This is a genomic window from Lysobacter firmicutimachus, from assembly GCF_037027445.1.
Classification (GTDB): domain Bacteria; phylum Pseudomonadota; class Gammaproteobacteria; order Xanthomonadales; family Xanthomonadaceae; genus Lysobacter; species Lysobacter firmicutimachus.
Window position 1 is genome coordinate 3,785,849 of sequence record NZ_JBANDL010000002.1, and the last position, 113,444, is coordinate 3,899,292.

The window sequence follows — 113,444 nt, forward strand, 5'->3', positions numbered from 1 at the left end:
GCGCCGCCTCGGCCAGCCGCGCGCGCTGCTGGCGGCGCAGGAAGAACACGATCAGGCCCAGCACCGCCGCCACGGCGGAGACCGCGGTCAGCCACAGCGCCAGGGTGCGCTGGCGCAGGCTGGCCGCGCGCAAACGGTTCTCGGCGGCGAGCGCGGCGATGGTGCGATCGCGTTCGGCGGTTTCGAAGCGCAGCTGCATCCATTTCATCTCGCGGTCGTAACGCGCTTCGCGCAGACGGCGCGCGGCGTTCTCCGATTCGCGCAGTGCGGCCAGGGCCTGCGGCCATTCGCCCAGCGCCTCGTGATCGGCGGCCAGTTCGGCCAGCAACGCCGGACGATCGCTGTCCTGGGCCGGCAACTGCGCCAAGGCGTCCTTGACCCGGACCAGCGCGGCGCGCGGCTCGCCGAGCAGGCGCGCGGCGCGCGCGGCCTGCAATTGCAACGGCGCCGGCGGCCGAGCGCCGGCGGCGGCGGCCAGGGCCAGGCCGCGCTCGCTCCAGCGCCGCGCCTTGACCGCGTCGTCGCGGGCCAACGCGACCCGTGCCAGTTCGGCGTGCAGGCGCAGCTGATACGTTCGCTCGCCGCCTTCGACATAGTCGGCCAGGGCCTGCTCGAGCAGGCGTTCGGCGCCGGCGGGATCGCCCGCCTCCAGCGCCAGCGCGCCCAGGCTCTGCAGCACGTGCGCGGCCTCGATCTTGTTGCCGATCCGACGGAACTCGCTCAGCGCCTGCTGGTAATGGCGCTCGGCGTTGCCGGTGTCGCCGAGGTCGCGGTAGATGTCGGCGATGTTGTTGAGCACCGGTCCGAGCGCCGGGTCCCGCGCATCGCGCTGCACCCGCAGGCTGGCGAGGAAGGCCTGCAGCGCGCCGCGGTAATCGCCGAGCCGGCGCAACGCCGAGCCGACGTTGTTCCAGCTCTTGGCCTCCGCGGCGCGGTCCTCGTGGCGCTGCGCCAGGTGCAGCGCGCGGCGGAACCGGGTCAGCGCCTCGGCGGTGCATTCGCGGTAGTAGTCGAGCACGCCCCGGCGGCGCACCAGTTCGTAGTCGGTCGGCCAGCCGACCGCGGCGCCAGCGACCGCCTGGGCGCAGTCCAACGCGTCCCCGGCGCCGTCGAGATCGCCGCCGCTGCGCTTGGCGTCGGCGGCCCGATACAGGGTTTGCAGATCGGATTCGCGCACGCCCTGCAGGAGGTAACGGCGCCGGCACGCCTGCGGGTCGGCGCGCACCGTCGGCGCGTCGACCGGCTTGCACGCCGGTGCGAGGTCCGTCGCCTGCGCCAGGGCCGGAGCCGGCAGCCAGCCACCGCACATCGCGACCCAAACCGCCGCCCGACGCCACGGGCTGCCCCTGTCCTCCGCCACGCTGCGCTCCCTGTCCGCTGGCCGCAGCTTTGCCGATCCGCGGCCGCAGCGGAAGCGACCGCGGCGGGCCGGCCGCCGCCGCATGCCGTCTTCGGCGACTGCGTCACAGTCGTGCGTTCAGCTTCGCCGTCACCGCCCAGGCCGGGCGGGCCGCAGTGCGCCGGTCGCGAGCGGGCCGGATCGCCTAAAATACGGCTCCGCTCCCGCCTCGCCGCCGCAATGACCCAGCCGCTTCCCCGGATCGCCGTCCTCGCTTCGGGCCGCGGCAGCAACCTGCAGGCGGTGCTCGACGCGATCGCCGCCGGCGCGCTGGCCGGCGAGGTGGTCGGGGTATTTTCCGACAAGCCCTCCGCGCCCGCGCTGCAGCGCGTGCCGCAGGCGCTGCGCTGGTCGGCGGCGGCCAAGACCTACTCCGATCGCGACGCCTTCGACGCCGATCTCGCCGCCGCGGTCGCCGCCGTGCGGCCGGACTGGGTGCTGTGCGCCGGCTACATGCGCATTCTCGGCGGCGCCTTCGTCGAGCGCTTCCGCGGCCGCATGATCAACATCCACCCCTCGCTGCTGCCCAAGTACCGCGGCTTGCACACCCATGCGCGCGCGCTCGCCGACGGCGAAAGCGAGCACGGCTGCAGCGTGCACTTCGTCATTCCCGAGCTCGACGCCGGCGCGGTGATCGCCCAAGCGGTGGTGCCGGTCCGCGGCGGCGACGACGCCGAGGCCCTGGCCGCGCGCGTGCTGGCGGTGGAGCATCCGCTGTTGCTGGCGGTGATGAGACTCGCGGTCGGCGGCCGCCTGGCTGAACACGGCGCAACCGTCACCCTCGACGGTCATCCGCTATTTACGCCGCTGCGTTTAGATTTCGCCGGCGATCTGACCCATCCGGCCACCGGCCTCGCGGCCTGACCCATCGCCCGGCCGCAACCTCGCGTGTCGCCCGACACGCATCCTTGCGCAGCATTCACGAGAGCCCAGGATCTCCGCGCCGTCATGAAGTCGCTACTGCCCCTGCTCACGGCCGCGCTGCTCGGCGCCGCTTCGCCCGCCGGCGCTTCCGCGCTGGAGCCGTTCGTCGCCCACTATGAAGTGTTCAACGGCGGCAAGGCGCTGGGCGACGCGACCATGCAGGTCAAGCCCGAGGGCGGCCATTGGCGCATCGATCTCGACATCCGCGCCGAGCACGGCATGATGAGCCTGGCCGGCGCGGCCGCGCAGCAGAGCACGCTGTTCGACGCCGTCGGCGACGCCTACCGGCCGCTGAGCCAGACCCTGGTGCGCAAGGTGCTGTTCTCCAAGCGTGTGATCAACGGCGTGTACGACTGGAACAAGCGCAGCGCGCAGTGGAGCGGCGACGTCAAGGACCATCGCCGCAAGCCCATCGCGCTGCAGGACGGCGACATGAGCGGCCTGCTGATCAATCTGGCGGTGGTGCGCGATGCGCAGCCCGGCAAGACGCTGAGTTACCGTTTCGTCGATTCCGGCCGCGCCCGTCCGCACCAATACGTGGTGGCGCAGGAACTGGAAGGGGTCAAGGTCGACGACATGAGTTTCAACGCGATGCGCGTCAACCGGGTGCAGAGCGGCAACGAGGAAACCTCGATCTGGGTGGTCGACGGCGTGCCCACGCCGGTGCGCATCCTGCAACGCGAGAACGGCCAGGACACCTACGATCTGCGCTTGGTCGAATACAAAGGAGCCAACGAATGACGATCCGCACCACCACGCTGCGCGGCCTGCTGCTGACCGCCGCGCTGACCGCGGTCAGCGCCCCCGCGTCGGCGGCCAAGCCGTTCAGCGCCGACTACTCGGCCAGCTACATGGGCATGCAGGGCGCCGGACGCATGACCGTCGCCCCGGCCGACGGCAACCGCTGGAAGTACGATCTGTCGATCTCCAGCCCGCTGGCCGAGCTGCGCCAATCGACCACCTTCGAAGACAACGGCGGCAAGCTGCGCCCGATCAGCGGCAGCGACTCGAGCAAGGTGCTGACCAAGAAGAAGAACACCGCCGCGACCTACGACTGGTCGCGCGGCGTCGCCACCTGGACCGGCGACGTCAAGGCCGACCGCGCCGGCCCGATCAAGCTGCAGGCCGGCGACCTCGACGCCCTGCTGGTCAACCTGGCGATCGTGCGCGACGCCGCCGCCGGCAAGCCGATGAGCTACCGCATGGTCGAAGGCGGCCGGGTCAAGCAGCTGACCTATACCGTGGTCGGCAAGGAAGCGGTCAACGTCGGCGGCAAATCGCAGCAGGCAACCAAGGTGTCGAGCAAGAACGGCGACAAGGAAACCATCGCCTGGGTGGTGCCGAGCGTGCCGGTCCCGGTGCGCATCCTGCAGCGCGAGAACGGCAGCGACGCGATCGACTTGCGGGTGCAGGCGGTGCGCTGACTGCCGCGGCGCCGGCCACGCGCATCAACGAAAAGCCCCGCTTCGGCGGGGCTTTGCTTTACCTGGATGCTCCGATGGCGGCCATCCGGCCAGGTTGCCGTCGCAGTCATGTTGGCTGCCCCCTGTTTGATAAGGGGCCAGGCGGGGTTTGCTCTCGCTCCGCCACGTCGCCGCGACCACCCGCAAATCCCCGCGCCAGCCGGCTCATCGGAAAACCCGATCCGCCCACGGCGCAACCCCCTTTTGCGAAGGGGGCGAGTCATCTCGAGCGTTTGCCGCCAGGAAGCGGCAGCGCCCCTCACACCCGGCGGATCTTCGCTCCCAACTGCGACAGCTTGGCCTCGATGTTTTCGTAGCCGCGGTCCAGGTGGTAGATGCGGTCGATCGTGGTTTCGCCCTGCGCCACCAGGCCGGCCAGGATCAGCGAGGCCGAGGCGCGCAGATCGGTCGCCATCACCGGCGCGCCGCTGAGCTTGGGCACGCCGCGCACCACCGCGGTGTGGCCATCGACGCGGATGTCGGCGCCCAGGCGCAGCAGTTCGTTGACGTGCATGAAGCGGTTTTCGAAGATCGTCTCGTTGATCACCCCGGCGCCTTCGGCGATGCAGTTGAGCGCCATGAACTGCGCCTGCATGTCGGTCGGAAACGCCGGATACGGTGCGGTGACCAGATCGACCGAGCGCGCGCGGCGGCCGCCCATGTCCAGAGTGATGCGGTCGCCGTCGACCTCGATCGTGGCGCCGGCGTCGCGCAGCTTGTCCAGCACCGCGTCCAGGGTGTCGGCGCGGCTGCCGGTGACGGTGACCCGGCCGCCGGTCATCGCCGCGGCGACCAGGAAGGTGCCGGTCTCGATCCGGTCCGGCAGCACGTCGTGGCTGCCGCCGTGCAACTTCTCCACGCCGTGGACCACGATCCGGCCGCTGCCGGCGTTCTCGATCTTGGCGCCGAGCGCATTGAGACAGTCGGCCAGATCGACCACCTCCGGCTCCATCGCCGCGTTCTCGATCACGCTGGTGCCTTCGGCCAGCACCGCCGCCATCAGCACGTTCTCGGTGCCGGTGACGCTGACCACGTCGAACACGAAACGCGCGCCCTTCAGGCGGCCCTTGCGCTGCGCCTTGATGTAGCCGTTCTCGACCGTGATCTCGGCGCCCAGCGCCTGCAGGCCCTTGATATGCTGGTCGACCGGGCGCGAGCCGATCGCGCAACCGCCCGGCAAGGAGACTTCGGCCTCGCCGTACTTGGCCAGCAACGGCCCCAGCACCAGCACCGAGGCGCGCATGGTCTTGACCAGCTCGTACGGCGCGACATGGCTGTTGACCGTGGTCGGGTCGACGGTGATGGTCGCCCCCTCGCTGCGCACGCCTGCGCCGAGCTCGCCGAGCAGTTTGGCGGTGGTCAGCACGTCGTGCAGCTGCGGCACGTTGCGGATCGTCACCGGAGCGTCGGCCAGCAGCGTCGCGCACAGGATCGGCAGGACGGCGTTCTTGGCGCCGGAAATCTGGACTTCGCCGTTGAGCGGCTGGCCGCCTTCGACCACGATTTTTTGCATTTGAGGGCCGGGATTGGGGATTGGGGATTGGTTGGAGCAGGATGCCGCTAGCGGGTGAGGTCAGGATGAAGTGCGGGGATTGGGGATTCGGGATTGGCCAAGGGCAAGGGCCAAGCCAAATGCGGCGATACCGCTCGACTAATCGCCAATCCCGAATCTCAAATCCCGGCCTCTTCCGGCGTCAACGTCTTCAGCGCCAAGGCATGGATCTCGCCGCCCATGCGTTCGCCCAGGGTCGCGTAAACCAGGCGGTGGCGGGCCAACGGCAGCTTGCCGCGGAAGGCCTCGGCGATCACGGTGGCTTCGAAGTGGACCCCGTCGTCGCCGCGCACCTGCGCTTGCGCGCCGGGCAGGCCTTGTTCGATCAGGGTGCGGATGATGTCGGCGTTCACGGCAGGAACCTCTGGTGGTGGGGGACGGCCGGGCGGGCCGCAGCGATGCGGCGCCGCCGGTGACGCATCGCTGCGCGACCGGGCCGGCTGAATGCGGGGTGGCCGCCGCCCGGCGGCCGCGGCCGTGGGGGCCGGCGCTAGGCGGGCGAACCGCTTAGAATTGACGGATTAGCCTAGCGGAAAGCCCTGCGATCCGGAATGGCGACCACAGAAACGGCCTTTCCCATGACCCCCACCGCCCGCCCCGCGCCCGACCTCCGTCCGCATCCGTCCGCCGGCGTCTCCGACGCCAGCCTGGCCGCCAGCGGCCGGCGCGTGTTCGAGATCGAGGGTCGGGCGCTGGACGCGGTGGCCGAGCGCATCGACGGCGATTTCGCCGCCGCCTGCCAGCTGATCTTGGCCGCGCAGGGCCGGGTGGTCTGCACCGGCATGGGCAAATCCGGCCACATCGCGCGCAAGATCGCCGCGACCCTGGCTTCGACCGGCACCCCGGCCTTCTATGTCCACCCGGGCGAAGCCGGCCACGGCGACCTGGGCATGATCACCGACGCCGACGTGGTCCTGGCCTTGTCCTACTCGGGCGAAAGCGACGAAGTGCTGATGCTGCTGCCGGTGCTCAAGCGCCAGGGCAATCGCCTGATCGCCATGACCGGCCGCCCGCAGTCCACCCTGGCGCGCGAGTCCGACGTGCATCTGGACGTCAGCGTGCCGGTGGAAGCCTGCCCGCTGGATCTGGCGCCGACCTCCAGCACCACCGCGTCGCTGGCGATGGGCGACGCGATCGCGGTCGCCCTGCTCGACGCACGCGGCTTCACCGCCGACGATTTCGCCCGCTCGCACCCGGCCGGCGCGCTCGGGCGGCGCCTGCTGCTGCACATCACCGACATCATGCACGCCGGCGAAGACGTGCCGCGGGTGTCGGCCGACGCCAGCGTCAGCGAGGCCCTGGTCGAGATGAGCCACAAGCGGCTGGGCATGACCGCGGTGGTCGATGCCGACGACCGCCTGATCGGCCTGTACACCGACGGCGACCTGCGCCGCACTCTCGACGACGCCGGCGTCGATCTGCGCTCGACCCGGATCGCCGAAGTCATGACCCGTTCGCCCAAGACCATCGGCGCCGACGCGCTCGCAGTCGAAGCCGCCCAGCTGATGGAAACCCACAAAATCAGCGGTCTGCTGGTCGTCGACACTGAACGCCGCGTGGTCGGCGCGCTGAATATTCACGACTTGTTGCGCGCTCGGGTGGTTTAACGAGCCGGGATTGGGGATTCGAGATTCGGGATTCGCACTAGCGCATCCTCGCTCGGTCCGCCTTTCCAGACTGCCAATCCCAAATCCCGAATCCCCATTCCCGTGCCCTACAGCCACCTCAACGACTACCCCGCCGAAATCCGCGAACGCGCGGCGCGCGTGCGCCTGGCTTGCTTCGACGTCGACGGCACGCTGACCGACGGGCGGCTGATCTACGACAGCGAAGGCCGCGAGTCGAAGTGCTTCCACGTGCAGGACGGCCAGGGCCTGGCGCTGTTGCGCCGGTTCGGCCTCGCGGTGCATTTCGTCACCGCGCGCGGCGGCGCGATCGCCGCCCAGCGCGCGGCCGAACTGGGCGCGAGCGCGCACGGCGATGTGGCCGACAAGCTGGCTTGCGTGCGCGAGATCGCCGCCGGCCTGGGCCTGACGCTGGACCAGGTCGCCTTCATGGGCGACGACCTCGCCGACCTGCGCGTGCTGCCGCACGTGGGCCTGTCGGTGGCGCCGGCCAACGCCCACCCCTGGGTGCGCGAGCGCGTGCACTGGCGCACCGTCGCCCGCGGCGGCGAAGGCGCGGCGCGCGAGCTGTGCGATCTGTTGCTGGGCGCGCAAGGCCATGCCGAACAGGCACTGGCGGGGGCGCTGGGATGAGCTGGCGCGGGATGCTGATCCTGATCCTCATGGCGGCGGCCGCGCTCAGCGGCTGGGCGCTGTGGTCGCAGCGCGACAAGCCGCGCAGCGCCGGCGGCGACGCGCGCCCGGACTACGTGCTCAACGATTTCGAAGTGGTCGTGCTCGACAAACAGGGCAAGGAATCCTTCACCGTGCGCGCGCCCAAGCTGGAACGCGACCCGAATCAGAAGACCATGGACATCGCCACTCCGCTGTTCCTGGTGCCGGCGCGCGCCGGCGGCAACGGCGGGCCGTGGGAGGTGCGTTCGCAGCGCGGCTGGGTCAGCGCCGAGGGCGACGAAGTGCGCCTGCGCGGCCAGGTCAAGGCCGACAGCACCAACGCCGACGGCAAGCCGATGAACATCGCCACCGAGGAGCTGAACGTGTTCCCCGACACCAACAAGGCCACCTCGGCCGTTCCGGTCAGGTTGGTTCAGCCCGGCACTATAATCACCGGCTCGGGACTGCAAGCCGATCTCGAAACCAAGAACGTCATCATCCCCAACGTCAAGGTCCGCTATGAAGCGAAAGCCCGCTAACTGGCCGGCGCTGTGCCTGGTCGCCCTCCTGCTGGCGCCGGCGGCCGCGCTCGCCCGCTCGTCGGACCGCAACCAACCCATGGATGCCGGCGCCGACAGCAGCAATTGTTCGATCAGCAACGATTCCGGCCCTTGCGTGCTCACCGGCGACGTCAAGATCACCCAAGGCACGCTGATCATCAATGCCGCGAAGGCCGACATCAAGCGCGCCGGCGGCGAACCCAGCTTCGTCACCCTGACCGGCTCGCAGGCGACCCTGAAGCAGGAGCTCGACGACGGCTCGCCGTTCAACGGCCGCGCCAACAAGATCGAGTACGACATACCCAAGGACACCATCGTCCTGACCGGCAACGCCTACGTCGACAAGAACGGCGACACCATCAAGAGCGAGCGCATCGTCTACAACTCCAAGACCGGCCAGGTCGAGAGCGGCGGCACCGGCGGCCGCGTCAACATGCGCCTGCAGCCCAAGAAAAAGACCGCCGAACCGGCCAAGGGAGGCGGCTGATGCTGGTCGCTCAGGGCCTGCGCAAGGCCTACCGCTCGCGCGAGGTCGTGCGCGACTTCGGCCTGACCCTGGACGCCGGCGAAGTGGTCGGCCTGCTCGGCCCCAACGGCGCCGGCAAGACCACCTGCTTCTACATGATCGTCGGCCTGGTCCCGGCCGACGCCGGCCAGATCGTGCTCGACGGCAAGGACATCACCGCCGAGCCGATGTACGCCCGCGCCAAATACGGCGTCGGCTACCTGCCGCAGGAACCCTCGGTGTTCCGCAAGCTCAGCGTGGCCGACAACCTGCGCCTGGTGCTGGAACTGCGCGAGGACCTGGACAAGGCCGGGATCGAGCGCGAACTGGCCAGCCTGATGGACGAGCTGCAGGTCACCCACGTCGCCGACCAGCTCGGCGCCAGCCTGTCCGGCGGCGAACGCCGCCGGGTCGAGATCGCCCGCGCGCTGGCCGCGCGGCCGCGCCTGATGCTGCTGGACGAACCCTTCGCCGGCGTCGACCCGATCTCGGTCGGGGAAATCCAGCGAATCGTGCGCCACCTCAAGAATCGCGGCATCGGGGTCCTGATCACCGACCATAACGTGCGTGAAACCTTGGGCATTTGCGACCGGGCGTATATCCTGAACGACGGCGGCGTGCTCGCGCAGGGGGCTCCGGACGCGCTGCTGGCCAACCCGGATGTACGCCGTGTCTATCTGGGCGAGACGTTCCGTCTGTAACCTAGCGGTTGCCGGGCGCGAAACGACGCCCGAGGCGTGCGAACCGGCCTGACGCCAATCGCACCAGCCCAAGATCATGAAGCCCCGCCTCCAAGCCGCACTCGGACAACAGCTGGTAATGACGCCGCAACTGCGGCAGGCGATCCGCCTGTTGCAATTGTCGGCCATGGAGCTGGAAGCCGAGCTGGCGACGGCGGTGGAGAGCAATCCCCTGCTCGATTGGACCGAACCTTCCGCCGGCGGCGAAGACGAGCCGCGTCCGGCCGCCGGCGCCGAAGACGGCGGCGAAGCGCCGACGCCCGAGCCGGAATGGACCATGGACGACGGCGAGACCTGGTATGAACGGGTCGGCCCGGCCGACAGCGACGACGAAACCCCGGCCGCCGAGCAGGTCGCCAACGCCGAGACCCTGCAGGACCACCTGCTGTGGCAGCTGCACTTGAGTCCGCTGTCGCCGCGCGACCGCAGCATCGGCGTGGCCCTGATCGAGGCCATCGACGACGACGGCTACCTGCGCGAGCCGATGGACTCCCTCGTCGCCTCGCTCGCGGCGGAGCTGAATCCGCCTCCGGGCGAGGACGAAGTGGTCACTGTGTTGCATCAGGTGCAGCGCTTCGATCCGGTCGGCACCGGCGCGCGCTCCCTGGCCGAATGCCTGAACCTGCAACTCAGCACATTGTCCGACGACACCCCGGGCAAGGCCCTGGCCCAGCAGATCGCCCATGGTCCGCTGGAGCGCCTGCCGCGCATCGGCCCGGCCGGCATCGCCGCCGAACTCAAGCTCGACGTCGCCGACGTCGAAGTGGCCGTGCAGTTGCTGCGCTCGCTGGACCCGCGGCCGGGTTCGCAGATGGGCGCGATCTCCAGCGATACCTACGTCACTCCGGACGTGGTGATCTGGCGCCAGAACGGCCTGTGGCGGGTCGCCCTGGCCGAATCGATGCGGCCGCGGATCAGCATCCACCGCGGCTACGAGAGCATGATCCGCCACGCCAGCGCGTCCGACGCCAGCTACCTGCGCGGCCATCTGCAGGAAGCGCGCTGGCTGCTCAAGAGCCTGGAAGCGCGCGGCGACACCTTGCTCAAGGTGGCCCGCTGCCTGCTCAAGCAACAGGCCGGCTTCCTCGAATTCGGCGACAGCGCGCTGCGCCCGCTGACCCTGCGCGAGGTCGCCAACGAAGTCGGACTGCACGAATCCACGGTCTCGCGCGCGATCGCGCGCAAGTACGCGCGCACCCCGCGCGGGACCCTGCCGCTGCGCGCGTTCTTCGCTTCCGGCATCGACACCGGCGCCGGCGGCGAAGCCTCCAGCACCGCGATCCAGGCCATGATCCGGCGCCTGATCGAGGCCGAGAATCCGCGCAAACCCTTGTCCGACGCGCGCCTGGCCGAAACCCTCAAAGCCACCGGCGTACCGGTGGCCCGGCGCACCGTGGCCAAGTACCGCGAGGCGATGAGCATCCCGTCCTCGCAGGACCGGGTCCGGATCGGCTAGACCGGCCGGGCCGCCACACCCGGCAAACCCGCCGCGTTCGAAAAAACCCTTGCGAATCAATCGCCCGGCCCCGGCTACGACCAAGGTGCTAGGCCGGCCCCTTGCGCCTGCGGCTCAGAGTGAGATGCTGGACACCCTGGCTCCGGCCAGGGCGTGAGCCAGGCTCCGGAGCGATCGCTCCGCGATCCGATCCTGAGCCTGTCTGCATTCATCCGCGACGTGAAGGAGGTCCCCGATGCGCATCGAAACCTACGGCCAGCAGATCGAAGTCACCAACGCTCTGCGCGATTACGTGGAAAGCAAGCTGGCCCGTCTGCAACGCCATTACGACCAACCCTTCGACGTGCGTACCCAGCTCAGTCTGGACAAGCCCGACCACCGGGCCGAGGCCACCGTTTCGCTCGCCGGCCGCACCCTGCATTGCGATGCCGCCGCGATCGACATGTACGCCGCGATCGATCTGCTCGCCGACAAGCTCGACCGCCTGCTGATGAAGCACAAGAGCAAGCTGGTCGATCACCATCGCGGCGAAAGCCTGGCCCGCAACGGCGAACTCGCCTGAGCCCGTAACCGCTTCGCCACAGGCAACGCTTACCGCGTCACCCATCCACGCCGTCATGCCGCTTTACGATTTGCTGAGCGCGCAGCGGGTCGCGATCCTCGACCGAACCGGCGATCGCGATGCCGTGCTCGACCGGGCCGCGCACCTGCTCGCCGACGGCCACGCCTCCGCCGCGCTCGCCCTGCGCACCAGCCTGGGCGAGCGCGAGCGGCTCGCCAGCACCGCGATCGGCCACGGCGTGGCCATCCCGCACGCACGCACCGCCCTGGTCGAGACCAGCCGCGCCGCGTTCCTGCGCCTGGACGCACCGGTCGATTTCGCCGCCGCCGACGGGCAGCCGGTCGACCTGGTACTGGCGATGGCCATTCCCGAGCATCATGTCCAACAGCATCTGCTGTTGTTGGCCGAGCTCGCCGAGCGCTTCGCCGACGCCGGTTTTCGCGAACGCCTGCGCCACGCGGCCGGGCAAGCGGAGCTGGCCGGCTGCCTGCTCGATTACTGCCGGCGCAGCGCGGCCTGAGCCTCCCGCGCACGGTTGCGGCATCGGTCGCGCCGCGTCCGTGACCGCGGTCGGGCTGCGACACGGCCGCGCTTTGCTCGTACACTGCCGCCCCATGAGCAAGAGCATCCGCGCAGGCGATCTGTTCGAACAACAGCGCGACCGACTCGGCCTGCGCTGGATCGCCGGCCAGCGCGGCGACGCGCGCGTGGTCGAAGCGGTCAACACGGTGGCCCGGCGGCCTTCGCTGGCCGGGTATCTCAACGCGATCTACCCGAACAAGGTGCAGATCCTCGGCACCGAGGAACTGACCTGGCTCGACGGCCTGGACTCGCGGCTGCGCTGGGAAACCATCGAGAAGATCATCCAGTTCCGCCCGCTGGCGCTGGTGATCAGCAAGGACCAGCCCTGCCCCGAAGACCTGCGCCTGGCCGCGGAGGAAAGCGACACCCCGCTGTGGGTCTCGCCGCGGCGCGGCCACGAGTTGCTCAACCATCTGCAATACCATCTGGCCCGCGCGCTGGCGCCGCAGATCACCCTGCACGGGGTGTTCATGGAGATCTATTCGATCGGCGTGCTGATCACCGGCGAATCCGGCTCGGGCAAGAGCGAGCTGGCGCTGGAGCTGGTCACCCGCGGCCATCGCCTGGTCGCCGACGACGCCCCGGAATTCACCCAGATCGCGCCGGACGTGCTCGACGGCACCTGCCCGGACATGCTGCAGGACCTGCTGGAAGTGCGCGGCCTGGGGGTGCTCAACATCCGCCAGATGTTCGGCGACACCGCGGTCAAGAACAACAAGTACCTGCGCCTGATCGTGCACCTGACCCGGCCGATGAGCGAGCCGCAGCCGTCCGGCATCGAACGCTTGACCGGCGACACCGGCATCCGCCGGGTGCTCGACCTGGACGTGCCGATGATCACCCTGCCGGTCATGCCCGGCCGCAACCTCGCCGTGCTCACCGAAGCGGCGACGCGCTTGCACAGCCTGCGCATGAAGGGCCTGGACCCGGCCGCGGCGTTCATCGCCCGGCACAGCAATTTCCTGGAGCGTGGCGAATCGTGAGCCCCGAGGTCGAATCCAACCCCGCCGCGGACGCGCCGGAACCGAGTCTGTTCACCCTGGTCATCGTCAGCGGCATGTCCGGCTCGGGCAAGTCGGTGGCGCTGCATACGCTCGAAGACTTGGGCTTCTACTGCGTCGACAACCTGCCTGCCGAGTTGCTGCCGCAGTTCGTGCAGAACGTGATCCGCGCCGAAGACGACATGCCGACCAAGCTCGCGGTCAGCATCGACGTGCGCAACCGCCACAGCGACCTGGCCAACATCCCCGAATGGCTGTCGGCGGTGGGCGCGCTCGGCGCCGACCCGCGCCTGGTGTTCTTCGAATCCGGCGACGCGGTCCTGCTCAAACGCTATGCCGACACCCGCCGGCGCCATCCGCTGAGCCAGTTCGGCCTGGCCCTGGCCGACGCGATTTCGCTCGAACGCCAGGTGCTCAAGCCGCTGCGCCAGATCGCCGACACGGTGATCGATACCAGCGAGTTCAACATCCACCAGCTGCGCCGCCACGTCATCACCGAGTTCGGCCTCGGCAGCGACGCGGGCATGTCGCTGCTGTTCGAATCCTTCGCCTACCGGCGCGGCGTGCCGGCCGATGCCGACTTCGTATTCGACGCGCGCGGCCTGCCCAATCCGCACTGGAATCCGGCGCTGCGACCGCTGTCCGGCCGCGACGGCGGAGTGCGCGAGTACTTGGAGGCGCAGGAGGACGTGAACCTCTACGTTTCCCAGATCAGCCAGTTCCTCGACACCTGGCTGCCGCGACTGCAGGCCGACAGCACCCGCAGCTACGCCACCGTCGCCTTCGGCTGCACCGGCGGCCGCCATCGCTCGGTGTACCTGGCCGAACGCATGGCCGAGCACGCGCGCTTGCGCGGCTGGAACGAAGTGGCCGTGCACCATCGCGAACTCGACTGAGCCGCGTCGGCCTGAACGCGCTCTGAGCCGATACCGGAACGGCGTCATGCGCTCACGAAATTTTCGCGCCTTTGTGGCGCGACGCTTGCACCCGCGCACGTAGCGTCGAATCGCGCCGGTGCCCTCGCGCCGGCGCGTCCGTCCCGCTACGGAGCCGCGAGCATGAACGCCCTTCTTCCGATCCGCCGCTGCGCGCCGCTGTTGCTCGGCCTGAGCGCACTGGCCCTGGCCCCGGCCGTCGTCGCCCAGGAACGCACGCCGCCGGCCCACGAAATGCAACGCACCGAGCCGCCGGTCAACGACCAGCGCGGCGACGCGCGGCGGCCGCCGCCGGTCGACACCGCGGTGCCGCCGGCCTTCGCCGAGGTCGACAGCAACGGCGACGGCGCGATCAGCCGCGATGAAGCGGCGCTGGATGCCCGCTTGGCGGCGAACTTCTCCAGCCACGACCTCGATGGCGACGGCCGCCTGTCGATCGCCGAATTCCAGGCCGGCCACGGCCAACGCAGCGGCGACAAGTAAGCCGCGCCCGACGCGCCCCGCTCGCCGCCGCGCGGCGTTTGCCCTGTTGGGACGCATGCGGTCGAAGCTACTTCGGCCGCGGCCGCCGCCCGGCCTCCATCGCCAACCCGCGAACTCGTCCGCGAACAAGGAGCCTGCCATGATCCCCGTCCCCCGTCGTCCGACCCCATACCGCCTGGCCGTCGCACTCGGCGCCCTGCTGGGCGCCGCCGCGCTCAGCGCCTGCCAGCGTCCGGAACCGACACCGCCGGCCGAGCCGGCGGCGACCGCACCGGCGTCCACCGAGCCGGCCGCACCGCCGGCCGCCCCGAACGCAGCGACCGGCGACGCCACCGCGCCCGCGCAGTTGCCGCCGCCGGCCGAAACCCCGCCCAGCGACGCACCGCCCAGCGACACGCCGCCGGCCGTGCCGACCCCGACCGATCCGAGCACCCCGCCGCCTCCGGCGGAAGACAAATCCGCGCCGCCTCAGACCTGAGCGCGACGCGTCGGGGCAGGCCGCGATCGCCTCCCCGACGATGCCGCGACCGGCTCCGTGCCGGCCGCGGCACAGGCCCCGGCCGTGGGATTGGCCGCGGTTCGGCGCAGCTCGCCGCCGCTCGCCGCATTTGGCGCTTCCGGCCTGTCACCCCGCTCTGCTAAGTTGACGCCATGTCCGTAGGCGTCCTTCTCATCACTCACACCGGTATCGGCAGCGCGCTCGTCGCGGTGGCCAACCGTTTGCTCAATCCCCTGCCGCTGCGCACCGAGGCCTTCGAAGTGCCGTTCGACGCCGATCTGGACGCGCTGCTGCCGCAGGCCAGTGCGGCCCTGCGCCGGGTCGACGACGGCGATGGCGTGCTGGTGCTGACCGACTTGTACGGCGCTTCGCCGAGCAACCTGGCTGCGCGCGTGGCCCACCTCGGCACGCCGGTGCGGCGGGTCTCGGCCTTGAACCTGCCGATGTTGCTGCGGGTGATGAACTACGCCGAACTCGAACTCGACCAACTGCCGGTGATCGCCGCCGCCGGCGCCCGCAACGGCGTCATCCAGGACGATGCCTGACCGCATGACGCACCCCGCATTTCCGCTTACGACATCCCCCGTTTCGAACATCGCGTTGACCATTGCCTGAGGACCCCGACATGATCGAACGCGAACTCACCGTTTCCAATCGTCTCGGCCTGCACGCCCGCGCCACCGCCAAGCTGGTGCAGGTGCTGTCGGCCTTCCGCAGCAACGCCACGCTCACCGCCAAGGGCCGCGAGGTCAACGCCAAGAGCATCATGGGCGTGATGCTCTTGGCCGCCGGGCAAGGCACTCCGGTCAAATTGCGGGTCGAGGGCGAGGACGAAGCCCACGCGGCCGACGCCGTGATCGCCCTGTTCGACCGCCGTTTCGACGAAGACAGCTGAGGAGGCGCGGATGCGGCAGGAATTCCAGGGTCACGGCGCCTCCCGCGGCAGCGCGCTCGGCCGCGCCCGGGTCCGCCTGCCGCACGCGCTGGAAGTCGCCGAAGAACGCATCGCTCAACACCAGGTCGAGGCCGAGCTGGGCCGGCTGCACGCCGCGATCGACAGCGTGCGCCAGGAAATGCACGCCCTGCGCGAGCGCCTGCACGGCGCCCTGGCCCACGAGGTCGGCGAATTCCTCGATCTGCACACCCTGCTGCTCGACGACCCCGAGCTGCTGCAGGGCCTGGACGAACTGATCCGCACCGGCCATTACGCCGCCGACTACGCTCTGCGCCTGCAGCGCGACCGCATCGCCTCGGTGTTCGAGGCGATGGACGACGCCTATTTCCGCAGCCGCGTGGACGACATCGACCAGGTGATCGGGCGCATCCACGCCGCCCTGCACCGGCGCGACCACGACACCCAGGGCGTGGCCGGCGAGATCCTGGTCACCGACAACGTCGCCCCGGCCGAACTGGCGCAACTGCAGGCGCAGGGGGTGATGGCGATCGTGACCGCGGCCGGCAGCGCGCTCTCGCACAGCGCGATCCTGGCCCGCAGCCTGCATCTGCCGCTGGTGGTCGGCGCCGCCCAGGCCCTGCTGAAGATCAACGACGGCGATGCGCTGGTGGTCGACGGCAACACCGGCGCGGTGATCCTGGAGCCCGATGCCGCCGATCTGCGCGCGCACCGCGCGCGGGTGCGCGAGCTGGCGCGCGAGCGCAAGCAGTTGCACCGCCTGCGGCGCGAACCCACCCGCACCACCGACGGGGTCGACATCAAGCTCTACGCCAACGCCGAATCGCGCGACGACGTGGCCGAGGCGCACGCGCTGGGCGCGGCCGGGGTCGGCCTGTACCGCACCGAGTTCCTGTTCCTGCAGCGCAACGAGCTGCCCGACGAGGACGAGCAGTTCCGCGCCTACCGCGATGTGGTCCTGGGCATGACCGGCCGCAGCGTCACCATCCGCACCCTCGACCTGGGCGCGGACAAGGCCGACAAGACCGGCCTGGCCTTGCGCGACGAGCCCAACCCGGCCCTGGGCGTGCGCGGCGTGCGCCTGTCGATGGCGCGCGACGGCCTGCTCGAGACCCAGTTGCGCGCGATCCTGCGCGCCTCCGGCTACGGCCCGGTGCGGGTGCTGGTACCGATGATCAGCTGCGCCGAGGAAATCCGCACCGTGCGCCGGTTGATGCAGCAGGTCGCCGCCGACCTGCGCAAGCAAGGCCACGAGGTCGCCGACAAGATTCCGCTCGGCGCGATGATCGAAGTGCCGGCCGCGGCGATCGCCCTGCCCGGCTTCATCCATGCCGTCGACTTCCTGTCGATCGGCACCAACGACCTGGTCCAGTACCTGCTCGCCGTCGACCGCAACAACGAAGCGCTCGGCAACTTGTACACGCCGCTGCACCCGGCGGTGCTGCGGGTGATCCGCGACGTGATCCGGTTGGCCCGCGCGCGCGGCAAGCCGGTCGCGGTATGCGGCGAAATGGCCGGCGATGCCGCCTTCGCGCCGCTGCTGCTGGCATTGGGGCTGGAGGAATTCAGCCTGCACCCGGCGACCTTGCTGGAAGTGCGCCGCGCGATCCGCGGCCTGCATCTGGACAGCCTGCGCAAGCGCGCACCGGCGCTGATGCGCGCACGCGACCGCGCCGGCATCGAGGCCTGGCTGAACGCCTGAGCGCCGCGGCCGCTCCGGCCCGACGCGCCTTGCCGCGGCCGCGCGCTCGACGGCGGACGGCGGACGGCGGACGGCAGAGACTGGACCGCGGCCCGATCCGGGCTGGGCTTTATCGGCACGAGGGGCGATAATCCACGCATGAACGTCTGACTTTCGCCGGCTTCGTGGCCGCGTCCGTCACCTGCGAGGAAGTACCGCATGGCCGAAGCCGTCCGCCACGACAAGACCGCGCGTCAGCTGCGCCTGCTGTCCGATGCGCTCGACAGCGGCCGCCTCGGACCGGTGCGCCGCCTGGTCAACACCTTGTCGCCGGCCGAGATCGGCAACCTGCTCGAATCGCTGCCCCCCGGCAAGCGCGTGGTGGTGTGGGGCCTGGTCGACCCCGAGGACGACGGCGAGGTGCTGGTCCACGTCGGCGACGAAGTGCGCGAAAGCCTGCTCGCGGACATGGACACCGACGAGATCGTCGCCGCGGTCGAAGACCTCGACATCGACGACCTCGCCGACCTGGTCGAAGACCTGCCCGACACGGTCATCGACGAAGTCCTCAAGTCGATGGACCGTGAGAACCGCGAGCGCCTGGAGCAGGTGCTGTCCTACCCGGAGGACACCGCCGGCCGCCTGATGAACCCCGACGTGGTGACGGTGCGCGCCGACACCACCATCGAGGTGGTGCTGCGCTACCTGCGCCTGCGCGGCGAATTGCCCGAGCACACCGATCACCTGTACGTGGTCAGCCGCCGCCACCAGTACCTGGGCCGGATCGCCCTGGCCGCGCTGCTGACCCACGAGCCCGGCACGCCGATCAACAAGCTGGTCGACGACGAGCAGCCCGCGATCGACGTCGGCGAGACCGCCGGCGAAGTCGCGCGTCAGTTCTCCGACCACGACTGGATCAGCGCGCCGGTGGTCGACGACAACAACATCCTGCTCGGCCGCATCACCATCGACGACGTGGTCGACATCATCCGCGAAGAGGCCGAACACCAGGCCCTGAGCGCGGCAGGTCTGGACGAGGACGAGGATCTGTTCAGCCCGGTGCGGCGCGCGTTCCGGCGCCGCCTGATCTGGTTGTCGGTGAATCTGTGCACCGCCTTCCTCGCCGCCAGCGTGGTCGGCCAGTTCGAGGACTCCATCGCCCAGTTGGTGGCGCTGGCCGCGCTGATGCCGATCGTCGCCGGCATGGGCGGCAACGCCGGCACCCAGGTGCTGGCGCTGATGATCCGCGGCCTGGCCCTGGGACAGATCGGCGCGTCCAACGTCTGGACCCTGCTGCGCAAGGAGTTGTCGGTGGCCCTGATCAACGGCCTCTGCCTCGGCGTCGGCCTGGGCCTGATCGTGCTGCTGTGGTTCCGCCAGCCCGGCCTGTCGCTGGTGATCGGCACCGCGCTGACCATCAACCTGCTGACCGCCGCCGCCGGCGGCGTGCTGGTGCCGCTAACCCTCAAGCGCCTGGGCTTCGACCCGGCCCTGGCCGGCGGCGTGATCCTGACCACCCTGACCGACGTCATGGGCTTCCTCAGCTTCCTCGGCCTGGCGACGCTGATTCTGCTGCGCTGAGGCGACCGCGTTCGCCGCGACCGATTGCTGCGGCATCGCCGTTGGGCGACCCGTGCCGCGCCGATCTCGTCCTGCCGAAGCGCTCGCGCCGTCCTGCCTTCGTGCGATTCGAGGGCGACGCCCGCGCACACCGCTTCGCCGTCGCGGCTCGCGCCGCTCCTACAGGGCGGCACCGCTTCTTGTAGGAGCGGCGTGAGCTGCGACCGCCGAAGCGACACCCTTCCATGCCACCGTCAACGCTCCCGAAGCCATGGGAGTAGGAACGACGCAAGTCGCGACCGCGCCGCGTCGAACCGCCACGCACGCGGCATGAGCCGGCGCTGCGCCAGCCCGCCCCCTCCAAGCCGCGACCCACGTCCTTGAACGCGGCCGCGAAACGTGCCGATCATGCTTCCAGGCAAGTTCCGGAGCGCGCCGATAGCGCCGTGTCGGCTGCCTCCGTCCACGAGTGCCGCCATGCCCGATCTTCGCGAACACGGCTGTTTCCTGGAACGCGAACTGCCGCTCGCCGACGGCGCGCTGCATCGCTATCAGGTGTTCGTGCCCTCGCGCCGTGCCGGCGGCGAGCGGCCGCCGCTGATCCTGTTCCTGCACGGCTCCGGCGAACGCGGCGACGACAACCGGCGCCAGCTCGAGGTGGGCCTGGGCCCGGTGATCCGCGCCCGCATGGACGAGTTCCCGGCGATCGCGGTGTTTCCGCAAATGCACGCCGACCGCGACGACCCCGGCCACTACGCTTTCACCGCCCTGGCGATCCTCGAGCACGCTCAGGCCGAGTTCGCTCCCGATCCGCAACGCATCCTGCTGACCGGCCTGTCGATGGGCGGATTTCTCAGCTACGAGTTGGCGCTGATGCAGCCGGAGCGGTTCGCGGCGATCGCGCCGATCTGCGGCGGCTTCGACCCGCCGCATGGCTGGAACCCTCGCCGCATCGCCGCGCTCGGCGGCGTCACGACGCTGGACGATGCGGCGCGGCGGCTGGCGTCGACGCCGCTGTGGATCTTCCACGGCGCCCGCGACGACATCGTGCTGCCGGAACGCTCGCGCGAAATGATCGCGGCGCTGCGCCGCGCCGGCTCGAACGCCCGTTACACCGAGTTCGCCGACGTCGGCCACAACGCCTGGGATCGCGCCTATGCGATGGCCGAGCTGTGGGATTGGTTGTGGATGCGGCGGCGGGATTGGTGATTCGGGATTGGGGATTCGCAAAAGCGGATTCGGAATTGCGAACCCTATCCAGCGCAAGCTCACGCCACCGCGCCAGCGCTCAACCAATCCCGAATCCCGAATCCCCAATCCCGGCCACTCAGGCCTTCTTGACGAACTCGGTGCGCAGCACCAGGCCCTTGACCTTGTCGACGTTGCACTCGATCAGCTCTTCGTCGTCGGTCAGGCGGATGTTCTTGCACAAGGTGCCGCGCTTGAGCGTCACCGAAGTGCCCTTGACCTTGAGGTCCTTGATCACCAGTACCGAATCGCCGTCGGCGAGTGCCGTGCCGTTGCTGTCTTTCACGATCATTGCGCTCTCCTTCGAGCTAAAACGACGCGGCCGCGCAAAGCGCGGCCGCGACGGAAAAACGGTGCCGCGGCTCAGCCCTTGAGCAGGGCTTCGAGCACGGCCATGCGCACGGCGACGCCGTTGGCGACCTGGGTCAGGATCAGCGACTGCGGGCCGTCGGCGACTTCGTCGGTGATTTCCACGCCGCGGTTCATCGGCCCGGGATGCATCACCACCGCATCGGCAGCGGCGCGCTTGAGGCGGGTCGCGGTCAGGCCGTAGTCGCGATGGTAGTCGTCGAGCGAGGACACCAGCCCTTCTTCCATGCGTTCGCGCTGCAGGCGCAACATCATCGCCGCGTCCACGCCTTCCAGCGCCGCATCGAGGTCGTGGGTGACGATGCAGCCGTCCAGAGTGCCGTCGTCGGGCAGCAGCGAAGCCGGTCCGCAGACCCGGATCTCGCCGGCACCGAGCGCTCGCAGCGCCTGCAGGTCGGAGCGGGCCACACGCGAGTGCTTGACGTCGCCGACCATGGCCACGCGCAGTTGCGAGAAATCGCGGCCCTTGGCCTGGCGCAGGGTCAGCATGTCGAGCAGGCCCTGGGTCGGGTGCGCGCTGCGGCCGTCGCCGGCGTTGACCAGGCAGCTGCCGGGCCGCGCCTGCTGCGCCAGCGCGGCGACCGCGCCGTCTTCGCGATGACGGATCACGAAGCCGCGCACGCCCATCGCTTCGATGTTCTTGAACGTGTCGAGCGCGGTCTCGCCCTTGCTGGTCGAGGAGGTCGAGGCGTCGAAGTTGAGCACGTGCGCGCCGAGCTGCTGCGCGGCCAACTGGAAGCTCAGCCGGGTCCGGGTCGAGGGCTCGAAAAACAGGGTGCAGACCGCGATGCCGGCCAGGGCGCGGCTGTCGTAATGGCCTTCGGCGAAGGCCTGGGCGCGGATCAGCAGCGCCTCCAGCGATTCGCGCGTGGCGTCGGCCAGGCTCAGCAAGTGGCGCGAGCCGAGGGTAGCGTGGGCGGTCGTGTTCATGCGTTGGAAACGTGTTCGATGTCGGTGGCGTCGTCGGGAGCGGCCAGCCAGCGCTCGACGATGACCGCGGCGGCCACCGCGTCCAGCGCTTCGGCGTCGCGGCGGCGCTTGCGTCCCTCGGCGCGGTCGGCGGCGAAGCGATGCGCCGCTTCGATCGAACTGGAGCGTTCGTCGACCAGCACCACCGGCAGGCGGTAGCGGGCGCGGAGCTGACGGGCGAAGGCGTGAGCGCGGGCGCGGGCCGGCTGGTCGCCGCCCTCCAGGGTCATCGGGTCGCCGACGATCAGACCGTCGGGACGCCATTCCTTGTGCAGGCGGTCGATCGCGCTCCAGTCCGGGCCGGCGCCGTGGACGTCGATCACCGCCAGCGCGCGCGCGCCGTGGCCGAACGCGCTGGCCACCGCGACGCCGATGCGTCGCGCGCCTACATCGAAACCCAGGACGGTGCCGTCTCGTCGAATCGCCGCCGGACTCATGCGTGCCCGGCGTAGTCGGCCAGGTGGGCGAAATCGACGCCGATGCGGCCTGCCGCGGCGTGCCAGCGCGCGTCCAGCGGCAGTTGGAACAGCAGTTCGGCATCGGCCGGCGCGGTCAGCCAGTCGTTTTCGGTGATTTCGTGCTCGAGCTGGCCCGAACCCCAGCCGGCGCAACCCAGCGCGACGATCGCGTTGGACGGGCCTTCTCCCTTGGCCATCGCTTCGAGGATGTCGCGCGAAGTGGTCAGGAACAGGTCGTTGCCGATGACCAGGGTCGAATCCCAGCGCGTGCCGCCGTCGTGGAGGACGAAGCCGCGCTCGGGATGCACCGGGCCGCCGGCCAGGACGATCTGCGCGCGCAGTCGCTCGTCGCCGCCGTCCACGCCCATCTGCCCGAACACCTCGCCGAGGGTGTACTCGGAGGGGCGGTTGACGACGATGCCCATGGCGCCGTCGTTGTCGTGCTGGCAGATCAGCGCCACGCTGCGCGAGAAGTTGGTGTCGGCCAACGCGGGCAGCGCGATCAGGACCTGGTTCGCGAGGGGTGTGGGCATGGCGGACATGGGTCGCATTCTAGCCTGCCCGGCGTGAATTCGGCGCCGGTCCGCGCACGTTTCGTCGATCCGGGGCGTCCCCGCGGGCCGCGGACCGCCCTGCCCGGCCGTCGCCCCCCGACCCCGCCGTACGGCCCTGGATTCGATGTGCGCGGCGCACGACAATCCAGGGCCGCGCTCTCTCGAGGTCCCCATGTCGGGCTATTGCGACATCGCTCCGGGTCACCCGGTCCACGGCCATTACCACGATCACGAATACGGCTTCCCGCAGCGCGAGGAAACTGACCTGTTCGAGCGCCTGATCCTGGAAATCAACCAGGCCGGGCTGAGCTGGGAGACCATCCTGCGCAAGCGCGAAGGCTTCCGCCGCGCCTACCACGGTTTCGACGTCGATCGCGTCGCCGGCTACGGCGAGGCCGACCGTCTGCGCCTGCTCGAAGACGCCGGCATCATCCGCAACCGGCTCAAGGTCGACGCAGCGATCCACAATGCCGGGGTCGTGCAGGGCCTGCGCGACAGCCACGGCGGCTTCGCCGCGTGGCTGGACGCGCACCAGTTGCTCGACGGCAAGCCTCGCGACAAGGCCGGCTGGGTCAAGCTGTTCAAACGCACGTTTCGTTTCACTGGCGGCGAGATCACCGGTGAGTTCCTGATGAGCCTGAGTTATCTGCCGGGCGCGCACCGCGAAAGCTGCCCGGCCTACCGCCGGATCGAGGCCGTCGGCCCGTATTGGCGTCGCGCGCAGGCGCTGGCCGGCGGCCCCCGGGTGGCCTCGGCCAAGACCCCGCGCCGGGGGACGGCCAGGTGAGCGCCGGCCCGGTCGGGCGCGGTGCGGCCAGGGCGGCCGCATGGATCGCCGCAGGCGCCCTCGCCGGCCCCGCGCCTGCCGCCCCGCCGACCGACGCGCACACCCTGCTCGAACGCCTGGCCGACCGGATCGCCGCCCTGCCCGCCGACGAGCCGATGCCGGTCGACCGAACGCTGGAGCGTTACCTCGACCGCAGCGGGATCGCGCTGCGGGTCGAACAGGACGACGACGCCCGTACACTCCAGCGCAAGCGCCCGCCGGGCCTGTCCGATGCGGAATGGCGGGCCTTCGTCGAGGCCTGGAGCGCCGGCGCGATCGCGGTCGAATCGGAGAGCGGCGGCGCCGCCCTGACCTTCCTGGACTTGGACGAAGACGGCCGACGCGACCTGATCCTGGATCAGTACGTCGGCGGCACCGGCTTGTATTCGTACCTTTCGACCCTGCGCAACGACCCGGCAACGGGGTACACCGACGGCGGCGCGACGTTCTCGATCAACGGCCGCGGCGGCGACCAGGCGGTGTATTGGCTGCGCATCGACGGTCGCAGTTACGTCGCTTACCGCGACAGCGTGTACGGGCGCGATACGCTGACCTTGCAGCGGCCGATGACGCCGGCGCCGGCCGCGGCCGCGACGCGGCCGGCGCTGGTGGTGCGTTACCGCTATCGTCATCGGGTCCTGCCAGCGACCGCGGACGCGCGCCGCGACGATGCCGTGCAGACGGCGCTCGACGCCGATGCGGATTTCGCCGCCGCCGCCGATGGCGCCTTGGCCGAGGTACGACTGCATCGCGACGGCAGCCAGCGTCTGCCCGACCCCGAAGCGCGTTGCCCGGCGCCGCCGGGCACGCCGGCCGACGAGGACGTCTGGCCCTGGCACGGCGCCGGCCATTACAGCTTCGACTTCGCCGCGATCACGCGCGTGCGCACGCCCCGCGCCTGCTACGCGGCGATAGTCATCGCCTTTCGCAGCAGCTATCTGAAGTCCCACGCCGACTGTTGCATGCTGTGGGTGCAGACCGCGCCCGGCGACGCCATCGCCGAGCGTCCGCTGCACACGCAGCGCTGGCGCGAGGAGATCGCGGTCGAATGGGTCGATGCGGGCGGCGGGGAATAGGCGCCGACGGGCGATCTCCGCTTCGCCAGCCACCCGCCTCCGCTCCGATCGCTGCCGACAGGCCTCGCCCCCGCAGCTCGCCGCCCGTCGGCAAAGCAGCTCGAGGTTCTGTCCCACGGTGAAAAGGGGGCATGGCGATTTGCTGGTGTTCCGCCCATCATCCCCCGCCCCAGGCCGTTCGCCCCTGCTGCGCGGAGAAGTTCGGAACCCGAACTGATCTACCATGGCCGGGCACGTCATGGACGACATCGCGACCGCGCCTTCCGGGCCGGCGCACCGGTGCGTCGTCCGCGCCACCGCCAGGATCCAGGATGCTCCCGTCGCCCGCACTGCCCCGCTCCACCCGCTGGTTCATCGTCGCCGTCGCCGCGCTGCAAGGCCTGGCCCTGTACGCCACCGGCAAATACGCCGCGGCACTCGGCGGCAGCGGCTTGCCGATCGCCTTGTATGCGTTGCTGCTGGCGGTACCCGGCGCGATGCTGCTGAGCGTGCAGCGACTGCGCGACCCGCGCTTCTGGCAACACGCCGTCGGCCTGAGCCTGATCATCGCCGTACTCGGCGCCTGGGCCGCCTGGAGCGCCACCGGCGCGCCGCAGCTAGAAACCGACACCGTGCTGGCGCCGTTCGCGGTCAGCCTCGCCATCGCCTGGTTCGTCGCCCTGCCCTATCTGCAATGCCGGATCGAACACGGGCGCTGGTGCGCCCCGTATCCGGCATTGTTCGAGCACGGCTGGCAGAACGCCCTGACCCTGGCTCTGACCGGCGTTTTCGTCACCATCTGCTGGGGCGTACTCGGGCTGTGCGCGATGCTGTTCAAGCTGATCGGCATCAACGTGTTCGCCGAGTTGTTCTCGCAGCCGGGCTTCGCCTGGCCGGTCAGCGGCCTGATGGCCGGCCTCGGCCTGCTCGTCGGCCGCACCCAGCAAAAGCCGGTGCAGATCGCGCGCCAGGTGCTGTTCGCGATCTTCAAGGGCCTGCTGCCGCTGCTGGCCCTGGTCGCGGTGCTGTTCGTGCTGAGCCTGCCGTTCACCGGCCTGGAAGCGCTGTGGCGCACGCGCGCGGCGACGCTGATCCTGATGTGCGTGATCGCACTGCTGGTGCTGTTCGTCAATGCCGTGTTCCAGGACGGCAGCGGCGAGCCGCCCTATCCGCGCGCGCTGCGCCGGGTGGTCGACGCCGCGTTGCTGAGCCTGCCGATCTACGCCGGGTTGGGCCTGTATGCGCTCGGGCTGCGCATCGTCCAGTACGGCTGGACCGGCGACCGCTTCTGGGCCCTGCTGGCCTCGGTGCTGCTGGCCGCCTACGCCTGCGGCTACGCCTGGGCCGCGCTGCGCCCGCGACGCGGCTGGCTGCACGGCATCGCCCGGGTCAACGTGATCGTTTCGCTGATCGCGCTGGCGCTGGCGGTCGCGGCCAATTCGTTGCTGCTGGACCCGCACCGGCTCAGCGTCGGCGACCAGCTCGCGCGCCTGCGCGACGGCCGCGCCACGGTCGTCGATTTCGACCTCAAGCATCTGCGTTTCTACAGCGGCCGCCGCGGCTACCAGGCCTTGCTCGCGCTGCGTCGCGAGCCGAAGTTCGCCGCCCCGGCCGCGCGCGATGCGCTCGCCGAGGCGATCGCGACGGAGAGCCCCTGGTACAGCCCCGCGGACCGGCGCGAACAGGCGCCGCGCACCGCCGCCAACGCCTTGCGAAGGATCGCGCGCGCGCCCGGCATCGACCCGGTCGAACCGGTCTGGCTGCAAGCGGTGCTGGAGCGCAAGCTGTCCGCGCCCGACTGCCTGCGCGAGGACGCGCGCTGCGTGCTGATGGCGCCGGACCTGGACCGCGACGGCGTGCGCGAATACCTGCTGTGCGAAATCGAGGAATACGGCTCGACCTGCACCCTCTACGCCCTCGACGGCGGGCGCTGGGGCGTGGCCGCGCGCAGCTTCATCGGCACCCGCGAGCGCGGAACCGAGGCGCTGGAAGCGGCGATGCGGGCCGGCAAGGTCGAGGCGGTGCCGCCGCGCTGGCCGGAACTGCGCTTCGGCGACGGCAAGCCGTTCTCGCTGAACGAAGACACCTCGCCCCAACGCAGCGAACCGATCGATCAGGCCGCGCTGCAGCGTTTGCGGGAGGTCCCGCGCCGCTGAACCCGCGGCGCGGTCACAACCGCATCCGCACCTCGCGCGGCGCCGCCGGCGGCGCCGCGCCGTCGTTCCAGAACGCTTCGACCCAGGGCCGCACCAGGTCGAGCTCGGTCGAGGCGCCGCGCACGCCGGGAAAGCGGCGCAGATTGGCCGACTGCAAACCGAGCACGCGCGCGTCCTGGTCGTTGACCCGTTTCAGAAACGGCCACACCAGCCGCCGCACCAGCCAGGCCGGCGCCCAGCGGTTCTCCACGTGCAGGCTGGCGAACACCGCCGTGGACGCCGCGCTTTCCGGGCTGAAATGCAGGCTGATCCGCACCGTGCCGCCGTTGCGGTAGCGATACTCGATCTGCGCGCTGCCGGGCGCGTCGAAGCGTGCCCGTTCGCTGTCGCGCGGCGACTCGAACAGCCGGTACAGCAATCCCGACTGCTGCGGCTGGCCGTGATAGCCCACCTCGAACCCGTCCGCGTTCGGCATGAATCGCGCCAGCACCTCGCTGCGCGCACCGCCGCGACGGACCAGGCCGGGATGGATCCAGTGCGTGTGCAACGGGTCGAGGAAGTTCTCGATCGCATCGACCACGTGCGCCGGCCAGCGGGTCTGCCACAGGAAGCGCCGCGAATCCGGGCCGAACTCCCGCACCAGCGGCGCCAGCTCGCCCTCGTCGCGGCCGTCCAGGCGCAACCAGATCAGGCCGTCGTGCTCGCGCACGGCGATGCGGCGCACGCGCACCGACGGCAACGCGGCCTCGGGCGACAGGCCGGGGATCTCGCACAAGCGGCCGTCGCGGTCGAAGCGCCAGCCGTGATACGGGCAGGCCAGCCCGTCGCCGGTCGCGCACCCGGCCGACAGCGGCGCGTGCCGGTGCGGGCAGCGGTCTTCCAGGGCGAAGGCCCGGCCATCGCCGGTGCGCGCCAGCACCACCGGCCGGTCGAGCAAGCGCACCGCGACCGGCGTGCGCCGCAGCCGCTCGGCGCACAGCGCGGCGAACCAGCGCGAGGCATGGCTGGGGTGCCAGTCGATCATCGCGCGCCCTCGCCGCTCACAGCGCGAACCGACGCATGATCGGCACGCCGATGTGCTGCGTCGCCGCGGCCAGGAAGGCGATCGCGCGCCGGGTCGCGCGCGGCAGGTGCCGCGCATACACCGCGCTGTACTCGATCGCCGGCTCGCCGCCGCGCAAACGCTTGAAATGCGCCGCGCCGGCGCTGAAATTGATCGTCTCGCCGCTGCGCAGCGCGTGCTCGAAGGTGCAGGCGGTGGCCAGCCGATACAGCCCCTCGCGCCGCGGCCGGCCGGTGTCGTAGCCCACGATCGGCGTGGTCAGACAGCCGCCGAGACGGAACTGCCCGGCCACGCACAGCAGTTGCCCGTCCCGGTCGCGGAAGCCGTCGAAATGCAGCAGTCCCTGGCGGTGCCATTGGCGCATGAACTCGGCGCGATAGTGCGGGTTGCAGGCCGAATACTTGTCCAGGTACAGGCGCCGGTACAAGTGGGCGATGCGTTCGTAATCGGCCTCGCCGATCTCGCCGTTGCCGGCGCGTCCCGGATGCTTGGCCGCCAGGCGCAAGTCCATCGCCAGGTTGTGGCGCCGCCGCGCCAGGCTAGCCACGTCGCGGTACAGATACACCTGGCGGCTGCCGATCAGTTCGAAGCCCAGCGCTTGCAACTGCGCCAGCCAGTCGCCGTGCTCGCGCTCGTTGAGCGAGCGCAGCCACAGCGCATGCTGCGGCCAGCGCTGGCGCGCGGCGTCGAGCAGTTGTCGCAGCGGCGTCGCCGCCAGCGGCGGATACAGATTGGTCGACAGCAGCCAGTTGTTGATGGCGACGGCTCGGTCGATCCGCGCCCGCTGCAGACGCCGTGCGCCGAACCGACCCAGTGCGCGCAACGCCGGCGCGGCCCAGGACGGCGCGTAGCGCACCGCCTCTTCGGCAGCGTAGTCGGCATAGGCGGTGCGCGGCGAGCAGACCCAGGCATTGCCCGGCTCGTCTTCGTTGATCGTCGCCGGCAGGCTCAGCTCGCCCACATTCAACATCTCGACCCGAGTGGCGAGATTGGCGATATAACGCTGCGAGTCGCTGCCGACGTGCAACTGCGCGAACGCCGCCGACGCGCGATTGAACTCATCCACCGCGCTCGTCGTCGCCGCGCTCATAGCTCGGGCAGGTCCTCGCCGTCCCATTCGATGTCGCGCGTCGCCGCCTCGCGCAGGCTGCAGCCGCGGCGCAGGGCGATGCCGGCATAGGCCGCCACGTCGACCAGCGCGCCCAGGGGCGGCGCGGGGTCGCCGCGCACCGACAGCACGTCCTCGGCGCGCGCCCAGTCGCGCCGCCACTGCGCACCGCGGCCGTCGCGCAACGCCTGCGCCAGCCCGGGCCCGAGCATGATCGGCGCAATCATCCGCGCCCGGCCCGCGCCCGCATCCACGCAGGCCATGTCCGCACCCATCAGCGCCGCCGGCAGCGGCGCACCGGGCACGAACACATGCACGCCGCTGACCGCGCGCGGATTGCATTCCAGCACGGTCGGCACGCCGTCTTCGCCGACGATCCAGTCGAAGGAAATCTGCCCGCTGAAACCCAGCTTGGCGACAAAGCGCTCGACGAACGCGCGGATCGCCGCGGTCGGCTGCGGATCGAAATAGAAGCTGGAACTGCGCGCCAGCCGGTACGCCGGCCGATACACCGCGTGCGCCAGCAGCCGGCCACGGTCCGCAATGCCGTAGGAACACAGTTCGGTGCCGGCGTGGAAACGCTGCGCGACCCAGGTCTGGTCCAGCCCCAGCGGCGCGGCATCGGCCGGCAACCCGTCCGGGTGCAGACGCACGTGCACGCCGAAGCGCGAATACTCTGGCTTCAGCACCAGCGGCCGGTCGCCGGCCCATTCTCGCGCCTGCTCCAGGCTCGTCACCGCGACGCTGTCCGGCACGCGCGCGCCGCAGTCCCGCGCCAGTTCGAGAAACCGCCGTTTGCTGTGCAAGGCGCGCAGGGTTTCGAAGTCCTCGGCCAGCACCCGCACCGAGCGCGGCAACGCCTGGCGGTAACGCGAGACGGTGAACACCTCCTCGCAGGTCGGCACGATCAGGTCGATGCGCTCAGCCGCGGCGATGCGCGACAGCGCGGCGACGAAACCGGCCGCGTCCGCGCGCGGCGACGGCAACCGGTGCGCCCGGAACACCGCGTTCGACCAGGCCCCGAGCCGGCACGACACGCTGTCGGCGACATGCACCGTCCACGCCGCATGAGCGAAGCTGCGCGCCAGTTCCAGAGCCGCCGGGGCACGCGGCCCCAGGATCAATACATTCGCCATCGTCCATCCCGGCCGGCACGGCGCCGGTCGTTCGCTATCGCCCATCGCCGGCGTCCCGCGCGGCAGGTGCATTAGGCAACAGGCCGGCGCAAATGGGAACGCGGGTGCGGGCCGCGCGCCGGTGTCGGGACGGTCCGAGCCATCGCGGCAAAACCGGACCGGCGCCCCACCGCGGCCGCGACGGCCCGCCCGGCATGGCCGGGAAGGCCCGCTGCGCCTAGGGTCCGCCCCAGATACCCGGCGCCCGCTTCCGGGCGTAGCCTCTAAATTGACTGAAAACGTTTTCATGCACGGCATTGCCGGCGCAGGGCCGGCCCCATCCAGGGAGGAACCGCTCATGGCAGACGCAAGTTCGGGCGTATCGGGCTCTTCGGCGAGGGATTCGGCCAGTTCAGCGAATTCGGCGCAACACAGCCAGGCCGCCAACGAAGTCGCCGAATCGCAGCTGGCCGAGACCATCTCCGCGCTGGGCGCGGTGCCAACGCCCTCGCTAGTCGAAGCCGCCCCGGTCGACCTCAGCGTCGCGGTGAGCGCGCTGGCGCAGCTCAACACGATGGCGGTCGACGCGCCGGCCCTGGACTTCTCATCCTTGAACGCTTTGGGCGGCGTGGTCTCGACCCCGGCCAACTACGCCGAAGTCGCGCAAAGCCTGCCGGCCGCGCCCGCGGTCGGAGAATTCAACGCCTTCTCGCCCAGCTTCGCCATCACCGGTTTCGACCCGGCCGACATCGCCAACGCCGACATCAACGCCATCGGCCTGGAACTCGGCCTGAGCTACGACGGCAACCTCACCGGCGCCCTGTCCGCGACCTATGCCCCGGCCCCGGGCACGGTGACCGTGCAAGGCCACATCGGCGTCGCCGACGCCTTCGACTCGGCCCGCTTCGGCTTCACCGCCGGCCCCTTCGGCAACGGCGCCACGCCCAGCCTGGGCCTCAACGCCGCCGCCCACCTCGACCTAGGCACGGTCAACGCCTTCGACCTCGACGCCGCCGTCAACTTCGACCCCAACGGCCTGCGCGACGCCAACGTCAACGCGACGCTGACCCACGAAGTCGACGACGCCCTCGACGCCTACGCCCAAGGCAGCCTCAACTTCGACCGCGACGGCTTGCAGAGCCTCAGCGGCGGCACCGGCCTGCGCTTCGACCAGGGCGGCGTGTCCTGGAGCCTGGGCGGGTTTGGGCGGGTGGATACGCGGACGGGGGATGCTACGGGGGGAGTTCGGTTTGATGCGCGGATCAGGTTCTGATCGAAGCTGATGGTCATCCACTCAAGCGCGAGCTGGCGGACATGCCGCAAAAGCGTCGAGCGCGATTGACCGCGTCCGACCGGGCCATGCCCTACTGCGCTTCCGGATGCTCCGCCTTATATTCCGCCGCGATACGCTCAGGCCCCTTCGTCTTCCATTCCCACGCCTGCTCGATCGTTAGAAGACGAATGCCGCTCATGTAGAGATCGGTTTCTCGAGGGTAGCTTCCGTCGATCAGGGAGATTCCCCAGACAACGCCGGTCTCGTCGACTCCCAGGCATAAGCAGGGGTGGAAGGACACGTCTTCGTAAATATCCCCAGGCTTGACGGCCACCACTCACTCTCCAAATCAGTACTCACCAAGTTGACGATACGTCTTCGGCCTCGCACGAGTCGGAGCGTTCGAAAACCAGGGTATGCCGTCCACGCATAAAAGTAGCTCTGACCCGGTTTTGTAAACCGCCTTCATCAGCAAAGCATGAGGAATGGGCTCGACGGAGCGGAGCTTTTCGAGGGCTCTGATCCGGTTTTTTGCTCCATTCCGCCTTACATGCGACAGGCACTCATGCTAGAAACGAGCGAAACGCCAATCATCGAAAATATCTTTACACAACCTCTAAAGACCGAATAGAAAGCTTGACTCACCCTCACCTGCCAAAGCCAAAGATCTGAGCCCCTTGGCAAGCTCTTCCGCTTCAGAATAATAAATAGCTATCCGAGCCATAGCATAACGCTGCAACACACCCCTCCCTTCTGCAGGAGGAACACCAAGTGAAACGGAGAGCTCTAATTGCCCTTGATTTCCCGAGGGAACAACAGACAGGCGAACATGTTCCTGCTGTACAGCAAGACCGTCACTACTCCAATAACCACCTATCAACAAAGGCAATGCATCTGGAGCAATTGGATAACTCTCAAGAGACTCACAGAACTCAAGCAACTGAGAAAGGGCAAACCAAGCACTGGCCCCAGCCAGAAAACCGTCGTCCTGAAATCTAAATAAAACCTCAAGACCAACATCTTCGTCAATAATTTTTATATCCAACTTGGCGGCCACAACCCCCTCCAAAATCTACTTGAATTTAAGCTCAACGTTGCCACCCCTCATGTTCGAGAAATAATGAATAACAATCTTACGCGGTGCAGGCCCATGACAAATGCGGGTATGCTGCATTTTCACCCAGGGCCCTGGACCGTAATGAGCCACCAGCCTTGGCTCATCATTCATGGCCCCCATGATAGCTTCTCCAGCGCCAGCCTTAGCTTCCGCCAGAGCTAGTTGTTCGCATAGATCACGACCTTGCACGTCCGGAATTGCGGGTTTACAAATCTTTTCCGAATCTGAACCAGACTCGCTTTTTGAATCGCCATCAGAGTTCTCATTGGCGGCCCATATAATACCGCCAGCTATTGCAGCGCCTACCGCATATCCCGCCCACTTAGGCCACGCAACATCACTTGGCTCCGGAATGGCCATGTCTGCTGCAATGAAACCCAAGACACCCTTGGCTCCGTTAACTACCAAACCACTTCGCCCATCCGGATCGATGACGCCAAGCGGATTCCCATTAACATACGAATAGGTATTAATTCCTCCTAACAGTCCTATTGGATCGGACTCTAGGTACCGGCCACCAACTGCTTCATAGTCTCTGAAGTAGTTATAACTGATCTCGCCAGCAGCGTCGTATCGCTGCCCTGGGAATCGCATATCAAACACGAACGCGGTGCCGTCCTGGTCCGAATCCTGATGCGGGATGTCGTTGCCGAAAGCCTCGCCCTTCGCATTCCAAGACCAAATGGCGACATTGCGGGTCGCGTCGATTACCGTGCGTGGGGTGCCTAGATGATCTGGTTGGACGTAGTGCAGTTTCTGCGCGGTGCCCACACCAGAAAGGACGCCGACCGGCGAATCGCCCAGCCACAACGCTTGCTGCTTGGTCGCGCCGCTGGCGTCGTAATCGCCGATCCAGTGCCCAGCTTCGTCGTACAGCGTATAAACCGCGACCGGGCCGCTAGCGCCGTTGCTCGCAGCGACACGCTCGCCCTTGGCGTTGTAGCGGTAGCTACGCGCGACCACCCCACCCAACTTCACCTGACTCATCCGGTCATTAGCGTTGTAAACGAACTCCTTCGCCGCGCCGCCGATGCTGGTGGTGTTGCCGACTGCGTCGTAGCCGCGAGCGATGCCGCCCACATCGGTCAGGCGGTGACTGGTGGCCGGGTAGCTGTAGGTCGTGGTCGCGCCCGCGCGCAGCAGGCTGGTGCGGTTGCCGGTGGCGTCATAACCGTAGGTTTCCAGCGGCGTGCCGGTGGGGCCGTCGCGGGTGATCTTCAGCCGCCCCAGGGCGTCGTAGTCGTACTTGGCCAGGAACGCGCTCTGCAGGCCGTCCTTGAGTTCGGTCAGCTCGCCGGCTGCGTTGTAGCCGTAGCCCAGCGACAGGCCGCCGGCGGCCGGGTCGAAGATCGTCTTGGCGCGGTAGTCCAGGTCGTAGGTCCGGCTCAGGCTGCGGCCGTTGCCGTAGGTCCAGCCCGTGGCCGGGCCGAACGGCAGGTAGCCGACGTTGTTCAGCAGCACGCTGCGCACGCCGCCGGCCGGGGTGACGCCGATCTCGACGATGCGGCTCTGGGCGTCGCGCACGTAGTCGGCGACTGCGCCGTCCGGGTAGGTCAACGCGCTCAGTTCGCCGGCCGGGGTGTAGGCGTAGCGCAGGGTGAAGGACTGCGCGTCGACCGACTGCACCTTGCGCACCACCCGGCCGAAGCGGTCGTAGCAGTACTTCAGCTCGGTGCCTTCGGTGCGCATCGCGGTGACCCGGCCGACGGCGAAGGTTTCGCCGGTGGCGCAGGCGGCGTTGACCGTGTCGTAGTCGTATTCGACGTCGTTGCTACCCGAGCCATAGGACACGGTCTTCGGCCGGCCCAGCGCGTCGTAGGTGTAGGTGTGCGGGTTGGCGTCGTTGGCGTCCTGCTTGGTCGCCACCTGGCCGGCGGCATTGAAGGTGCGGGTGGTGACGCCGGTGTCCGGGCTCGACAGCTGGACCTGGTCGCCGAAGCCGTTGTAGCCGTAGGTCGTGCTCAGCCCCTTCGGGTCGTTGACCTGGGTCAGGCGGTCGAGCGCGTCGTACTGGTACTCGATCTTGGCGTTGATGCCGCCGACGTCCTGCAGGGTCTTGGCCAGGCGGTTCAGCGGGTCGTAGTCGCTATCGGTCTTGCGGTTCAACGCATCGGTGGTCAGGTCGGCGTTGCCGGCCACGTCGTAGGTGAACGCAGTCGGATGGCCGTCCGCGGTCTTGGCGGTCTTGAGCTGGCCGAGCTGGTTGTAGATCCGCGACAGGGTGCGCTTGAGCGCGCCGTTGGCGTCGCGGGTGTCTTCCTGGGTGCGGTTGCCGGCGGCATCGACGGTGTAGTGGATGCGGTTGCCGGCGTTGTCGTAGATGTCGCTCAGCCGGTGCGCCGCGTCGTAGTCGTAGCGGACGAAGGCGCCGTCGGGTTGGATCACCTTCTTGACCTGGCCGATCAGGTCGTACTCGTAGCGGGTGATCACGTCGTCGGCTTCGGACGCCGCGTTGGTACCACGCACCTTGCTGGCCTTGAGCCAGCCGCGCGGGTAGTACTCCAGGTCGGTGACCACGCCGTTGGCGTCCTTGCTCGACAACAGGCGGCCGCTGGCGTCGTAGCGCAAGTATTCGGTGACGTGGCCGAGCGCGTCGGCAACCTTCCACAGGTCGCCCTTGCGATAGGCGCAGGTCGCCGGCGCGCTCACGCAGGCCGGGTCGTCGCTGGCGTAGTAGGTGTAGCGGGCGACGTCGGCCACGTCGCTGCGCGGGCCGTCGACCGACTTGAGCAGGCCGACGATCGGGCAGGCCCCGGCGGTCACGTCCGCGGCTTCGCAGTAGCTGGTCGTGGTGGTGCGCTCGGCATTGGTGGCCGGGTCGACCTGGGTCGAGGTCAGGCGCTGGCCGCGGTCGTTGTAGGTCCATTTGGACTTGGCGACCAGGGCGTTAGCGTTGTTGAGGGTGCGGCGCTCGGTCGGCAGCGTATAACCCGGGTTCCAGTCGGTCTGGATCGTGCGGGTGACCGGGGTGACGCCCTTTCCGGAGGTGCGGCCCTCGATGCGCACGGTTTCCTGGAATGCATCGTGCTCGTAATCGGTGCGGTAGCTGCGCTCGTTCTGGCGCGACGAGATACGATTGTTCAGGTATTGCGCCGTAGAAGTGCCGGCATTCGAACCATCCGTAGCCGACAACGCGATGCGAGTCGGCTGACGGAACGCTTCCGAGGAGAAGTCGTATGTCTTGCTCGAACCGGTCGGCAGTGTGACCGTCACCGAGCCCGAGCTGTTGTAGGTATGGGTGACCTTGCCGGCCCCAAGCGCATGGTCGCTGATGGTGGTCCGACCCAGCTCGTCGTAGCTGTAAGTGGCATAACGTTGCCCGGCTTCGTCAATGACGCCGGTGAGCTTGTTGCCCCATAGGGCCGGGTCGCAGCCAGCGATCGCCTGTCCCGCGGCATTGCGGCAGACCCGGTCACTTTCCCCGTATAGATATTCCATGCCCTCACCGGCCACGGCGCCGCCCTTGCTGGCGTGGGTCAAGCGGCCAGAGGTGTCGTAGGCATACTCCACCAACCAGGCGCCTGCACTGCCGATGCGAGAGAGGCGCAAACCATCGTCGCCCGGCTTGGCGGCAAGGACTGCCGCATACTGGAAGTTCAGCTCGCGGCCGGACGGACTGCGCACGCGCAGCAGCTTGCCTGCAGCGAGGCAGCTGCCCGCCTGCACATCGGCCTGGGTGCAGTAGTCCAGGCGGTATAACCGCCCGCCGACTTCGTAGGCGCTGAGCCGACCGGAATCGTCGAACCACTCCAGCGAAGAGAAGGTCGACAGACGCCAGCGCCCCTTGTCCGTAGCTACCGCATCGGGCTCGCGGATCATGATTACGCCGGGGCGATTGACCGAGCGATAGGAAGTGTCGCTTACCTTGCCCATCAGCTCGTAGTAGCCATCGGAGCGCAGCAAGGTGTTGGGCAGCCCCTGGCGCAGGATCACTCGCGCCGAATACGAATGCGCCCAATGATCGGTCAGCCCAGAACCCAACTCGAAGTCCCCGACCGAGTTATAGGTCCTGGTGAACGCCTGGCCCTCCCAATCGAAATCTTCCTCGCGATACTCCTTGTTGCCGGTGGCCGCGACCACGGGGTTGCCATCCTTGCAACAGGAATCGAATTGCTTGGACCGCACAACGATCTGCGCATATACGTCGTTGAAACAGACGTTAGGCCAGTTGACGCCCGGATTCGGCCATCCCGCGTAGAACAGCATCGGGCACTCGTACCAGTCGCGACGAGCGAAATGCCACTGATGAGTCACCGACGGTGTCGGGTTGATGATCAGAAAACGCGCGTTGGCGTCGTTCGGCGAATAGTTTCGCGTCTGAAACAAGAACCGGCCTTCCGGCCCCCAACCGGCCGGAGTACCCTCGTAGTACGAGCCCGTGAACTGGCCCGGCGGCGGCGGCGTGGAATAGAGGCTCGATTTGTAGACGTCGACTTCCATCGCCTCCTCGTCCTTGCACCAGATCTCGCCGTTCGGCGCTGTCTCGCCACCGATCGAGTCTTCAGAACTGCACCCACGCGCACGAGCACCGGCGGTCGACGCTCTGTAAAAATCGCCCACGTATGTCGGCGCACGCGGTTTGACCCTGTAATCCCGGTTGTAGACGCCTTCAGCCATCGCCCATTCAGCGTTCTTCTCGAGGAACGCGTTTCCGCGCGGCGTCGCCGGTTCGGTGCGGATATAGCTTTCAGCCTCGCTGAGCGTGTTGAAACACATGCGCTCTTGCGCCGGCATATAGCGCGTAGCGCAGTACTCATCGGCAGCGCGCGCCCCTCCCGGCACCAGCCAAGCGGCCAGCAGCAAGGAAACCAAGGCGGACAAACGAAGGGCGAAGCTGGCAGGCATGACGGTGTTCTTCCGATGAAAGCGCCGCAACAGCGGCCGGACATCCTGGGTCCTGTACGTACGATGGCGAAGTGTCGGCGTCGTCGAACGGGCGACCGGAGGGGACGAGTCCCGCGGCGATGATCCAAGACGGCCGTCGCAAAAATTAAGGCACCGTAAGCACTTTTAGCTAGTCACATTTCGTCGACAGATCCGGCCCAACTCGGCACACAACGGTCGGCGCGCAAAGAAAAACCCGGCCGAAGCCGGGTTTCCCGTTCCTAACGATACTGCAGATACCTTAACGCACTTCGGCCACTTCGACGCCATCCAACCCCTGCGACAGCGTCCGCGCATCGCCGCCCTGGGCCAGCTTGATGCGCAGGCGCACTTCGTTCTGCGAGTCGGCGTAGCGCAGCGCGTCCTCGTAGCTGATCTCGCCGGCCTGGTACAGCTCGAACAGGCTCTGGTCGAAGGTCTTCATGCCCAACTGCACGGAGTCCTTCATCAGTTCCTTGAGCTTGTGGATCTCGCCGTCGCGGATGTAGTCCTGGGCCAGCGGGGTGCCGAGCAGGATTTCCATCGCCACGCGCCGGCCCTTGCCGTCCGGAGTCGGGATCAGCTGCTGCGCGACCACGCCCTTGAGGTTCAGCGACAGGTCCATCAGCAACTGGCCGCGACGGTCTTCGGGGAAGAAGTTGATGATGCGGTCCATCGCCTGGTTGGCGTTGTTGGCGTGCAGGGTGCACAGCACGAGGTGGCCGGTTTCGGCGAAGGCGATGGCGTGGTCCATGCCCTCGCGGGTACGCACCTCGCCGATCATGATCACGTCCGGCGCCTGGCGCAGGGTGTTCTTCAGCGCCGCGTCCCAGCTGTCGGTGTCGATGCCGACTTCGCGCTGGGTGATGATGCAGCCCTCGTGGCGGTGCACGAATTCGATCGGGTCTTCGATGGTGATGATGTGTCCGGTCGAATTCTGGTTGCGGTAGCCGATCATCGCCGCCAGCGAAGTCGACTTGCCGGTACCGGTGGCGCCGACGAAGATGATGATGCCGCGCTTGGTCATCGCCAGCGTCTTGATGATCGGCGGCAGGTTCAGCTCTTCGACGGTCGGGATCTTGGTTTCGATCCGGCGCAGCACCATGCCGACCTGGTTGCGCTGATAGAAGCAGCTGACGCGGAAGCGGCCGACGCCGGTCACGCCGATGGCGAAGTTGCACTCGTGGGTTTTTTCGAACTCTTCGCGCTGCTGCGGATTCATCACGTTCAGCACGAGATCGCGGCTCTGCTGCGGCGTCAGCGGGTTCTGGGTGATCGGGCTGATCTTGCCGTGCACCTTCATCGACGGCGGCATGCCGGCGGTGATGAACAAGTCCGAGGCGCGCTGGTGCGCCATCAGCTTGAGGAAGGAGGTGAAGTCGATGGCGCCGGTCGCAGGGCTGGCCGGAGCGTTGGGTGCGGGGTTGTTCATGTGACGACCTCCTCGGGAGGTGTAAAGCCGTGAAGAATTCGTGGGTGCCGGCCTTGGCGGGTCGCGTCCTGCCGATCGCGGCGGCCGGCGGCGCGAACGGCGCCGCCGGCCTGCGCGGTCAATCGAACAAGCGCTTGTCCTTGGCGTACTCGCGCGCCTGCGGGCGCAGGATCATGCCGCGCTTGACCAGGTCCTGCAGATGCTGGTCGAGGGTCATCATGCCGTAGGCCTGGCCGGTCTGGATCGCCGAGTACATCTGCGCGACCTTGTCCTCGCGGATCAGGTTGCGGATGGCCGGGATGCCGACCATGATTTCCCAGGCCGCGGTACGGCCGCCGCCGACCTTCTTCAGCAGCGCTTGCGAGATCACCGCGCGCAGCGATTCGGACAGCATCGAACGCACCATCGGCTTTTCGCCCGAGGGGAACACGTCGATGATGCGGTCGATGGTCTTGGCCGCCGAGGACGTGTGCAGGGTGCCGAACACCAGGTGGCCGGTTTCCGCGGCGGTCAGCGCCAGGCGGATGGTCTCCAGGTCGCGCAACTCGCCGACCAGGATGTAGTCGGGGTCTTCGCGCAGCGCCGAGCGCAAGGCCTCGTTGAAGCCGTGGGTGTCGCGGTGGACCTCGCGCTGATTGATCAGGCACTTCTGCGAGGTGTGCACGAATTCGATCGGGTCCTCGACCGAGAGGATGTGCGCGTACTCGTTCTTGTTGATGTGGTCGATCATCGCCGCGAGCGTGGTCGACTTGCCCGAGCCGGTCGGCCCGGTCACCAGGATCAGGCCCTGCGGTTGTTCGATCAGCTGGCGGAAGATCGGCGGGCAGCCCAGGTCTTCCAGGCTCAGCACTTCCGAAGGAATGGTACGGAACACCGCGCCGGCGCCGCGGTTCTGATTGAAGGCATTGACGCGGAAGCGCGCCAGGCCCGGGATCTCGAACGAGAAGTCGACCTCGAGGAATTCTTCGAAGTCGCGACGCTGCTTGTCCGACATGATGTCGTAGACCAGCGCGTGGACCTGCTTGTGGTCCAGGGCCGGGATGTTGATCCGGCGCACGTCGCCGTCGACCCGGATCATCGGCGGCAGGCCCGCCGACAGATGCAAGTCGGATGCTTTGTTCTTGACCGAAAACGCCAGAAGTTCGGCGATATCCATGAGTGCTCCCCGCACTGCAGCGACCCGTTTGGCGGATCGGTGAAAAGCCAGCCCCAGGGGCCCGATTGCAACTTCGAGCTGGAACCGGACCACCCCTGAGAGGCAGTATAGCCCTCCAACGGCGTCATCGATCCAGCCCTTTCGAAACAGGAACCCCACGTGCACGAGCACGTACTGCACGACATCTTGCAACAGTTGGCGCGAGCGGCGCATGACGCCGGCCGGCCGGTACCTCGATTGCTTGCGGTCAGTAAGACCCAGGGTGAGACGGCGGTCGCGAATCTGGCCCGGCAGGGACAGGTCGCGTTCGGCGAGAACTACGTCCAGGAAGCCCTGGCCAAGCAAGCGGCCCTGGCCGCCAGCGCCCCCGACCTGCGCCTGGAGTGGCACCTGATCGGGCACCTGCAGTCGAACAAGGCCGCCGACGCCGCCGCGCATTTCGACTGGGTGCATACGGTGGACCGCCCCAAGCTGGTGGCCGCGCTGGCGCGCCATCGCAGTGTCGAACAGGCGCCCCTTAGCGTGCTGATCCAGGTCAATATCGACGACGAAGCCAGCAAACACGGCTGTCGGCCGGACGACGTGCCGGCGCTGGCGGAAGCGATCGCGGCGCAACCGGCGCTGCGCTTGCGCGGGCTGATGGTGATCCCGACCCCGCATCCGGATCCGGAACAGCGGCGTCCGGCGTTCCGCCGCAGCAAGGCGCTGTTCGATTCGCTCACCCGCGCTCACCGCGACATCGACACGCTGTCGATGGGCATGAGCGACGACTTCGCGGTCGCCATCGCCGAGGGCGCGACCCTGGTGCGGATCGGCACGGCCCTGTTCGGCGCGCGGCCGCGGCCGGCCTGAGCCGGCTCCCGGCCGCGGCCGCCACGGCCGGTTTCGTTGCGCAAATGCAACCTGCCCGGAGCCGGCACGAACGCGTTTTCGGGCCCGCGCGGCGGGTGCCCGCGGTTGCTATCCTGCCGGCGGTTTCCCGCACGGTTCGCTCATGACCCACCCGTCTTCCCCCCTCCCCGGCCCGGTCGCCTTCATCGGCGGCGGCAACATGGCGCGCAGCCTGATCGGCGGCCTGGTCGCCCGCGGCGTCCCGGCCGACCGGATCCGCGTCGCCGAGCCGGTCGCTGCACTGCGCGAGGCCTTGCAGCGCGATTTCGGCGTCCACGTCCACGAACGCGCCGAGGCCGCGGCCGACGGCGCGGCGGTCTGGCTGCTCGCGGTCAAGCCGCAGGTGATGCGCGAGGTCTGCGCCGGCCTGGCCGCACTGGCCGGCGCACAGGCGCCGCTGGCGGTGTCGATCGCCGCCGGCATCACCGCCGGCCAACTCGACCGCTGGCTCGGCGGCGGGGTCGCGGTGGTGCGCGCCATGCCCAATACGCCGGCGCTGCTCGGCGCCGGCATCACCGGCCTGTACGCCAACGCCGCCGCGGTCGCGCGCCTGGACCAGGCGGACGATCTGCTGCAGGCGGTCGGCCCGACCGTGCGCATCGCCGACGAGGCGCAGATGGATGCGGTTACGGCGGTGTCGGGCAGCGGTCCGGCCTATGTGTTCCTGCTCGCCGAGGCGATGCAGCAGGCCGGTCAGGCACAGGGCCTCAGTGCCGAGGCCGCGCGCGCCCTGGTCGGGCAGACCCTGCTCGGCGCGGCCACCATGCTGATCCGCAGCGACGAATCCGCCGAGGTGCTGCGCGCTCGAGTGACCTCGCCCGGCGGGACCACCCAGGCCGCGATCGAAACGTTCGAGGCCGGCGGTTTCCGCGGCTTGGTCGACCGGGCGATCGCCGCCGCGACCGAACGCGGCCGGCAGTTGTCGGCGGCGAACGAATGAAGCGCAGCGCCGGCGCATTGGCATTGGCGCTGGTGTTGCTGGCCGGCTGCGGCCGCGAGCCGTCTTCGCGCACGGCGCCGGACGCGAACGCTGCCCGCGCCGACGAGGTGGCGCGCGACGGCGACATCGCCCTGCGCGCCAGCGCGATCCAGACCCGGCGGTTGTCGCCGGCGATCGCGCAACGCTACGGCGCGCCCCACGACGAACGCACCGTGCTGGTGGTGGTGTCGCTGCGCCAGGGCGACGACGCCACCTCGGTGTCGTTGCCGGCGCGGATCACCGTCGTCGCCAGCGACCTGCTCGGCCGCGAGCAACGCCTGCCCATGCGCGAGATGCGCGACGGCGAATTGCTGGACTACATCGGCGTGGCGGCCATTTCGCCGCCGGAGACCCTGCGCTTCGAAGTGATCGCGATACGCGCCGACGGGCGGCGACAGGTGCTGCGGTTCCATCGCGATTTTTTCTGAATTCGAGGATTCGCGCGGCGGCACCGCAGCGCAGGAGCGGCATAAGCCGCGGCCGCGGGATCGACGATCGAAGAGCGCTGGCCGCAGTCCAGGCCCGCGGGACCGCCCGGCCGCCCATAGCCCGAGCCCGGCCCTTGGGCAAAACGCTCGTACACGCCGCTTCGAGGGTCGCGGCTCACGCCGCTCCTACCCGGGCGAAGCGGCGCCCCTGCGAATTGCCGGATAATGGGCCACGCACCGCCATCGGACCGCCCATGGGCCCGCAACGCATCGTCTGCCTGACCGAAGAACCGACCGAGACCCTGTATCTGCTGGGCGAGCAGGACCGCATCGTCGGCATCAGCGGCTTCACCGTGCGTCCGCCCGAGGCGCGCAAGCACAAGCCCAAGGTCAGCGCTTTCACCAGCGCCAAGATCGGCGAGATCCTCAAGCTGCGTCCGGATTTCGTGATCGGCTTTTCCGACATTCAGGCCGAAATCGCCGCCGAGCTGATCAAGCACGGGGTCGAGGTGTGGATCAGCAATCACCGCAGCGTCGACGGCGTCCTCGATTACATCCGCCGCCTCGGCGCGCTGGTCGGCGCCGGCGATCGCGCCGACGCGCTGGCGTCCGGCTACGAGCGCGGCATCGCCGCCGCGCGCGAGCGCGCGCAGACGCTGGCGCGCCGGCCCGGGGTGTATTTCGAGGAATGGGACACCCCGCAGATCACCGGCATCCGCTGGGTCTCGGAGCTGATCGCCATCGCCGGCGGCGACGACGTGTTCCCCGAGCATGCGGCGATGCCGCTGGCGCGCGACCGCATCCTCGCCGACCCGCTCGAGGTCGTACGGCGAGCGCCGGATCTGATCCTCGGCAGTTGGTGCGGCAAAAAATTCCGCCCCGAGCAAGTCGCGGCGCGCTCGGGCTGGGAGCGGATACCGGCCGTGCGCGACGGCGAGCTGCACGAGATCAAGTCACCGATCATTCTGCAACCCGGCCCCGCGGCCTTGAGCGCGGGCCTGGAAGCCCTGGTCGCGCTGATCCACGGCTGGGCCGAGCGCCACGGCTGAAACCGAACGGCGGCCCCGCTCCCTGCGACAGCGGAACCCGCCGCCATCGCGAGCACGAGGCGAACACGGCCGCACGACTGCCCGTCCATGCCCGCATCATTCGCCAGCGGCGATTCGGCGGCATGGCTGTGCCTCCGTGGCCTTCTCTCGCGCGTCTTGCCGGCGCAAAGGGAGGCGCGCTCGTCGGGGCGTGACGCGCACGCCCCGGCTTTCGGTCGCTGATACAGCAACCACGGCGTACGGGAACTGCAACCCTTCGCGGCTCGGCGGCTTGCGGACGAAATCGCGGCCGGTCCGCGCTGGTCGCAGCGATCTATCTACGCAGCCACTGCTGATTGGTTGCGCCGTGGCAGTCCCACAGAATGATGCCGGTACCCGATGAGGTACGAGCATCCTTCACGTCGACGCACATGCCCGAGGCGGTATGGCGCAGGGCGCCGGTCGGGGTTCGCGCGAAGGCTTGCTCGGTGCCGCCCGTGCACGGGCCGACTTCAAGCACGGTCCCGCGCGCGAGCGAGCCGGCGCGAGGACGAACGCACTTGAGGCCGCCGAACGTGGCCAGCGCTCCGTTTTCGTAAGCGTCGTCGAAATCGTCGCCCTACTGGCGCCGGTACTGAGCAAGGCGACGGCGCGATCGCCGTTCGCCAAGGGCCACGTCAGGACCTCGAGGCCGGAAGCATTCGCGATCCGCGTCGCCGCGACTCCCAGCGAATCCTGGCCGATCGCGATGATCGCCGGGTTGCCCACGATCCACTCGGTCTCGGCCGTGCTGGTAGTCACATCGTTTCCGAGCACCGGCAGCGCCGCCAGCAGCGCCTCCGCCCAGGACGCAGGGTCGATCGATGGCGCCGTTATTGCCGGCTTTGCGCGCTCTTGGTCGCGGTTCATGCCGCGGCGACAAAAAACCGGAGACGCGGGCTCAGTCCACCAGGCGCTTGCGGAAATACACCACCCGCTCGGTTTCGGCGAAACCGCAGGCGGCGTGGGCGGCATGGCTGTCGCGGCGGTCGAGTTCGGCGTCGGAGGCCAATTCGCTGCACCCCCGTTCGCGGGTCCAGGCTTCGACCGCCTCGATCAGGGCCCGGCCGTAACCCCGGCCGCGCTGCTGCGGCGCCACGTACCAACCTTCGAGAAAGCCGACCGGCGAGGTCTCGGTACCGTTGACGTAATCGCTGCGCAGGCTGGCCTCGGCGAAGCCCTGCACGCGCCCGTCTTCGTCCTCGATCAGGAACGCGGCCAGGCGCTGCGGCTGCGCCAACAACTCGGGAAGTTCGGCGGCATGTTGTTGCGCCGTGGCCTGCGGCCACAGCGCGTGACGCAGTCGCGACCAGGCGGCGGTGTCGGCCGCGGTCGCGGCGCGCACCCGCCGCGGGGCGCTCACGGATACAGCATCCGCTTGCTCCAGCCGCCGGCGCGGTCGGCTTCGTAGTACCAGCGCTCGTGCAGACGGAAGTCGGCGCCGTACCAGAATTCGATTCGCTCCGGCCGCACCCGCAGCCCGGTCCAGCGCGGCGGCCGCGCCACGTCGCGGCCTTCGAATTGCGCCTCGGCCTGAGCCAGGCGTTGTTCGAAGGTGTCGCGGTCCGGCAAGGTTTCCGACTGCTTCGACGCCCACGCGCCGAGCTGGCTGCCGCGCGGACGGCTGGCGAAGTAGGCGTCGGCCTCGGCGTCGGCGACGATCTCCACCGGGCCCTCGATCCGCACCTGCACGCCGTGGCGCACGCGCGGCCAGTGGAACAGCAGCGCCGCATGCGGGTTGGCCTGCAGTTCGCGGCCTTTGCGGCCGTCGAGGTGGGTGTAGAACACGAAGCCGCGCTCGTCGTGCGCCTTCAGCAGCACCGTGCGCGCCGAGGGGCGGGCGTCGAGCGTGGCGGTGGCGACGGTCATCGCGGTCGGATCGGGCTCGCCGGCGGCGTGCGCCTCGGCGAACAGCGCATCGAAGCTGGCGAGGGCTTCGGTCAGCAGGGCGTCGGTCTGGCTCATTGCGCTATTGTGAGCCCATGTCGCCGCGCCTGCACCCGCCTGGGTCAATCGGTCCACCGCTGTCGGCCGCAAGCGCTCGGGCCGGCGGTCTGGCGCGGACCGCTCCGGCCGGTGCAGACTCGATCGATGCCGCATCGGCAAGTGCCGCCCCGGATCGTGTCGACGCAGATCGCACAGGCGCAGAACGCCCCGGATCGAGCCGGGCCCGTCCGGATCGGCCCCGATCGAATCGGCCCGCTTCGAAACCACCCGGCTTCGACCACGACTTCGTCGCCGCCGCGCTCGACGAAGCGCTCGCCGCTCGAGCCCGCGTCTACGCCGTCTGCGGCCTGCAAGGCAGCGGCAAGTCGACCCTGGCGGCGCAGATCGCCGCACTCGCGCAGCAGCGCGGGCTGCGCTGCGCCGTGCTGTCGATCGACGATTTCTATTTAGGCCGGCGCGAACGCTTGCGCCTGGGGCGCCAGGTCCACCCGTTGCTGGCCACGCGCGGCCCGCCGGGCACCCACGACGTCGCCCTGGCCTGTTCGGTGCTGGACAGGCTGCGCGACGGCGCGCCGGTGCGCTGGCCGCGCTTCGACAAACTGCGCGACACGCGCCTGCCGCCGTCGCGCTGGGCGCAGCAGGCCACAGCGGCCGACCTGGTCCTGTTCGAAGGCTGGTTTCTCAAGACCCCGCCCCAGGACGCCGCGGCGCTCGCGCAGCCGGTCAATGCGCTGGAACGCGACGAGGACCCGCACGGGGTCTGGCGCGACTACTGCAATCGCGCCCTCGCCGGGGACTATCCCTCGCTGTGGGCGCGCCTGGACCGGATGCTGTTCCTGCAACCGCCGGGTTTCGAGGTGGTCGCGCAGTGGCGCTGGCAGCAGGAACAGGCGATGCAGCGCCGGCGCCCGCAACGGCGGGCGATGAGCCAGGCCCAGGTCGAACGTTTCGTGAGCCTGTTCGAGCGGGTCAGCCGGCAAGCGCTGGCGCGCCTGCCCGATCTGGCCGAGCGCTGCGTGCGCCTGGACGCGGCGCGGCGGCCTTTGGCCGGGCCCGCGCCGTCGTCCGGGCCCGGATTCACACCACGACGAAGGTCACCTTCAGATTGACCCGCCACTCGGTGACGTTGCCGGAGGCATCGGTCACCACCTTGATGTCGTTGATCCAGGCGCCCTGGATGTTCTTCACCGACTCGGCACACTTAGCCAGGCCGGTCTTGACCGCATCTTCGATGCCGTTCTTGGAAGAGCTGTTGAGTTCGATGACTTTGGCGACCGCCATGACCGTGTCTCCTGAAGGGTGGGCCGGCACCGTGCGGCGCCGGATTTCCGAGCCTAGGCCCGCGGTCGTGAAAAGCGCGCAAGCGCCCCGCCCCGGCTGTCCTACAATCACGTCATGAACCCCGCTAGCAATCTGATCCTGGTCGGCCCGATGGGCGCAGGCAAAACCTGCATCGGCCGGCGCCTGGCCGAACGTTTCGGCCTGCGCCTGGTCGATGCCGATCGCGAGATCGAGCTGCGCGCCGGCACCAGCGTGGCGACCCTTTTCGAATTGGAAGGCGAAGCCGGCTTCCGCGCCCGCGAGAGCGCCGTGCTGGCCGAACTGCTGCGGGACGACGGTTTGTTGCTGGCCACCGGCGGCGGCGCGGTGCTGGCCGAGGACAACCGCCGTCTGCTGCGCGAACGCGGCTTCGTGGTCCAACTGCTGGTCACGGTGGAACAACAGCTCGAACGCCTGGCGCAAGACCGCAGCCGGCCGTTGCTGGCGCGCGGCGATCGCGAGCAGGTGCTGCGCGAGTTGGCGCAACGGCGTGCGCCGCTGTACGCCGAAGTCGCCGACCTGCGCTACGACACCGGTTCGCTGGGTTCGGCCGAAGCCGCGGCCGGGCTGGCCGCGGCGCTGGACCGGCATTGGCGGCGCCCTGCCGGCGCGCCCTCTTCCTCCCCCGTTTCCGGAGCCGATGCATGAACGCCATCCGCAAGGTCGAAGTCGGCGGCGACGCCGCCTATGCCATCGAGATCGGCCCCGGCCTGCTCGACGACGGCGCGCGCCTGAGCCGCGCGCTGCGCGGCCGCCATGCCCTGATCGTCAGCGACGGCAACGTCGCTCCGCTGTATCTGCAACGGGTCGAAGCCAGCCTGCACGCGGCCCGCCCCGACCTGTCGGTGGGCCGGTTCGTGATCCCGCCCGGCGAACACGAAAAGACCCTGGCGCGCTTCGGCCAGTGCCTGGACGCGCTGGCCGCGCTCGGCGCCACCCGCGACGCCTGCGTGATCGCGCTGGGCGGCGGCGTGGTCGGCGACCTCGCCGGTTTCGCCTCGGCCTGCTGGATGCGCGGAATCGACTGCGTGCAGGTGCCGACCACCTTGCTGGCGATGGTCGATTCCTCGGTCGGCGGCAAGACCGCGGTCGACCTGCCCAGCGGCAAGAACCTGGTCGGCGCCTTCCATCCGCCGCGCGCGGTGATCGCCGACACCGCCGCGCTGCGCAGCCTGCCCGACCGCGAGCTGCGCGCCGGCCTGGCCGAGGTGGTCAAGTACGGCGCGATCTTCGATGCGACCTTCCTCGACTGGCTGGAAGCGCACGCCGAGGCGCTGCTCGCCCGCAACGACGACGCCCTGGCCGAGGCGATCGCGCGCAGCTGCCGCTACAAGGCCGAAGTGGTGGCGCGCGACCCGTTCGAGCGCGGCGACCGCGCCATGCTCAATTTCGGCCACACCTTCGGCCATGCGATCGAGACCGAACAGGGCTATGCCGGCACCACCGGGGACGGCCTCAACCACGGCGAGGCGGTCGCGGTCGGCATGGTGCTGGCGGCGCGCCTGTCGAGCGCGCTCGGCCGCGCGCCGGCTGCGGACGCCGAACGTCTGCAGCGCCTGCTCGAACGCTTCGGCCTGCCGACCGCGATCCCGCCCGGGCTGGACCCGCAGGCGCTGTTGGCCCGCATGCGCCTGGACAAGAAGGCCGATGCGGCGGGCCTGCGCTTCATCCTGTGGGACAAGGCCGGCGCGGCGCGGATCGTGTCCGGCATCGGCGACGACGCGGTGCTGGCGACGCTGGTCGCCTGAGCGCTGCGACGGCGGACCGCCCAGGATCGGTCACGGCCGATCGGCGATTGCCGCGGCGGGTGCGGCCCTGCGGCTGCCGCACCCGCCGCTTCCCCTCGCGCCGGCTCAGGGCCAGCCGGTGGCGTGGCGCAAGTAGTCGATGTGGCCCTCCAGCAGGCCGGTGATGAAGACCGTGGTCAGAATGGCGTGGTCGCCCCAGGCATTCGGGGTCCGCGTCTTGACCGGCTGCTCGGGATAGCGCTGCGCATACTGAAACGGCGGGTTGCCCGGCGCGCCGACGTTGTTGGCCAGGCCCAGCGCCCAATGCTCCCAGGTGCGATAGCCGTCGGAGGCCATGACGATGGAATACCGCGTCGGCGTGGTGCCGTTGTTGGCCGACAGGGCCAAGCCGCTGAGGATCATGCACAGCCTCGCCAACGCACCGGTGATCGCCTGCCTGGCCGCCGCGTTGCCGGGCGCGGCGTCGTTCGCGGCGGTGACGGCGTTGTCGGCCACTACCTGCGCCTGGGCGGTGGCGTCCGGGTTGTCGAAGGTGTTGCGCACCCACTCGACGAAGCCGGGGTTGTACACGAACTCTTCCTCTTCGGCGTCGTAGACCCAGGCCTGGTCGTAGATCGAGGGCGGCGTGTTGTCGGCATGGCCGCCGGGACCGCCGAACAGGGCGAAGCCCCAGCACGGCGCGTCGGGATAGGGATCGGGCCAGGCCGGGTTGAGTTCGGTGCCGGCGCCTAGGTTGGCGCTGGCGAGCCCTTGCAGTTGGCCATCGGTGAGTTGCGGCATGGACCGGCTCCTGGTCGGTGTGGCGATGGCGGCGCGCCCTTCCCCTTGAAGGACATCGCCCCGTCGCCGACAACAACGCTGCGCGGGCGCCGATGTGAACCGGCTTCACGCGCGGCGCGTCCTCGCGTTCTCTGCCTTGTACTCGCGCACAGAACCGGCTCCGCATGGCCCTCAACACGCTCGAACTGCTGCTGTTGCTGCTCGGCCTGTCGCGCCCGTCGCCCTCGACGCCGCGTCCAGGCGCCGCCCCTACCGCCACCACGCTGCCCGCCGCCAAGTCCCAGGAGCCGCCCATGCCCAACCAATTCGAATTCCTCGACAAGCACTACGACCCGACCGACATCCCCGAGGTGGCCGCGCAGACCGCTTACGAACGCTTCGGCAACTATCCCAACGCCCACACCAGCACGGTGATCTTCAACGTCACCTGGTCGGCGCTGACCGACGCGATCAGCCGCGCGGTGCTGACCTACGTCAACGGCGGCGTCGCCAGCGGCTCGGCCGCGGCGACCCTGAGCGCCGACGGCCGGCAGTGGAACATTGTCCTCACCGGCCTGCAGTACGTGAACGCCACCCGCACCGTGGTCCAGGGCCGTTCGGAGTATTCGATCGCCGAGTACAACAACGGCTGCGTGTTCGTGAACGCCGAAGCGATCGGCGGCCAGCTGCTCGGCGAGGTCGTGCACCTGAGCAACGGCTTCGGCACCTGGGTGCAGGACGTGAAACTGAAGAATCCGCCGGCGTTCTGAGCCGGATGCGACGCAGCCCCGCCGGAGCGGGGCTGCGCTGGTCGGGCCGGACTTGCAATTCGAGCGCGCAGTCCAAGCGCGCAGTCCGGGCTCGCAACTCTGCGCGCGGTTCCGGCGCGCGGGACGGCGCTGCGCTCAGGCCGCCTGCCGGCGGGCGCGGGCGCGTTGGTTGGACGCGTGCGGATTGTCGATCGGCAGGCTGCGGCCGTGCCGGACCGCGTCGATCCACTCGTCGGTGCCGGTCACCGCGGCGAAGCGGCTCTGGAACACCACGCTGAACACCCGGTGGATCTCCTCGGCGCTGGCGTGCCCGGCGCTGTTTTCGTACGACAGCGAACCGCTGGCGTCGTGCAGGAACTCGACGTGGTAGCCCAGGTGCGCGGCCTCGAACACGGTCGACGCGTCGCAGTTATGAGTCATGTAGCCGATCACGCTGATCGTGTCGATGCCGCGCGCCTGCAGCCAGGAGTGGAAATCGGTGCCGGCGAACACGCTCGGCAGTTCCTTCTCGATGTAGTGGTCGCGCGGACGGCCGGCGACGACTTCGTTGAGCTCCCACCCTGGGGTGCCCTTGTCGAACACCGGCGTACCGGCGGGCGCGGTGTTCTGCACCACCACCACCGGCACCCCGGCGGCGCGGGCGGCGTCCATGGCGCGGCCGATATTGGGCAGGGTGCGCGCGACCGACGGGTACTCGATGGGCAGGCCGTCGGCGAAGTAATCGTTCTGGACATCGATGACGACCAGGGCGCGCTGGCGGGTTTCGTGGTTCATGTCCGGCTCCTTGAATGAGTGGGTTCGAAGCGGTGGAAGCGAGTGGCGCTCATTCTCGGCTCGCCCGGCCTTCGGCGTGAGTGGCCCGATTGCCAATATTCGATAGAATCGGGCCATGACCGCCGCCCGCGTTTCCGCCCGGCCCGTCCCGGCCCGCCCGTCCCTCGGCGGCACGACGCCGGCCATCTCCGATCCGCTGGCCCGCATCGCCGTGATCGCCTTCGAAGACGTCAGCCCGTTCCACCTGTCGGTGCCCTGCCTGGTGTTCGAACCGCGCGACCGGCCCGGACTGCCGGATTTCGAGCTGCGCGTGTGCGCGGCCGAGCCCGGTCCGCTGCGCAGCCGGGCCGGTTTCGACATCGGTACCCGCCATGGCCTCAAGAGCCTGGACTGGGCCGATACGGTGATCGTCCCGTCCTGGCGCGACGCCGACGAAGCCCCGCCGCCGGCGCTGCTGAAGGCGTTGCGGCGCGCGCACGGGCGCGGCGCGCGGATCGTCGGCCTGTGCCTGGGCGCCTACGTGGTCGCCGCGGCCGGCCTGCTCGACGGCCGCCGCGCCACCACCCACTGGCACTGGAGCGAGCACTTCGCCGCCCGCTTCCCGCGCGTAGCCCTGCAACCCGACGTGCTCTACGTCGACGACGGCCGCATCACCACTTCGGCCGGCACCGCCGCGGCGCTGGACTGCTGCCTGCACCTGCTGCGCCGCGTCCACGGCGCCGAAGCCGCCAACCGGGTCGCCCGCCGGCTGGTGCTGGCGCCGCACCGCCAGGGCGGCCAGGCCCAATACATCGAGCATCCCCTGCCGGCCTCGCCGCAGGACGATCGGCTGGCCGGCGTGCTGGACTGGGCCCTGGCCCACCTGGACCGGCCGCTGAGCCTGGACGCGCTGGCCGAGCGCGCACTGATGAGCCGGCGCACCTTCACCCGCCGTTTCCGCGACAGCACCGGCACCACCGTCGGCCAGTGGCTGGCCGGGCAGCGCCTGGCCCGCGCCCAGCGCCTGCTTGAGACCACCGAACTGGGCCTGGACGCGATCGCCGCGCAAACCGGCTTCGGCAGTGCGGTCTCGCTGCGCCAGCATTTCGCCGGCCAGCTGGGCACCTCGCCGTCGGCGTACCGGCGGGGCTTCCGGGGCTAGGCCGGCATCGGCCGCCGACCGCAACGGGGCGCGGGAAGCGCGGGCTGGCGACCACCGGGGGCGACCCTCCCCAGTCGTGACCTCGGCCAAGGCGCGGCCGGAACCGGGACTCGTTCCCGCTTCCCCCGCATCCGCTCCTCGCCCCGCACCGCGCGGCCGCTACAATCGCCCGGTGCGCCTACTCCTCCAACAACGCCCGGACGGCCGCGAAGCCCCCCGCTTCGTGCAACTGATGCTCGAGCCGGATCTGCTCGGCGGCTGGACCCTGGTCCGCGAGACCGGCCAGATCGGCGGCCGCAGCACGGTCCGGCGCGAGCAATTCCTCGATCGCGACGCCGCCTTCGCCGCGCTGGAGCAAGCGCGCGACCAGCAGCTCAAGCGCGGCTTCCAGCTGATGTTCACCCAGGGCGCCGAAGCGCCGCGATGATGCGCCGGCCGGCCTCGCCCGGCGCTGCGCGCGCGACGCCGCGCGACGCCGCGACAAACCGACGCAGCGCGGCCGCGCGCCGGCGCCGCACACTTCGCCTCTTTCCTTAAACCGCACCTCCTCGCCACGACGCCCCCATGTCCCAGCCCAGCCCGCTCGCTTCCCCTTCGTCCCTGCCCGGCCTCGCCAACGACCGCTTCCTGCGCGCGCTGCGCCGCCAACCCGTGGACCGCACCCCGGTGTGGCTGATGCGCCAGGCCGGCCGCTACCTGCCCGAGTACCGCGCCACGCGCGCCCAGGCCGGCAGCTTCCTCAACCTGGCCAAGAACCCGGAACTGGCCTGCGAAGTCACCCTGCAGCCGCTGCGCCGCTTCCCGCTCGACGCGGCGATCCTGTTCTCCGACATTCTCACCGTGCCCGACGCGATGGGCCTGGGCCTGTATTTCGCCGACGGCGAGGGCCCGAAGTTCGAACGCCCGATCCGCAGCGCCGCCGACATCGAGCGCCTGGCCGTGCCGGACATGGAAACCGAGCTGCGCTACGTGATGGACGCGGTGCGCACCATCCGCCGCGAATTGAACGGCTCGGTGCCGCTGATCGGTTTCTCCGGCAGCCCCTGGACCATCGCCTGCTACATGGTCGAAGGCGGCGGCAGCGACAACTATTCGCGGATCAAGTCACTGGCGCTCAACGAACCGGCGGCGATGCACCGGCTGCTGAGCGTGGTCACCGACGCGGTGATCGAATACCTCAAGGCCCAGCGCGCCGCCGGCGCGCAGGCGCTGCAGGTGTTCGACACCTGGGGCGGCGTGCTGTCGCCGCGCATGTATCGCGAATTCTCGCTGCGCTACATGCAGCGCATCGCGGCCGAGCTGGAGCGCGGCGACGGCGACCAGCGCACGCCGCTGATCCTGTTCGGCAAGGGCAACGATCCCTATCTGGAAGACTTGGCCGGCAGCGGCGCCGAGGCGGTCGGAGTCGACTGGACGGTCGGCCTGGACGAGGCCGCGCGCCGCATCGGCGGCCGGGTCGCGGTGCAGGGCAATCTCGATCCGGTCACCCTGTACGCTTCGCCGGACGCGATCCGCGCCGAAGTCGGCCTGGCCCTGGACGCCTACCGCGACGGCAACGGCGGCTCGCGCGAAGGCCACGTGTTCAACCTCGGCCACGGCCTGTCGCCGGACATGTCGCCCGATCACGTCGCCGCGCTGGTCGCGGCGGTGCACGAGCTCAGCGCGCGCTGAGCCGGCGGCCGCGCAGCGCGCGGCCTGGTTCGAACGACGCTGCCGCCGCCGCTCAGGCGCGCGGCGGCGCGCACAGCTCGGCGATCGCCTCGGCCAGCATCGCCCCGGTCACCGGCTTGCGCAGGAAGCGGTCGAACCCGGCCGCGATCGCCTGCGGCTCGGCCTCCGCGTCGGCGCGCGCGGTCACCGCCACCAACGGTTGCACGAAGCCCTGCGCGCGCAACTGCCGGGCCAGATCCAGGCCGTTGATGCCGGGCAGGTCCAGATCGAGCAAGGCCATGTCGAAGCGCGCGATCGTCGCTTCGGCCAACGCCGCCAGACCGTTGGGCACATGGGTCACGCGATGCCCCTGCGCGCGCAGCAGCCCGGCGATGACTTCGGCGACGGTGGCGTCGTCCTCGACCAGCAGCAAGGCGCGCGGCCCGGCCGCCGCGTCGGCGGCCGCGACCGGCGTGCGCGGCCGCGCCGCCGGCGTTTCGGCGGCGGGCAGCGGCAGGTCGAACACGAAGCGCGCGCCGCGGCCGGGTTCGCTGTCGACGCGGATATGGCCGTCCATCGCCGCCGCCAGTTCCTGGCTGATCGCCAGGCCCAGGCCGCTGCCGCCGTAGCGTGCGCTGGTACGCGCCCCCTCGGCCTGTTCGAAGCGGCGGAACAGACGCGCCTTCTGTTCTTCGTTGAGGCCGGGACCGGTATCGACGACTTCGAAGCGCACGCCCTGCGGCCGCAGCGGTTCGACCCGCAGGCCGACCCGGCCGACCTCGGTGAACTTGATCGCGTTGCCGAGCAGGTTGAGCAGGATCTGGCACACGCGGCTGGAATCGCCGCGCAGACCGGCCGGCACCGCCGGGTCGACCTCGACCAGAAACTCCAGCCCGCGCTGCCGCGCCAGCGGCGCCATCAGATCGCCGGCTTCGGCGACCAGGGCGCGCAGGTCGAAAGCCTCGTCGGCCAACTCGAGCCTGCCCGATTCGATCCGGGCCAGGTCCAGGGCGTCGTTGACCAAGCGCAACAGGTGTTCGCCCGCGCGCCGGATGGACTGGGTGTACTCGCGCTGTTTCTGATCCAGCGGGGTGTCCAGCAGCAACTCGCTCATGCCCAGTACGCCGGTCATCGGCGTGCGGACCTCGTGGCCGAGCGTGGCCAGGAAGCGGGTCTTGGCCAGCGAAGCCTGCTTGGCCACTTCGCGTTCGTGTTCGGCGCGCTGCCAGGCCAGGCGCCGCTGCAAACGGCGCCGGTGCGCGGCGAGCACCCAACCCAACAGCAACAGCGCCAGGGCGACGAAACCGAGCAAGGCCCAGCCGCTCCACCACCACGGCGCATCGACATGCAGTTCCACCGTCTGCACCGGCGACCACACGTTGTCGGCGGTCTTGGCCTTGACCTGCAGCCGGTAATCGCCCGGCGGCAATTGCGAAAAGATCCGCTCGCCGCTGCTGCCGCCGTCGACCCAACCCGGGTCGTACCCGTCCAGGCGGAAACGGTAACGATTGCTCGGCGCGTTGTTGAACGAAAGCAGGCGGGCGACGATGCGCAGATCGCGGTCGCCGTCGGCCAGGCGAATGGCGGGCATCGGTTGCGCGCCGCCGGCGGCGACCTGGCCGGCGGCATCGGTGGCGAAGGTCAGCCGTTCGTTGCCGCGCCGCACTTCGACGGTTTCCACGATCAGCGGCGGCGCCTGCTCCACCGGACGCACCACCGCCGGATCGAACAGCACCAGTCCTTCCGGACTGCCGACCAGGATGCGGCCGTCGGCCGGACGCGGCACCGGGCGGCCGGAGAACTCCTGGCTGGGCAGGCCGTCCTTGACCCCGTAGACGCGCGCCGAACGCGTCTGCGGGTCGACCCGCACCAGGCCGCGCGTGCTGGTCATCCACACCCGGCCGGCGCTGTCCACGGTCAGGCCCTGGGCCTCGCTCATCGGCAGGCCGGCGCGCGCGCCGAGTTCGAACTCGGGCTGCAGGCGCAGCCCGTCCCAGCGGTACGCAGCGAGATTGCCGAAGCCGCCCAGCCACACCCGGCCGTCGTTGCCGAACGCGAAAGAGTTCACCGCCTGCGCCGGCGCGCCGGGCACCGGCGCGAATCGCTGCGCCGCCGGCTGCCAGCGCCACAGGCTGCGCGCGCCGGCCAGCCACAGCGAACCGTCCGGGCCCTTGCCGGCGTATTCCAGCGACATGTCCTTGGGCAGGCCGCGCTCGCCGAACCCGAACGCCTCCAACACCCGCCCCTGCGGATCGCGCCGCTGCAGGTCGCCGTCGCTGCCGACCACCCAGATCGCGCCGTCGCTTTCGATCACCTCGGCGGTGCCGGAAACCGCCGCATCGCGGCCGTCGTCCATGCCCCAGTGGCGGCGCGCGCCGCTGGCCGGATCGATCCGGGTCAGGCCGCCGTAGTTGCTGACCCAGACCATGCCGCGGCTGTCTTCCAGCACCCGGTCCAGGCCGATGCCGTCGCTGAAATCGCGGGCGACGTGGGTCACCCGACCGGTTTCCGGATCCAGCCGGTCGAGCACGCCGCCGGTGCCGACCAGCCACATGTCGCCGCCGCGCGCCGGCGCGATGCCGAGCACGCCGGCATTGGACAGGCTGCTGTCGTCGCCGAGCCGGCGCATCAGCACCGAGAACTGGCGCCAGTTCGGCGGCAGGTACCACAACCCGTGACCGGTGCTGGCGAACCACAACCCGCCTTCGCGGTCTTCGTAGGCGTGCGACCAGCTCGGCCGCACCAGGCCCTGGCTGGTGCTGCTGAACAAGGGCACGACTTCGATCCCATCGGCGCCGCCGATGCCCAGTCCCTGCGGCAGGTCGAACCAATACTGGCCGGAGCGGTCGCGGCGCAGCACGTCGACGACTTTCAAATTCGGCGCGACCGCCGCCCACGGGTGCGCCTCGTAGCGGCCGTCGGGCCGGCGCACGCCGACCCCATGCGGATTGCCGAACCAGGCCGTGCCGTCGGCCTCGAAGGTGACCGCGTTGACGATGGTCGAACTCAGCGCCTTGTCCGGCACGCGCTCGAAATCGTGCCCGGTCCAGCGCGCCGCGCCGGCCAGGGTGCTGATCCACAAGGTGCCGTCCGGCGACACCGACAGATTGGCGATGCCTTCGCTGGGCAGGCTGCGCGGGTCGCCCTCGCGCGGCAGGAAGCGGTCGACCTTGCCGTCCGGGCCGAGCCGGTGCAGGCCGCCGTGGGCGGTGCCGAACCACAACGCGCCGTCGGGCGTGGAGGCGATCGACCAGACATTGTCGTCGCCCATCTGCGGGGTGTTGCCGCGGTTGTAGTAGCGGAACGTCTTGCGGTCGGCGTCGAGCATCGCCAGGCCGGCCTGGCTGGTGCCCATCCAGACCCGGTTGCGGGCATCGACGTGCACCGTCCACAGATAGTTGTCGCGCAAGCCCTGCTCGCGCCGCCAGACCCGATAGCCGAGGCCGTCGTAGCGCGCCAGGCCCTCGCTGGTGGCGATCCACAGATAACCGTGGCGGTCTTCGACCACCCGGTTGACGGTGTTGGAAGGCAGGCCGTCGGCGACGGTGAGTTGCCGCGGCCGCGGCGTCTCGGGCAGGCCGGCCACGGCGACCGTCGCGGCGGCCAGGCACATCGCTGCGGCGCTCAGCGCGAACAGCCGTCGAATTGTGCGCCGCATTGCCGCTCCCGCGCCGCGAAACGCGCGGCGACGGGGAATCGTCGCAATGTGTGTCGGGTAGCGCAAGCTCGGCCATGACCGCCGCCGCGGCCGGTCCGAGCGCGGCCGGCCATTCGGCCGCGCGAGCGCAGGCCGCTCAGGCCGCGGCGCTCACTCCACGCCTGCGCGAGCCAACACCGCCTCGATCGCCTCGGCCAGCATCGCCCCGGTCACCGGCTTGCGCAGGAAGCGGTCGAAGCCCGCCGCGCTGGCCTGCGGTTCGGCGTCGGCGTCGGCGCGCGCGGTCACCGCGATCATCGGCCGGGTGCAGCCCTGCGCGCGCAGCTGCCGGGCCAGGTCGAGGCCGTTGATGCCGGGCAGGTCGAGGTCGAGCAGCAGCAGGTCGAACTGGGCGGTGGCCACCTCGGCCAGCGCGGCCAGGCCGTTGGCGACGTGGGTGACGCGATGGCCCTGCGCGCGCAGCAATCCGGCGATGACTTCGGCCACGGTCGGGTCGTCTTCGACCAGCAGCACCGCGCGCGGGCCGCTGCGCGCCGGCGCTCGCGCGGGCTCGGCGCCACCGCGCCCGCCCGGCGGCGGTTCCGCGGCCGGCAAAGGCAGTTCGAACACGAAGCGCGCGCCCTGCCCCGGTTCGCTGTGCACCGCGATGTGCCCGTCCATCGCCACCGCCAGTTCCTGGCAGATCGCCAGGCCCAGGCCGCTGCCGCCGTAGCGCGCTGCGGTGCGCGCGCCTTCGGCCTGTTCGAAACGGCGGAACAGGCGCGCCTTCTGCTCTTCGTTGAGGCCGGGGCCGGTGTCGGACACTTCGAAGCGCACGCCTTGCGGCGCCAGCGCATCGACCCGCAATTCGACCCGGCCGGCTTCGGTGAACTTGATCGCGTTGCCGAGCAGGTTGAGCAGGATCTGGCACACGCGGCTCTGGTCGCCGCGCAGGCCGGCCGGCGCCGAGGCCGCGACGTCGACCCGGAACTCCAGGCCGCGCTGGCGCGCCAGCGGCTGCATCAGCCCGCTGACCTGGTCGACCAGGGCGCGCAGATCGAAGGGTTCGTCGGCCAGTTCCAACCGCCCGGATTCGATCCGGGCCAGGTCCAGCGCGTCGTTGACCAGCCGCAGCAGATGCTGGCCGGCACGGCGGATCGATTCCGTGTAGCCGCGCTGCCTGTCGTCGAGCGGCGTATCGAGCAGCAGTTCGCTCATCCCCAGCACGCCGGTCATCGGCGTGCGCACCTCGTGGCCGAGCGTGGCCAGGAACCGGGTCTTGGCCTCGGAGGCCTGCTCGGCCAACTCGCGCTTGTGCACCGCCAGTTGCCAGGCGTTGCGCCGGCCGAGCCGGCGCCGATAGGCGACCGCGCCGATCGCCAGCGCCGCGACCGCGGCCAGGGCGAAGCCGAGTTGGGCCCACACCGTCCGCCACCACGGCGGCTTGACGTGCAGGGTGAAAGCGGCCGCATCCGACCAGATGCCGTCGGCGCCGGCGGCCTTGACCCGCAGCCGGTACTCGCCGGGTTCCAGGCGCGAGAACACGCGCTCGCCGTTGGCGCGCTGTTCGATCCAGTCCGGGTCGTAGCCTTCCAGCTTGAAGCGGTAGACATGGGCGCGCGGGTCGAGGAACGACAGCAGGCGCGCGACCACGCGGAAGTCGCGGTCGCCGGACTCCAACTGCACCGGGCCGTAGCCGGTTTCCAGGATCTGTTCGTCCTCGCCGCGGCGCACGCTGAGGCTTTCCAGCGACAGCCGCGGCGGGCGGGTACTGGGAAACGGCATGTCCAGATCGAACAAGACCGGCCCGTCCACCGACAGGGCCGCCGCGATGCCGTGGCCGCTGCGCTGTGGCGCGGTACGCGCCAGTTCGACGTTGGGAATGCCGTCGCCGAAACCGAACAGGCGCAGGCGCGCGTCCTGCGGGGAAATCATCAGCAGGCCGCGCGTGGTCGCGGCCCAGACCGTGCCGCGCTCGCTGACGATCAGGCCGGCGACGTTGGTGTCGGGGAAGCCGGCGGTGTTGTCGATGCGCTGCTGCAAGGTCAGCCGCTCGCCGTTCCAGCGGTAGGACTCGATCACGCCGTTGCGCGCCAGCCACAGGCGCTGGCGGCCGGCGAAGGCCATCGCCTGCACGTCGCCGAACCCGCCGCCGGGCACCGGCACGAAGCGCGCGCCGTCCCAGCGCTGCAGGCCGTCGTTGCCGGCGAACCAGGGCTGGCCGTCGGGCCCGGCGACGAAGGTCGCGGCGCTGGTCAGGAAACCGGCGTTGGCCAGCACCCGCTCGATCTCGCCGCTGGGCAAACGTTCGCCGTCGGCGCTGTAGCGACGCATGCTGTCGTCGGAAAACCACATCCACAGGCTGCCGTCGGGCAACTCGTGCAGGAACCACACTGTCGCGCCGAGGTCGCTCTTGCCCTGCGGCCAGGGCTGGGCACGGCCGCTGGCCGGGTCGAACAGGCTCAGGCCGCTGGAATGGCCGATCCACAGTCGCCCGTCCGGACGCAGGTACAAGGTGTGCAACCACTTCAGGCCGAGCTTGCGGTTGTCGGCGACCGGCTCCAATGCGCGCGCATCGCGGCGCAGCCGGTACAGGTCGGTGGCCGACAGCACCCAGAAGCCGCCGTCGCCGTCCGGGGCGAGGTCGCGCACGTCGAGGCGGTCGAGCGGGCTGCTGCCGACCGCGGCGATGGAAGCGAAACGGTTCCAGTCCGGCGGCAAGTACACCAGTCCCTGCGAATAGGTCACGAACCACAGCCCGCCTTCGCCGTCGCGCAGCATCTGCATCACGCCGCTGCGATGGTCCCAGACGCCATCGCCCGCCTCGTCCTGCAACAGCCGCACTTCGCCGTTGCGGTCGATCCGGTACAGGCCGGCGGTGGTGCCGATCCAACGTCCGCCGGAGCGGTCGCCGACCACGATGGCGTTGGCCGCCTCCTCGCCCAGGGCCCACGGTGCAGGGCTCAGGCGGTCGTCGGCGCCGAGCCGGAACAGGCCGCGCTGGGTGCCGATCCAGATCGTGCCGTCGCCGTCGCGCGACAGTTCGCCGATGCGTTCGCCGGCGGTGGCGTCCTCGCCGACCGGTCGAAACCGTTCGCCCTCGAACCGCGCCAGACCGTGCAGGGTGCCGACCAGCAAGCGCCCGCGTTCGTCGACCAGCAAGGCGGTGACCGGCCCAGCGGGCAAGCGCTCGCCGGCGCCGACGCCGGGTTGGTAGCGGGTCACCTTGCCGTCGGCGGCGAGCCGGCACATTTCGCCGGCGTAGGTCGCGGCCCAGATCGCGCCGTCCGGGGTGCCGGTCAGGTACGACACGTCGTCGCTGCAACGCGCGTTGTCGCCTTCGAAGGCGATGCGCACGAATTCCTTGCGGTCGCGGCCGAGCCAGCTCAGGCCGTCGCGGCTGGCGACCCAGACCCGGTCGCGGGCATCGACATAGACATCCTCGATCATGTTGTCGGGCAGCGAGCCCGACAGGCCGATGGTGTGGCGCCAGCGGGCGAACTCGACGCCGTCGTAGCGCGCCAGGCCGTCCTCGGTGGCGATCCACAAATAGCCCTGGTGATCCAGGTCCATGCTGACCACCGACTTGGGCAGGCCCTGCTCTTGGCCGAAGCGGCGGAAGCGCGGGGTTTCCGGCAGGCGCGCCTCGACCTGCACCGTCCACAGCGCCAGCAGCAGACACAACAGGCCTCGCAACACGGACATCCCTCCTTGTCGCCGCGGACGTGACGCAACCACGCCCCGGCGGCGCGCCGTCGGCCCAGGGTACGCCGCGAGGCGGCGCCGGTCGCGCCCCTGCGCGCCCTCGCCGATCATGCCTCACCCGCCACGGCGGCGAGCGCCTCGGCCAACAGGGCACCGGTTACCGGCTTACGCAGGAAGCGGTCGAACCCGGCCGCAAGCGCCTGCGGCTCGGCCTCGGCGTCGGCGCGCGCGGTCACTGCGATCAAGGGTGCGGCGAAACCCTGCAGGCGCAATTGCCGGGCCAGCTCGAGGCCGTTGATGCCGGGCAAGTCCAGATCCAGCAACGCCAGGTCGAAGCGCGCGGTCGCAGCCTCGGCCAGCGCCGCCAGACCGTTGGCGACGTGGGCCACGCGATGGCCCTGGGCGCGCAGCAATCCGGCCACGACTTCGGCCACGGTCGGGTCGTCTTCGGCCAACAGCACCGATCGCGCCGGCGGCGGCGCGGCCCGCGGGTCGGCCGCCGGCACATCCGCCGCAGGCGGCTCGGCGACCGGCAGCGGCAGTTCGAACACGAAGCGAGCGCCCTGGCCGGGCTCGCTGTACACCGTGATCTGGCCCTCCATCGCCGCCGCCAGTTCCTGGCAGATCGCCAGGCCCAGGCCGCTGCCGCCGTAGCGCGCCGCGGTGCGCACGCCCTCGGCCTGCTCGAAGCGGCGGAACAGCCGCGCCTTCTGCTCGGCATTGAGCCCCGGCCCGGTATCGGCGACTTCGAAGCGCACCCCGTGCGGCCGCAGCGCTTCCACGCTCAACCGCACATGCCCGACTTCGGTGAATTTGATCGCATTGCCGAGCAGATTGAGCAGGACCTGACACACGCGGCTGGCGTCGCCGCGCAGGCCGCACGGCGCGTCGGCGGCGATCGCGATCTCGAAGCCAAGGCCACGCTGCCGCGCCAAAGGCCGCATCAAGCCCGCGGCTTGCTCGACCAGGGCGCGCAGGTCGAAAGGCTCGTCGGCCAGTTCCAGCCGGCCCGATTCGATCCGCGCCAGGTCCAAGGCGTCGTTGACCAGGCGCAGCAGATGCTCGCCGGCGCGCCGGATCGATTCCGTGTAGCTGCGCTGTCTGTCGTCGAGCGGCGTGTCGAGCAGCAGCTCGCTCATGCCCAGCACGCCGGTCATCGGCGTGCGCACTTCGTGGCCGAGCGTGGCCAGGAACCGGGTCTTGGCCAGCGAGGCCTGCTTGGCCACCTCGCGTTCGTGTTCGGCGCGTTGCCACGACAAGCGGCGCTGCAGGCGGCGCTGATAGGCGCCCGCCGCCCACCACCCCAGCAGCATCAGCACGCAGGCCAGCGCCGCCAGCGCCGGCGGCGTGCGCCACCACGGCGGCAGCACCTTGAATGCCAGGCTGCGCTCGGCCGAAGCGTTGCCGTTGGCGTCGATGGCGCGCGCATGCAGCACATAGCTGCCCGGCCCCAGACCGGCGAACACGCGCTCGCCGCTGTCGCCGAGCGCGACCCAGTCGTTGTCGTAGCCGTCCAGGCGGGTGTAGTAGCGGTTCGCCTGCGGGTCGTCGAACGACAGCAGACGCAGTTGCACGCGCAGCTCGCGATCGTCCGGCGACAACGTGGGCACCGCGCGGTACTGCGCCGGGCGCGCGGGGCCGGCCTCGTCCGGCCCGCCTTGCAGCGGCATCGGCATCCAGCGGCCGTGCCGGCGCACCGCGAACTGGTGCCACTGCAGGTTGGAACGACGCGGCGGCGGATCGGGCAAGGCGGTGTCGACCAGCACCACGCTGCCGTCCGACAGCGACGCGGCGAGCACGCCCTCGTCGCTAAGCGCGGCGGTGCGGCGGACGAATTCCTGGTTGCTCATGCCGTCCTGCACGCCGAACCGGCGCAGGTGGCGGCGTTGCGGGTCCCAGCGGAACAGGCCGCGCGCGGTGGTCAGCCACAGCCGGCCGCCGCGGTCGCGGAACAGGCCGGTGCTTTCGGCCGCGGAGATGCCGACCTCGACCCCGGCGCGTTCCTGCAGCCGCCAGCGCGCGCCGTCGCGGCGATAGCGCTCCAGGCCGTTCAAGCGGTGCAGCCACAGGCTGTCGGCGGATTCGAACACGAAGCCGAACACGCGATCGGCCGGGATGCCTTGCACCGGGTTCATGCGGTTGCGCGCCGCGTCGTAGCGCAGCAGTCCTTGGCCTGTCGCGGCCCACAGCACGCCGTCCGGGGCGAAGCGCAGGCCGTCGATGTCGCCGCTGCCGATGCCCTGGCCGGGACCGACCGCGATCGACGCCAGTACCTTGCCGCTGTCCGGATCGCGGCGCTGCAGGCCGGCCGCGAGGTACGAGATCCACAAGCTGCCGTCGGGCGCGATCAGCATCCGGTCCGGTTTGCCGTCGAGCACCGCCTCGGGCATGTCGACGGTCCACTCGCGCGCCGTGCCGTCGGGCTGGATACGCACCACGCTGTTGCGGCTGGTGGCCACCCACAATCGGCCGCGCCGGTCCTCGACCGCGGCATAGACCACGCCTTTGCCCAGCGCCGGATGCGGGCCGTCGACGAATGCTTCGATGCGGCCGTCGCGAGACAGGCGCTCGATCTCGCCGCGCGAACCGACCAACCACCAGCCGCCCTGCGCCGACGGCGCCAAAGCCGAATACAGTTCGGCCGACAGATCGTCGCGTTCGCGCGAGTACTGGGCGATGCGGCGCCAGTCCGCGCGCAGATAGCCGATGCCGGTGCCCGCCAGCGGAAACCAGAACGCCCCGTCGCCCTGGCCGACGATCTGCTGCACCGGCCGCGGCGGCCGCTTCGGCCCCAGCGCCACCGGCACCGGCACCGCGCCGGGCGCAGCGCGCCAGATGCTGCGCTGGGTGCCGAGCCAGTAGTGGCCGTCGCGATCCGGCGCCAGGCTCAGCACCGCGTTGAGTTGACCGAACATCGGCGCGAACTCGGGCACGGTCCAGCGCCCGTCGGCCTCGCGCCGGTACAGGCCGGTGCGGGTGCCGACCCACAAGCGCTCGCCGTCGGCGACGATCGAATACACCCACGGCACCGGGTCCTCGCCGGGCAGGACTACGGTCTCGAAATCGCGCCCGGTCCAGCGCGCCAGCCCCTTGAAGGTGCCGATCCACAGCTCGCCGCGCGCATCGCGGGTCAGCGCCAGCACGGTGTCCGACGGCAGGCTGCGCGCGTCGCCGGGGCGCGGCATGAAACGCTCGATACGTTCGCCGCGCATGCGGTGCAGCCCGCCGCCGTAGGTGCCGAACCAGACCTCGCCGTCGCGGCTGGCGACGGCGAAGGTGTCGTCGCTGCCGATCTGCGGATGCTGTTTGCGGCGGTAATGGACGAAACCGTCGCGCTGCGGGCCCATCATGCTCAGGCCGCGGCCTTCGGCGGCGACCCAGATCCGGTCGCGGTCGTCGACGACCACGATCGCCAGGTCGTTGCCGGGCAAGGAGCGCTCGTCGCCGGGAATGTGCCGCCAGACCTGCATGCCGATGCCGTCGTAGCGCGCCAGTCCGTCGGTGGTCGCCAGCCACAGGTAGCCGGCGCGGTCGAAGGCCATGCCGTTGACCTTGCTCGACGGCAGCCCGTCGGTGACCCCGATCAGGCGCGCACGCGGCGCCTCGGGCACCGCCGCGGCGGCACCGCGCGGCGCCGCGGCCGTGGACAGGACCAGGGCCGCGCACAGGCATAGCAAGGATCGCAGCATTCGGTTCCCTCCCCCCGGTGGAACGCGGCGTCCCAACCTCGGTCCATCGGTGTGTCCTCGCCCATTAGGCTCGGCGATAGCGGCGGCAGCGGCAAGGGGGCCGCGGCCGGGATGGTGCCAATAGGGGCGCCGAAACGGATCGTTGCGCGCGTTTAGCGTCGGCTTCGCAACACTGTGCCTAGAATTCCCCGAACCTTGCCGGAGCTGTCATGTCTCTCATTCGCCATTGCGTCGCCGTCGCGCTGATCCTGCCGTCGCTGGCGGCGGTCGCGCCCGCGCGGGCGGCCGGCCCGGAGAGTTACGGTCTGGACCCGGTCCACACCCGGGTGATGTTCGCCCTGTCCCATGCCGGCTTTTCGCAGGCCATCGGCACCGTGTCCGGCAGCCGCGGCCGGCTCTGGTTCGACCGCGACGACTGGCGCAGCGCCCGGCTCGAGGTCGAGGTGCCGCTGACCCGGCTCGATCTCGGCGATGCGAAATGGAACCGGGCGGCGTTGGCCGCCAACCTCCTCGACGGCAAGCGCCATCCGCTGGCCCGTTTCGTTTCCGAGCGGGTCGAACCCGATCCGGCCGACCCCGACCGGGCCCAGGTCTGCGGCCGCCTCAGCTTGCGCGGCGCCACCCGGCCGCTGTGCCTGGACGTGCGCCTCAATGCGCTCAAGCGCCACCCCTTGCCGCCGTTCCGCCGCACCGCCGGGTTCTCGGCGACGGCACGGCTGAGCCGCGCCGACTACGGCATCGACGCCTGGAAGTCGGCGATCGGCGACGAGGTCGAGCTGCGCATCGAGGCCGAAGCGGTGCGCGGCGCCTATCTCGAACCCTCCGCGGCCGACGCGGTCGAACGTCCGCCCGAGGAGCCGCCGTCCGACCCGCCGGCCGACCCCGTTCCCTCCCCCGACCCCAGCGCCGCCACGGCCGAACCGGAGCCACGCCGATGACCCTCAAGAACACCGCCGACCGCTGGGGCGCGATCAGCCAGCTGCTGCATTGGGCGGCCGTGCTGTTGATCGCGGCGATCGCGATCATCGGCCTGACCATGGTCGACATGAACAACGGCCCGTCCAAGATCAAGATCTACGCCTTGCACAAATCGCTCGGCCTGACCTTGCTGAGCCTGGTCGCGCTGCGCCTGCTGTGGCGCTTCTACGCCGGCGCCCCGCGCCCGGTCGCGGGCACGCCGCACTGGCAGGAACGCATCGCCTCGCTGACCCATTGGGCGCTGTATGCGCTGATGTTCGCTCTGCCGGTCTCGGGTTGGGTGTTCAACTCGTCCTCGGGTTATCCGCTGCAGTACTTCGGCCTGTTCAACCTGCCCAAGATCGCCCAGCGCAGCGAAGAGCTGGCCCAGCTCAGCCGCGCCCTGCACGAGTACGGCTTCTGGCTGCTGCTGGCGCTGGTGCTGGCGCACGCCGGCGCGGCCTTCTACCACCACCTGTTCCAGAACGACGACACCTTGCGGCGCATGCTGCCCGGCCGCCGCCGCACTGCCGACGCCCCTTCCCCCGCTTCCCTTCCGGAGACCCCCGATGCGAATTGAGTCCCTCGCCCTCGCCGGCCTGCTGTTCGCCGCCGCCACGCCCGCGCTCGCCGCCGATTACGTCTCGCAGCCGGGCTCGACCCTGGTGTTCGCGACCAAGTACCAGGGCGAAACTTTCGCCGGCACCTTCCCGGGCTTCACTGCGCGGCTGAGCTTCGACCCGGCCCAGCTGGCCGCATCCAAGCTCGACGTGCTGATTCCGCTGGCCGGCGCCAACTCCAAGAACGCCGAGCGCGACGACACCCTCAAGGGCGCGGACTTCTTCAACATCGCCAAGTTCCCGCAGGCGCGCTTCACCGCGACCAAGTTCCGCAGCCTGGGCGGCAACAACTACGCCGCCGACGGCAGCCTGAGCCTGCGCGGCGCGACCAAGCCGGTGACCCTGACCTTCACCTGGGCCCCAGGCGCCAAGCCGGTGCTGACCGGCAAGGCCACGGTCAAGCGCCTGGACTTCAACGTCGGCGGCGGCGACTGGGCCGATACCTCGATCATCCCCAACGAAGTCGCGGTCAGCACCAAGGTGACGTTCGCGGCGGCGAAGTAAGCCCAGCTGGCACGCCGCCGGCACCGGCTGCCGTTGCCGTTGCCGTTGCCGTTGCCGTTGCCGTAATGAGCTTGGCGCAGCAGCGAACTCGCGAGAACGCCCTGAAGCCCCGGAGGGCGGCCCGCAGGGATGCGGGCCGTGCGCAGCCAGGCCAGGGATGGCCTGTGCGGGGCAGCCCTGCGCAGGCTACGTCCCATAGTGGCTCTTGATTCGAAACCGCCATGGCGTTTTCTTTGGTTACTTTTGAGCGAAGGAAATCCCGTAGGACTTTGTCGCCTTGGACAAAGAAAGTGACCCGGCCGCTTGCGGACGGAAGCTCTGCTTGAAGCTTTGAGCTTTGAAGCTTCACAGGCCTTCGAACGACAGACGCCGCGAGACCGCAAGAGCGCGGTCGCGGCTTACGCCGCTCCTACACACCCCGCGACGGTTTCGAGTTTCGATCGATGGCGAAGGCGTCGATTCCTCTGCGCGCCCCGGGGTCGCGGCTTGCGCCGCTCCTACCCTCGCTCCCGAAGAAGCAGATCAAGCCTCAGCGCCCGGCCAGCCAGGCCGCCAAGCGCGCCGCGTCGAACGGCCAGTCCAACTCGACCCCGCGCACCGGATCGCGCAGCACCGGCACCCGCACCCCGTACAGCGCTTCCAACGCCTCGTCCTCGTCGATGAAGACGCTGTCGAATTCCGGCGCCCGCGCCTGCGCCAGCACCTCCAGCGCCAGGTCGCACAGATGGCAATCGTCGCGTTGGAACAGGATCAGCGCAGCAGGAGCGGTATCGGGCATCGTCAATTCGCTGTGGTATGGCGGAAAACGCGGCAAAGGCGGGGCACGCGCGCAACGGCGCCCGCGTAGAATAAGCGCCCTCCCCGCCCTGGCGCGGCCCCCGGACGCACGGGCGTCCGTCCGCCCGGGACGCCAGCCCCGTCCGACCCTACGTTGGAGCAGCCAACCCGTGGCAGTCAGCAGTTTCGACCTGTTCAAGATCGGCATCGGTCCGAGTTCCTCGCACACCGTCGGCCCGATGCGCGCCGCCGCGCGCTTCATCGAGCGCTGGCTGATCGAAGGCTGCGGCGCCGGCGAACCCGGCGCCGACCTGGCCCGCACCGCGCGCGTGCGTGCCGAGGTGTTCGGCTCGCTGGCCCTGACCGGACGCGGCCACGGCACCGACAAGGCAGTGCTGATGGGGCTGGAAGGCCATTGGCCGAACCAGATCGATCCGGACATCATCCCCGACGCGCTGGAGCGCATCCGCAGCACCAAGCGCATCCGCCTGTTCGGTCGCCACGAGATCGGCTTCGACGAGAAGCACGACCTGATCATGAACAAGCGCCAGAAACTGCCGTTCCACACCAACGGCATGCGCTTCACCGCCTACGACGCCGACGGCGGCGTGATCGCCACTCGCGATTACTACTCCGTCGGTGGCGGCTTCGTGGTCAACCAGGACGAAGCGGCCGAAGACCGCATCGTCGCCGACACCACCGACCTGCCGTATCCGTTCCATTCCGGCGACGAGCTGCTCGCGCAATGCCAGCGCAGCGGCCTGTCGATCGCCGAGCTGATGATGGCCAACGAACGGGTCTGGCGCAGCGACGAGGAAATCAACGCCGGCCTGGACGAGATCTGGAACGCGATGCAGTCCTGCGTCACCCGCGGCATCCGCGAGACCGGCACCCTGCCCGGCGGCCTGCACGTCTCGCGCCGCGCGCCGAGCCTGCACGCCGAACTCTCGGCCAAGCCCGAGGCGGCGATGCGCGATCCGCTGACCGTGCTCGATTGGGTCAACCTCTACGCGCTGGCGGTCAACGAAGAGAACGCCGCCGGCGGCCGCGTGGTCACCGCGCCGACCAACGGCGCGGCCGGCATCATCCCCGCAGTGTTGCACTACTACGACCGCTTCTGCCCCGGCGCCAACCTGCAAGGCGTGCGCAACTTCCTGCTGACCGCGGCCGCGGTCGGCATCCTGTACAAGGAAAACGCCTCGATCAGCGGCGCCGAAGTCGGCTGCCAGGGCGAGGTCGGCGTGGCTTGCTCGATGGCCGCCGCGGGCCTGGTCGGCGCGCTCGGCGGCACTGCGAGTCAGGTCGAGAACGCGGCCGAGATCGGCATGGAGCACAACCTCGGCCTGACCTGCGACCCGATCGGCGGCCTGGTCCAGATCCCCTGCATCGAGCGCAACGCGATGGGCGCGGTCAAGGCGATCAACGCCTACCGCATGGCCATGCGCGGCGACGGCAAGCACAAGGTCAGCCTGGACAAGGTCATCAAGACCATGCGCGACACCGGCCGCGACATGCAGGACAAGTACAAGGAAACCTCGCGCGGCGGCCTGGCGGTCAACGTCATCGAGTGCTGAGCATGCCGATGGCGCCGCGCAGGACGCAGCGGCGGCGATCGCTGCGTTCGAGGCCAGCGTGCCCGGCCGCGCGGATCGCGCGGGCATGACGGCGCTGCGCTGCATCGTCCTGCCCGGCATGGACGGCAGCGGCGCATGGCTGGACGAGTTCGCCACGGCGATGGCGCCGCGGCTGCCGGCGAAGATCGTTGTTTATCCGCCCGAGCGCGCGCTCGGCTACGACGCGCTGGTCGGGCTCGTGCGACCGCAGCTGCCGCAGGCCGGGCCCTATCTGTTGCTCGGCGAATCGTTTTCCGGCCCGATCGCGATCCGGCTCGCCGCCGAACGTCCGTCCGGGCTCGCCGGACTGGTGTTGTGCGCCAGCTTCGCCAGCACACCGCGATTGCCCGGGTCGCCGTTGTCGGCGCGAGCCCTGGCCCGCATCGCCAACGCCTTGCCGTTGCAACGACTGCCCGCCGCCTTCGCCGCACCTTGGCTGCTCGGCCGCTGGCGCACGCCGGCGCGGATCGAACGCCTGCAGACCTTATTGCGCTCGGTCGCACCGGCGGTGCTGCGCCAGCGTCTGCGCGAGGCCGGCCAGGTCGACGTCGGCGACGCTCTGGCCGCCATCGCCTGCCCGCTGCTGTACCTGCGCGCCGAGCACGACCGGCTGGTCTCCGCCGACAGCCTCGCCCGGATCCGCGCCCGCGTCCCGACGCTGAGCGACGTCGCGTTCGACGCGCCGCATTTCTTGTTGCAGGTACAGGCGGCCGCCGCGGCAGCGTCGATCTGCGCATGGGCTGCGGAGCTGCCGGCGCAGGGCTGACCCGGCCGGACGGCTCGTCCGCCAGTCCCCTCCGCCGCTTCGCTCTCGCAACTTCACCGCATTTTGCTCCGCAGCATGTGCCTACTATCGGCACAGCCAGCCGGAGCCTGCCCATGCCCGCTCGCCTGAGTCGTCGCGACTTCCTCAAGTCCAGTCTGGTCGCCGGCATCGCCGTGTACGTCGCCGCTCCCGGCAGCGACGTCCTCGCCGCCCTGTTCGAACGCGAACGCCTCCGCCCGCCGCCGTGGGATCCGGCGCGCGGCCGCTTGCGCTACCGCACCGACGCCACCGCGAAGGTCGCCGGCGAAAAGCTCTTCAGCTACGACATCCGCAGCCGCGACCTGCCGGGTTGGCCAGCGCAGCAAGCGCACGCGATGCTGCTGCGCGCGACCCGCGCCGACCGTGTCTACCAGGGCTTCGATCTGTCGGCGCTCGAGGCCGGCCTGCAGCCCGACCGCGTCGTCGCCGCCGCCGATCTGACCCGCGACGGCGTCGCCCTGCCGCCGTTCTACGGCGAGGACATGCTGTTGCCGCCGGGCAAGACCCCGGCCTACCTCGGCCAGGCCGTCGCCCTGCTGATCTGGCACGACTTCGCCCGCTTCCGCGCGGCCAAGACCCGGCTCAAGTTCCGCGACGACCTGATCCGCTGGGGCGCGCAGACCGGCCCGATCGAACGCGAGCCCTGGGCCAGCTTCCGCTACGTGCGCGTCGGCGGCGCTACCGCGTTCGACGACGATGCCTATTCCAGCCTCAAGGACACGCCGCTGTTCCCGGCCGGCTATCGCAAGCAACTGCCGCAGTGGCCCGCGGCCGACGCGGCCGGCAAGCTCGACGCCCAGGGCATGGCCCATGCCGAGGCGATCGAGGCCGAACTCAATGCGGCCGGCGCCGGCAAGCAGGTGTTCGAACGCGAGTACTTCTCGCAGTCGATCGACACCGCGGCGATGGAGCCGGACAACGGCAACGGCTGGTTCGACGCCGCGACCGGCACTGTGCACGCGGTGTCGGCGACGCAGTCGCCGAACGAAGTCGCCGAGGACGGCGCGCGCATGCTCGCCGCCAGCCGGTTCGCGGCGAAGGCGCTGGTGCTGCATCCCTGCTACACCGTCGGCTACGGTTCCAAGGACCACAACCCGTTCCCGTTCTACGCGCTGATGGCGGCGCTGTACGGCGATGGCCGACCGGTGCGGCTGGCCAACGATCGCTACGAGCAGTTCCAGTCCAGCCTCAAGCGGCACAGCTTCCGCATGCATTACCGGCTCAAGCTGGATCGCGCCAGCGGCCGCTTCGAAGTCTTCCAGGGCCGCATGCAGGGCGACGGCGGCGGCCGGCGCAATTTCTCGCCTTCGGTGTGCCTGGTCGCGGCGACCGCGGCGCAATCGATCTACTACTTTCCGCGCAGCGACCTGGCCAGCACGGTGATCGCCTCGCGCGCGCTCGACGCCGGTTCGGCGCGCGGCTACGGGACCCTGCAGAGCATGGGCGCGACCGAAATGCTGGTCGACGAGATCGCCGCCGAACTCGGCCTGGACCCGATCGAACTGCGCCTGCGCAACGTGTTCGACACCGGCATGAAGAACACCCAGGGCGCGATTCCCGGCGGCGTGCAGCGCGCCGGCGAGGTGCTGCGCAAGGCGCGCATGCACCCGCTGTGGACCCAGCGCGCCGCGCGCAAGCGCGAGTACGAAGCGGCCCATCCCGGCCATCGCTATGGGGTCGGCTTCGGCTGCGTGCAGAAGGACTACGGCACCGGCGCCGAGGCCGCGTTCGCCGAAGTCGCGCTGGGGCGCGACGGCCGCATCGTCCTGCGCCACATCGGCATCGAGATGGGCACCGGCATGGCCAGCAGCCAGGCCGCGCTGTGCGCGCCGTGGCTGGGGCGACCCGCCGACGAGGTCCGCACCGGCGAAACCGCGTGGCCGGAGCTGCCGATGGTCGCCACCGACGATCCCTGGCTGATGTCGCAGGCGACCCAGGACGCGCATGCCGGCGATCCGCGCTGGACGCCGAATTACGCCAGTCCCAGCAGCGCCAGCAACTCGGCCTACTTCTTCGGCCACGCCACCCGCGAGGCGGCGCGGCAGGTATTCGTGCAAGGCCTGTGGCCGGCGGCGTTGGCGCTGTGGCGCCGCGGCTACGGCGGCGGCCAGCTCGCGCCGCTGTCGGTGCGGCGCGAGGACGCGCGCTGGATCGAAGGCCGCCTGACCGCAGCCGGCCTGCAACCGCTGGCCCTGCCCGAACTCGCCGCTGCGGCCTACGAACTGGGCCTGGCGACCGGCGCAGTGGTGCATACCTTCAATCGCTGGCAATGGGCCGAAGCCGAATTCGCCCTGTCCGGCGACGAGGCGCGGCTGCCGCTCGACGGCCTCGCCTTGCGCTGGGGCGATGGCGCCGGCACCGGGCCGGGCGCGCCGACCGCGAACGGCTATCGCATGCTGCAACGGCGCCGGGTGCACTACCCGCCGACCCAGCGCAACAACGCCGGCGTGGTCTACTACAGCGTGGTCGGCACCCTGGCCGAAGTCGCGGTGGATACCGCGACCGGTCGCGTCGAGTTGCTCAACCATCACTCGATCATGGAATGCGGCACGCCGATCGTGCCCGAACTGGTGTCGGGCCAGTTGCAGGGCGGCCTGGCGATGGGCATCGGCCATGCCCTACACGAGTATCTGCCGTTGTACGAGGACGGCCCCGGCAACGGCACCTGGAATTTCAACCGCTACGCCCTGCCGCGGGCACGCGACGTCGCGGTGTGGAAACAAACCGGCGAAATGCTGCCGCCGCTGTCGGACAGCGATCCGCCCAAGGGCATCGCCGAGGTCACGATGATCGCGGTGGTGCCGGCGATCGCCAACGCCTTCGCGCACGCCACCGGCCGGCGCGTGCGGGAGCTGCCGATCACGCCGGACAAAGTCCTGGCCGCGCTGGCGCAGGACGATGCGGCCGGCGCCGGCGCCACCCTCGCCCCGGAGAGCCGCGCATGAGCGCCGACGCCGATACCCAGGGGCTGCGCAGCCGCCCGCTGCGCCTGACCGTCAACGGCCGCGCCTACGGCCCGGTCGAGGTCCCCGACGACATGATGCTGATCGACGTGCTGCACGAGTACCTCGGCCTGACCGGCACCCGCTTCGGTTGCGGCCAGGGCGTCTGCCGCGCCTGTACCGTAATCGTCGACGACGAGCGCGGCCCGCGCGAAGTGCGCAGCTGCATCACCGGCGCGCACTACTTCCACGGCAAGCGCATCCGCACCGTCGAAGGCCATGCGCGCCGCGACGACGGCGGCCGCATCGTCGAGCTCTCGCCGGTGCAGCAGGCCTTCCTCGATCACTTCAGTTTCCAGTGCGGCTACTGCACGCCGGGCTTCGTCAACGCCGCGACCGTGCTGCTGGAACGGCTGCGCCAGCGGCCGGTAGCGCGCGCCCAGCTGGAAGACGCCATCACCGAAGCCTTGAACCCTCACCTGTGCCGCTGCACCGGTTACGTGCGCTATTACGAGGCGGTGCGGCAACTGGCCCTGGATACGCCAGGGTTGGTGAGCGATGCGGAACCGAAGGAGCGCGGATCATGAGCCGGCGCAACCGCAGGCGGCCGTTGCGGCTGTTGCTGTGGCTGGCGCTGATCGCCGCGGCACTCTGGCTGATCGGCTGGGCATGGTCCTGGTGGGCGCAACGGGGCCCGGTGCAGACCGTCCACGCCAGCGCCGCGCAGATCGAGCGCGGCCGCTACCTCGCCGCGGCCGCCGACTGCGCCGCCTGCCACACCGCCGACGGCGGCGCGCCGTTCGCGGGCGGCGTGCCGCTGGCCTCGCCGTTCGGGGTCATCCACGGCACCAACATCACCCCCGACCCGGATACCGGCATCGGCCGCTACACCGCCGACGACTTCCACCACGCGCTGACCCGCGGCGAAGCGCGCGACGGCCACCAGCTGTATCCGGCCATGCCCTATGTGTCCTATCGCGATATCGCCCGCGCCGACAGCGACGCGATCTACGCCTATCTGATGACCCGCACGCCGGTCAGGCAGGCCAACCTGCGCAACGGAGTCGGTTTTCCGTTCAACCTCCGCAGCGGCATCCACGCCTGGAACGGGCTGTTCGCCGGCGCGCGGGCCACGCCGGCCTCGCAAGGACAGTCCGCGCAATGGAAACGCGGCCGGTACTTGGTCGAAACCCTCGGCCATTGCGGCGAATGCCACAGTCCGCGCGGCTGGCTGGGCCAGATCGACCGCGACCGGCCCTTGCAGGGCAATGCCGACCTGGGTCGTTTCGCCGCGCCCGACCTGACCCCGCACGGCCTGGCCGCGCGCGGCTGGGATCGCGCCGCGCTGCGCGAGTACCTCGCCACCGGCCGCGCCGCACAGGCGGTGGCGTCCGACGAGATGCTCAAGGTGGTCGACCTGTCCACTCGTCATTTGCGCAACGAGGACGTGGATGCGATCGCGACCTACCTGACCGGCGATCGCGCCGCGCCCGCGCTGGCACTGGCCGCGCCGGCCGAACCGCCCGCGCCATCGCCGGCCTACGATCGCTATCTGGCGCTGTGCGCGGGCTGCCATGGCCGCGACGGCGACGGCGTGCCGCATGTCGCGCCGGCCTTGCGCGGCAACAGCGGCCTGCGCGATCCACGGGCGCACAACCTGATCGTCGCCATTCTCGACGGCCTGCCCGAGCACGTCCTGCCTGGGATGGAACGCATGCAGGAGATGCCCGGCTTCGGCGAAGAACTCGACGATGCGCAAGTCGCCGAACTCGCGCAGTGGCTGCGCAACCGCTACGGCGGCCGCAACGACGCCGTCGCCGCGCAACAGGTGCGCGACCTGCGCGAAAGCCGCGCCGCGCACCGCTGAACCTGTACGGTCGAACGCGCGCGGACACGCCGCGTTCGCTGCCGCAGCCGCGATCCGAAGCGTGGACAGGCCGCATCGCACCGGCGGCCGGCGGCTCGGCGAACCTTCGAACCGCGCCACTGCGGCACGCGCCGGATTGATGCGCCGGACACGATTGCGCAACGCAACATGAAGCCGCATGCGAAGACGAGAAGCGCGTCGCGCTTGTCTCGACATGACAAACAATGTCCAACGGACATGGACTTATCTCACTGTTTCTCAGGCTCTTTTCGCGCATGATTTCGCTGCGTCGCAGCAAACGGTCGCCAACTGAACCAACGTTGTCAGCCGATTCTGTGAACTGCAGCGCAAAGGCCTAGCGAGTACGTTGACAACGTTGTCACGCGTCGCCAGTTTGCACACGAACGAGCCGGACGCGCCTGCGCGCCGCTCGCGCCAGACACGCTGCGGCGGGCACAGGAGGACAGCCGCTCTCTCCACAGGGGATCGCGACAACGCGTACGACCGGCCCATCGCACCGGTCGCGCCGCTGCGGCGGCAGTACGCGGCAAGACAGGCAGCAGCACCCGACGGCGCATTGCGCCGATCACTCGAGGGAGCCCGAGCTCCCCGGCAATGCGCAGGGCCAGCAGCCCTTTTTCAAACACGGCGGGGATCTGCCGTCGGCCGTTCGCGGCCGGCGAAGTCTTGACTACGCACGGGAGAGGAAGCACTCATGAGACACGCACGGTCCGCAAACCTGCTGTTGTTGTCGGCGTTGGCCGCCACGTCGTCGCTGTCGACGGCGTATGCGCAGGCCTCCTGCAATGGCGTTCCGGCCTGGAACCCGTCCACCATCTACGCCGCCGGCGACAAGCTGACCTACCAGAATCACCTGTATCAGGCCAACGGCCCGATCTGGAACACCCCGCCCACCCATTGCCCGAGCTGCAACTACTACACCGACCTGGGTGTATGCGGCACCGGCCCGGGCAACAAGCCGCCGACCGTGTCGCTGACCTCGCCCAGCAACGGCGCCAGTTACAACGTGGGCGCCAACATCGCGGTCAGCGCCAATGCCGCCGACAGCGACGGCAGCATCGCCAGCGTCGAATTCTTCCGCGGCACGACCTCGCTCGGCGTCGACACCAGCGCGCCGTACAGCGTGACCTGGAGCAACGCCAGCGCCGGCAGCCACAGCTTCACCGCGGTGGCCAAGGACAACCAGAACGCCACCACCACCTCGTCCGCGGTCAGCGTCACCGTCAACTCGGGCCCGGCCGACACTACACCGCCGAGCGTGCCTGCCGGCCTGACCTCGCCCGCGCAGACCTCCAGCAGCGTCTCGCTGAGCTGGAACGCCTCCACCGACAACAGCGGCGGCAGCGGCGTGGCCGGTTACGACGTCTATCGCAACGGCAGCCTCGCCGGCTCGCCGACCGGCACCAGCTACGTGGTCAACAATCTCGCCGCGAGCACCAGCTACACCTTCACCGTGCGCGCCCGCGACAACGCCGGCAACGCCTCGGCGCAGAGCGCCTCGATCAGCGCCACCACCAAGCCGGCCACGCCGGGCGGCAACAAGAAGGTGATCGGCTACTTCGCCCAGTGGGGCATCTACGGCCGCGGCTACCGGGTCAAGAACATCGACACCAGCGGCTCGGCGTCCAAGCTGACCCACATCAACTACGCCTTCGGCAACGTACGCAACAACCGTTGCGAAGTCGGCCTGACCGTGCCGTCGGATCCGAACACCGGCGTCGGCGGCGACGCGTTCGCCGACTACACCAAGTCGTTCCAGGCCGGCGAAAGCGTCAGCGGCGTCGGCGACACCTGGGACCAGAAGCTGCGCGGCAACTGGAACCAGCTCAAGCAGCTCAAGGCCAAGTACCCGAACATCAAGGTGCTGATCTCGCTGGGCGGCTGGACCTGGTCGCGCGGCTTCTCCAGCGCGGCGCGCGCCGAAAACCGCCAGGCCTTCGTCGCTTCCTGCGTCGACGCCTACATCAAGGGCAACCTGCCGGTCACCGACGGCGCGGGCGGCGCGGGCGCAGCGGCCGGCGTGTTCGACGGCATCGACATCGACTGGGAGTACCCGGTCGCCTGCGGCCTGACCTGCGGCACGCCGGAGGACAAGGCCAACTTCAACGCGTTGATGGCCGAGTTCCGCAAGCAGCTCGACGCGGTGCGCCCGGGCCTGCTGCTGACCGTCGCCGTCGGCGCCGGCATCGACAAGATCCGCGTCACCGATCCGGCGGCGTACCACCAGTACCTGGATTTCATCAACGTGATGACCTACGACTTCCACGGCGCGTGGGATCCGAAGACCAATCATCACTCGGCGCTGTTCGCCTCGCCCAACGATCCCTCGACCGGCGACCAGAAGTTCTATAACTCCAACGACGCGATCGAGGCCTTCCTGAGCCGCGGCGTGCCGGCCTCGAAGATCAACCTCGGCATCGGTTTCTACGGCCGCGGCTGGACCAACGTGGCCAACGTCAACAACGGCCTGTACCAGAGCGGCAGCGCCGCCCAGGGCACCTACGAGGCCGGCATCGAAGACTACAAGGTGCTGAAGGGCAAGCCCGGCACGATCTACACCGACGCCAACGCCCGCGCGACCTGGAAGTACGACGGCAACACCTTCTGGAGCTACGACACGCCGGCGCTGATCGGCGAAAAGATGCAGTACGTCAAGGCCCAGAACCTCGGCGGCGCGTTCTTCTGGGAGTTCAGCGGCGACGACGCCCAGGGCGAACTGGTCAACGCGATCAGCAACGGCCTGAAGTAAACCGATCCGCTTCACCCCCTCTCCCGCGCGGGAGAGGGGCCGGGACGGAACTCTCTCTCCGTCCCGCCCACGGGTTTCCTGCATCGCGAGGCCGGCTGCGCTAGCCCCTCGATCCAGTTTTTGCAAAGCCGCGGCGAGCGATACGCCGCGGTGATCTGCAACGGAGCGCCGATCACCCCCCCGATCGGCGCTCCGATTTCGTTTTTTGTCGCAGCCGGCACCGTTGCCGTTGCCGTTGCCGTTGCCGTTGCCGTAATGAGCTTGGCGCCGCACCGACCTCGCGAGAACGCCCTGAAGCCCCGGAGGGCGGCCCGCAGGGAGGCGGGCCGTGCGCAGCCAGGCCAGGGATGGCCTGTGCGGAGCAGCCCTGCGCAAACCTCGTCCCATCGTGGCTTTTGATTCGAAACAGCCATGGCGTTTTCTTTGGTTACTTTCTTTGTCGCCTTGGACAAAGAAAGTGACCCGGCCGCTTGCGGACGGCGGCTTGGCTTTGGAGCCTTATAGCTTTGGAGCCTTATAGCTTTGAAGCTTCAGAGACCTGCGAACGACAAACGGCGCGAGGCCGCACGAGCGCGGTCGCGGCTTACGCCGCTCCTACAGGGGCGCAGGACAAAGACGCGGCGAACGGGCGAGGTGGCGGTCGCGGCTTGCGCCGCTCCTACAGGCGATGGCTTTGAGCTTCGATCGATAGCGTCGGCCTTGGATTTTCCGCGCGTCCCGTGGTCGCGGCTTGTGCCCGAAGGAAATCCCTGTGGGACGCCGCTCCTACAAGGGAACAGGACAAAGACGCGGAAGGGCGCCGCTCAGCCCACCAGCCGCAGCACGTCGTCGAGCAAGCCCGCCGCGGTGACCTCCGCGCCTGCGCCGGGCCCCTGGATCACCAGCGGCTGGACACGATAGCGGTCGGACCAGATCGCCACCTTGTTGTCGGTGCCGGCGCCGCCGGCCAGCGGGTGATCGCCGGGCAACGACTCCAGCCCGACCCGCGCCGTGTGGCGGCCGTCTCCGCCGCAGTCCAGGCGGGCGATGAAGCGCAGCTTCTCGCCGTTCTTGTAGGCCGCCGCATAGCGCTCGCGCAGCGGCACATCCAGCGCCGGCAGCGCGGCGTCGACCCCGTCCTTGGACAGGATCGCCAGCTCCGGCGGCACCAGCGAGGCCACCTCGACCTCGCCCGCGTCCAGCGCCACGCCGGCCGCGCGCGCCAGGATCAGCAGCTTGCGCCGCACGTCCTCGCCCGACAGGTCGTCGCGCGGATCGGGTTCGGTGTAGCCGGCGTCGCGCGCCTGCCGTACCAGCGCCGAGAAGGGGCGCATGCCGTCGTAATGATTGAACAGCCAGGCCAGCGAGCCCGACAACACGCCGGCGATGGCGTGGATGCGGTCGCCGCCGGCCTGCAGTTCGCGCAGGCTCCGCAGCAGCGGCAGGCCGGCGCCGACCGTGGCGCTGTCGCCGTAACCGCTGCCGCCGCGCGCACAGGCGTCGCGGATCGCACGCCAGCGCGCCAGCGACGTGCCCTGGCCGATCTTGCACGCGGTGACCACGTGGATGCCCTGCGCCAGCCATTGCGCATGGCGCTCGGCGACCGCTTCGCTGGCGGTGGCGTCGACCACCACTCGCGCGCCGTCGCCGGCCAGACCGTCCCAGGACAGAGCCGCGGCGACGTCGTCGAGCGAACTGGGCCGATCGCTGGCGGTCAACGCAGTGGCGGCACGCTCGGGTGCGAGCCCGGCGCGGTCGACCGCGGCGCGGCGCGAATTGGCGACGTGGACCAGCGACAGGCGCTCGCCCAGGCGGGTGCCGTGCCAAGCGTTCAGTCGCGCGAGCACTGCGCCGCCGACCGTGCCGGTGCCGAGCAGCGCGACCCGCGCCGGCAGGACCGATGCGTTGGCGGCGGCGATGCGCGCGGCGGACGCCGGCGCCGACAAAGCGCTGGCCGCCGCGCTCATCGTTTGACGCGCGCCGCGGTGGCCACCGCCGCCGAAGCGCGCTCCAGCGCGGCTTCCAGGTCGGCGATCAGGTCGTCGACATGCTCGATGCCGACCGACAGGCGCAGCAGGCCGTCGCCGATGCCGGCGGCGGCGCGCGCTTCCGGCGACATCGCCGCATGGGTCATGGTCGCCGGGTGCGCCACCAGGCTTTCCACCCCGCCCAACGATTCGGCCAGGGTGAAACAGCTCAGGCCGTCGACGAAGGCGCGCACCGCATCGACGCCGACTTCGATCTCGACGCTGAGCATGGCGCCGAAGCCCTTCTGCTGGCGCGCCGCGAGCGCGTGGCCCGGGTGCGACGCCAGGCCCGGGTAATGCACCACGCGCACTGCCGGGTGGGCATCGAGCAACTGGGCGATGGCCTGGGTGTTCTCCTGGTGCACGCGCAGGCGCGCATCCAGGGTGCGCAGGCCGCGCAAGGTCAGGAAGGCGTCGAACGGCGAACCGGTCAGGCCCAGCGCGTTGGCCCACCACGTCAGTTGCTGGTGATGCTCGGCGCTCTTGGCCACCACCGCGCCGCCGACCACGTCGCTGTGGCCGTTGATGTACTTGGTGGTCGAATGCACGACCAGATCGGCGCCGAACGCGATCGGACGCTGCAGCGCCGGCGACAGGAAGGTGTTGTCGACCACGGTCAGCGCGCCCTGGGCGTGCGCGGCCTCGATCACGAAGCGCAGGTCGGTGATGCGCAGGAGGGGGTTGGAGGGAGTCTCGATCCACACCACCGCCGGCTTGGTCGCCAGGGCTTCGGTCAGCGAGCGCGGGTCGGTGAGGTCGGCGGTGACCAGTTCGAACGCGCCCTTGGCCGCCAACGCGTTGAACAGGCGCCAGCTGCCGCCGTAGCCGTCGTGCGGCACCACGATGCGGTCGCCCGGCTTGAGCAAGGCGTGCAGCACCAGGGTGATCGCCGACATGCCGGTCGAGGTGACCACGCCGCCGGCGCCGCCTTCCAGTTCCGCCAGCGCTTCGCCGAGCAGGTCGCGGGTCGGGTTGCCGCTGCGGGTGTAGTCGTATTGGCGCTTGTCGTTGAAGCCGGCGAAGCTGAAATTCGACGACAACACGATCGGCGGGGTCACCGCGCCGTAGGCGGCATCGCGGTCGATGCCGGCGCGCACCGCGGCCGTGCAGGCGTTGCGGGTCGGGGGGGTGGCAGTCTGGGTCGAGGTCTGGGTCACGTGGGCCGCTCCGTTGATGTCAATGCTCATGCGGCCACCTGGCTACAGTCGGCCAGCGCTTCGCGCAGGATGGTGTCGATGTCGGTTTCTTCTTTCAGGCAAGCGTCGTGCCCGTAGATCGAGCGCAGCACGCGCAGCCGGGTCTCGCCGCGCAGGCGCTCGATCAGGTCGTAGGATTCGCTGAGCGGGATCAGCCGGTCCTCGCCGACCGCGACCACGGTGACCGGCAGGCGGATGGTCGAAGGGTCGACCTGCTGCAGGTCGATCGATTCGGACAAACGCAGGAAGGCGGTGGTCGAGGTGCGGGCGACGTACTTGTGGCCGCAGTGGTCGAGGTAATCCTCGGCGGCGACGCGGACCCGGCCGTCCCGCACTTGCGCAGGGCCGAAACGCTCGGCGAACTCTTCCGGGGTGCGGTAGCTCAGCACCGCCAGCTCGCGCGCCAGCGCCAGCCCCTGGCTCTCGTCGCACTGCAGCGCGCCGAGCGCGACCGCGCGGCGCTGCAGGGCGCGCCACGCCGCGGCATAGGGGTGGGCGCGGTGAGTGCCGCTGATCGAGATCAGCTCGCCCAGCCGCGCCGGGTGGCGCGAGGCGAACTGCAGGCCGACCATGGCCCCGTAGGAGTAGCCGATGAAGGCTTGCAGGCGCGGGATGCGCAGTGCGTCGAGCAGGGCCGCGATCGCGTCGGCCTGGTCGGCCGGGTCCAGCGGCGCGTCGAGTTCGCCGTCGGCGCCGATCCAGTCGAACGAGACCAGATGGAAGCGCTGCGGGTCCAGCGCGCGGCCGGCGCCGACCTGGCTGTGCCACCAGCCCGCTTCGGCGAACTCGCGGCTCGGCGCCAGATGGCGGTGGGCGGAAATGCCGCCGGCGACGAACAAGACCGGCAGGCCGGCCTCGCCCTGGGTTTCGTAACGCAGCAGCACGCGGCGGCGGCCGGCGTGACGCAGGTCGAGTTCGATCGCGATCTCGCCGCGGGTCGCGGCGCCGCGCGCGCTCAGGCGCTCGACGGCGGCGACCGGCGCCAACGCGGACGCTTCGTGGGAGACGAAGCGCTCGCTGGCGTCGAAACTGGCAACGGGGCTGTGGGCGAAGCTCATGGCGGGCATCCGATAGGAACGGGGCCATCGAGCTTGCAAGTCGCCAGTGCGCCGCGAGGGGCGCACTTCGCAACCATCTTCCGACCGACGCCTCCACACCTCTGGGGCGGGGGCGGGCCGCAGGAATTGGCACCTTCGCGCGGCTTGCGCCGCGTTGGGTTGCCCCGGCTTCTAAGGGCCTGTCCCTCAGCCGGTCTCGATGGATGGGCACAGTCTGCCGGCGCCCCCGGAGGCTGTCAATCGCTTCATCCGCATATAGCGATTTATTATTAGCCTCCCGATACCGCGAAATCGGACCGCCATCGCAGCCGAAACCCTCCCCCGGTCGCCATCCGTCGCGCATACACTTGCCACGATGAACAGCCGTCTCCTTGCCGTCGCCCTCAGTGCGACCCTGCTCGCCGCCTGCGCCAGCCGCCCGGTGTTGGAATCGGAATCCCGGACCACTTCGGCGGGCCCGGCGCGGCTGCGCACCGTGCCCGAGCGCTTCGTATCGGCGCCCAGCCCGCAAGACGAGCTCGACTCGCTCGCGACCTGGCCCGGCGAAGACGGCAAGACCTGGCTGATCGCCAGCGCCAAGTCCACCCACCAGCTACAGGTCTACGACGCCGACACCGGCGAGCGCCTGCGCAGCGTCGGCGGCAAGGGGCAGGCCCTGGGCCAGTTCAAGCGCCCCAACGGGCTGGCGGTGTTCGGCGACCACGTGTTCGTGGTCGAACGCGACAACCATCGGGTGCAGGTGCTGCGCCTGCCCGACTTCGCGCCGCTGGCCAGCTTCGGCGAAGCCCAGCTGCGCAGCCCCTACGGCCTGTGGCTGAACGAGACCGCGCCCGGCGAGCTGGAAGCCTATGTCACCGACAGTTTCATGTACGGCGACAAGTACGACCGGGTGCCGCCGCTGAACGAACTCGATCAGCGCGTGCGCCGCTACCGGCTGCACTTCGACCAGGACGGCCGCCTGAGCAGCGAGTACCTGGGCGCGTTCGGCGACACCAGCGAAGACGCGGCCCTGCGCGTGGTCGAATCGATCGCCGGCGACCCGGCCAACGACCGCTTGCTGATCGCCGATGAGGACGACCGCCGGCTGTCGACCTTGCGCGAATACACCCTGGCCGGCCGCTACACCGGCCGCCGCCTGCCCGACCGCAGCTTCGACGCCCAGGCCGAAGGCGTGACCCTGTGGAGCTGCCCCGACGGCGGCGGCTACTGGATCGCCGTCGACCAGTTGATGCCGCGTACCGTCTTCCATGTCTTCGACCGCGCCAGCCTGGCGCCGCGCGGCAGCTTCCGCGGCGAGGTCACCGCACACACCGACGGCATCGTCCTGCACGCCGCCGGCACCGCCGGATTTCCGTTCGGCGCCTTGTACGCGGTGCACGACGACCGCTCGGTGGCCGCGTTCGATCTCGGCGAGATCGCCCGCACTCTGTCGTTGTCCTCCTCCTGCCTGAACTGACGCCCGCTCCCGATCCGCCCATGCGTGCCCCTTCTATCCTCGCCGCTTTGTTCTGCCTGACCGCGCTGATCGCCGCCGCCGCGCAAGCCGGCAAGCTGTATCGCTGGACCGACCGCCAGGGCATCGTCCATTACGGCGACCGCGCCCCCGACAAGGCGCCGCCCGCGGAAGTCGAACGCCTCGCCTTCCGCGCCGAGCCCGGCGCGATCGCCCGCCTGCGCGTGCTGCAGGAAGGCGAGCGCTATCTGGCCTGGGCCGACAACACTCTGGCCGGGCCGATCGAGGTGCGGCTGGATTTCACCCACAGCAACAACATCGTCGGCTCGCCGCACCTGCCGGCGCGGGCCATCGTCGACGCGCGCAGCAGCGCGGTGGTGGCGGTGCTCAGCGCGCAGGACCCGACCCGCGGCGGCGACTTCGAACTCAATATGCGCAGCACCCCCGGCGACCCGGACGCGCGCGCGCGCAACGTCGACTACCTGCTGCCGCTGCAGCAGCAGCAGTTCCGCATCGACCAGGGCTACGGCGGCCATTTCAGCCACAACGAGCCCGAACACCGCTACGCGGTCGACTTCGCCGCCGACATCGGCACCCCGGTGCTGGCCGCGCGCGACGGCACGGTGATGCAGGTCGAGTCCGACTTCGACAAGGCCGGACTGAACCTGGAGAAGTACGGCGACCGCGCCAATTTCGTCCGCATCCTCCACGAGGACGGCAGCATGGCCCTGTACGCCCACCTCAAGGACGACGGCGGAGTGATGGTGCGGCTCGGCCAGCGGGTGCGCGCCGGGCAGCAGATCGGCTTATCGGGCAATACCGGCTTCAGCACCGGCCCGCACCTGCACTTCGCGGTCCAGGTCAACCGCGGCATGCGCCTGGAATCCATCCCGTTCCGCATGACCGGCCCGCAAGGCCCCCTGCACCTGAGCGGCGGGGCGCGCTGACCCGGCGCCGCCTCCCCCGCCCCGGGTCCCGCCCGCCTCCGGCGGTCCGCCGCCCTGCCGCCGGCGCGGGTGCCGCCCCCGGGTATAATCGCCGCCTTCCTCTCGACTCCCGACGCGCCCCGGGCGCGCCGTCCTCATGTCCGAAGTCACCCAGCAAGCCCTCCGCCGCCGCACCTTCGCGATCATTTCGCACCCCGACGCCGGCAAGACCACCCTGACCGAAAAGCTGCTGCTGTTCGGCGGCGCGATCCAGATGGCCGGCTCGGTCAAGGGCCGCAAGGCCGCGCGCCACGCCACCTCGGACTGGATGGCGCTGGAAAAGGAGCGCGGCATCTCGGTGACCTCCTCGGTGATGCAGTTCCCCTACGAGGGCCGCATCGTCAACCTGCTCGACACCCCCGGCCACGCCGACTTCGGCGAGGACACCTACCGCGTGCTCACCGCGGTCGACTCGGCGCTGATGGTCATCGACGTGGCCAAGGGCGTCGAGGAACGCACGATCAAGCTGATGGAGGTGTGCCGCCTGCGCGACACGCCGATCATGAGCTTCATCAACAAGCTCGACCGCGAAGGCAAGAACCCGATCGAACTGCTGGACGAGGTCGAGTCGGTGCTCGGCATCCAGTGCGCGCCGATCACCTGGCCGATCGGCATGGGCCAGCGCCTGAAGGGCGTGGTCCATCTGATCAGCGGCGAAGTGCATCTGTACGAACAGGGCCGCAACTTCACCCGCCAGGACTCGACCATCTTCGCCTCGATCGACGACCCGGCGCTGGAAGCGCGGATCGGCGCCGGCATGCTGGCCGAACTGCGCGAGGAGCTGGAACTGGTCGAAGGCGCCTCGCACCCGTTCGACAAGGCCAAGTACCTCGCCGGCGAGCGGACCCCCGTGTTCTTCGGCTCGGCGGTCAACAACTTCGGCGTGCAGCTGCTGCTGGACTTCTTCGTCGAGCACGCGCCGGCGCCGAAGCCGCGCGAGACCACCAGCCGCGACGTGCAGCCGGGCGAAGACAAGCTGTCCGGCTTCGTGTTCAAGATCCAGGCCAACATGGACCCGCAGCACCGCGACCGGGTCGCGTTCATGCGCATCTGCTCGGGCAAGTTCAGCGCCGGCATGAAGGCCTTCCATCCGCGCACCGGCAAGGAAGTGAAGCTGGCCAACGCGCTGACCTTCATGGCCAGCGACCGCGAGATCGCCGAGAGCGCCTGGCCCGGCGACGTGATCGGCATCCACAACCACGGCACGATCTCGATCGGCGACAGCTTCAGCGAAGGCGAGAACCTGTCCTTCACCGGCATCCCCAATTTCGCCCCGGAACTGTTCCGCCGCGCCCGCCTGCGCGATCCGCTCAAGCTCAAGCAGTTGCAGAAGGGCCTGGCGCAGTTGTCGGAAGAAGGCGCCACCCAGTTCTTCCGCCCGCTGATGAGCAACGACCTGATCCTCGGCGCGGTCGGCGTGCTGCAGTTCGACGTGGTCGCTTACCGGCTCAAGGACGAGTACGGCGTCGATGCCAGCTTCGAGCAGGTCTCGGTCGCGACCGCGCGCTGGATCCGCTGCAACGACGCCAAGAAGCTGGAAGAGTTCCGCGACAAGAACGCACTGAATCTGGCCCTGGATGCCGCCGGCCAACTGGTCTACCTGGCGCCGACCCGGGTCAACCTGCAGCTGGCCCAGGAGCGCGCCCCCGGCGTCGAGTTCCTGGCCACCCGCGAGCACGCCCACGCGGTGGCCGTCGACTGATGTCGCGCCTGCGCCAATGGTGGTTGTACTTGTTGAGCAAGCGCAGCGAAGTCGCCGCGCTCGACTACAAGGACGCCTACATGGCCAAGGTGATCATGGACATCCACCGCCTACGCGGCGACAAGGCGCAGGCGCTGGTGCCGCTGCGCGAACTGCAGCCGATCCACCGCATCGACCGCGAGTCGGCGCAGCAGGCCACCCGTGCGCGGGCCCAGGCGCTGGCCGCGCGGCGCGAGGAATTGCTGGCCCTCGGCCGGCTCGATCTGGCCGCGCTGAGCGAGATCATTCCCTCGGTCTCGCAGATCAAGGTGGTTCGCGACGGCGCGCGCTGGCTCGCCTTCGAAGGCAACGGCCGCCTCTATGCGATGCGCGAAGCCTTCGGCGAGGGCTGCGGCTTGCTGGTGGAAGTGGAGGAATACCGTTTCCCCAAGCCGCAGAAGATCCAACGCCGGCTGCGCAGGATCCGCCGCCTCAACGAACTCGAGTGAGCCTCGGCGTCTGCGCGCCACAGGCTCGCTGCCCCCGCCCTCCCGATGCTGCGCGGCAGCATCGACTAGCATCGACCCGGTCGGCCGAGCCGGCCGGCGTCCATACGGGAGGGGGTCATGTATTACCTGGGCATCGCGCTGTGCCTGATCGGCGGTCTGTGGATCGTCGTCAACGCGTTCCGCAAAAGCATCTGGTGGGGACTGGGTTCGCTGTTGATACCGTTCGTGGCGCTGGTGTTCGCGATCATGAATTTCGCCGCCAACAAGATTCCCTTGGTCATTTACGTGGTCGGCATCATCCTGCTGTTCGTCGGCATGCCGTCGATGTCGCAGTACGGCGCCGTGCCGGCCGGCTGAACGCCGACGCTTCCGTCCGCGGAGCCCCGCCCGGGACTCCGCGGACGACGGGTGCCGCAACGCCGGCGTGATCCGGATCGCGAAACCGGACCGGCGTCGCCTTACCCCGTCGGTCGGTTCGCGCCGGGGCCGAGCATTTGCTCCAGACCGCGCTAGGATGCTGGGACCATGACCGCCGCCCACGCCCCCGCACACGGCGACCACTCGATCCGCGAGGAAATCGCCAACGCCCTGACCCACGGCCTCGGCGCCACCGCCGCGTTGGCCGGCGGTTCGGTGATGATCACCCTGGCCGCGCTGTACGGCGATGCCTGGCAGCTCGGCAGCTCGATCGTGTTCGGGATCAGCTTGCTGCTGCTGTATCTGGCCTCGACCCTGTACCACGCGATCCAGCACCCGATCGTCAAGGGCCGGCTCAAGGTGTTCGACCACTGCGCGATCTATCTGCTGATCGCCGGCACCTACACGCCGTTCACCCTGATCGGCCTGCGCGGTCCCTGGGGCTGGGGGCTGTTCGCGGCGATCTGGGGCCTGGCCCTGGCCGGGATCGTGTTCAAGCTGTTCTACACCGGCCGCTTCAAGCTGCTGTCGACCCTGATCTACATCGCCATGGGCTGGCTGGTGCTGGTGGCGATCAAGCCGCTGATCCAGGCGCTGGAACCGTGGACCCTGGGCTGGCTGCTCGCCGGCGGCCTGTGCTACACCCTCGGCACCGTATTCTATCACCGGCCGTCGCTGCGCTACTCGCATGCGATCTGGCATCTGTTCGTCGTCGCCGGCAGCGTCTGCCACTACATCGCGGTGCTGTCGCAAGTGGTGCCGTCGCCGGCCTGAACGCCGCACAGCGCGTCCACGACGCGTTCACCCCGGCTTTACCGGTGCCTGGCGATGGTGAGGCCATCGTCGAACTGGTCCCCACGCGCGGGCCGAACGGAGCGCGCCGACGCGCGCCTCCGCCACGATCGGCCGGCGCCCGCCCGCGATGAGCCACGACAAACCGCCGATACCGCCCTCCACCGCCACCGCGACGCCGTCCTGGCGCGCGCGTTTGCGCCGTCACCCGCTCCGCGTCGGTGTCGGCCTGCTCGCGCTGGCCGTGCTGGCGTTGATCCTGCTGTGGGACTGGAACTGGTTCAAAGGCCCGATCGAGCGCGAGGTCGAAGCGCGTACCGGGCGCCGGCTCGACATCGCCGGCCCTCTCGACGTCGATCTCGGCCGGGTACCGGTGATCCGCGCCGACGGACTGAGCTTCGCCAATGCGCCGTGGGCGCGGCGGCCGCTGATGGCCAGCGCGCAACGCCTGGAACTGGCGATCGAACTGTGGCCCTTGTTCAAGGGCGAGGTCCGCATTCCCGAAATCCGCCTGCGCCAGCCGCGGCTGAACCTGCAGAGCGACGCCGAGCATGGCGGCAATTGGAAGTTCGAACGCGACGGCGACGGCGAGTTGCCGGTGTTCCGGCGGATCTGGATCGACGACGGGCGGATGGAATTCCTCGACCCGGCCGGCAAGACCGATCTGAACCTGCATGTCGCCAGCCGCGCCGCGCAACGCGCCGACGCCGCGCCGCCGGTGCAGGTCGAAGGCAGCGGACGCTGGAAAGGCAATCCGTTCAAGCTGCTCGGCCGCGCCGAATCGCCGCTGGAGCTGCGGCATGCGCAGCGCCCGTACCGCATCGACGTTCGCGCCAGCGCCGGCGCCACCCGCGCTCACGCGCGCGGCGAACTGATCGACCCGTTCCACCTGCGCGACTTCGAGCTGCAACTGGCCCTGGCCGGCACGAACCTGGCCGATCTGTATCCGCTGCTGGGGCTAGCGATTCCCGACACCCCGCCCTATGCGCTCGACGGCCGCCTCAGCCGCGAAGGCACGACCTGGCGCTATCGTGGTTTCAGCGGCCGGGTCGGCGACAGCGACCTGTCCGGCGACGCCAGCGTCGCCACCGGCGGACGGCGTCCGTACCTGCGCGCCGACCTGGTCTCCAAGCGGCTGGACTTCGACGATCTGGCCGGCTTCGTCGGCGCGCCGCCGCAAGCCGGACGCGGCGAAAGCACCAATCCCGAGCTCGCGGCCGAGAACGCACGCCTGCAGGCCAGCGCCAAGCTGCTGCCGGACACGCCCTACCGGCTCGACAAACTGCGCGCGATGGACGCCGACGTACGCCTGCGCGCCGGGCGCATCAATGCGCCGGGCTGGCCGTTGGACGACATGCAGGCCCGTTTGCTGCTCGAAAACGGCCTGCTGAAGCTGTCGCCGCTGAACTTCGGCGTCGCCGACGGCGAGATCCGCTCGACCGTGGTCATGGACGCGCGCCAGGCGCCGATCCGCACCCGTGCCGACATCGACGCGCGCGGCCTGACCCTGGCCAAGCTGCTGCCCAACGTCAGATTGGCCAGCGACGCGGTCGGCAAGGTCGGCGGCCGCATGGCCCTCAGCGGCCGAGGCGACTCAGTCGCGCGCATGCTCGGCAGCAGCGACGGCGAGGTCGCGGTCGGCATGGGCCCGGGCCGGATCAGCAACCTGCTGATGGAATTCACCGGCATCGACCTGGCCGAGATCCTCAAGTTCAAGCTCACCCACGACCGCAAGATCCCGATCCGCTGCGCGTTCGGCGACTTCGCCGTCGCCGACGGGGTGATGAGCGCGCGCGCGCTGGCCTTCGACACCAGCGATACCTTGCTGGTCGGCAAGGGCACGATCGACCTCGCCCAGGAAAAACTCGATCTCACCATTCGCGCCCGGCCCAAGGACCGCAGCCTGCTGGCGCTGCGCACGCCGTTGTACATCGACGGTACGTTCAAGCATCCCCGCGCGCGTCCCGATTACAAGCGCCTGGGCCTGCGCGGCGCGGCGGCGTTGGCCCTGGGCAGCATCGCACCGCCGGCCGCATTGCTGGCGACGCTGGAGCTGGGACCGGGCAAGGACGCAAGCTGCGCCGGACACGCGGCGAACTGAACGCGTGCGCGGCGCCGGCTACAGTTCGGTGTCTCCACCCGGATGGGACAGGTCGTAGACCAAGTTCGCTTCCATGTGGCTGCCATCGGGCAACCGCTGGCTAAGCGCGTACTCGGTACGCCCATCGCGCAGGCGCCGTTCGCCCGCCAGGCGAATCCGATTCAGGCAGGACACGATCACCGCCGAGTTGCCGACCGTGCCGCCTTGGGCGTCGAACGCCAGGTTCTGCAGCGTCACCTCGCGGCCCTTGCGGCAGCGCCCGCGCTCGGCGTCCGGATCGCTAGAGGCTTCGACGCGCAGCAACAGGTCGAAACGCTCGCCGCGGTCTTCCTGGCCCAGGATCGCGACGCGTTCGATCCGCCGCACCGGATCGGCGAAGATCTGATCGATCGGCAGCGCAAACGTGCGCACCGCGGTCGCGATCTGCAGACTCCCACCATCGGCGGCGATGCCGACCTGCGCCGGGCGTTGTTGCGCGCGTCGCGCCGGCAGCGGCTTGGGGCCGGCGTCCTGTGGCGCCATCGGCCGCGGATGCGACGGCGGCGCCGGCGTCGGCGTCGCTGCGGGCGCGCGGCCGGTCGTCTCCGGTGGTGCGTCCGCCGGCTGGCATCCCAGCATGGCGGCGACGAGGCAGGCCGCGACCGGCATGCGCACGGCAAGGAAAGAGCATCGATTCATGGCGGTCCTTCACTAAAGCCAGGGCCGCAGCCCCGTCGCCTCACGGCCCGGCGCGCGAAACCGGACACCCTGCGACCGCGCCGGACGCCGGCGGCGCCGCTGCCGCGCAAGCCGGGCCCGCGTTACATCGTGATGTCCGCGCCCGGATGGCGCAGGTCGTAGACCAGATAGACCGGCCAGGTATCGCCTTCGGCGTAGGTATGTTCGAGGTCGTATTCGACCCGGTCGCCCTCGCGGCGCTCGGCGACCAAGCGAGTGCGCTTGAGGCAGGACTCCAAGTCGTGACTGCCGCTGACCTGGTTGTCGTTGGCGTCGAACGCCAGAGTGCGCAACACCACCTCGCGGCCGTCGCGGCACCGCCCGCCCTCGGCCTTGGGATCGCTGGCGCCCTCGATGCGCAGCAGCAGATCGAAGCGTTCGCCCTTGTCCTCCTGGCCCAGGATCGTCACCCGGTCGATCTTGCGCGCGCGGCCGTCGAACACCTCGGCGATCGCGATCGGGAACGCGCGGATCGCCGTGACCACGTCGACGCGCTGGCCGTCGGCGGCGACGCTGGCCTGTGCCGGACGCGCCGGCGGCGGGGCGGGAGCCGGCTGCGCCGCGGCAGGCTTGACCGCGGCCGCGGCCGGTTCCGAGGCCGACGGCGAACACGCGGCCAGGGCAACGGCCAGGGCGGCCAACGACGACCGCAGCACAACGAAACGACTGGAACGCATGGTGATCCTTCACTCGGGCATGCGACGAAACGTCGCCGCCGCGCAGCATAGTCGAATGCGCGCGCTCTGCGGCAAGGGGCGCCGCCGCGGCCGCGCTCAGCTGACGATGTAGCGCTGCAGTTGGTCGAGTTCGAGCTGCTGGTCTTCGATCACCGCCTTGACCAGGTCGCCGATCGACACCACCCCGACCACCCGGCCCGCATCGATCACCGGCAGATGGCGGATGCGCCGTTCGGTCACCACCTGCATGCAGTGGTCGGCGCTGTCGCCGAGCCCGACCACCACCACCTCGGCGGTCATGATCGCGCGCACCGGCGTGTCCGCCGACGAGCGCCCCTGCAGCACGATCTTGCGCGCGTAGTCGCGCTCGGACAGGATCCCGGCCAGCCGCGGCCCCTCCATCACCAGCACCGCGCCGATGCGTTTCTCGGCCATCAGCCGGATCGCGTCGATCACCGGCGCGTCGGGCCCGATGGCGTGGATCTCAGGGGCTTTCGCCTCCAACAACTGTCGTACCGTGCGCATGGCCGTCTCCTTCCGCACGCTGGGGAAACCGCTTCGGTTCCGAGCATACTCCTGGCGCGGGCTGCCAGGTGTCGATCAGGTACAGCGGCCGCTGTTTGGATTCCTCGTACAGCCGGCCCAGGTACTCGCCGATCAGGCCGAGCGCGATCAGCTGCACCCCGCCCAGGAACAGGATCACCGCCATCATCGTCGGCCAGCCCTGCACCGGGTCGCCGAACAACAGCGCCTTCAGCACCACCTTGGCGCCGAACGCGAACGCGACCAGGGCCGTGGCCAGGCCGAGATAGGTGGCCAGGCGCAGCGGCGCGGTGGAGAAACTGGTGATGCCTTCCAGCGCCAGGTTCCACAGCCGCCACAGATTGAACTTGCTGGCTCCGGCCATCCGCGCCTCGCGGTGGTAAGGCAGGGCGATGCGGTTGTAGCCGACCCAGCCGAACAGGCCTTTCATGAAGCGGTGCCGCTCGCGCAGCTGGCGCAGCGCATCCAGCGCGCGCGGCGAAAGCAGGCGGAAGTCGCCGGTATCGGCCGGAATCGGAGTGCGCGAAAGCCGGCCGATCACCCGGTAGAAGGCATGCGCGGTGCTGCGCTTGAGCCAGCCCTCGCCTTCGCGCTCCATGCGGGTGCCGTAAACGTCGTCGTAGCCCCGACGCCACAGCGCCACGAACTGCGGGATGAGCTCCGGCGGGTCCTGGCCGTCGGCGTCGAGGATCAGCGCCGCGCCCTCGTCGATCCGGTCCAGGCCGGCGGTCAGCGCCGCCTCCTTGCCGAAGTTGCGCGACAGGCGCAGCAGGGCGATGCGCGGATCGCGTGCGGCGAACTCCTGCAGGAGCGCCCACGTGCGGTCGCGGCTGCCGTCGTCGACGTAGAGCACGCGCCCGTCGATGCCGTCGGCGGCCAGGACGTCCAGCGCCGCGGCGATGCGCGGCTGCAGCAGCGGCAGGCTCTGCTCCTCCTCGAAGGCGGCCAGGACGACGGTGACGCGTTCGCGATTCATGCCGCGCATAGTAGCCGCGCGGTCGCGTTGCGGAACGTGATCGGCACGGCTGCCCTCATTCGATCCGCTTGAGGTAGCCGTCGCCGCCGATGTAGCGCATCTGGCGCTGGATCGCGCCGGCCCGCCGCTGCACATAGGGCCCCGGCCGGGAGATGCTGTAGCGCTTGGGGTTGGGCAGCACCGCGGCCATGCGCGCGGCCTCGGCCGGCGCCAGCCGCGCCGCGTCCTTGCGGTAATAGGTGCGCGCCGCCGCCTGGGCGCCGTATACGCCGTCGCCGAACTCGGCGATGTTGGCGTAGACCTCGATGATCCGGCGCTTGGGCCACAGGGTCTCGATCAGCAGGGTGTACCAGGCCTCGATGCCCTTGCGCACCCAGCTGCGGCCGCTCCACAGGAACAGGTTCTTGGCGGTCTGCTGGCTGATCGTGCTGCCGCCGCGGACCTTGCGGCCGCGGGCGTTGTTCTTGCGCGCTTTCTCGATCGCCTTGAGGTCGAAGCCGAAATGCTCGGCGAAGTTCTGGTCCTCCGCCGCGACCAGGGCCACCGGCAGGTTCGGCGAGATTTCGTCCAGGTCGCGCCAGTCGTAGGCGATGCGGAAACCGAGATCGCCCTCGCCCCAGGCTTCGAACTGGCGGATCAGCATGAACGCCGACAGCGGCGGGTCGACGAAGCGCAGGGTCGCGACCTGCAGGATCGAGGCCAGCGCGAACAAGAACGGCAGCGCCATCAACCAGCGCAGCCAACGCCGCAACCGGCGCGGCCGCGGCGGGACGACGGCAGTCCCGGGGTCCGGCACCGGGGAGGTCAAGTCTTGCACCGGCACGCCTCCGCCCCCACTGTGGTGGCGACACGGCCCGCCCGCCTCGTTGCCTTCGGTACCGATCGCGTCGGCATGCTTGCCCCCCTTTCACTCAAAACGCCCACCAGAACGCGCGCATTATCCGCGAAGCCGCGCCCGCATTCGCAGCCGGGGCCGCTTCGCGCGCTCGAGACCACGACGATGACCGATTCCCAGACCGCCGCCCCCGCCGACGACCGCGACCGCCTGACCCGCTTCATGATCGAGGGCGCCGGGGTCCGCGGCGTGCGCGTCCACCTGCACGACACTTGGCGGCAGATCCGCGAACGCGCCGAGTACCCGGCCGCGGCGGCCGAACTGCTGGGCGAAGCCGCCGCGGCGGCCGCCCTGTTCACCGGCCACGCCAAAGTCGACGGCCGCCTGTCCGTGCAGTTGCGCGGCGACGGCGCCCTGCGCACCCTGTTCGCCGAGTGCACCTCCGCCGGCACCCTGCGCGGCATCGTCCAACTGGCCGAGGACGGCGGCGCGGTCTCGCGCGACCTGCGCGAACTCGGCTCCGAGGCGATGCTGGCGATCACCATCGAAAATCCCGGCCTGCACGGCCGCGAGCCGGTCCGCTACCAGGGCCTGGTCGCGCTCGAATCCGACTCCCTCGCCGGCGCCTTCGAAGGCTATTTCCGCCAGTCCGAACAGCTCCCGACCCGGCTGCTGCTGGCCGCCGACGAACACCAGGCCGCCGGCCTGATGCTGCAGAAGCTGCCCGGCGACCAGGGCGACGACGACGGCTGGGCTCGGGTCGGAGCGCTGTTCGACACCCTGCGCGCCGGCGAACTGCTGGCGTTGCCGACCGCCACCCTGCTGACCCGGCTGTTCCACGAAGACGGGGTCCAGGTGCTCGGCGGCAAGCCGCTGGGCTTCGCCTGCTCCTGCTCGCGCGAGCGGGTCGAGGCCATGCTGGTCTCGCTCGGCCGCGAAGAGGCCGACGCCGCCGCAGCCGAGGGCGAAGCCCGGGTCCGCTGCGAGTTCTGCGGCCAAAGCTACCGCTTCGACCAGGACCAGATCGCCGGCCTGTTCGCCGCCGCCGCGGCCGAGGTCGAGGCGCCGCACCGCCTGCAGTGAGCGACGAACGGTCTGGCGGATCCGAGATTTGGGACCCCTATCGGATTGTTAAATAAACATAAACCGACTATAGTCGGAGTCGCCTAACGGGGAACTTCGGCCGGCTTCATCCGGTCATAACGGTCGGTCCACGCACTGCGAGATCCATGCTCAAGCTCCTGCGCCCATTGTCGCTTGCCCTGACGCTCGCCTTCGGCGCGGTGTCGGGTGCGCACGCACAGGCGTTGCCGGGCAAGCGCGCGGAGACCACCTATCTGCCGGTCTGGAATCAGAACAACGGCAAGCTGGAGTATCTGTTGCAGCTGGAACCGGCCAAGCAGGCCGGAGGACGCTGGAAGCTGGGCAACAATTCCTTCGACGCCGCCCTCGGCCTCGATGCCGGCGACGGCCTCGGCCTGGTCTGCGACCGCAAGACCGGCCTGGCCGGCGCGATCGGCAACCTCGCCAATCACTGCCTGCTCGCGGCCGTCGACGACGACGGCGACGACAACCGCCAGCTTTCCGCCGGCGCCAGCCTCAACCGCCCCGGCGGCCGGGTCGGCGTGAGCATCGGCAGCGGCCGCGATACCCTGCCGGCCTGGCTCAGCCCCAACAGCCGCACCAGCCGGGTCGACCAGAACACCCTCACCGTCTACGCCCAGAAGAACATCGGCCGCGAGGCCATGGTCTCGATCGGCGGCACCTTGGCGCACGCACGACTGATCCCCGCCGGCGAAGTACCCAGCGTGGCCGACCGCTGGAGCAGCAAGAGCCTCAGCATCGGCGCCGGCATCGGCAACTTCACCGCCAACATCATCGGCCGCGTAGTCGACACCCCGCAGCCCGGCCAGTGGGAAGGCCTGGGCGTCGGCCTGACCTGGCGCACCCCATGGAGCGGCCAGCTCACCGTCGGCGCCGAAAACGTCGTGACCCGCGGCAAGAACCCGTTCGCGCCGGGCAACGGCGACAAGGACGAGGGCACCGTGCCCTACGTCCGTTACGAACAAGACCTGTAAGTCCGACGCCGCTCGCGGCGCATCTTCGGTCAGCATCCTTATATAAGTGGACGGCAGCACTGCCGTGCCGATCTGGCGGACATTCCGGGCGCCAGCGCCCTGGTGGCGCCCGACGACGCATGCGCAGCGGCGCCACGGCCAACCCGCTCGACTCGAAGCCGCGCCCCGCCTCCTGCCGACCACGCCGTTGCGGCGGCGAATGAGCCCAGCCGCCGTGGGGATCGCGCCGGGGACGACGGCACGACCCGACCGCATCCGCCCCCTTCCACGGCCGAATTCTCAGCGCGCCCGCAGGCACCGACCGGCCCATAGCGCGCATCGGGCACCCCGCTATAGATCGCCTCGCCCGGACCCGCGCCCAGCCGGCACTCGGGACCGCCGCCTCCGCGACAGCGCCGGCCCGGCCAACGGATCGCCCGATTCAGCAAAGCCCCTCGCCCGACGAGAATGGATTGCATTCAGGCGCCATTTCTGGGTCTGAACGCAATTTTCACCACCCTAACTCCCTATTCATCTTTTATCTAGCGACCTGTTTGCCGATTCACTTTGCACGAATCGCTCACACGAATGCCGCAAATCGACAATCTGCGACGCTTAACAACACTTTAATTTTCCGAAGTGTGCAGTTACGATCCGGCGAGCTTGCTGGATTTGGTGTGCCTATTTGCCCCACCCAGCGAGTCCACGGGTAATACAAAACAGACTCGGAGAGAGAGAAATGACCTTCAAGACCACCCAGCTCCGCGACGCGATTGCATTCGCGCTCGCGGTGGGTAGCACCGCCCTGGTCGGCACCGGCGTCGCTTTCGCCCAGGAAACCGAAAGCAAGGAAGCGACCACGCTCGATCGCGTCGAAGTGACCGGTTCGCGCATCCGCCAGGTCGACATCGAAACCGCCGCGCCGGTCCTGCAGATCAGCCGCGCCGAAATCGAGAAGCAGGGCTTCAAGTCGGTCGCCGACATCCTGCAGAACATCACCGCGGCCGGCTCGCCGGCGATCAGCCGCACCGCCCCGCTGAGCTCGGGCGAAGCCGTCGGCGGCTACTACATCGACCTGCGCAACCTCGGCGCCAACCGCACCCTGGTGCTGGTCAACGGCAAGCGCCTCGGCGCGACCAACGACGGTCTGCAGGACGTGGCCTCGATCCCCTCGGCCCTGGTCGAGCGCATCGAAATCCTGAAGGACGGCGCGTCGACCATCTATGGTTCGGACGCGATCGCGGGCGTGATCAACATCATCACCCGCAAGAACTTCGAAGGCGCCGAAGCCAACGCCTACATGGGCCAGTACGGCGAAGGCGACGGCACCCGCCAGAACTACGACTTCCTGATCGGCTTCACCGGCGACCGCGGTTCGATCACCGTCGGCGCCGAGTACTCGAAGGAAGATCCGGTGTGGGCGCGCGACCGCTGGTTCTCGCAGGCGGGCGCCCCGACCGGCCCGAAGAGCGAGCCGCGCGATTTCTTCTTCTCCAGCACCACCCAGTGGGGCGCGCTGCTGATCCCGACCGGCGCCCTGAATCCCAACGGCACCCCGGTGCTGGGCGCGCCGCGCTTCCTGCGCCGCGAAATTCCGGGCCTGGATCCGCGCAACGCCGCCAACTTCCGCGCCCGCAACAGCTCGGACGTCTCGCTGCCGTCCTCGCAGTCGACCGTCTATAGCGGCATCGAGCGCAAGTCGCTCTTCGTCAACGCCAGCTACGACATCACCGATTGGCTGCGCTTCGAAACCGACATGCTGTACACGGATCGCGAATCGTTCGCTCAGAACGCCGGCTATCCGTACCAGTCGGCCGTGCTGCCGCCGGGCTTCAACACCCCGATGTCGGTGGACAGCTACTTCAACCCGGTCGGCAACCAGGCCGTCGCCGCCGGCACCATGCCGGCCGGTCAGACCCCGACCTTCGTGCACTTCGTGCGCCGCGGCTGGGAAGTGCCGCGTGAAGTCCGCAACAGCCTGACCACCTACCGCTTCACCGGCACCTTCAGCGGCTCGTTCGAAGTCGGCGAGCGGATCTGGGATTGGGACGCCGGCTACCTGTACAACCAGAACAAGGGCGTGCAGATCAGCACCGGCAACCTCAACGTCGCCAACGTGCGCGCTGCGGTCGGTCCGTCGTTCCTCAACGCCCAGGGCCAGGTCCAGTGCGGCACGCCGGGCGCGCCGATTCCGCTCGGCAACAAGGCCGGCCAGTGCACCCCGTGGAACCCGCTGCTGCCGTTCGGCTATGCCGGCCAGAACGGCCTGAACGACCCGAACGTGCAGGCTTACCTGTATCAGCCGGGCCAGGCCGTGTCGGAGACCGAAACCAAGAACTACTTCGTCAACCTGAGCGGCGCGATCGCCACCCTGCCGGCCGGCGATCTGAGCCTGGCCGTGGGTTACGAGCACCGTAAGGAAAGCGGCTTCTTCTCGCCGGACGGCCTGTCGCAGAGCGGCGGCTCCACCGATCTGGCCAGCGGCCCGACCGGCGGCGGCTACAGCCTCGACGAGTTCTACGCCGAGTTGCAGATCCCGGTGCTGGCCGACGTCACCGGCGCGAAGGAACTGACCTTCAACGTCGCGACCCGCTACTCCGACTACGACACCTTCGGCAATACCACCAACAGCAAGTTCGGCTTCAAGTGGAAGCCGATCGACTCGCTGCTGGTCCGTGGCACCTGGTCGGAAGGCTTCCGCGCCCCGACCATCGCCGACCTGTACGGTGGCCAGAGCCAGAGCTTCTCGTTCTACACCGACGCTTGCGACTCGCTGTTCGGCGACGCGCGTGGCACCGCGGTCTGCGTTGCCAACCCGGATCCGCGTCTGCGCGTTCCGGCCGGCTTCCGCCAGTCGGCGGCCCAGCCGAGCGGTTTCGCTCCGCGTCCGAACTTCCAGACGGACACCCCGTTCCTGTCCGGTTCGAACGATCGCCTGGTTCCGGAAACCTCGACCTCCAAGACCCTGGGCGTGGTGTGGAGCCCGGACTTCGTCGAGAACCTGAACCTGTCGCTGGACTGGTGGAACATCAAGATCGAGAACGCGATCACCGCCGACAGCCCGACCCAGGTGCTGGACGACTGCTATACCCGCGGCATCACCTTCCGCTGCAACGCCGAACAGGATCCGTCGCGCTCGCGCTTCACCCGTGATCCGATCACCGGCCGCATCACCAACTTCGTGTTCGCGCCGATCAACGTGGGTTACAACGAGGTCGAAGGCTTCGACTTCGACGTCAACTACCGTCTCGACACGCAGTGGGGCCGCTTCGGCGTCGCCTGGTTGAACAGCTACACGGTCAAGAACGAGCTGCAGACCGACGTGCTGGGCCAGGCCGAGCCGTCGCAGCAGAACGGCTTCGGCGGCTTCTTCCGCCTGCGTTCGAACCTGAACCTGAGCTGGGACAAGGGTCCGTGGGGCTTCACCTGGGGCATGCGCTACTACTCCGGCGTGAAGGAAGACTGCAGCTTCGACGACCGTTGCTCGCTGCCGGATTACACCGCTCCGGAGTTCAACGGCAACATCTCGCCGAAGAACGAGCTGGGCTCCAACACCTTCCACGACATGCAGGTCCGCTTCAACGCGCCGTGGAATGCCACCATCGCGGTCGGCGCCAACAACGTGTTCGAGCACTACGCCGCTCCGAACTACGACAACCCGAACTCGGGCTATGCGTACTACGGCGGTTTCGACATCGGCCGTTTCGTGTACTTCAAGTACCAGCAGCGCTTCTAAGCAACACGGCGGCATCGCAACATGAACACGGCCCCCTCGGGGGCCGTGTTTTTTTTTGTGCCTTAGGCACTTGGTCTCAAAACCGCAAGCGACTCGAATTCGCTCTTAACAACACTTTAATTACCTCGCCAAGACGTCTACTATCGACGCGGCTTTGCCAATTTAGGCCTGTTTTTTCACGCCCCTTGGCCGGCCCCCATACGGGATTCGTTCGTTCAGGACACTTGGAGAGAGAGATGACCCTGAAGACCACCAAGCTGCGCGACGCGATCGTGTTCGCGTTGTGCGTGGGCGCCACCAGCCTCGCCGGTACCGGCCTGGCCGCCGCCCAGGACACCCCGGCGCCCGCGCCGGCCGCGTCCGAAGAAGCCACCACCCTCGACCGCATCCAGGTCACCGGCAGCCGCATTTCGATTCCGGGCCTGACCACCAACAGCCCGGTGATGACCGTCGATCGCGAGGAAATCGCCCGTAATCAGCCGGTGGCCGCGGAAGACTTCCTGCGCGTCGTGCCGGGCGCCGTGCCCTCGATCGGCCCGGGCACCAATAACGGCTCCAACGGCGGCGCGACCATCAACCTGCGCGGCCTCGGCGACAACCGCACCGTGGTGCTGATGGACGGCCGCCGCGTGGTGCCGTTCAACCTGTTCGGCGTGGTCGACACCAACGTCATCCCGGTCGCGCTGATCGAAAGCGTCGACCTGGTCACCGGCGGCGCCTCGGCCGTGTACGGCGCCGACGCGGTCGCCGGCGTGGTCAACTTCGTGCTCAAGCGCAACTTCGAAGGCATCGAGGTCAACTCGAGCTACGGCCAGTCGAGCAAGCAGGACGCCGACCGCCGCAACACCACCGTCACGATGGGCATGAACCTCGACGACGGCCGCGGCAACTTCGTGCTGAGCCTGGGCAAGACCGACAACGACCCGTTGCTGCAGGGTTCGCGCGGCTTCTCCGAGTTCAACCTCGACTCCACCGACGGCTCGGAGGGCGGTTCCGGCACCGGCATTCCGACCCGTGCCGGCGTCCTCGGCCAGATCGATCCCGCCACCGGCCGCTTCACCGGCCAGACGGTGCCGTTCAACTACAACCCGTACAACTTCAACCAGACCGCGCTGGACCGCTGGCAGGCCACCGCGCTCGGCCGCTACGAGATCAACGAGCACGCCGAGGCCTACACCCAGCTGCTCTACACCCGCTCCAACGTGTTCTCGCAGATCGCCCCGGGCGGCCTGTTCGGCGGCCGCTTCAATGTCGGCATCGGCAACCCGCTGATCCCGGAACCGGCCCGTCAGCAGCTGTGCTCGACCTTCGGCGTGACCGGCGGTCCGTGCTCGGTCGGCAGCGCCGGCGTGGTCAGCACCACGCTCAACCGCCGCACCACCGAGCTGGGCACCCGTTCGACCGACTTCCAGAACAAGGTCTTCCAAGCCACCATCGGTCTGCGCGGCGACATCAACGACAACTGGCGCTACGACGCCTACTGGTCGCACGGCGAAGCCGATCAGCTGACCGTGTCGGCCGGCTTCCTGTCCAAGGCCCGCACCCAGCAGGCGCTGCTGTCGACCGACGGCATCAACTGCGTCGATCCGAGCGGCGGCTGCGTGCCGCTGAACCTGTGGGGTCTGGAAGGCACGATCAGCAAGGACTCGAAGAAGTTCCTCGAAGTGCTGACCTTCGCCACCCAGCGCGTCGAGCAGGAAGTGTGGTCCGGCTCGGTCAACGGCGACCTCGGCGACAGCTTCAAGAGCCCGTGGGCCGATTACCCGATCGGCGTCGCGTTCGGCTTGGAAGGCCGTAAGGTCGAGGCCATGAACAAGGCCGACGCGGCCTCGCGCGACCAGAACGAAGTGCAGGGTTCCGGCGGCGCCAACCCGGACGTCGACGGCAGCTTCACCCTGCGCGAAGCCTACGTCGAAACCATCATCCCGATCATCAGCGGCAAGACCGGCGCGCAGTCGCTGAACTTCGAAGCCGGCTATCGTCATAGCCAGTTCAAGTCCGGCCAGACCGACACCGACTACGGCAGCTACAAGTACGGCCTGGAGTGGGCGCCGATCGAACAGCTGCGCTTCCGCGGCATGTTCCAGCGCGCGACCCGCGCCCCGAACGTCAACGAGCTGTTCCAGCCGGTCGTGACCGGCCTGGACAACACCGCGGTCGACCCCTGCCAGGCGTCCGAGCTGGCCAAGCACGGCGGCATCAACGGCCCCGTCGGCCAGCTCTGCGTGGCCACCGGCGTGCCGCAGGCGATCCTCAACTCGCAGGGCGGCGTGGAAGAGCCGAGCGCCGGCCAGGCCAACGCCTTCGTCGGCGGCAACCCGATCCTGGGCCCGGAAAAGGCCGACACCCAGACCCTGGGCTTGGTGTGGCAGCCGGTGCAGGACCTGTCGATCACCCTGGACTACTGGAAGATCGACATCAAGGACGCGATCACCCGTCCGGTGCTCGGCGACGCGCTGTTCGGCTGCTACAGCCAGGAGTTCAATCCGACCCTCAGCGTCAGCCACCCGATGTGCCAGCTGATGATCGGCGCACGCGAATCGCAGGACGGCTCGCTCAACGGCGAAGCGCGCGGTCCGTTCCTGGACCGCTCGAACAAGGGCCGCATCACCACCAGCGGCTGGGATCTGGGCGTGCGCTACGGCCTCCCGCTGGCCAACGAGTGGGGCCGCCTGGACTTCTCGCTGGATCTGACCAAGACCGACAAGTACGACTACCAGGGCGACCCGGCCGTGGCCAAGCACGACTGCCTCGGCGTCTACGGCGTCTCGTGCAACGTCATCGCCGGCATCGTGTACGACTACAAGTCGAACTTCCGCGCGGTGTGGTCGATCAAGGACTTCGAGCTGGGCATGAATTGGCGTCACCTGAGCTCGGTGGACGTCGAGCCGGGCCCGATCGAATGGTTCCCGGCCTACACCTCGATCGATGCGTACGACTACTTCGATCTGACCATGGCCTACGAACTGCCGTGGAACGCGCGCATCAACCTCACCGTGAACAACATCGCCGACAAGAAGCCGCCGGTCGTGGGCAGCAACATCGGCAGCACCGGCTTCAACAGCGGCAACACCTTCCCGCAGTACTACGACACCCTGGGCCGTTACTACACCCTCGGCCTGACCATGCGCTTCTGATAAGAACGACGATCCGAGTCGATTTGAAGGCGGGCTTCGGCCCGCCTTTTTTTCTTTGTTGCCGGGATTGGAGATTCGGGATCGGCAGGTCGGCTCTTCCCGTCTCCTGCTCCCCCCTGAACTTCAGCCGGTCAGGAATTCCCGGTGCGCGCGCATCATCGCGTCGACCATGTCGCGCTCGGCCAGCGACAGCAGCGGGTTCCACACGTCGAAGATCAGCACCACGCGCAGTTCGTCGCTGTCGTTGCGCGCTTCGTGCTCGATCGAGTCGTCGAAGATCAAGGTCTCGCCGACCGTCCATTGCCGGCGCTCGTAGCCGACCCGGTAGCTGCAGCCTTCCGGCACGATCAGCGGCAGATGCACCACCAGGCGGGCATTGGTCTCGCCGTGATGCGGCGGGATATGGGTATGCGGCGCCAGCGCCGAGAACATCGCGTTCGGGCAGACGTCGGCGATCTGCGCCATCTCCACCGCTTCCAGCGCAGCGCGGGTCTGCGGACAACGCTGCAGGTGCTCGTGCACCGGCTGGGCGTAGCTCCACAGCTTGTAGGTGCTCCAGCGGCGCGAGTGGTTGAGCTCGCGCCACTGATTGACCGGATCGCCGGGCTGGTACTCGATGTAGGGCGTGAACTCGGCCTGCTCGTTGCGCAGCACTTCGCGCATCTCGCGCACGATGTCGTAGGTGCGCGCCTCCAGCTCGGGCACCCAGGGGAACCGGGCACGGTCGTAAAACGGGATCGCCGGCAGCCGCGGTACGTACAGTTGGTTGCTGTCGGAATGGTAGGGCTTGCTGCGTCCGACCATGATCGACGCGGCTTCGTCCCAGCGCCCCAGCGCCCCGGCCTCCAGCGCCGCGCGCGGGCCGCCGACGCGATGGGCGAGGAACTCGGCGAACTCGTCCTGAAACTGCCCGACCCGCGCCTTGGCGTGCGAGAGCTGCTGGCGCAGCATGTCCGGCCAGTGCGGCTCCGGCGGCGCCACGGTGAGCGCGTTCTTGTAAGCCTGCGCGGCTTCGCGCGCGCGCCCATGGCGCTCCAGATAAGCGGCCTTGGCTAGCAGCCCGGCGAGGAAATACGGGTCCAGCGTCAGCGCGGCGCCGATCGCCTCCCATTCGGCCTGCGCGTCGCCGCGCTCGCGCTGCACCATGCCCAGCGACAGCAGGATCATCGGGTCGTTCGGCGCGGCGCGGTGCGCGGCCTGCAGCAGCTCGACCGCGGCGCCGGCATCGCCGCGCTGCAGCGCATGGATGCCCAGGCTGTACAGCGCCTGCGGATGCTGCGGCGCCAGTGCGCGGATCTGCTGCCACAGCCGCTCGGCCTCCTGCCAGCGTCCCGCGCGCGAGGCCAGGCCGGCGGCCTGGACCAGTTGATCGATCTGTTGGCTCAAGTGCGGCCCCACCCCGGTGGATATCGGCGCAACATACCGCGACCGACGCGCCGCGTGGCGCGGTCCGCGCAAAAAAGCGGTGGGCAGGCGCGTCGCCGCGCCTGCCCGCCGTTCATGCCCGAGGATCGCTTGCCGCCCGCCGGCCGTGGACGCGACCGGTGCGGCTCAGTTCAAGTCCAGCCTCGCGTCGCCGGAGAAGGTCTCGATGCGGACCTTGCCGCTGCCGCTGCCGTAACGGTGCTCGAAGCTCGAGCCCGGGCCGTGCTTGGGCCGCTGGATCTGCGCGTCCGGCGCTTCCAGGTCGCCGCTGAAGCTCTGTCCGCGCACGGTCGCCGAGAGGCTGCGCGGCAGGGTCAGGCGCACGTCGCCGCTAACCGTTTCCAGCGAGATTTCGCCGCCCTGCGCCAGCGCGACATTGGCGCGCAGGTCGCCGGACACCGAATTGCCCGACAGCTTGCTCAGCTGCGACTGGTGCGTGGCCAGGTCGATCTTGCCCGACACGGTTTCCACGTCGACCTCGCCGCCGAGCCGGCCGCGCAGGCTGAGATCGCCGCTGACCGTCTGCGCCGATACTTTGCGGCTGTTGAGGGTCAGCCGCAGGTCGCCGCTGACGCTGTCGATCTCGGCCTCGCGCGGCGCGCCGGCGACGGTGACGTCGCCGCTGACGCTGTCGATGCTGAGCTCGCGCGAGGCCACGCCGTTGACGTCGACCGTGGCCGAGACCGCGTCGATCTCCAGCTTGGCCTGCAGCGGCACGGTCACCCGCAATTCGGTCGGCTCGCCGCTGTCGCCGCCGCCGACCAGGAAGCCCATGCCGCTGCCGCGGTTGGGGTAGCGCACCTTGATCGACAGCTGCTGGCGGTCGCCTTCGATCTCGAGCTTTTCCACGCCTTCGCCCAGGCTGCCTTCGATCTTGACCTCCGGCCGGTCCCAGACCCGCACCTGGATCAGGCCTTTGACGTTGTCGATTTCGACGCTGCCCAGCGGGTCCAGCGGCCGGCTCTGGTTGATCGGCGTCGCCGCCAGCGCCGGCATCGCCGCGGCCAAAGCCAGGCTCAGCAAGCCGAACGCGGTGCGGGCGCGGAGAACGCGGCGGAACGAAGTAGGGACATGAGACATGAGCGTCCTCCTGGGATCAGGTGTAGGCCACGCGCTGGGCCAGCGCGAGGCGTCGTGCGTAGGTGCGGCGCAGTTGCTCCAGCAGCAGCCGCGAATCGGGGTCGTGGGCGAGCGCGTCGAGAATCAGCGCCGCGTTGCGGTCGAGCTCGTCGAACGCCGGCTGCAGTTCGCCGGACTGACGCGTCGCCGGGGCGATTTCCTGCAGCGCCGCCTGGTACTGGCGGGTCATGCCGTCGGCTTCGCGCTGGACCAGGCTGGCCGGCGCGCCGCTCTGCGCGGCCAGACCGGCTTCGCCCGGACCCGCGTCCGGAGCGCGGAAGTGCGCGGCGATACCGATCGCCAACGCGGCGACGCCTGCCGCCAGCGCGACCGGCGCCATCCAGCGCGAGCGCCCGTCGCGTTCGCGACGCGGCAGCACTACGACCGTGTCGGCCTGCGCCGCCGGTGCGGGCGCCGCGGCGGGTTCCACGCCCATCGCCTGCTGCGGACCGAGCCGGGCCGCGATGCCGGGCCACAGGTCGGCGGCCGGCGGCTGGTCGCGGCGCATCGCGCGCAGTTGCCAGCGCAGCGCGTCGGACAGGTCGACATCGCGCGCCGACGGGTTGGACGGGGGAAGCTGCTCGTTCATGCCTGTTCTCCGAGCCGCGCGCGCAGCAGGCCGCGCGCGCGATGCAATTGCGCCTTGGAACTGCCGACCGCCATGCCCAGTTCGGCGGCGATCTCCTCGTGTTTCCAGCCTTCCACGTCGTACAGGACCAGCACCGCGCGGGCCCGCGGCGGCAGGGTCGCGACCGCCCGCTCCAGGTCCATCGACAGCGCGGTGACGTGACCGGCGGAGTCGGCACTGCCGATCCCGTCGAAGGCGTCTTCGTCGTTGTCTTCCAGTGGCCGGCTGCGGCGCCCGCGCAGTTCCATCAGGGCGGTGTTGACCGCCAGCCGGTGCAGCCAGGTGCCGAAGGCCGACTCGAAGCGGAAGGTCGGCAGCGCTTGCCAGGCGCGCACGAAGGCTTCTTGGGTCAGATCCTCGGCGCGGGCGCCGGCGTGGCCGACCAGGCGCGCGATCACGCCATGGACCCGGCCGGCGTGGCGTCGGTACAGCGTCTCGAAGGCGGCCACGCCGCCGGACGCGGCCGCCGCCACCAGTGCGCGGTCGTCGTCGGCCTCGGCTGGGGCGGCGAAATCGGGTAGGGAGTCGGTCACGGCGGTCAGCATACTGAGTCCGATGCGGGGCCGGGACTCAGGGTTTAAGCGCATTCGCAGCGGAACAACGCAGCCCGCCGGCTCGGCCGCCGCAACCCGCGCGCCCTCCCCTCATCCGGCCCTTCGGGCCATCGTCTCCCGCAAACGGGAGAAGGCAACTGCGGCTCGGCTTAAGCGCCTCTCCCGCTTGTGGGAGAGGGTTGGGGTGAGGGCAAACCCGCGCAGCGGCATCTCGACCACAGCCGCCCGCTCGCCCTCACCCGGCCCCTCGGGCCACCTTCTCCCGCTCGCGGGAGAAGGGAGCGCTCACCCCCGCCGCACGCGGGAGAGGCAGACTTCGGCCATCGCTCGCTCAGCCCTTCAGCGCGGCCGCGATGCGCTGCTGCTCGTCGTGCAGCGCCTGCGGCATGCGCGGGCCGTACTCGCGCAGGTACTCGCCGATGCTGTCGAATTCGTCGCTCCAGCCGGCGTGGTCGAAGCCGAACAACTTGGCTTGGGCCTCCTCGCTCAGGCTGACGCCGTCGAGATTGAGGTCGCCGGCCTTCGGCAGGTGACCGATCGGCGTTTCGCTGGCGCCGGCCTCGCCCTTGACCCGGCCGATCATCCACTCGATCACGCGCAGGTTGTCGCCGAAGCCCGGCCACAGGAACTTGCCGTCGTCGCCCTTGCGGAACCAGTTGACGTGGAAGACCTTGGGCAGCTGGGCGCCGGCCTGGTCGAACGACAGCCAGTGACCGAAGTAGTCGGCGAAGTTGTAGCCGCAGAACGGCTTCATCGCCATCGGGTCGCGGCGCATCACGCCGACCGCGCCGGTCGCGGCGGCGGTGGTTTCCGAGCCCATCGCGGCGCCGACCAGCACGCCGTGGGTCCAGTCGCGGGCCTCGAACACCAGCGGCACCAGCGAGGCGCGGCGGCCGCCGAACACGATCGCCGAGATCGGCACGCCGGCCGGGTTCTCGGCTTCCGGCGAGTAGCTCGGGCACTGCTTGGCCGAGACGGTGAAGCGCGCGTTGGGATGCGCGGCCGGGCCCTTGGCGGCGTCATAGGCGTTGCCGCGCCAGTCGGTGACCGGGGTCTGGCCGTTGTCCAGGCCTTCCCACCACGGCTGTCCGTCGGCGGTGACGCCGACGTTGGTGAAGATGGTGTTGTTCTGGATCGACTGGAGCGCGTTCGGGTTGGACTTGGCCGAAGTGCCCGGCGCGACGCCGAAGTAGCCGGCTTCCGGGTTGATCGCGTACAGGCGGCCGTCGGCGCCCGGACGCATCCAGCAGATGTCGTCGCCGACCGTCCACACCTTCCAGCCGGCCTGGCGGTAGCCTTCCGGCGGAATCAGCATGGCCAGATTGGTCTTGCCGCAGGCCGACGGGAACGCCGCGGCGACGTAATGGGTCTCGCCCTGCGGGTTCTCGATGCCGACGATCAGCATGTGCTCGGCCAGCCAGCCCTCCTGGCGCGCCTGGTGCGAGGCGATGCGCAGGGCGTGGCACTTCTTGCCGAGCAGGGCGTTGCCGCCGTAGCCCGAGCCGAACGACTTGATCGTCAGTTCGTCGGGGAAATGCATGATGAAACGGCGCTCCGGGTCGAGCTCGCCGATCGAATGCAGGCCGCGCACGAACGAATCGCCGCGCTCGATGCGCGCGAGCGCCGCGGCGCCCATGCGGGTCATCACCCGCATGTTGGCGACCACGTACGGCGAATCGGTGATCTCCACGCCGCAACGCGCCAGCGGCGAGTCGATCGGGCCCATGCAGTACGGGATCACGTACAGGGTGCGGCCCTGCATGCAGCCGTCGAACAGCGCGTCCATCTTGGCGTGCGCTTCGGCCGGCGCCATCCAGTGATTGTTCGGGCCGGCGTCGTCGCGTTCGCGGGTGCAGACGAAGGTCAGGTGCTCGACGCGGGCGACGTCGTCGGGATGCGAGCGGTGCAGATAGCTGCCCGGATGAGTGTCCTGATTGAGCTTTTCCAGAGTGCCGTCGGCAAGCATCTGCGCGATCAGCGCTTCGTTCTCGGCATCGCTGCCGTCGCACCAGTGGATCTTGTCCGGACGAGTCAGCGCGGCGACCTGCGCCACCCAGTGATTGAGGGCCGGCAACGAACTGCCCGCGCTCCCCGGCACGGCAGTCGCGGGGGCGGGATCTTTCAAATTGGCATTCACGGCATTGCTCTCCAGCCGGGGAAACGATAGGGAAACTTGTTTACGACGACGGAATGAGCGTGGCCATCATGTGCTCGACATAGGCCTCGAATTCGTCGTGTTGCATGCGGGTCTGGTGCAGCTGCAGGTTCAGCTGCAGGAAGCCGACGTAGGCGGCGTAGAGCAGGCGGGCGCGATGCTGCGCATCGGTGCGGCTGAGGCCGGCCTGGCGGAAGGAAGCGGTGAGGTAATCCAGGCGGCGTTCGGAAACGCGGCCGATCACCGGCTGCACGGCGGGATGATCCAGCGCCTTGAGCAACTCGGAATAGATGATGTGCGACTTGACCTCGTGCGCGACGAGGTGGAACAGCGAGCGCAGGCGCTGGCGCGGGTCCGGAATCGGTTCGAGCTGGCCGAACACGGTTTCCTGCTCGACTTTTTCCCAACGCTCGAGCGCGGCCACCAGCAGCGCATCGCGCGAGGGGAAGTGCCAGTAGAAGCTGCCCTTGGTGACGCCGAGCCGGCGCGCCAGCGGCTCCACCGCCACCGCCGCGACGCCTTGTTCGGCGATCAGATCGAGGGCGGCCTGCGCCCAATCGTCGGCGCTCAATCGTCCGCTGCGCTCGGGTTTCGCCTCGGCCTTGGACTCGGTCGCGGCGGTCGTGTCGAGCTTCGGCTCGGGCTTGGTCGGGGCGGTCTGGCTCATGGATGACAAGTTTAACCATACGCCATGGTCGGGAACAGTACGCAGTGCAGCAAAAGCGACGGGAGTAGGGATTTGGGATTCGGGATTCGTTCAAGCAAAAGCCCGAGTCCCATTCAGAAACCCCACGCCCTTCCGGCCGCCGCGCACGAATCCCCCAATCCCCACTCCCCAATCCCGCGCCCGGTTGACAGCTCAGAAACGCGATTCCATACTCGGCCGTATGTTACGCGTTTGATGCCAGCGTTTGAATGCCGGGGCGCCGCACGGAGGCCGGTCCCGCCATCGCCGCCGGCGTCACGCGCATCCGACTAGCTTGAGTCTTAGCCGCATCCTCCGGAGCGCCGCCATGAGTATCGCGATCCCCTTCCTTGCCTTCCTTCTCGTCGGCGCCATCGCCGCCTACCACCGCCTCCGTCTGCCGGTCTGGGCCGCGTTGACCGCCACCGTGCTGGTCGGCTGTTACCTGCTCGGCGCCAATCCGACCGCGACCGTCGTCGCCGCGGTGCTGGTCGCGCTGATCGCGGTGCCGCTGCTGATCCCGCAGATCCGCCTGCCGCTGATCACCAAGCCGCTGCTCGGCTTCTACACCAAGATCCTGCCGCCGCTGTCGGAAACCGAGCGCACCGCGCTGGAGGCCGGCACGGTCGGCTTCGAAGGCGAGCTGTTCTCGGGCAAGCCGGACTGGCAGCAGTTGCTGTCGCAGCCCAAGCCGGAGCTGACCGCCGAGGAGCAGGCCTTCCTCGACGGCCCGACCGAAGAGCTGTGCAAGATGACCAACGACTGGCAGATCACGCACATCGATGCGGACCTGTCGCCGGCGCTGTGGGACTTCGTCAAGAAGAACAAGTTCTTCGGCCTCAACATCCCGAAGGAATACGGCGGCCTGGGCTTCTCGGCGCTGGCCAACCACAAGGTGATCCAGAAGCTGGCTTCGGTGTCGAGCGTGGTCAGCTCCACCGTCGGCGTGCCCAACTCGCTGGGCCCGGCCGAGCTGCTGATGCACTACGGCACCAAGGAGCAGAAGGAGCATTACCTGCCGCGCCTGGCCGACGGCCGCGAAGTGCCCTGCTTCGGCCTGACCGGCCCCTGGGCCGGTTCCGACGCGACCTCGATTCCAGACTACGGCATCGTCACCATGGGCGACTGGAACGGCGCCCGCGTGGTCGGCGTCAAGCTCACCTTCGATAAGCGCTACATCACCCTGGCCCCGGTCGCGACCCTGATCGGCCTGGCCTTCCGCATGTACGACCCGGACGGCCTGATCGGCGACAAGCGCGACATCGGCATCACCCTGGCCCTGCTGCCGCGCGACACCGCCGGGGTCGAAGTCGGCCGTCGCCACTTCCCGCTCAACTGCACCTTCCAGAACGGTCCGATTCACGGCAAGGAAGTGTTCATCCCGCTGAGCCAGCTGATCGGCGGCGAAGCCTATGCCGGCAAGGGCTGGCAGATGCTGGTCGAATGCCTGTCGATCGGCCGCTCGATCACCCTGCCCTCCTCCGGCAGCGGCGGCGCCAAGATGGGCGCGGTCGTGACCGGCGCCTACGCCCGCATCCGCAAGCAGTTCGGCCTGTCGGTCGGCCGCTTCGAAGGCGTCGAGGAAGCGCTGGCCCGCATCGCCGGTAAGGCCTATGCGATCAGCGCGCTGTCGCAGGCCACCGCGGCCGCGGTCGCACGCGGCGAAAACCCGGCCGTGCCCTCGACCATCGCCAAGTACCACTGCACCGAGATGGCGCGCGAAGTCGCCACCGACGTGATGGACATCCACGGCGGCAAGGGCATCATCCTCGGTCCGAAGAACTACGCCGGCCGCAACTGGCAGGCGCTGCCGATCATGATCACGGTCGAAGGCGCCAACATCATGACCCGCTCGCTGATGATCTTCGGCCAGGGCGCGATCCTGTGCCACCCGTGGGTGCTCAAGGAAATGAAGGCGGCGATGCTGCCGGACAAGGCGCAGGCGCTGCGCGAGTTCGACCAGAACCTGTTCGGCCACATCGGCTTCGCGATCTCCAACGCGGTGCGCAGCTGGTGGTTCGGCATCACCGGCGCCAAGCTCGGTGCCGCCCCGGGCGACACCTACACCCGCCGCTACTACCGCAAGCTCAACCGCTACTCGGCGACTCTGGCGCTGATGGCCGATACCTCGATGCTGCTGCTCGGCGGCAAGCTGAAGTTCAAGGAGTCGCTGTCGGGCCGCCTGGGCGACGTGCTGAGCCAGTTGTACATCGCCAGCAGCATGCTCAAGCGCTACGAGGACCAGGGCCGTCCGGCCGGCGACCAGCCGCTGTTGGCCTGGGCCTTCCACGATGCCGTGCACAAGATCGAACTGGCCCTGTCCGGCGCGCTGCGCAACTTCCCGATCCGTCCGGTCGGCTGGCTGCTGTGGGCGCTGATCTTCCCCTGGGGCCGCCGCGCCCAGGCGCCGAGCGACCGCCTCGGCCACCGCGCCGCGTCGCTGCTGATGTCGCCCAACGACGCCCGCGACCGCCTCGCCGAGGGCGTGTTCACCACCCCCTGCGCGAACAACCCGGCCGGCCGCATCAACAGCTACCTGCAGAAGGTGATCCTGGCCGAGCCGGTCGAGCGCAAGTTCCTCAAGGCGCTGAAGAACAGCGACATCCAGGCGCTGGACTTCGCCAGCCAGCTCGACGAAGGCGTGCGCGAAGGCTGGATCACCGCCGAGGAGCGCAAACAGCTGGAAGAACTGCGCGAGATGACCATCGACACCATCAGCGTCGACGACTTCGACGCCGCGGAACTGCGCTCGGCGGGCTACAAGCCCTACGCCGACGACGGCGGCCATCACGGCGATACCCGCGCGGCGGCGTAAGCCTTGCGGAACCGAAAACGGCGGCCTGGGGCCGCCGTTTTCGATATGGGATTAGGGATTAGGGACTAGGGACTAGGGACTAGGGATTAGGGATTAGGGATTTGGGATTTGGGATTTGGGATTTGGGATTTGGGCATCCGGCATCCGGCATCCGGCATCCGGCATCCGGAACGATCATGCCTCGGCGGAGTCCAGATCCAGCCGCGCGCACATCCCGTCTACCGTCATCCTCGCGAAGGGAGGACCCCGAGCCTTCAAAGCCATCTCGCGATAGAGCCGCTGGATTCATGCCCTAGCGGGATCGACGTCCGGAAGCCATCCGCCTCTTTCATCATTCAATTCAATTCAATTCAATTCAGCCCAGCCCTGCCACCGCCATGAGCGCCAACGTCCTCGCCCTCTACCGCAAGCTCACCCGCTACCCCGCCGGCCACTGGCTGTTCAGCCGCGCCGTCTGCTTCAAGGCGCCCTACTTCGCCAGCATCTCGCCGCGTTTCGAGTCCCTCGAACCGGGCCGTTGCAGCGCGACCATGCGCCACCGCCGCGCCATCACCAACCACCTCGGCACCGTCCACGCCATCGCCATGTGCAACCTGGCCGAACTCACCGGCGGGGTGATGACCGACGTCAGCATCCCCCGGTCGATGCGCTGGATCCCGGTCGGCATGAGCGTGGAATATCTCAAGAAAGCGGTCGGCACGGTCCGCGCCGTCGCCACCCCGGCCGCACCCATCGTCGAATCCGACAGCGCCTACGACCTGCCGGTCGACGTCGTCGTCACCGATCCCGCCGGCGACGCGGTGTTCCGCGCCCGCATCGCGATGCGCGTCTCGCCCAAGCCCAAACGCGGCTGATCCCGCGCTCCGGGCACAACCTGCGGCCGCAGGCCGGCGTAGCATCCGGCCCTAAGGCACTCGGCATCGGGAGACCTGCCATGAGCGCAAGCGCCTGGATCTGGCTCGGCGGCCTGCACAGTCTGGCCTTCGCCGCCTTCCACATGGCCTTCTGGAAACTGTTCGGCTGGCGCCGCAACCTGCAGGCCGCCACCGTCGCCGACCGCGCGATCCTGCAGATCCTCAACCTGCGCCTGATCTACGTCCTGCTCGGCATCGCCGCGCTGTGCTTCTTCTACACCGACGAGCTGCGCAGCACCGCGCTGGGCCGCGCGGTGCTGGCCGGCATGGCCTTGTTCTGGGTCGGGCGGACGATCGAGCAGTTCGTGTTCCTGCGCATCAACCGGCCGATGATTCATGCGCTGACCGCGCTGTTCGTGCTCGGCGCGGCGGTTTTCGCTGCGCCGTTGTTCTATTGATCGGCACGCCCGGCAGCCCGGCGGCGACGATTCAGGCGACTGCGCCCTCGCCCGCCTGCGGCGGCCGGCCGCCCCCTGCCGCCAACAACAGCAGGCCCAGCAATACCGACACCGCCACGATCGCCGCCGCGGCATAGCCCAGCGCGCCGACGCCGATCGCGTCGATGACCCGGCCGCCGACGATGGCGCCGACGCCGATGCCGAGGTTGGCGCCGGAGATATTGAGTGAGGCGGCGAAGGCCGGGGCTTGCGGCGCCGACTTCATCACCCGCACGTGGCTGACCGGAAACAGCGCGGCCTGGGTCACGCCCCACAGGGCCAGCGTCGCGGCGAACAACGGCAACGACTGGATCGAGGGCACCACCAGGACCAGGCCCAGCGCCATCGGCACGCTGAAGATCAACGACACCGCCAGCGGGTGGCGGTCGACGTAGCGGCCGCCGAGGCTGTTGCCGATCAGGCCGACCGCACCGAAGGCCATCAGCGCCCAGCCGACCACTTGCCCGTCGAAGCCGGCCAGGCGCTCGAACAGGTCGGCCAGGTAGGTATAGGCGGTGAACATGCCGGTGAACAGGATCACCGACAGCAGCACGTGGCCGCCGACGCGCGGGTCGCGCAGCACCCGGAACTGCTCGCGCAGGCGCGGTTGCGGCTGGTC

At 69.5% G+C, this 113,444-nt stretch carries 96 protein-coding genes, 2 pseudogenes and 1 riboswitch (2 of these 99 running past the window's edge); of the genes and pseudogenes, 58 read left to right on the forward strand and 40 right to left on the reverse strand.

Annotated features, from left to right (window positions below):
• A protein-coding gene (locus V2J18_RS16390; RefSeq protein ID WP_336132352.1) for a tetratricopeptide repeat protein crosses the window boundary here: on the reverse strand, positions 1-1,360 show its 5' portion. Its footprint begins 797 nt before the window's first position; the window shows 1,360 of its 2,157 coding nt (coding positions 1-1,360); the start codon lies at positions 1,358-1,360; its stop codon lies beyond the left edge, outside the window.
• 219 nt (positions 1,361-1,579) lie between these two features.
• Between V2J18_RS16390 and purN the strand changes: the two genes are divergently transcribed.
• The 3 genes from purN to V2J18_RS16405 all read left to right on the forward strand — a co-directional run bounded on the left by purN (position 1,580) and on the right by V2J18_RS16405 (position 3,747).
• Positions 1,580-2,263 (forward strand): phosphoribosylglycinamide formyltransferase, encoded by a 684-nt coding sequence (gene purN, locus V2J18_RS16395; protein WP_336132353.1) that lies wholly within the window; start codon positions 1,580-1,582, stop codon positions 2,261-2,263.
• Positions 2,264-2,347: 84 nt separating this feature from the next.
• Positions 2,348-3,064 carry a DUF3108 domain-containing protein gene (locus V2J18_RS16400; protein ID WP_064749286.1) on the forward strand — a complete coding sequence of 239 codons (717 nt, stop codon included), beginning with the start codon at positions 2,348-2,350 and terminating at the stop codon, positions 3,062-3,064.
• Positions 3,061-3,747 (forward strand): DUF3108 domain-containing protein, encoded by a 687-nt coding sequence (locus V2J18_RS16405; protein ID WP_336132354.1) that lies wholly within the window; start codon positions 3,061-3,063, stop codon positions 3,745-3,747. The genes V2J18_RS16400 and V2J18_RS16405 overlap by 4 nt, the downstream gene beginning before the upstream one ends.
• 298 nt (positions 3,748-4,045) lie before the next feature.
• Here the strand turns inward: V2J18_RS16405 and murA are convergent, their stop codons facing one another.
• Entirely contained in the window at positions 4,046-5,299 is a 1,254-nt protein-coding gene (gene murA, locus V2J18_RS16410; RefSeq protein WP_064749288.1) for a UDP-N-acetylglucosamine 1-carboxyvinyltransferase, read from the reverse strand.
• 158 nt (positions 5,300-5,457) lie between these two features.
• Positions 5,458-5,691: a BolA family protein gene (locus tag V2J18_RS16415; RefSeq protein ID WP_064749289.1), complete on the reverse strand. Its 234-nt coding sequence runs from the start codon at positions 5,689-5,691 to the stop codon at positions 5,458-5,460.
• Positions 5,692-5,916: 225 nt separating this feature from the next.
• On the opposite strand from V2J18_RS16415, the gene V2J18_RS16420 reads away from it, so the two are divergent.
• The 17 genes from V2J18_RS16420 (at position 5,917) to V2J18_RS16500 (ending at position 20,303) form a co-directional block, all read left to right on the forward strand.
• Positions 5,917-6,945 (forward strand): KpsF/GutQ family sugar-phosphate isomerase, encoded by a 1,029-nt coding sequence (locus tag V2J18_RS16420; RefSeq protein WP_064749290.1) that lies wholly within the window; start codon positions 5,917-5,919, stop codon positions 6,943-6,945.
• Positions 6,946-7,047: 102 nt separating this feature from the next.
• Positions 7,048-7,596: a KdsC family phosphatase gene (locus V2J18_RS16425; RefSeq protein ID WP_064749291.1), complete on the forward strand. Its 549-nt coding sequence runs from the start codon at positions 7,048-7,050 to the stop codon at positions 7,594-7,596.
• An 11-nt stretch (positions 7,597-7,607) separates the two neighbouring features.
• Positions 7,608-8,156, forward strand: a complete 549-nt coding sequence (gene lptC, locus V2J18_RS16430; RefSeq protein WP_186442639.1) for an LPS export ABC transporter periplasmic protein LptC — start codon at positions 7,608-7,610, stop codon at positions 8,154-8,156.
• Entirely contained in the window at positions 8,137-8,664 is a 528-nt protein-coding gene (gene lptA / locus V2J18_RS16435) for a lipopolysaccharide transport periplasmic protein LptA (protein WP_064749293.1), read from the forward strand. The genes lptC and lptA overlap by 20 nt, the downstream gene beginning before the upstream one ends.
• Entirely contained in the window at positions 8,664-9,383 is a 720-nt protein-coding gene (gene lptB / locus V2J18_RS16440; protein WP_064749294.1) for an LPS export ABC transporter ATP-binding protein, read from the forward strand. The genes lptA and lptB overlap by 1 nt, the downstream gene beginning before the upstream one ends.
• A 76-nt stretch (positions 9,384-9,459) precedes the next feature.
• Positions 9,460-10,878 carry an RNA polymerase factor sigma-54 gene (locus V2J18_RS16445; protein ID WP_064749295.1) on the forward strand — a complete coding sequence of 473 codons (1,419 nt, stop codon included), beginning with the start codon at positions 9,460-9,462 and terminating at the stop codon, positions 10,876-10,878.
• A 235-nt stretch (positions 10,879-11,113) separates the two neighbouring features.
• Positions 11,114-11,440: a ribosome hibernation-promoting factor, HPF/YfiA family gene (gene hpf / locus V2J18_RS16450; RefSeq protein WP_064749297.1), complete on the forward strand. Its 327-nt coding sequence runs from the start codon at positions 11,114-11,116 to the stop codon at positions 11,438-11,440.
• 55 nt (positions 11,441-11,495) lie between these two features.
• The gene (locus V2J18_RS16455) at positions 11,496-11,960 is read left to right on the forward strand and encodes a PTS sugar transporter subunit IIA (protein WP_336132355.1); all 465 of its coding nucleotides are present in this window, start codon (positions 11,496-11,498) and stop codon (positions 11,958-11,960) included.
• Positions 11,961-12,054: 94 nt separating this feature from the next.
• Complete coding sequence (hprK, locus tag V2J18_RS16460; RefSeq protein ID WP_336132356.1) at positions 12,055-13,005, forward strand: HPr(Ser) kinase/phosphatase; 951 nt, start codon at positions 12,055-12,057, stop codon at positions 13,003-13,005.
• A 47-nt stretch (positions 13,006-13,052) separates the two neighbouring features.
• Positions 13,053-13,919 (forward strand): RNase adapter RapZ, encoded by an 867-nt coding sequence (gene rapZ, locus V2J18_RS16465; protein ID WP_075575232.1) that lies wholly within the window; start codon positions 13,053-13,055, stop codon positions 13,917-13,919.
• Positions 13,920-14,081: 162 nt separating this feature from the next.
• Positions 14,082-14,441 (forward strand): EF-hand domain-containing protein, encoded by a 360-nt coding sequence (locus V2J18_RS16470; protein ID WP_064749302.1) that lies wholly within the window; start codon positions 14,082-14,084, stop codon positions 14,439-14,441.
• Between the two features lie 139 nt (positions 14,442-14,580).
• Positions 14,581-14,919: a hypothetical protein gene (locus V2J18_RS16475; protein ID WP_336132357.1), complete on the forward strand. Its 339-nt coding sequence runs from the start codon at positions 14,581-14,583 to the stop codon at positions 14,917-14,919.
• Positions 14,920-15,092: 173 nt separating this feature from the next.
• Positions 15,093-15,485, forward strand: coding sequence for a PTS sugar transporter subunit IIA (locus tag V2J18_RS16480; protein WP_336132358.1), 393 nt, complete (start codon positions 15,093-15,095; stop codon positions 15,483-15,485).
• Positions 15,486-15,565: 80 nt separating this feature from the next.
• Positions 15,566-15,835: an HPr family phosphocarrier protein gene (locus V2J18_RS16485; RefSeq protein ID WP_064749312.1), complete on the forward strand. Its 270-nt coding sequence runs from the start codon at positions 15,566-15,568 to the stop codon at positions 15,833-15,835.
• Between the two features lie 10 nt (positions 15,836-15,845).
• Positions 15,846-17,555: a phosphoenolpyruvate--protein phosphotransferase gene (gene ptsP / locus V2J18_RS16490; protein WP_064749313.1), complete on the forward strand. Its 1,710-nt coding sequence runs from the start codon at positions 15,846-15,848 to the stop codon at positions 17,553-17,555.
• 198 nt (positions 17,556-17,753) lie between these two features.
• Positions 17,754-19,115: a magnesium transporter gene (gene mgtE / locus V2J18_RS16495; protein WP_064749314.1), complete on the forward strand. Its 1,362-nt coding sequence runs from the start codon at positions 17,754-17,756 to the stop codon at positions 19,113-19,115.
• 456 nt (positions 19,116-19,571) lie between these two features.
• Positions 19,572-20,303, forward strand: a complete 732-nt coding sequence (locus V2J18_RS16500) for a carboxylesterase family protein (protein WP_336132359.1) — start codon at positions 19,572-19,574, stop codon at positions 20,301-20,303.
• Positions 20,304-20,421: 118 nt separating this feature from the next.
• On the opposite strand, the pseudogene V2J18_RS16505 reads toward V2J18_RS16500, so the two are convergent.
• From V2J18_RS16505 to V2J18_RS16520, 4 genes and pseudogenes are all read right to left on the reverse strand, one after another.
• Positions 20,422-20,631, reverse strand: a pseudogene (locus V2J18_RS16505) (alkylphosphonate utilization protein); the annotation flags it as partial.
• Between the two features lie 74 nt (positions 20,632-20,705).
• Entirely contained in the window at positions 20,706-21,641 is a 936-nt protein-coding gene (locus tag V2J18_RS16510; RefSeq protein ID WP_336132360.1) for an aspartate carbamoyltransferase catalytic subunit, read from the reverse strand.
• Complete coding sequence (gene ruvX, locus V2J18_RS16515) at positions 21,638-22,117, reverse strand: Holliday junction resolvase RuvX (protein ID WP_064749318.1); 480 nt, start codon at positions 22,115-22,117, stop codon at positions 21,638-21,640. Before ruvX ends, V2J18_RS16510 begins: the two co-directional genes overlap by 4 nt.
• Positions 22,114-22,680, reverse strand: a complete 567-nt coding sequence (locus V2J18_RS16520; RefSeq protein ID WP_064749319.1) for a YqgE/AlgH family protein — start codon at positions 22,678-22,680, stop codon at positions 22,114-22,116. Before V2J18_RS16520 ends, ruvX begins: the two co-directional genes overlap by 4 nt.
• 184 nt (positions 22,681-22,864) lie before the next feature.
• On the opposite strand from V2J18_RS16520, the gene V2J18_RS16525 reads away from it, so the two are divergent.
• The 3 genes from V2J18_RS16525 (at position 22,865) to V2J18_RS16535 (ending at position 26,729) form a co-directional block, all read left to right on the forward strand.
• Entirely contained in the window at positions 22,865-23,479 is a 615-nt protein-coding gene (locus V2J18_RS16525) for a DNA-3-methyladenine glycosylase I (RefSeq protein WP_064749320.1), read from the forward strand.
• The gene (locus tag V2J18_RS16530; protein WP_336132361.1) at positions 23,476-24,594 is read left to right on the forward strand and encodes a hypothetical protein; all 1,119 of its coding nucleotides are present in this window, start codon (positions 23,476-23,478) and stop codon (positions 24,592-24,594) included. The genes V2J18_RS16525 and V2J18_RS16530 overlap by 4 nt, the downstream gene beginning before the upstream one ends.
• Positions 24,595-24,905: 311 nt before the next feature.
• Entirely contained in the window at positions 24,906-26,729 is a 1,824-nt protein-coding gene (locus V2J18_RS16535; RefSeq protein ID WP_336132362.1) for a DUF4153 domain-containing protein, read from the forward strand.
• A gap of 13 nt (positions 26,730-26,742) precedes the next feature.
• Here V2J18_RS16535 and V2J18_RS16540 read toward each other — a convergent pair whose 3' ends face one another.
• From V2J18_RS16540 to V2J18_RS16550, 3 genes are read right to left on the reverse strand one after another with little or no spacing between them, the layout of a single operon-like run.
• Positions 26,743-27,753 carry a Rieske 2Fe-2S domain-containing protein gene (locus V2J18_RS16540; RefSeq protein ID WP_336132363.1) on the reverse strand — a complete coding sequence of 337 codons (1,011 nt, stop codon included), beginning with the start codon at positions 27,751-27,753 and terminating at the stop codon, positions 26,743-26,745.
• Between the two features lie 16 nt (positions 27,754-27,769).
• A complete protein-coding gene (locus V2J18_RS16545) occupies positions 27,770-28,882 on the reverse strand; it encodes a GNAT family N-acetyltransferase (RefSeq protein WP_336132364.1) in 1,113 nt (370 codons plus the stop codon).
• Positions 28,879-30,036, reverse strand: a complete 1,158-nt coding sequence (locus tag V2J18_RS16550) for an ATP-grasp domain-containing protein (RefSeq protein WP_336132365.1) — start codon at positions 30,034-30,036, stop codon at positions 28,879-28,881. The genes V2J18_RS16545 and V2J18_RS16550 overlap by 4 nt, the downstream gene beginning before the upstream one ends.
• Positions 30,037-30,373: 337 nt before the next feature.
• On the opposite strand from V2J18_RS16550, the gene V2J18_RS16555 reads away from it, so the two are divergent.
• A complete protein-coding gene (locus V2J18_RS16555) occupies positions 30,374-31,288 on the forward strand; it encodes a hypothetical protein (RefSeq protein ID WP_336132366.1) in 915 nt (304 codons plus the stop codon).
• 91 nt (positions 31,289-31,379) lie between these two features.
• Here V2J18_RS16555 and V2J18_RS16560 read toward each other — a convergent pair whose 3' ends face one another.
• The 5 genes from V2J18_RS16560 to V2J18_RS16580 form a co-directional block, all read right to left on the reverse strand.
• Positions 31,380-31,625, reverse strand: coding sequence for a hypothetical protein (locus tag V2J18_RS16560; RefSeq protein ID WP_336132367.1), 246 nt, complete (start codon positions 31,623-31,625; stop codon positions 31,380-31,382).
• Between the two features lie 279 nt (positions 31,626-31,904).
• Positions 31,905-32,345 (reverse strand): hypothetical protein, encoded by a 441-nt coding sequence (locus V2J18_RS16565; RefSeq protein WP_336132368.1) that lies wholly within the window; start codon positions 32,343-32,345, stop codon positions 31,905-31,907.
• A 15-nt stretch (positions 32,346-32,360) separates the two neighbouring features.
• Complete coding sequence (locus tag V2J18_RS16570) at positions 32,361-37,250, reverse strand: RHS repeat-associated core domain-containing protein (RefSeq protein ID WP_336132369.1); 4,890 nt, start codon at positions 37,248-37,250, stop codon at positions 32,361-32,363.
• Positions 37,251-37,530: 280 nt separating this feature from the next.
• Positions 37,531-38,700 (reverse strand): PilT/PilU family type 4a pilus ATPase, encoded by a 1,170-nt coding sequence (locus V2J18_RS16575; protein ID WP_064749330.1) that lies wholly within the window; start codon positions 38,698-38,700, stop codon positions 37,531-37,533.
• Between the two features lie 118 nt (positions 38,701-38,818).
• Complete coding sequence (locus V2J18_RS16580; protein WP_336132370.1) at positions 38,819-39,856, reverse strand: type IV pilus twitching motility protein PilT; 1,038 nt, start codon at positions 39,854-39,856, stop codon at positions 38,819-38,821.
• A gap of 159 nt (positions 39,857-40,015) precedes the next feature.
• Here V2J18_RS16580 and V2J18_RS16585 point away from each other — a divergent pair, with 159 nt between their 5' ends.
• The 4 genes from V2J18_RS16585 (at position 40,016) to V2J18_RS16600 (ending at position 43,203) form a co-directional block, all read left to right on the forward strand.
• Positions 40,016-40,708: a YggS family pyridoxal phosphate-dependent enzyme gene (locus tag V2J18_RS16585; RefSeq protein WP_336132371.1), complete on the forward strand. Its 693-nt coding sequence runs from the start codon at positions 40,016-40,018 to the stop codon at positions 40,706-40,708.
• A gap of 142 nt (positions 40,709-40,850) precedes the next feature.
• Positions 40,851-41,687 carry a pyrroline-5-carboxylate reductase gene (proC, locus tag V2J18_RS16590; protein WP_336132372.1) on the forward strand — a complete coding sequence of 279 codons (837 nt, stop codon included), beginning with the start codon at positions 40,851-40,853 and terminating at the stop codon, positions 41,685-41,687.
• Entirely contained in the window at positions 41,684-42,154 is a 471-nt protein-coding gene (locus tag V2J18_RS16595) for a DUF4426 domain-containing protein (protein ID WP_336132373.1), read from the forward strand. Before proC ends, V2J18_RS16595 begins: the two co-directional genes overlap by 4 nt.
• Before the next feature lie 254 nt (positions 42,155-42,408).
• Entirely contained in the window at positions 42,409-43,203 is a 795-nt protein-coding gene (locus tag V2J18_RS16600; RefSeq protein ID WP_336132374.1) for a cobalamin-binding protein, read from the forward strand.
• A gap of 313 nt (positions 43,204-43,516) precedes the next feature.
• On the opposite strand, the gene V2J18_RS23165 is transcribed toward V2J18_RS16600, so the two are convergent.
• The 3 genes from V2J18_RS23165 to pdxH form a co-directional block, all read right to left on the reverse strand.
• Positions 43,517-43,765, reverse strand: a complete 249-nt coding sequence (locus V2J18_RS23165; protein ID WP_425606115.1) for an RICIN domain-containing protein — start codon at positions 43,763-43,765, stop codon at positions 43,517-43,519.
• 357 nt (positions 43,766-44,122) lie between these two features.
• The gene (gene aac(6'), locus V2J18_RS16605; RefSeq protein ID WP_425606116.1) at positions 44,123-44,566 is read right to left on the reverse strand and encodes an aminoglycoside 6'-N-acetyltransferase; all 444 of its coding nucleotides are present in this window, start codon (positions 44,564-44,566) and stop codon (positions 44,123-44,125) included.
• Positions 44,567-44,580: 14 nt separating this feature from the next.
• A complete protein-coding gene (gene pdxH / locus V2J18_RS16610; RefSeq protein WP_336132376.1) occupies positions 44,581-45,186 on the reverse strand; it encodes a pyridoxamine 5'-phosphate oxidase in 606 nt (201 codons plus the stop codon).
• A 251-nt stretch (positions 45,187-45,437) separates the two neighbouring features.
• Here pdxH and V2J18_RS16615 point away from each other — a divergent pair.
• A pseudogene (locus V2J18_RS16615) lies at positions 45,438-46,277 on the forward strand (kinase); the annotation flags it as partial.
• On the opposite strand, the gene V2J18_RS16620 reads toward V2J18_RS16615, so the two are convergent.
• Positions 46,246-46,449, reverse strand: a complete 204-nt coding sequence (locus V2J18_RS16620) for a dodecin family protein (protein WP_064749339.1) — start codon at positions 46,447-46,449, stop codon at positions 46,246-46,248. The pseudogene V2J18_RS16615 and the gene V2J18_RS16620 sit on opposite strands and share 32 nt — an antisense overlap.
• 114 nt (positions 46,450-46,563) lie before the next feature.
• Between V2J18_RS16620 and V2J18_RS16625 the strand changes: the two genes are divergently transcribed.
• Together V2J18_RS16625 and aroB are read left to right on the forward strand one after the other, a co-directional pair.
• Positions 46,564-47,136, forward strand: a complete 573-nt coding sequence (locus tag V2J18_RS16625; protein WP_064749340.1) for a shikimate kinase — start codon at positions 46,564-46,566, stop codon at positions 47,134-47,136.
• A complete protein-coding gene (gene aroB / locus V2J18_RS16630; protein ID WP_064749341.1) occupies positions 47,133-48,236 on the forward strand; it encodes a 3-dehydroquinate synthase in 1,104 nt (367 codons plus the stop codon). The genes V2J18_RS16625 and aroB overlap by 4 nt, the downstream gene beginning before the upstream one ends.
• A gap of 105 nt (positions 48,237-48,341) precedes the next feature.
• Here aroB and V2J18_RS16635 read toward each other — a convergent pair whose 3' ends face one another.
• Positions 48,342-49,016, reverse strand: coding sequence for a hypothetical protein (locus tag V2J18_RS16635; protein ID WP_336132377.1), 675 nt, complete (start codon positions 49,014-49,016; stop codon positions 48,342-48,344).
• A gap of 164 nt (positions 49,017-49,180) precedes the next feature.
• Here V2J18_RS16635 and V2J18_RS16640 point away from each other — a divergent pair, with 164 nt between their 5' ends.
• Positions 49,181-49,765, forward strand: a complete 585-nt coding sequence (locus V2J18_RS16640; protein ID WP_064749343.1) for a hypothetical protein — start codon at positions 49,181-49,183, stop codon at positions 49,763-49,765.
• A 135-nt stretch (positions 49,766-49,900) separates the two neighbouring features.
• On the opposite strand, the gene V2J18_RS16645 is transcribed toward V2J18_RS16640, so the two are convergent.
• Positions 49,901-50,539, reverse strand: coding sequence for a cysteine hydrolase family protein (locus V2J18_RS16645; RefSeq protein WP_064749344.1), 639 nt, complete (start codon positions 50,537-50,539; stop codon positions 49,901-49,903).
• A gap of 115 nt (positions 50,540-50,654) precedes the next feature.
• On the opposite strand from V2J18_RS16645, the gene V2J18_RS16650 reads away from it, so the two are divergent.
• The 3 genes from V2J18_RS16650 (at position 50,655) to hemE (ending at position 53,351) form a co-directional block, all read left to right on the forward strand.
• A complete protein-coding gene (locus V2J18_RS16650) occupies positions 50,655-51,680 on the forward strand; it encodes a GlxA family transcriptional regulator (RefSeq protein ID WP_336132378.1) in 1,026 nt (341 codons plus the stop codon).
• Positions 51,681-51,852: 172 nt separating this feature from the next.
• The gene (locus V2J18_RS16655) at positions 51,853-52,107 is read left to right on the forward strand and encodes a WGR domain-containing protein (protein WP_064749861.1); all 255 of its coding nucleotides are present in this window, start codon (positions 51,853-51,855) and stop codon (positions 52,105-52,107) included.
• 137 nt (positions 52,108-52,244) lie between these two features.
• Positions 52,245-53,351, forward strand: a complete 1,107-nt coding sequence (hemE, locus tag V2J18_RS16660) for a uroporphyrinogen decarboxylase (RefSeq protein WP_064749860.1) — start codon at positions 52,245-52,247, stop codon at positions 53,349-53,351.
• A 52-nt stretch (positions 53,352-53,403) separates the two neighbouring features.
• On the opposite strand, the gene V2J18_RS16665 is transcribed toward hemE, so the two are convergent.
• The 3 genes from V2J18_RS16665 to V2J18_RS16675 all read right to left on the reverse strand — a co-directional run bounded on the left by V2J18_RS16665 (position 53,404) and on the right by V2J18_RS16675 (position 64,361).
• Positions 53,404-56,988, reverse strand: coding sequence for a sensor histidine kinase (locus tag V2J18_RS16665; protein ID WP_336132379.1), 3,585 nt, complete (start codon positions 56,986-56,988; stop codon positions 53,404-53,406).
• 150 nt (positions 56,989-57,138) lie between these two features.
• On the reverse strand, positions 57,139-60,672 hold the full coding sequence (locus tag V2J18_RS16670; RefSeq protein ID WP_336132380.1) for a sensor histidine kinase: 3,534 nt from the start codon (positions 60,670-60,672) through the stop codon (positions 57,139-57,141).
• A 107-nt stretch (positions 60,673-60,779) separates the two neighbouring features.
• Complete coding sequence (locus tag V2J18_RS16675; RefSeq protein ID WP_336132381.1) at positions 60,780-64,361, reverse strand: hybrid sensor histidine kinase/response regulator; 3,582 nt, start codon at positions 64,359-64,361, stop codon at positions 60,780-60,782.
• 209 nt (positions 64,362-64,570) lie between these two features.
• Here V2J18_RS16675 and V2J18_RS16680 point away from each other — a divergent pair, with 209 nt between their 5' ends.
• The 3 genes from V2J18_RS16680 to V2J18_RS16690 are packed head-to-tail and all read left to right on the forward strand — an operon-like array spanning position 64,571 to position 66,442.
• Positions 64,571-65,299: a YceI family protein gene (locus V2J18_RS16680; RefSeq protein WP_336132382.1), complete on the forward strand. Its 729-nt coding sequence runs from the start codon at positions 64,571-64,573 to the stop codon at positions 65,297-65,299.
• Complete coding sequence (locus tag V2J18_RS16685) at positions 65,296-65,898, forward strand: cytochrome b (RefSeq protein WP_336132383.1); 603 nt, start codon at positions 65,296-65,298, stop codon at positions 65,896-65,898. Before V2J18_RS16680 ends, V2J18_RS16685 begins: the two co-directional genes overlap by 4 nt.
• Complete coding sequence (locus tag V2J18_RS16690; RefSeq protein ID WP_336132384.1) at positions 65,888-66,442, forward strand: YceI family protein; 555 nt, start codon at positions 65,888-65,890, stop codon at positions 66,440-66,442. Before V2J18_RS16685 ends, V2J18_RS16690 begins: the two co-directional genes overlap by 11 nt.
• Positions 66,443-66,971: 529 nt before the next feature.
• Here the strand turns inward: V2J18_RS16690 and V2J18_RS16695 are convergent.
• Positions 66,972-67,220 (reverse strand): glutaredoxin family protein, encoded by a 249-nt coding sequence (locus V2J18_RS16695; protein ID WP_336132385.1) that lies wholly within the window; start codon positions 67,218-67,220, stop codon positions 66,972-66,974.
• A 169-nt stretch (positions 67,221-67,389) separates the two neighbouring features.
• On the opposite strand from V2J18_RS16695, the gene V2J18_RS16700 reads away from it, so the two are divergent.
• The 6 genes from V2J18_RS16700 to V2J18_RS16725 all read left to right on the forward strand — a co-directional run bounded on the left by V2J18_RS16700 (position 67,390) and on the right by V2J18_RS16725 (position 77,216).
• A complete protein-coding gene (locus V2J18_RS16700; protein WP_064748325.1) occupies positions 67,390-68,793 on the forward strand; it encodes an L-serine ammonia-lyase in 1,404 nt (467 codons plus the stop codon).
• An 85-nt stretch (positions 68,794-68,878) separates the two neighbouring features.
• A complete protein-coding gene (locus V2J18_RS16705; protein WP_064748326.1) occupies positions 68,879-69,598 on the forward strand; it encodes an alpha/beta fold hydrolase in 720 nt (239 codons plus the stop codon).
• Positions 69,599-69,711: 113 nt separating this feature from the next.
• A complete protein-coding gene (locus tag V2J18_RS16710) occupies positions 69,712-72,582 on the forward strand; it encodes a xanthine dehydrogenase family protein molybdopterin-binding subunit (protein WP_336132386.1) in 2,871 nt (956 codons plus the stop codon).
• Positions 72,579-73,166: a (2Fe-2S)-binding protein gene (locus V2J18_RS16715; protein WP_064748328.1), complete on the forward strand. Its 588-nt coding sequence runs from the start codon at positions 72,579-72,581 to the stop codon at positions 73,164-73,166. Before V2J18_RS16710 ends, V2J18_RS16715 begins: the two co-directional genes overlap by 4 nt.
• Positions 73,163-74,446, forward strand: a complete 1,284-nt coding sequence (locus V2J18_RS16720) for a c-type cytochrome (protein ID WP_064748329.1) — start codon at positions 73,163-73,165, stop codon at positions 74,444-74,446. Before V2J18_RS16715 ends, V2J18_RS16720 begins: the two co-directional genes overlap by 4 nt.
• A gap of 715 nt (positions 74,447-75,161) precedes the next feature.
• Positions 75,162-77,216 carry a glycosyl hydrolase family 18 protein gene (locus V2J18_RS16725; protein ID WP_336132387.1) on the forward strand — a complete coding sequence of 685 codons (2,055 nt, stop codon included), beginning with the start codon at positions 75,162-75,164 and terminating at the stop codon, positions 77,214-77,216.
• 803 nt (positions 77,217-78,019) lie between these two features.
• Here V2J18_RS16725 and V2J18_RS16730 read toward each other — a convergent pair.
• The 3 genes from V2J18_RS16730 to metX are packed head-to-tail and all read right to left on the reverse strand — an operon-like array spanning position 78,020 to position 81,476.
• Entirely contained in the window at positions 78,020-79,162 is a 1,143-nt protein-coding gene (locus V2J18_RS16730; RefSeq protein ID WP_064749820.1) for a homoserine dehydrogenase family protein, read from the reverse strand.
• Positions 79,159-80,409 (reverse strand): O-succinylhomoserine (thiol)-lyase, encoded by a 1,251-nt coding sequence (locus V2J18_RS16735; protein ID WP_336132388.1) that lies wholly within the window; start codon positions 80,407-80,409, stop codon positions 79,159-79,161. Before V2J18_RS16735 ends, V2J18_RS16730 begins: the two co-directional genes overlap by 4 nt.
• On the reverse strand, positions 80,406-81,476 hold the full coding sequence (metX, locus tag V2J18_RS16740; RefSeq protein ID WP_079248360.1) for a homoserine O-succinyltransferase MetX: 1,071 nt from the start codon (positions 81,474-81,476) through the stop codon (positions 80,406-80,408). Before metX ends, V2J18_RS16735 begins: the two co-directional genes overlap by 4 nt.
• Before the next feature lie 90 nt (positions 81,477-81,566).
• Positions 81,567-81,682: riboswitch (SAM riboswitch) on the reverse strand.
• A 149-nt stretch (positions 81,683-81,831) separates the two neighbouring features.
• Here metX and V2J18_RS16745 point away from each other — a divergent pair.
• The 7 genes from V2J18_RS16745 to V2J18_RS16775 all read left to right on the forward strand — a co-directional run bounded on the left by V2J18_RS16745 (position 81,832) and on the right by V2J18_RS16775 (position 89,415).
• Entirely contained in the window at positions 81,832-82,932 is a 1,101-nt protein-coding gene (locus tag V2J18_RS16745) for an NHL repeat-containing protein (protein ID WP_064749819.1), read from the forward strand.
• A 20-nt stretch (positions 82,933-82,952) separates the two neighbouring features.
• Positions 82,953-83,876 (forward strand): peptidoglycan DD-metalloendopeptidase family protein, encoded by a 924-nt coding sequence (locus tag V2J18_RS16750; RefSeq protein WP_336132389.1) that lies wholly within the window; start codon positions 82,953-82,955, stop codon positions 83,874-83,876.
• 136 nt (positions 83,877-84,012) lie between these two features.
• Positions 84,013-85,617: a peptide chain release factor 3 gene (locus V2J18_RS16755; RefSeq protein WP_336132390.1), complete on the forward strand. Its 1,605-nt coding sequence runs from the start codon at positions 84,013-84,015 to the stop codon at positions 85,615-85,617.
• The gene (locus tag V2J18_RS16760) at positions 85,617-86,105 is read left to right on the forward strand and encodes a hypothetical protein (RefSeq protein WP_064749814.1); all 489 of its coding nucleotides are present in this window, start codon (positions 85,617-85,619) and stop codon (positions 86,103-86,105) included. Before V2J18_RS16755 ends, V2J18_RS16760 begins: the two co-directional genes overlap by 1 nt.
• Positions 86,106-86,222: 117 nt before the next feature.
• Positions 86,223-86,462 (forward strand): hypothetical protein, encoded by a 240-nt coding sequence (locus V2J18_RS16765; protein WP_064749813.1) that lies wholly within the window; start codon positions 86,223-86,225, stop codon positions 86,460-86,462.
• 168 nt (positions 86,463-86,630) lie between these two features.
• Positions 86,631-87,296, forward strand: a complete 666-nt coding sequence (trhA, locus tag V2J18_RS16770) for a PAQR family membrane homeostasis protein TrhA (RefSeq protein WP_336132391.1) — start codon at positions 86,631-86,633, stop codon at positions 87,294-87,296.
• A 148-nt stretch (positions 87,297-87,444) separates the two neighbouring features.
• The gene (locus tag V2J18_RS16775) at positions 87,445-89,415 is read left to right on the forward strand and encodes an AsmA family protein (RefSeq protein ID WP_336132392.1); all 1,971 of its coding nucleotides are present in this window, start codon (positions 87,445-87,447) and stop codon (positions 89,413-89,415) included.
• A gap of 18 nt (positions 89,416-89,433) precedes the next feature.
• On the opposite strand, the gene V2J18_RS16780 is transcribed toward V2J18_RS16775, so the two are convergent.
• The 5 genes from V2J18_RS16780 to mtgA all read right to left on the reverse strand — a co-directional run bounded on the left by V2J18_RS16780 (position 89,434) and on the right by mtgA (position 93,055).
• Entirely contained in the window at positions 89,434-89,937 is a 504-nt protein-coding gene (locus V2J18_RS16780) for a hypothetical protein (RefSeq protein WP_336132393.1), read from the reverse strand.
• Between the two features lie 278 nt (positions 89,938-90,215).
• Entirely contained in the window at positions 90,216-90,809 is a 594-nt protein-coding gene (locus V2J18_RS16785) for a hypothetical protein (protein ID WP_336132394.1), read from the reverse strand.
• 96 nt (positions 90,810-90,905) lie between these two features.
• Positions 90,906-91,334: a CBS domain-containing protein gene (locus V2J18_RS16790; protein WP_064749808.1), complete on the reverse strand. Its 429-nt coding sequence runs from the start codon at positions 91,332-91,334 to the stop codon at positions 90,906-90,908.
• A complete protein-coding gene (locus tag V2J18_RS16795; protein WP_336132395.1) occupies positions 91,294-92,328 on the reverse strand; it encodes a glycosyltransferase family 2 protein in 1,035 nt (344 codons plus the stop codon). The genes V2J18_RS16790 and V2J18_RS16795 overlap by 41 nt, the downstream gene beginning before the upstream one ends.
• Positions 92,329-92,383: 55 nt before the next feature.
• Positions 92,384-93,055, reverse strand: coding sequence for a monofunctional biosynthetic peptidoglycan transglycosylase (gene mtgA, locus V2J18_RS16800; protein ID WP_079248359.1), 672 nt, complete (start codon positions 93,053-93,055; stop codon positions 92,384-92,386).
• 273 nt (positions 93,056-93,328) lie between these two features.
• Between mtgA and hslO the strand changes: the two genes are divergently transcribed.
• From hslO to V2J18_RS16820, 4 genes are all read left to right on the forward strand, one after another.
• Positions 93,329-94,246 carry an Hsp33 family molecular chaperone HslO gene (hslO, locus tag V2J18_RS16805; protein WP_064749807.1) on the forward strand — a complete coding sequence of 306 codons (918 nt, stop codon included), beginning with the start codon at positions 93,329-93,331 and terminating at the stop codon, positions 94,244-94,246.
• A 146-nt stretch (positions 94,247-94,392) separates the two neighbouring features.
• Positions 94,393-95,241, forward strand: coding sequence for an XOO1806 family protein (locus V2J18_RS16810; protein ID WP_064749806.1), 849 nt, complete (start codon positions 94,393-94,395; stop codon positions 95,239-95,241).
• A gap of 718 nt (positions 95,242-95,959) precedes the next feature.
• The gene (locus tag V2J18_RS16815; protein ID WP_064749805.1) at positions 95,960-98,956 is read left to right on the forward strand and encodes a TonB-dependent receptor plug domain-containing protein; all 2,997 of its coding nucleotides are present in this window, start codon (positions 95,960-95,962) and stop codon (positions 98,954-98,956) included.
• A gap of 236 nt (positions 98,957-99,192) precedes the next feature.
• Entirely contained in the window at positions 99,193-102,093 is a 2,901-nt protein-coding gene (locus tag V2J18_RS16820; protein WP_336132396.1) for a TonB-dependent receptor plug domain-containing protein, read from the forward strand.
• Positions 102,094-102,216: 123 nt separating this feature from the next.
• Here V2J18_RS16820 and V2J18_RS16825 read toward each other — a convergent pair whose 3' ends face one another.
• The 6 genes from V2J18_RS16825 to V2J18_RS16850 all read right to left on the reverse strand — a co-directional run bounded on the left by V2J18_RS16825 (position 102,217) and on the right by V2J18_RS16850 (position 108,641).
• Positions 102,217-103,479 carry an aspartyl/asparaginyl beta-hydroxylase domain-containing protein gene (locus V2J18_RS16825; protein ID WP_336132397.1) on the reverse strand — a complete coding sequence of 421 codons (1,263 nt, stop codon included), beginning with the start codon at positions 103,477-103,479 and terminating at the stop codon, positions 102,217-102,219.
• Positions 103,480-103,644: 165 nt separating this feature from the next.
• Positions 103,645-104,598, reverse strand: a complete 954-nt coding sequence (locus V2J18_RS16830; protein ID WP_079248358.1) for a DUF4097 family beta strand repeat-containing protein — start codon at positions 104,596-104,598, stop codon at positions 103,645-103,647.
• A gap of 16 nt (positions 104,599-104,614) precedes the next feature.
• Positions 104,615-105,226 carry a hypothetical protein gene (locus V2J18_RS16835; protein WP_064749801.1) on the reverse strand — a complete coding sequence of 204 codons (612 nt, stop codon included), beginning with the start codon at positions 105,224-105,226 and terminating at the stop codon, positions 104,615-104,617.
• A complete protein-coding gene (locus tag V2J18_RS16840) occupies positions 105,223-105,810 on the reverse strand; it encodes an RNA polymerase sigma factor (RefSeq protein ID WP_064749800.1) in 588 nt (195 codons plus the stop codon). The genes V2J18_RS16835 and V2J18_RS16840 overlap by 4 nt, the downstream gene beginning before the upstream one ends.
• 340 nt (positions 105,811-106,150) lie before the next feature.
• Positions 106,151-107,956 carry a phosphoenolpyruvate carboxykinase (GTP) gene (locus V2J18_RS16845; protein ID WP_336132398.1) on the reverse strand — a complete coding sequence of 602 codons (1,806 nt, stop codon included), beginning with the start codon at positions 107,954-107,956 and terminating at the stop codon, positions 106,151-106,153.
• 40 nt (positions 107,957-107,996) lie between these two features.
• Positions 107,997-108,641, reverse strand: coding sequence for a TetR/AcrR family transcriptional regulator (locus V2J18_RS16850; protein ID WP_064749798.1), 645 nt, complete (start codon positions 108,639-108,641; stop codon positions 107,997-107,999).
• Between the two features lie 346 nt (positions 108,642-108,987).
• Between V2J18_RS16850 and V2J18_RS16855 the strand changes: the two genes are divergently transcribed.
• The 3 genes from V2J18_RS16855 (at position 108,988) to V2J18_RS16865 (ending at position 112,786) form a co-directional block, all read left to right on the forward strand.
• On the forward strand, positions 108,988-111,474 hold the full coding sequence (locus tag V2J18_RS16855; RefSeq protein WP_064749797.1) for an acyl-CoA dehydrogenase: 2,487 nt from the start codon (positions 108,988-108,990) through the stop codon (positions 111,472-111,474).
• Between the two features lie 377 nt (positions 111,475-111,851).
• On the forward strand, positions 111,852-112,328 hold the full coding sequence (locus V2J18_RS16860; protein WP_064749796.1) for a hotdog fold domain-containing protein: 477 nt from the start codon (positions 111,852-111,854) through the stop codon (positions 112,326-112,328).
• A gap of 80 nt (positions 112,329-112,408) precedes the next feature.
• Positions 112,409-112,786, forward strand: coding sequence for a hypothetical protein (locus tag V2J18_RS16865; RefSeq protein WP_064749795.1), 378 nt, complete (start codon positions 112,409-112,411; stop codon positions 112,784-112,786).
• A gap of 31 nt (positions 112,787-112,817) precedes the next feature.
• On the opposite strand, the gene V2J18_RS16870 is transcribed toward V2J18_RS16865, so the two are convergent.
• Positions 112,818-113,444 carry the 3' portion of an MFS transporter gene (locus V2J18_RS16870; RefSeq protein WP_336132399.1) on the reverse strand. The gene runs 549 nt beyond the window's last position, so the window shows 627 of its 1,176 coding nt (coding positions 550-1,176); its start codon lies beyond the right edge, outside the window; its stop codon occupies positions 112,818-112,820.

What these genes read in the sequence shown, in the direction of transcription:
- purN (WP_336132353.1), top strand. Translation starts at nt 1,580, where the DNA reads ATGACCCAGCCGCTTCCCCGGATCGCCGTCCTCGCTTCGGGCCGCGGC.
- V2J18_RS16400 (WP_064749286.1), top strand. Translation starts at nt 2,348, where the DNA reads ATGAAGTCGCTACTGCCCCTGCTCACGGCCGCGCTGCTCGGCGCCGCT.
- V2J18_RS16405 (WP_336132354.1), top strand. Translation starts at nt 3,061, where the DNA reads ATGACGATCCGCACCACCACGCTGCGCGGCCTGCTGCTGACCGCCGCG.
- murA (WP_064749288.1), bottom strand. Translation starts at nt 5,299, where the DNA reads ATGCAAAAAATCGTGGTCGAAGGCGGCCAGCCGCTCAACGGCGAAGTC.
- V2J18_RS16420 (WP_064749290.1), top strand. Translation starts at nt 5,917, where the DNA reads ATGACCCCCACCGCCCGCCCCGCGCCCGACCTCCGTCCGCATCCGTCC.
- lptC (WP_186442639.1), top strand. Translation starts at nt 7,608, where the DNA reads ATGCTGATCCTGATCCTCATGGCGGCGGCCGCGCTCAGCGGCTGGGCG.
- lptA (WP_064749293.1), top strand. Translation starts at nt 8,137, where the DNA reads ATGAAGCGAAAGCCCGCTAACTGGCCGGCGCTGTGCCTGGTCGCCCTC.
- lptB (WP_064749294.1), top strand. Translation starts at nt 8,664, where the DNA reads ATGCTGGTCGCTCAGGGCCTGCGCAAGGCCTACCGCTCGCGCGAGGTC.
- V2J18_RS16445 (WP_064749295.1), top strand. Translation starts at nt 9,460, where the DNA reads ATGAAGCCCCGCCTCCAAGCCGCACTCGGACAACAGCTGGTAATGACG.
- hpf (WP_064749297.1), top strand. Translation starts at nt 11,114, where the DNA reads ATGCGCATCGAAACCTACGGCCAGCAGATCGAAGTCACCAACGCTCTG.
- V2J18_RS16455 (WP_336132355.1), top strand. Translation starts at nt 11,496, where the DNA reads ATGCCGCTTTACGATTTGCTGAGCGCGCAGCGGGTCGCGATCCTCGAC.
- hprK (WP_336132356.1), top strand. Translation starts at nt 12,055, where the DNA reads ATGAGCAAGAGCATCCGCGCAGGCGATCTGTTCGAACAACAGCGCGAC.
- V2J18_RS16470 (WP_064749302.1), top strand. Translation starts at nt 14,082, where the DNA reads ATGAACGCCCTTCTTCCGATCCGCCGCTGCGCGCCGCTGTTGCTCGGC.
- V2J18_RS16475 (WP_336132357.1), top strand. Translation starts at nt 14,581, where the DNA reads ATGATCCCCGTCCCCCGTCGTCCGACCCCATACCGCCTGGCCGTCGCA.
- V2J18_RS16480 (WP_336132358.1), top strand. Translation starts at nt 15,093, where the DNA reads ATGTCCGTAGGCGTCCTTCTCATCACTCACACCGGTATCGGCAGCGCG.
- V2J18_RS16485 (WP_064749312.1), top strand. Translation starts at nt 15,566, where the DNA reads ATGATCGAACGCGAACTCACCGTTTCCAATCGTCTCGGCCTGCACGCC.
- ptsP (WP_064749313.1), top strand. Translation starts at nt 15,846, where the DNA reads ATGCGGCAGGAATTCCAGGGTCACGGCGCCTCCCGCGGCAGCGCGCTC.
- mgtE (WP_064749314.1), top strand. Translation starts at nt 17,754, where the DNA reads ATGGCCGAAGCCGTCCGCCACGACAAGACCGCGCGTCAGCTGCGCCTG.
- V2J18_RS16500 (WP_336132359.1), top strand. Translation starts at nt 19,572, where the DNA reads ATGCCCGATCTTCGCGAACACGGCTGTTTCCTGGAACGCGAACTGCCG.
- V2J18_RS16510 (WP_336132360.1), bottom strand. Translation starts at nt 21,641, where the DNA reads ATGAACACGACCGCCCACGCTACCCTCGGCTCGCGCCACTTGCTGAGC.
- ruvX (WP_064749318.1), bottom strand. Translation starts at nt 22,117, where the DNA reads ATGAGTCCGGCGGCGATTCGACGAGACGGCACCGTCCTGGGTTTCGAT.
- V2J18_RS16520 (WP_064749319.1), bottom strand. Translation starts at nt 22,680, where the DNA reads ATGTCCGCCATGCCCACACCCCTCGCGAACCAGGTCCTGATCGCGCTG.
- V2J18_RS16525 (WP_064749320.1), top strand. Translation starts at nt 22,865, where the DNA reads ATGTCGGGCTATTGCGACATCGCTCCGGGTCACCCGGTCCACGGCCAT.
- V2J18_RS16535 (WP_336132362.1), top strand. Translation starts at nt 24,906, where the DNA reads ATGCTCCCGTCGCCCGCACTGCCCCGCTCCACCCGCTGGTTCATCGTC.
- V2J18_RS16540 (WP_336132363.1), bottom strand. Translation starts at nt 27,753, where the DNA reads ATGATCGACTGGCACCCCAGCCATGCCTCGCGCTGGTTCGCCGCGCTG.
- V2J18_RS16545 (WP_336132364.1), bottom strand. Translation starts at nt 28,882, where the DNA reads ATGAGCGCGGCGACGACGAGCGCGGTGGATGAGTTCAATCGCGCGTCG.
- V2J18_RS16550 (WP_336132365.1), bottom strand. Translation starts at nt 30,036, where the DNA reads ATGGCGAATGTATTGATCCTGGGGCCGCGTGCCCCGGCGGCTCTGGAA.
- V2J18_RS16555 (WP_336132366.1), top strand. Translation starts at nt 30,374, where the DNA reads ATGGCAGACGCAAGTTCGGGCGTATCGGGCTCTTCGGCGAGGGATTCG.
- V2J18_RS16570 (WP_336132369.1), bottom strand. Translation starts at nt 37,250, where the DNA reads ATGCCTGCCAGCTTCGCCCTTCGTTTGTCCGCCTTGGTTTCCTTGCTG.
- V2J18_RS16575 (WP_064749330.1), bottom strand. Translation starts at nt 38,700, where the DNA reads ATGAACAACCCCGCACCCAACGCTCCGGCCAGCCCTGCGACCGGCGCC.
- V2J18_RS16580 (WP_336132370.1), bottom strand. Translation starts at nt 39,856, where the DNA reads ATGGATATCGCCGAACTTCTGGCGTTTTCGGTCAAGAACAAAGCATCC.
- proC (WP_336132372.1), top strand. Translation starts at nt 40,851, where the DNA reads ATGACCCACCCGTCTTCCCCCCTCCCCGGCCCGGTCGCCTTCATCGGC.
- V2J18_RS16595 (WP_336132373.1), top strand. Translation starts at nt 41,684, where the DNA reads ATGAAGCGCAGCGCCGGCGCATTGGCATTGGCGCTGGTGTTGCTGGCC.
- V2J18_RS16600 (WP_336132374.1), top strand. Translation starts at nt 42,409, where the DNA reads ATGGGCCCGCAACGCATCGTCTGCCTGACCGAAGAACCGACCGAGACC.
- pdxH (WP_336132376.1), bottom strand. Translation starts at nt 45,186, where the DNA reads ATGAGCCAGACCGACGCCCTGCTGACCGAAGCCCTCGCCAGCTTCGAT.
- V2J18_RS16620 (WP_064749339.1), bottom strand. Translation starts at nt 46,449, where the DNA reads ATGGCGGTCGCCAAAGTCATCGAACTCAACAGCTCTTCCAAGAACGGC.
- V2J18_RS16625 (WP_064749340.1), top strand. Translation starts at nt 46,564, where the DNA reads ATGAACCCCGCTAGCAATCTGATCCTGGTCGGCCCGATGGGCGCAGGC.
- aroB (WP_064749341.1), top strand. Translation starts at nt 47,133, where the DNA reads ATGAACGCCATCCGCAAGGTCGAAGTCGGCGGCGACGCCGCCTATGCC.
- V2J18_RS16635 (WP_336132377.1), bottom strand. Translation starts at nt 49,016, where the DNA reads ATGCCGCAACTCACCGATGGCCAACTGCAAGGGCTCGCCAGCGCCAAC.
- V2J18_RS16640 (WP_064749343.1), top strand. Translation starts at nt 49,181, where the DNA reads ATGGCCCTCAACACGCTCGAACTGCTGCTGTTGCTGCTCGGCCTGTCG.
- V2J18_RS16645 (WP_064749344.1), bottom strand. Translation starts at nt 50,539, where the DNA reads ATGAACCACGAAACCCGCCAGCGCGCCCTGGTCGTCATCGATGTCCAG.
- V2J18_RS16650 (WP_336132378.1), top strand. Translation starts at nt 50,655, where the DNA reads ATGACCGCCGCCCGCGTTTCCGCCCGGCCCGTCCCGGCCCGCCCGTCC.
- hemE (WP_064749860.1), top strand. Translation starts at nt 52,245, where the DNA reads ATGTCCCAGCCCAGCCCGCTCGCTTCCCCTTCGTCCCTGCCCGGCCTC.
- V2J18_RS16665 (WP_336132379.1), bottom strand. Translation starts at nt 56,988, where the DNA reads ATGCGGCGCACAATTCGACGGCTGTTCGCGCTGAGCGCCGCAGCGATG.
- V2J18_RS16670 (WP_336132380.1), bottom strand. Translation starts at nt 60,672, where the DNA reads ATGTCCGTGTTGCGAGGCCTGTTGTGTCTGCTGCTGGCGCTGTGGACG.
- V2J18_RS16675 (WP_336132381.1), bottom strand. Translation starts at nt 64,361, where the DNA reads ATGCTGCGATCCTTGCTATGCCTGTGCGCGGCCCTGGTCCTGTCCACG.
- V2J18_RS16680 (WP_336132382.1), top strand. Translation starts at nt 64,571, where the DNA reads ATGTCTCTCATTCGCCATTGCGTCGCCGTCGCGCTGATCCTGCCGTCG.
- V2J18_RS16685 (WP_336132383.1), top strand. Translation starts at nt 65,296, where the DNA reads ATGACCCTCAAGAACACCGCCGACCGCTGGGGCGCGATCAGCCAGCTG.
- V2J18_RS16690 (WP_336132384.1), top strand. Translation starts at nt 65,888, where the DNA reads ATGCGAATTGAGTCCCTCGCCCTCGCCGGCCTGCTGTTCGCCGCCGCC.
- V2J18_RS16695 (WP_336132385.1), bottom strand. Translation starts at nt 67,220, where the DNA reads ATGCCCGATACCGCTCCTGCTGCGCTGATCCTGTTCCAACGCGACGAT.
- V2J18_RS16705 (WP_064748326.1), top strand. Translation starts at nt 68,879, where the DNA reads ATGACGGCGCTGCGCTGCATCGTCCTGCCCGGCATGGACGGCAGCGGC.
- V2J18_RS16710 (WP_336132386.1), top strand. Translation starts at nt 69,712, where the DNA reads ATGCCCGCTCGCCTGAGTCGTCGCGACTTCCTCAAGTCCAGTCTGGTC.
- V2J18_RS16715 (WP_064748328.1), top strand. Translation starts at nt 72,579, where the DNA reads ATGAGCGCCGACGCCGATACCCAGGGGCTGCGCAGCCGCCCGCTGCGC.
- V2J18_RS16720 (WP_064748329.1), top strand. Translation starts at nt 73,163, where the DNA reads ATGAGCCGGCGCAACCGCAGGCGGCCGTTGCGGCTGTTGCTGTGGCTG.
- V2J18_RS16725 (WP_336132387.1), top strand. Translation starts at nt 75,162, where the DNA reads ATGAGACACGCACGGTCCGCAAACCTGCTGTTGTTGTCGGCGTTGGCC.
- V2J18_RS16730 (WP_064749820.1), bottom strand. Translation starts at nt 79,162, where the DNA reads ATGAGCGCGGCGGCCAGCGCTTTGTCGGCGCCGGCGTCCGCCGCGCGC.
- V2J18_RS16735 (WP_336132388.1), bottom strand. Translation starts at nt 80,409, where the DNA reads ATGAGCATTGACATCAACGGAGCGGCCCACGTGACCCAGACCTCGACC.
- metX (WP_079248360.1), bottom strand. Translation starts at nt 81,476, where the DNA reads ATGAGCTTCGCCCACAGCCCCGTTGCCAGTTTCGACGCCAGCGAGCGC.
- V2J18_RS16745 (WP_064749819.1), top strand. Translation starts at nt 81,832, where the DNA reads ATGAACAGCCGTCTCCTTGCCGTCGCCCTCAGTGCGACCCTGCTCGCC.
- V2J18_RS16750 (WP_336132389.1), top strand. Translation starts at nt 82,953, where the DNA reads ATGCGTGCCCCTTCTATCCTCGCCGCTTTGTTCTGCCTGACCGCGCTG.
- V2J18_RS16755 (WP_336132390.1), top strand. Translation starts at nt 84,013, where the DNA reads ATGTCCGAAGTCACCCAGCAAGCCCTCCGCCGCCGCACCTTCGCGATC.
- V2J18_RS16760 (WP_064749814.1), top strand. Translation starts at nt 85,617, where the DNA reads ATGTCGCGCCTGCGCCAATGGTGGTTGTACTTGTTGAGCAAGCGCAGC.
- V2J18_RS16765 (WP_064749813.1), top strand. Translation starts at nt 86,223, where the DNA reads ATGTATTACCTGGGCATCGCGCTGTGCCTGATCGGCGGTCTGTGGATC.
- trhA (WP_336132391.1), top strand. Translation starts at nt 86,631, where the DNA reads ATGACCGCCGCCCACGCCCCCGCACACGGCGACCACTCGATCCGCGAG.
- V2J18_RS16775 (WP_336132392.1), top strand. Translation starts at nt 87,445, where the DNA reads ATGAGCCACGACAAACCGCCGATACCGCCCTCCACCGCCACCGCGACG.
- V2J18_RS16780 (WP_336132393.1), bottom strand. Translation starts at nt 89,937, where the DNA reads ATGGCGCCACAGGACGCCGGCCCCAAGCCGCTGCCGGCGCGACGCGCG.
- V2J18_RS16785 (WP_336132394.1), bottom strand. Translation starts at nt 90,809, where the DNA reads ATGCGTTCCAGTCGTTTCGTTGTGCTGCGGTCGTCGTTGGCCGCCCTG.
- V2J18_RS16790 (WP_064749808.1), bottom strand. Translation starts at nt 91,334, where the DNA reads ATGCGCACGGTACGACAGTTGTTGGAGGCGAAAGCCCCTGAGATCCAC.
- V2J18_RS16795 (WP_336132395.1), bottom strand. Translation starts at nt 92,328, where the DNA reads ATGAATCGCGAACGCGTCACCGTCGTCCTGGCCGCCTTCGAGGAGGAG.
- mtgA (WP_079248359.1), bottom strand. Translation starts at nt 93,055, where the DNA reads ATGGCGCTGCCGTTCTTGTTCGCGCTGGCCTCGATCCTGCAGGTCGCG.
- hslO (WP_064749807.1), top strand. Translation starts at nt 93,329, where the DNA reads ATGACCGATTCCCAGACCGCCGCCCCCGCCGACGACCGCGACCGCCTG.
- V2J18_RS16810 (WP_064749806.1), top strand. Translation starts at nt 94,393, where the DNA reads ATGCTCAAGCTCCTGCGCCCATTGTCGCTTGCCCTGACGCTCGCCTTC.
- V2J18_RS16815 (WP_064749805.1), top strand. Translation starts at nt 95,960, where the DNA reads ATGACCTTCAAGACCACCCAGCTCCGCGACGCGATTGCATTCGCGCTC.
- V2J18_RS16820 (WP_336132396.1), top strand. Translation starts at nt 99,193, where the DNA reads ATGACCCTGAAGACCACCAAGCTGCGCGACGCGATCGTGTTCGCGTTG.
- V2J18_RS16830 (WP_079248358.1), bottom strand. Translation starts at nt 104,598, where the DNA reads ATGTCTCATGTCCCTACTTCGTTCCGCCGCGTTCTCCGCGCCCGCACC.
- V2J18_RS16835 (WP_064749801.1), bottom strand. Translation starts at nt 105,226, where the DNA reads ATGAACGAGCAGCTTCCCCCGTCCAACCCGTCGGCGCGCGATGTCGAC.
- V2J18_RS16840 (WP_064749800.1), bottom strand. Translation starts at nt 105,810, where the DNA reads ATGCTGACCGCCGTGACCGACTCCCTACCCGATTTCGCCGCCCCAGCC.
- V2J18_RS16850 (WP_064749798.1), bottom strand. Translation starts at nt 108,641, where the DNA reads ATGAGCCAGACCGCCCCGACCAAGCCCGAGCCGAAGCTCGACACGACC.
- V2J18_RS16855 (WP_064749797.1), top strand. Translation starts at nt 108,988, where the DNA reads ATGAGTATCGCGATCCCCTTCCTTGCCTTCCTTCTCGTCGGCGCCATC.
- V2J18_RS16860 (WP_064749796.1), top strand. Translation starts at nt 111,852, where the DNA reads ATGAGCGCCAACGTCCTCGCCCTCTACCGCAAGCTCACCCGCTACCCC.
- V2J18_RS16865 (WP_064749795.1), top strand. Translation starts at nt 112,409, where the DNA reads ATGAGCGCAAGCGCCTGGATCTGGCTCGGCGGCCTGCACAGTCTGGCC.